Below are 111,407 nucleotides of genomic sequence, written 5' to 3' on the forward strand. Positions count from 1 at the left end.
CGGGAGCGCTGCCGAAAGGCGGCGCGCTCGGCATATCCAGGGAATATCATCATGGAATTTTTGTTCGCCGACTGGCTGGGGACCCCGGCCTGGTTCTGGCTGTCGTTCATCGCGCTCGTCGTCGCGCTCACCGCCTTCGACCTCGGCATCCTCAACAAAGAGAATAAGGAGATGGGGATCGGCGAGAGTTTGAAGCTCTCGGCGCTCTATATCGGCATCGCGATGGCGTTCGGCGCGTGGGTCTGGGCCGCGAAGGGCGGCGAGGCGGGGCTGCAATATTACACCGGCTTCTTTATCGAGAAGGCGCTGTCGATCGACAATATCTTCGTCATTTCGCTGATCTTCGCGACCTTCGCGATCCCGCCGCGCTACCAGTATCGCGCGCTTTTGTGGGGTATCGTCGCGGTGATCATACTGCGCGGGATTATGATCGCGGGCGGTGCGGCGCTGGTCACCGAATATGGCTGGCTGCTCTATGTGTTTGCGGCCTTCCTCGTCTTCACCGGCGTCAAGATGCTGTTCGCGGGCGAAAAGCCGATGGATGTCGCGGGCAATCCGGTCGTCAGATGGCTGTCGCGGCACATCCCGATCACCAACGAGCTGCACGGCGAAAAATTCTTCGTGCGCGTGCCCGATACGAAGACGGGCAGGGCCGTGCTCGCGGCGACGCCTTTGTTCCTCGCGCTCGTCGTGATCAACCTCGCCGATCTGGTGTTCGCGGTCGACAGCGTGCCGGCGATCTTCGCGATCACCACCGACACCTTCATCGTCTATACCTCGAACATCATGGCGATCCTCGGCCTGCGCGCGCTCTATTTCGCGCTGTCGGCGATGCTGCACCGTTTCCATTACCTCAAATATGCGTTGGCGCTGGTGCTGGTGTTCATCGGGTCGAAAATCTTCGTCGCCGACTTCATCCTCGGCGGCGACAAATTCCCGCCGCTGGTCAGCCTGGGCGTGACCGTGGCGCTGATCGCGGGCGGGGTGATCTGGTCGCTGGTCAAGACGCGCGACGAAGAAGCGGCGCTCCCGCAATAAAAATGTCCGCCGGAAGCGCAAGGCTTCCGACGGACAGGCTTTCCTCCCCAGGAAAGCTCGGTAGGCGCGGGACGTTTGTGCACGGCGTTCCGCGCCGAGAGGGTTGGCGCGAGGGGTTGCAACGGGGCCCCTCGCGCCGAACTCGGATCAGGCGGCGAACTGGTTCATCGTGTTGTCCTTGCCCGCCGCTTTGAGGGCGGCTTCGCCGGCGAAATATTCCTTATGGTCGTCGCCGATGTCGCTACCCGACATATTCTGATGCTTCACGCAGGCGATGCCCTGGCGGATCTCGGCGCGCTGGACGCCCTTGACGTAGCCGAGCATCGCTTCGTCGCCGAAATATTCCTTGGCGAGATTGTCGGTGCTGAGCGCCGCGGTGTGATAGGTCGGCAGGGTGATGAGGTGGTGGAAGATGCCCGCCCGCTTCGCCGCGTCGCGCTGGAAAGTGCGGATGCGGTTGTCGGCTTCTTCGCCGAGCGGGGTCGCGTCGTAATCGGCGCTCATCAGCTTGGCGCGGTCATAGGCGCTGACGTCCTTGCCCTCGGCCTGCCAGCTGTCGAACACCTGCTGGCGGAAGTTGAGCGTCCAGTTGAAGCTCGGCGAATTATTATAGGCGAGCTTCGCATTGGGGACGACTTCGCGGATACGGTCGACCATGGAGGCGATCTGTTCGATGTGCGGCTTTTCGGTTTCGATCCAGAGCAGGTCGGCGCCGTTCTGCAGGCTCGCGATGCAGTCCATTACGCAGCGATCCTCGCCGGTTCCGGGGCGGAACTGATAGAGGTTCGAGGGCAGGCGCTTCGGGCGCATCAGCTTGCCGTCGCGGTTGATCAGGACGTCGCCGGGGTTGCCCGCGCCGTCGACCTCTTCGCAGTCGAGGAAGCTGTTATAGCGGTCGCCGAGGTCGCCGGGCTCCTTCGAGAAGGCGATCTGCTTGGTGAGGCCCGCGCCGAGGCTGTCGGTGCGCGTCACGATGATGCCGTCCTCGACGCCGAGTTCCATGAAGGCGTAGCGACAGGCGCGGATCTTGGCGATGAAGTCCTCGTGCGGCACGGTGACCTTGCCATCCTGGTGACCGCACTGCTTTTCGTCCGAGACCTGATTTTCGATCTGCAGCGCGCAGGCGCCGGCCTCGATCATCTTCTTGGCGAGCAGATAGGTCGCCTCGGCATTGCCGAAGCCCGCGTCGATGTCGGCGATGATCGGCACGACGTGCGTTTCGTGATTGTCGATCGCGGCCTGAACCTGCTTCGCCTTGAGCTCGTCGCCCTCGGCGCGCGCGGCGTCGAGATCGCGGAACAGCATGCCGAGTTCGCGGGCGTCGGCTTGGCGGAGGAAGGTGTAGATTTCCTCGATCAGCGCCGGAACGCTGGTTTTTTCGTGCATCGACTGGTCGGGCAGCGGACCGAATTCGCTGCGCAGCGCGGCGATCATCCAGCCCGAGAGATAGATGTAGCGGCCCTTGACGGTGCCGAAATGCTTCTTGATCGAGATTATCTTCTGCTGCGCGATGAAGCCGTGCCAGCAGCCGAGCGACTGGGTGTAGTTCGCGGGATCGGCGTCATAGGCGGCCATGTCGGCGCGCATGATGCGCGCGGTGTAGCGGGCGACGTCGAGGCCGGTGCGGAACTTGTTCTGGGCGCGCATGCGGGCGATGCTTTCGCCGCTGATGCCGTCCCACGTGCCGTCGTAATCGCGGATGAGGCGGCCGGCCTGTGCCATGTCTTCTTGGTAGCCCATCGTCTTGTCCTTCGCTCTGCCCCGTCGGGGGCGTGAAGAGGTGATGGGGTCAAACTGGCGTCTGAGGCGCCGAAAGTGAAAAGCTTTGTCAATAATATTTGTGAAATATAGCGTTTCGGTGTAAAAATGCGTGTAAATTAGTAAAGAAAGTTACAAAGCTATGGCGGAGCGGCGGGTGTTTGCGGGGCCGGCGGTGCGCAAGGCGCGGCGCGAGGCGGGGATGACCCAAGCCGCCATGGCCGAGGCGCTCGACATTTCGCCGAGCTATCTCAACCTGATCGAGCATGGGCAGCGGCCGCTCAGCGCGACGGTGATCGTGCGGCTGGCCGAGCGGTTCGGGTTCGATGCGGCAAAGTTGGGGGCGGAAGAACTGCCGGGCGGGCTCGCGGGGCTGCGGCGGCGGCTTGCCGATCCGCGCTTTGCCGATCTCGGCATCGGGGCGCACGAGGTCGAGGAATGGTTGCAGACCGCGCCGGCGACCGCGGCCGCGTTCGCGCGATTGTTCGATGCGGCGCCCGAGGGGCGCTCGGAAGGCGAAGGCGACGCGCCCGAAGTCGCCGCGGTGCGCCGCGCGATCGAGAAATGGCGCAACCATTTCCCCGACCTCGACGCGCGCGCCGAGGAGCTGGCCGACGAGCTGCGGCTCGCGGGCGGCGATCTTTACGGCACGATTTCGGAGCGGTTGCGCACGCGCCACCAACTCGGCATCCGCATCCTGCCGTCGGACGTGATGCCCGACCGGCTGCGCTGGCTCGACTGGCACGCGCGGCAGCTGATGCTCAACGAACTGCTCCGCCCCGCGTCGCGCACCTTTCAGGCGGCGGCGACGCTCGCGCAGATCGAGGCGAAGGGCGAGATCGATGCGCTCGTCGCGGGCGCCGAATTCGCCGAGACCGCGGCGGCGCGGCTGTTCGAGCGGCATTTGATCCAATATTTCGCCGCGGCGCTGATGATGCCCTATGGTCGCTTCCTGCGCGCGTGCGATGCGACGGGATATGATCTGCTGCTGCTCCAGCGGCGCTTCGGCGCGGGATATGAACAGGTCGCGCACCGGCTGACGACCTTGCAGCGCGTCGGCGCGCGCGGGCTGCCCTTCTTCATGCTGCGCATCGACCGCGCGGGGCAGGGGAGCAAACGCTATGCCGGGGCGAGCCAGTCGCCGCTCGTCGATGGCGACGCGCGCTGCCCGCTGTGGGGGGTGCATGAGGCGTTCGCGCGGCCGGGCGAGGTGGTCGCCGACCTCGTCGAGCTGGAGGACGGGTCGCGCTGGTTCACCCAGTCGCGCTCGGTCGCCGCGCCGGGCGCCACCGGGAGCGGGACGCCCGCGCGGTTCGCCGTGAGCATCGGCGTCGACGCCAAGGTCGCCGCGCCGCTCATCGCCGCGCGCGGGATCGACCTGATGCGCACGCCCGCGACACCGATCGGGCTCGGGTGCCGGCGCTGCACGCGCACCGGCTGCGTCCAGCGGTCGATGCCCCCCTTGGGACGTCCGCTGCGGTTCAGGGAGGGCGAGCGCGGGGTGAGCGCGTTCGATTTCGCGGGGGACTAGGGCCCAGACCCAAGGTTAACCGCTCGTTACGGGCGCGCTTAAAGTGCCCCATTGACTGCCGTATTGGGAAAGGTGCGTGTCTGTCAGGCGGCCGCAACGGGACCCGAAATGCTTGTAAGAATTCAGCCACAGGATGTCGAAATCGGAATGTTCGTCCGCGCCTTTGAAGGGTCGTGGTTCGATCACCCCTTCTGGCGGAGCAATTTCCGGATCGAAACCGCCGAGCAGCTGGAGCGCATTCGCAATTCGGGTATCGAGGCGCTGATGATCGATGCCGAGCGCGGGGCCGTTCCGCCGCCCGAGCGCCACGCGGGCGAGCGCGTCGAGATGCCGCGCCGAACCTCTTTGCGATCGCGGGCGAGGCCGCTGGCCACTGTTTTGAAATCCCGGTCCAGAACGACTTTCGCGGCGTCCGATTCGGGGGATCGCGCCGCCCCGCGGCCCCGCCGCGGCTATGCCGGCGAATGCCGCCGCGCGGCGCAGGTGATCGACCGGACGCGCGGGGCCGTCACCAACATGTTCGAGGCCGCGCGCCTCGGCCGGGCGGTCGAGGTCAAGAAGATGGTGCGCCTCGCAAGCGCGATCGGCGCGTCGATCGAGCGCGACGCCAAGGCGCTGATCAACCTCGTCCGCCTCAAGGAAAAGGACGAATATACCTATCTTCATTCGGTCGCGGTCTGCGCGCTGATGATCAATTTCGCCCGCCACCTCGAGCTCGATGCGCAGCAGGTCGAGGATTTGGGGGTCGCTGGACTGCTCCACGACGTCGGCAAGGTTGCGGTCTCGGATGAGATACTGAACAAGCCCGGCGGGCTTTCGAAAGGCGAAATGCGGTCGGTCCGGGGACATCCGGCGGCGGGGCATCGGCTGCTCGAAAGCTCGCCCGGGACGCCGACGCTGGCGCTCGAACTCTGTCTGCGGCACCATGAGAAGATCGACGGCAGCGGCTATCCCGGCGGGTTGAAAGGCGAAGAGCTGTCGCTCGCCGCGCGCATGGGTGCGATCTGCGACGTGTATGACGCGGTGACGTCGAACCGCCCGTACAAGCGGGCGTGGACGCCGTGCGAAGCACTGACCGAGATGCGGAAATGGGAGGGGCATTTCGATCCCGTTCTGCTCGACCGTTTCGCCGACAGCTTGGGAATCTATGCCAGCGGAACGCTGGTGCGGCTGTCGACCGGCGAGTTGGCGATTGTCGTCGGCAGCGCCGGTGCGGCGGGCGAGGATATCGTCGTGCGCGCCTTTTTCGACTGCGGCGCGCTCGCCGAAATCGAGCCCGTCGACCGCGCGATCGCGCCGTCGGCCGAACATCCCCGGATCATCGGCCGCGACAGCCCGACCTTCTGGCGCTTCGCCGACTGGGACGTTTTGCGCCACCGGATACTCGCGGCAAACGTCGCGCCGGCGCTCTAGGATCGCCGGGCACTCGGCGGTCCGCCGCCCCCGCATCCTTTCACGCGCCGGATCGTTGATCCTTCTCGAACCCGGGAGGACAATTTTTGAAACGCCTATCCATTCTGCCGTGCCTGCTGTTGATCGCCGGCTGCAATTCCGCCCCCCAAGATACGGATTCCAAACAGAAAACGGCGGTCGCGCCCGACGCCGACAGTTTGCGCTTCGAGGATGCGAAGACCGAGGCGGCGCCCTTCGCCGCGCCGCCGACGTTCCGCGCGCAGGTCCTGCTCGACCATCTCGGCTTCTCGCCCGGCGTGATCGACGGGAAGGAAGGGCAGTCCTATGTCGCCGCGCTGCGCGGTTTCCAGAAAGCGCGCGGGCTCGACGAAAGCGGCAAGCTCGACGCGGCGACCGAACAGGCCTTGCTGCAAGGGCGCGATATTCCCGCGACCCGGATGGTCATCATCCCCGCGGGCTTTGCGAAGGGGCCGTTCGTCCCGGCCTTTCCGAAAGACGCCGCCGATCAGGCCAAATTGCCCGCGCTCGGCTATCGCAATCTCACCGAAGCGCTTGCCGAGCGTTTCCACACGACCCCCGAAACGCTGGTCGCGCTCAACAGCCCGTCGACGCTGGTCGGCGCGGGGCGCCCTTTTCGCGTTCCCAACATCCCCGACGTCGATGTCCCGAAAACGGGCGATGATCCGCGCGGCTGGAACGGCACGCTCGAACGGCTGGGCGTCGCGCCGGAGCAGCTTGCCGCCGCGAAGATCGTCGTCGACAAATCGGAGGGCGTGCTGAAAGTCTATGACGACGCCGACCGGCTCGTCGGGCAATTCCCCGCGACGATGGGCAGCCGCCACGACCCGCTGCCGATCGGAAAATGGGAGATAAAGGGCGTCAGCCGCAACCCCGACTTTCACTATAATCCCAAGCTGTTCTGGGACGTGAGCGACAATAAGGAGGCGAAGTTGCTGCAGCCCGGGCCGAACAGCCCGGTGGGCGTCGTGTGGATCGATCTCAGCAAGCCGCATTACGGCATTCACGGAACGAGCGAACCGCACACGATCGGGCGTGCGGAGAGCCATGGCTGCGTCCGGCTGACCAATTGGGACGCCGCGCGCGTCGCACAGATGGTCAAACCCGGCACGCCGGCGATCTTCCAGAATTAGAGCGAGCGCGATCGGCGGCGGGAAGCCCTTCGCCTGTTCGAGCAGGCGAAGGGCTCAGGATCAGGCCTTTTGCGCGGCGGTCCAGCGGGTGATCACCGATTCGAGCACCTCGATCGGCATCGCGCCCGCCGCGAGCGCGGTGTCGTGGAAACCGCGCAGGTCGAACTTGTCGCCGAGGACGGCCTTCGCCTGTTCGCGGATGCGGACCCAGCTCGTTTGGCCGACCATGTAGCTCGTCGCCTGGCCGGGCCACACGCAATAACGCTCGATCTCGGTAATGTTCGACGGTTCGGGGGTGCCGAGCGTCTCGTTATAATATTGGATCGCCTTCTCGCGCGTCCATTTATAGTGGTGGAGGCCGGTGTCGGCGACGAGACGGGCGGCGCGGAACATATAGGATTGCAGATAGCCGAGGCGGCCCCACGGGTCATTTTCATAGACCCCCATCTCGTCGGCGAGCTGTTCGGCGTAGAGGCCCCAGCCTTCGGTATAGACCGAATAAGCGGGAAGGCGGCGGAGACGCGGGATGCCCTCGGCCTCCTGCGCGAGCGCGATCTGGTGGTGATGGCCGGGCGAGGCTTCGTGATAGGTGAGCGTCGGCAGCGTCCAGCTCGGATTTTCGGCGGTATCGCGCAGGTTGATATAATAGGCGCCGGGGCGCGAGCCGTCGAGCGCGGGGATCTGGTAATAGCCCCCGGTCGCGCCATCCTCGATATCGGCGGGGACGCGGCGGATCTCGACCTTCGCCTTCGGCAGGCGGCCGAACGCTTCGGGGAGGCGCGCCTGAATCGCCTGCATCTGGGCATTGAGTTCGGCGATCAGCTTCGCCTTGCCCTCGTCGGTGTTGGGGTAGAGGAAGCGCGGGTCCTTGCCGAGTGCGCGCATCCGTTCGGCGACCGTGCCCTTGGTCATGCCCTGCGCCTTGAAGATCGCGTCGGCGCGCGCGCTCAAATCAGCGACGCGGTCGAGCCCGAGCTTGTGCACCTCCTCGGCCGACATGCCCGTCGTCGTCGCATAGCGCAGCGCATAGGCATAATATTCGTCGCCCTTCGGCAGGCGCCACACGCCCGCGTCGTGGGTCGCGCGCGGGCGGGCGGCGCGGAGTTCGTCGGCCTGGCGGCGCATCGCGGGATAGATTTTGCCTTCGACGATCGCGGCGCAGCGTTTCGTCCAGTCGCCGGGGATGTCCTTCGTCTTCGCAGCGAGATTCTTCGTCAGCCCGTTGGCGTCGGCGGCGGGCGCCCAGATGCGGTCGAACTGGCCGAGTGTGCGGTCGATGACGAAGTCGGGAGGGATGATGCCGCCCGCATGATCGGCCTTGATGCGCCCCGTCTCGTTATCGAGCTGGACCGCGAAATCGGCGCAGCGCGCGAGATACGCCTCGGCATCGGCGGCGTTCGCGATGCTGTGCTGGTTGATCAGGAAGTCGGGGATCGAGCGGTACGTGCCGCTCAATTGGGTCACCGGATGCGGTTCGGGCCAGCTGTGGAGGCCGTAATCGAACGTGTCATACGCCTTGACGAAATGCTCCCACGGCCCGCGGAAGGTGTCGTAGTTGACGAGGTCCATGCCCGAAAGCTTTGACGTATCAATCTTTTTGAGTTCGGCGAGGCCGTCACGATAAAGCTGGTGGCTTTGCTTGATGCCCGCGGGCGAGCGGTCGTCGAGTTTCGCCTTGAGCGGCAGGCGGGCGTCCTTGTCTAGCCCGAGCGCGGTCGCGAATTCGGGGCTTTCATCGACCATCCTGTCGTAGAAGCGATCGTAGATGGCGGTGAGCTTCGCGCCTTCGCCGCTCGCCGCCTGGCCGGTATGCGCGGCGGCGGGGGTGCGGATGCCCGCGAGCGCGGAGGTCGCGGCGAGGGTGGCGATGAGAGTGCGGCGGTCGAGCATGGTCGTCTCCAATGAGGTGTGTTGCCCGGTTGCTACACGTAGAGTTCAGCCTTGTCTTGTATCGATTTGACGTCGGGCACCATGCGGCGCCACGCGCCCGGCGTCGCGCCGCTGAGCCGCGCGACGGCGTGCGTCATATGCGCCTGGTCGGTGAAATGGAGTCGGTGCGCGATGTCGGAGAGCGGCTCGGCGCCCGCGCGGATCGCCGCCAGCGCGGCGCGGACGCGGGCGTCGGCGCGATAGGCCTTGGGGGTGCAGCCATAGGCCAGGCGAAAGCCGCGGCTCAATGTTTCGGCGCGCACGCCGGTGCGCTCGGCCCATTCGCCGAGCCGGACGGGCATGCCGCCGCGCAGGTCGCGCGCGAGGAGATCGGGCCAGTCGAGCGCGGCGTCGGGCGCCGGGACGAACTGTTCGGCGAAGGCGGCCGCGGCGGCGCGCGGGTCGCGCGCGGCGAGGCGGACGAGCGCGTCGGGATCGCCGACGCGGCCGCGGACATGCGCGCTCGCCGCGAGTTCGGCGGGCAGGCCGAGCACGAGGACGCGCGCGCCCTTTGCCTCGACGCGGTCGAGATGCGATTCGAACGGATGGTGGATCAGCGCGTCGCCGGGTCTGACATCGAAACGCCCTTCGTCGCCCGCTTCCTGATAGCCCCCTTCGAGCACCACGGCGACGAAGGCATCGTCGTGGCAGTGGCGCGCGCGCAGCTCGTTCGGATGATGGTCGAGCAGCCCGAGCGGAGCGTCAGCGAAATGGGGCGACCCCATCGATCTATTCGCGCGCCTTGGCGGCGGCGCGGACTTCCTGCGAGCGTTCGAGCGGGATGACCAATATGTCGTCGCCGTCGACGATTACGGCAATATTGTCCATGCCGAGGATCGACACGCGCTTGTCGCCGGCGCGGATAAGATTGCCGCGGCTGTCGTGCAGAAAGGTGTCGCCGGTCACCGCATTGTCGGCCGCGTCCTTTTCGGCGAGGGCGTGGATCGTGTGCCAGCAGCCGAGGTCGGACCAGCCCATCGCGACGGGGACGACCGCGACGCGATCATCCTTTTCCATCACGGCATAATCGATCGAGTCCGACGGCGCCCTGGCGAACTCGATGGCGTCGGCATAGAGCGCGTCGCCGTCGCGCATTCCGGCGGCAACGGCCTTGTCGGCCGCCTCGAAGATCGCGCGGCAATGGGTGAGCATCGCATCGCGCATCCGCGCGGCGCGGAACAGGAAGATGCCGGCATTCCAGCTGTAGCCGCCCGCCGCCAACATCGCCTCGGCATCGGCGAGCGGGGGCTTTTCGACGAAGCGGTCGACCGCGAAGCCCCAATTTTCGTCGGCGCCGCCGAGCGCCTCGCCGGCGGCAATATAGCCGAAGCCGGTTTCGGGGCTGTCGGGGGTGATGCCGAAGGTGACGATCCAGTCCTGCTGCGCGAGGCGCACCCCCTTGGCGATCGCGGTATGGAAGGCGGGGACGTCGGCGATGACATGGTCGCTCGGCATCACGAGCAATAGCGTGTCGGCGTCGGCCTGCGCGACCGCGAGGGCGATCGCGGCGGCGGTGTTGCGCGGCATCGGCTCGACGAGCAGCATTTCCTCGCGGTCGTTCATCTGTTCGCGCACCATCGCGACATGGCCGTCGCCGCACAGCACGACAGGCGGCAGGAAAGCGGGGCCCGCCGGGGTGCGCTCGACGGTCTGGCGGAACAGGCTGCGCTGCCCGTGGAGCAGCAGGAACTGCTTGGCGCGGGTGCCGCGCGATTCGGGCCACAGGCGCGTGCCCGCGCCGCCGCACAATATGACAGGCTGGATCATGGTGGTCATGCGATCAGCCTATCGCACGATATGAAGGAAAAGACACAAGATGATGCAATGGGTGAGTGTAAAATTAACCGACAGTTGACGCCTCGGATGTAGTATTGCGCCGGCGAAAGGTTTGCGATTTTTCCATGTTCCGGCTGTTCAAACATTATGTTCCGCACGCCGTCGTCTGGCTGGCGCTGATCGAATTTTTCGCGCTGCTCGGTTCGGCCGAGGGGGCGTGGCACCTTTACGCGCATCAGGCGGGGTTCGATGCCGGGCCGCTGGCGAGCCGCTGGCTGCCGCTCCTGACCTTCGGCGTGTCCAATTCGCTCGCGATGATGGCGACCGGAATGTACGGGAACGAGGGGCTGCGCTCGATGCGCTTTGCGACCGCGCGCCTGCTCGCGGCGATTTCGCTCGGGGTGATCTTTTTGTCGGTGCTGGGGTTCCTGTTGCCGACGGCGACGCTGTGGCGCGCGAACAGCCTCTATGCGATGGTCTTCGCCATCGGCGCGCTGTTCGTGATCCGGCTCGCGCTGACGCAGTCGGCGGGAACCGAAGCCTTTCGTCGGCGAATTTTGGTGCTGGGCGCGGGACCGCGTGCGGCGCGGCTCGCGGCGCTCGCCGACGCGCCGGGGAGCGGGCTCGAGATGGTCGGTTTCGTCGCGATGAGCGCCAATGAAAAGGCGGTAGCCGGCGCGATCCCTCGCGAGGCGATCGCCAATCTGTCGGAGCATGTCGTGATGCTGCGCGCCGGCGAAGTCGTGCTCGCGCTCGAGGAACGGCGCAACGCGCTGCCGCTTAACGACCTGCTCCGCGTCAAGACGACGGGGGTGCATGTCAACGACATCGCGAGCTTCATCGAACGTGAGACGGGACGCGTCGACCTGGCAACGACGAACCCGAGCGGCCTCATCTTTTCGGACGGCTTTTCGGCGGGGCAGCGGATTTCGAAGGTGGGCAAACGCCTGTTCGACATCCTTGCCAGCCTGATCGTGCTCATCGTCGGGCTACCGCTGATCATCGTCGCGGGAATCGCGGTGGTTCTCGATAGCCGCGGGCCGGTTTTCTATCGTCAGCCGCGCGTCGGACTGTTCGGCGAGACTTATGACATCTTCAAGATCCGTTCGATGCGTATCGATGCCGAAGCGTCGGGCAAGGCGGTGTGGGCAAGCGAAAACGACCCGCGCGTTACCCGCGTCGGCCGGATCATCCGCAAGCTGCGCATCGACGAGCTACCGCAGACCTGGTGCGTGCTGAAGGGCGACATGAGCTTTGTCGGGCCGCGCCCCGAACGGCCGAGCTTCGTCGGAGAGCTCGAGAAAAAGCTGCCCTATTATGCCGAGCGCCACATGGTGAAGCCCGGCCTGACCGGCTGGGCCCAGATCAACTATCCCTATGGTGCGTCGGTCGAAGATTCGCGCGTGAAGCTGGAATATGACCTCTATTACGCCAAAAATTATTCGCCTTTCCTCGACCTGTTGATCCTGCTCCAGACGGTGCGCGTCGTGCTGTGGCCGGAGGGCGCAAGGTAGCCGTGAACGCGCTCGCGACCCTGTCGCCTATCCTGTCGGTCGTCGCGCTGGCGGGCTTTGCCGGCGTCACGCTGTGGCTGCTGATGCGGCCGCGCGCGCGCATGGCGGCGCTGATGCCCGCGCCGCGCTGGCAGGTAGCGGCGGCGGCGGCGACCACGCTGTGGTGCGCGGCGCTGACGATCTTTTCTCCCGGAACGTCGGAGGCGCTGGTCGTGCAGATGATCCGCGACGGCGCGATGCTCGGCTGGCTGGGCGCGACCTTCTGGTCGCCGCGCGCGCCGATGCCGCGGCCGCTGCGCCTGATCCTGCGGATGCTCGCGACGATCTGCCTGCTCGCCTTCCTGCTCGGCGCGGCCGCGCATTTGCGCGCCGGGGCGGGGGCCGCGCCGTGGATGAAGCCGACGCTGACCTTTACCGCGATGATCGTCGCGATCGGCGGGCTGTTGATCATCGACGGCGCCGTCCGCCGCGCGAGCGGCGGGCTGCGGATGCCGGTGCTGGCGGTCGCGGGCGGTTTCGCCATGCTGTGGGCCTATGAACTCAACGTTCAACTGATCGGCGCGCTGACCGGAGCGAAGGCGTCGACGCTGATCGCGCTGTTGCCCGCGGTCGCGCTGCTCACCGCGCCGACCCATGTCGTCGCGGCGATGGACATCGGCCGCGAACGGATGCGGCTGTCGCGCACGGCCGCGACGCGGTCGCTGATCCTGCTCGGCGCCGCCGCCTATCTGATCCTGATCGCGCTGACCGGCGCGGTCGCGCGCGCGGTCGGGAGCGATTATGCCGAGCTGGCGCAGGCGATCTCGCTGGCGGTCGCGCTGGGCGCAGGGGGGCTGATGCTGGCCTCTGCGCGGTCGCGCGCGTGGGCGGCCGTGATGATCTCCAAGCATTTCTTCGAGCATCGTTACGACTATCGCGCCGAATGGATGCGCTTCACCGCGACGCTGGCGCAGGGAGACGGCGACGACGACCGCAACCTGTACCGGCGCGTCGCCAAGGCGCTCGCCCAATTGACCGGCAGCCCGGGCGCCTTGCTGATGCTGCCCGGCGCGTCGGGCGGCTTTCGCGTCGCCGAGCAGTGGCATTGGCCGGGCGGGTTGGGTGAGGAGACCGGCCTGTCGCTGCGTTCGGCCTTCATGCTGCAGGAAACGCGGCATATCGTCGACCTCGACGCCGAGCGCCGCGGCGCGTCCGGCGAAAATCGGGTGGGCGAGGATCTGGCGATCCCCGAGTGGCTGATCGCCGACACGCGCGCGTGGGTGGTCGTGCCGGTCCTGCATTTCCAGCGGATGATCGCGATCGTCGTGCTGCACCGCCCGGCGGTGTCGCGCGCGCTCGACTGGGAAGATCTCGACGTGCTGCGCATCGCGGGGCAGCAGGCGGCGAGCTATCTCGCCGAATCGCAGAGCCAGCAGGCGCTGTCCGAGGCGCGGCGCTTCGACGAGTTCAATCGCCGCTTCGCCTTCATCATGCATGATATCAAGAATCTGGCGAGCCAATTGTCGCTGCTCGCGCGCAATGCCGAGCGCCATGCCGACAAGCCCGAGTTTCGCGCCGACATGACGCAGACGCTGAAGATTTCGGCGGGGCGGCTGAGCGACCTGCTCGTCCGCCTGTCGCCGCGCGAGCGCGGGCGCGCGGCGGAGCCCGGCCGCACGCTGGTCGAACCGGTGCTGAACGAGGTCGCGGCGGAAATGCGGCCGCGCCGCGCGCTGTTCGTCGGATGTCAGGCCGGCCTGTCGGCGTGGGCCGAGGCGGGCGCGGTCCGCCAGATCGTCCAGCATCTGGTGGCCAACGCGATCGACGCGTCGGCGCCCGACACGCCGGTGCAGGTCGTCGCGGTCGCCGAGCAGGGGCGCGTGCGCATCGATGTGATCGACCAAGGCTGCGGTATGACGCGCGCGTTCATCCGCGACGAACTGTTCAAACCCTTCGTGTCGACGAAGGAATCGGGGTTCGGGCTCGGCGCGTTCGAGGCGCTGCAAATCGCGCAGGCGATGGGCGGCGCGATCGAGGTGGCGAGCGAGCCGGGCAAGGGCAGCAATTTCACGCTGTGGCTGCCGCTCGCCGATGCGCGCGGCGCGGCGGCAAGCGATGCGCGGGTGACGAAAGCGGGAATGACATGAGCGAGGGTGGGACCGGTTTGCGCACATTGCTGGTGGTCGAGGACGACGCCGGGCTGCAGGCGCAGCTCAAATGGGCCTATGAGGATTATCGCGTGCTCGTCGCGGGCGACCATGATGCCGCGATCGAGCTGCTGCGTGCCGAGGAACCCGAAGTGGTGACGCTCGATCTCGGCCTGCCGCCCGATCCCGACGGGACGCGCGAGGGGTTCCGCACGCTGAGGGCGATCCTCGAGGCCAAGCCCGACACCAAGGTCATCGTCGTGTCGGGGCACGGCGAGCGGGCGAGCGCGCTGACCGCGATCGCGAGCGGGGCGTGGGATTTTTATCAGAAGCCGATCGACATCGACGAACTGGGGCTGATCGTCGCCCGCGCCTTTCACGTCCGCGAACTCGAAGTCGAAAATGCGCGGCTGGCGAGCCAGGGCGCGGGCGAAAATCGCGTACTCGGCGGGATGATCACCGGGGCTCCCGAGATGCTGAAAGTCGCGCGCACGATCGAGCGTGTCGCGAACCTCGACGTGTCGGTCATGCTGCTCGGCGCGAGCGGGACGGGCAAGGAATTGCTCGCGCGCGGGCTGCACGAGGCGAGCGGACGGCGCGACGGCGCGTTCGTCGCGATCAACTGCGCCGCGATCCCCGAAAATCTGCTCGAAAGCGAATTGTTCGGGCACGAGAAGGGCGCGTTCACCGGCGCGGTGAAGATGACCGAAGGCAAGATCGAGCTGGCGCACGGCGGCACGCTGTTTCTCGACGAGGTCGGCGACATTCCGCTGCCGCTTCAGGTCAAGCTGCTGCGTTTTTTGCAGGAACGCACGATCGAGCGGATTGGCGGGCGCAAGGCGATTGCGGTCGACACAAGGATCGTTTGCGCAACGCACCGCGACCTCGACGCGATGATCGCCGAGCAGAGCTTTCGCGACGATCTTTATTACCGGCTCGCCGAGATGGTGGTGAAGATCCCGCCGCTCGCCGAGCGGCCGGGCGATGCGGTGCTGCTCGCGCGGCATTTCCTCCACCAATATGCGCCCGAGATGAACCCGGGGGTGCGCGGCTTTGCGCCCGACGCTTTGCAGGCGATCGACGAGGCGCGCTGGCCGGGCAATGTCCGCGAGCTTGAAAACCGCATCAAGCGCGCCGTTATCATGGCCGACGGCAAGCTGGTGATGCGCGAGGACCTCGATATGGCGGGCGGCGGCGAAGAGGGCGAAGAGGCGTGGCTCAACCTGCGCAGCGCGCGCGAAGCGGCCGACCGCGTCGCGATCCGCCGCGCGATGACGCAGAGCGAGGGCAATATCTCGCTGGCGGCGAAATTGCTCGGGATCAGCCGGCCGACGCTCTACGACCTGCTCAAACAATATCGGATGCAAGGCTGAATGACCTTGCGCCGCGTCTGGACGGCCGCGCCGCTGGTGGCGGCGCTGCTGCTCGCGGCGTGCGGCGGAGGCGGACCGGAGGCGCCGCGCGAGGCCGATGAGCAGCGCCGTGCGGCACTGCAGGCGGCGATCGCCGACAATCCGGGCGACATCGCACGGCGCGTCGCGCTGGCGCGCGTCGCGATCCGGCTCGGCGACGGGGTCGGGGCCGAGGCGGCGGTCAAGGGCGCGCTCGGTGCTGGCGCCAACGACGCGGCGCTGCGACCGTTGCTCGCGCGCGCCTATGCGATGCAGGGCGAGGGCGCGCGCGCTCTCGAGACGCTGGAAGGCGGGCCGGTCATCCCCGAAATGATGGGCGAGGCGGCGTGGGTCGCGGGAGACGTCCATCTGGCGAACGGCGATCTGGCCGCGGCGCGCGAAGCCTATGACCGGGCGGTGCACGAACTGCCGCGCAGGTCGGCCCTATGGGTCGATGTCGCCCGCTTTCGCGAGGCCAATGCCGACACGCTCGGTGCGCGCGACGCGGTCGATTATGCGATCGAACTCGACGCCGCGAACAGCGCGGCGCTGGCATTCAAGGCCAATCTTGTCCGCACCGAAGCGGGGCTGAACGCGTCGCTAGGCTGGTATGCGAAGGCGCTTGCCGCCGACCCCGACAATGCGGAGGCGCTGATCGAGCAGGCGGCGACGCTCGGCGACCTCGGGCGATACCGCGACATGCTGGCGGCGCTGCGCCATGCGGCGACGATCGTGCCGCGCGATCCGCGTCTCTTTTATCTGCAGGCGGTGGTCGCGGCGCGCGCGGGCAACTTCAGCCTCGCGCGCAGCCTGCTCCAGCGCACACGCGGCGAGCTCGATGCGCAGCCGTCCTTCATGCTGTTGAGCGCGGTCGTCGAGCTCGAACTCGGGGGCGAGGCGGTCGCGGCGACGTGGGCGGACCGATTGCTCGCCGAACAACCGCATAATTTCACCGCGCGGCGCGTCCTGGCCGCAGCCGAATGGGCCGATGGCGACCCCGGCGCCGCGCGCGAGGCGTTGCTGCCGCTCGTCCGCCGCCCCGACGCCGACAGCTGGTCGCTGATCCTCGCGGCGCGCGCGGCGGCCGCGCTGGGGCGCGACATGGAATCGGCGGATTATTTCGGCCGCGCGGCGGCGCTGAGCCCCGGCGAAGCCGTACCCTTCGCGGTCGAAGACGATTACGGGCTGGTGGCGATGGCGGCCGATGCCGCGCCGCTCGATCCCGCAACGGTCATTCCGGCGATCGCCGCCGACCTTGCGAGTGGCAACAGCGCGCGCGCGATCGAGCGCGCGGCGTGGCTGCGCGACGCAAACCGCGGCGTCGCCGATGCGCATATCCTGCTCGGTGACGCGGCGCTGGCGGGCGGGCGGTTCGGCCTCGCGGTCGAGGCCTATCGCGCCGCGCGCGCGATCGACGCGGGCGAGCGCACGACGCTGCGCCTCGCCAACGCGCTCTACCGCGCGGGTGATGCCGCCGGATCGGGCGCGGCGATCCTCGCCCTGCGCGACGGACAGCCGTCGAGCGTCGCCGCCGACCGGCTCGCCGGGCACCTCGCGATGGACCTTGAGCATTGGGACCAGGCGATCGGGTATTTCGAACGCGTACGCCGGCGGATCGGCGACCGCGACGTCGTGATTCTGCGCGAACTGGCGCGGGCGTGGGCGGCGAAAGGCGACGATGCGCGCGCGCTGGTGCTGATCGACCGCGCCTATCGGCTGCAGCCGCTCAACGCGGGAATCATGGAATTTTACGCCGGGTTGCTGGAAAAACGCGGGAAAGCGCAGGCCGCAGCGGATCTGCGCGACAAGGCGGCGCAGATCGGGCGGTAGCTGTCAGGCCTCGGTCAAATCGAGCAGGGTCCGCGCGTCGAGGCCGATGCGGCGCATCTGCTGCGCGACCGGGGGCCAGACGTTCGCCAAGAAATCCGCGCGCATCAGGTCGCGCAGCCGCTCGGTCGCGCCTTGGGCGACGAACATGCCGACCCCGCGTTTGACCGTGACCAGTCCTTCGTCCTGGAAGGTCTGATACGCCTTGGCGACCGTCAGCGGATTCGCGCCTTCCTCCGCGGCGAGCGAACGCACCGAGGGAAGCATATCGCCGTCGCGATAGCTGCCGTCGAGAATGGCGTTGGCGATGACGTCGCGCAGACGCTGGTACACGGGTTTGGACTGATCGAGCATGCCGCCTTAATGCCATAAGACAGCAGCACAGTCAAATTCGGCTAATTACAGTTTCAGTCCAGCATTTGAAATTAAATTTCCCAAGCGCGAACGACCTCGTCATATTCGGGGCGCGGGCGCTCGTCGAGTTCGCGCGAGGGCGTGCCGAAGAAGAAATAGCCGACAATCTTGTCGCTTTCGCCGGCACCGAACGCCGCTGCGACCTCTGCGCTATACGCCGCCCAGCCGGTGAGCCAGCTGCCGACGAAGCCGTGCGCATGCGCGGCATGAAGCAGGTTCATGCCGACCGCGCCGGCCGACATCTGTTGCTCCCACAGCGGGATCTTGGCGCCGGGCACCGGGGCCGAGATGAGCACGAGCGCGGTCGGCGCTTGATGCGCGAACTGATCGAGCGCCGAGAGATCCATGCCCGCTGCGCCGGGGTTTTCGGCCACCCACGCCTGTTTGAGCAGCGCCGCGAAGGCGCCGCGCTGATCGTCCGCGATCGTGACGATGCGCCAGGGCGCGAGCTTGCCATGGTCGGGGGTGCGCAGCGCGAGCGCGACGATATCACGCAAGGCCGCGGCATCGGGGCCCGGCGCGACCATGTCGCGCGCCTTGCCCGAGCGACGGGTGGCGAGGTGGGCGAGGAGCGAGGAGGTGTCGTTGAACATGGGGCGCCATGTGGGCTTTTCCGCGCCCCGGTGCAAGTGTTGCGAGCGATTCGCAACAGATTTTGGCCCGGCCGAACCGGTTTCAGGCGCAATTAGATTCTTCCCATACGCAATTTTCGCGCTAGGTTGCCCCATTCGCGCGGCGGGAGGCCGCGCCCACGATAATGGGTAAAAGGGACGCTTTGATGAAAGATATAGGCCTTTGGGACGAAGGCGACTGGATCGCGGTTATCGCGCTGGTCATTCTGGGGGTATTTCTGACCGTCGGCGGATTGATCGCCGGGAGCAAGAAGCCCGAATTCGCCGGCCACCCCAAGGGCCTCTATATGCTCTTCTTCGCCGAGATGTGGGAGCGTTTCTCCTATTACGGCATGCGCGCGCTGCTGATCTTCTACCTGACGCAGCACTGGCTGTTTTCGGACGGCAAATCGAACCTGATCTACGGCGCCTACACCAGCCTCGTCTATATCACCCCGGTACTCGGCGGCTATCTGGCCGACCGCTATCTGGGGCAGCGCAAGGCGGTGCTGTTCGGCGGCGTGCTGCTCGCGCTCGGCCATCTGTTCATGGCGTTCGAGGGCGTCGGCGGGCAGGAAGACCCGACGATCAACGTTTTCTGGCTCGCGCTCGCGCTGATCATCGTCGGCTCGGGTTTCCTCAAAGCCAATATCTCGGTGATGGTCGGCCAGCTTTACCGCCTGACCGACATGCGCCGCGACGCCGCCTATACCATCTTCTATATGGGGATTAACGTCGGTGCCGCGCTCGGCACGATCCTCGTCGGCTATCTGGGGCAGAAGATCGGCTGGGCCTATGGCTTCGGCCTTGCGGGCATCGGCATGGTCGCCGGCCTGATCGTCTTCGTTCTCGGCAAGAATGTGCTGCTCGGCGCGGGCGAAGCGCCGGCGCCGCTCGCGCGCAACAAGGAAATGACGATCTATGCGGTCGGCGTTGGCGCCGTCGCGGTGATGTGGGCGCTGGTCCAGTATCAGGACATCATTCAGAACCTGCTGATCGTCTCGGGCCTCGCGCTGCTCGGCTATGTGCTTTACGAAAGCTTCAAGCTCGACAAGGAGCCGCGCGAGCGCATGTTCGCGATCCTGTTCCTGATCGCATTGAATCCGCTGTTCTGGGGCCTGTTCGAACAGGCTGGCGGCAGCTTCAACCTCTACACCGACCGCTACGTCGACAAGGGCGGGGTGCCCGCGTCGGTGTTCCAGTCGATCAACCCCATCTATATCATCCTGTTCGCGCCGGTCTTCGCCGCGCTGTGGCAATGGCTGGGCAAAAAGGGTCTCGAGCCGTCGGCGCCCGCGAAATTCGCGCTGGCGCTGGCGCAGGTCGGGCTCGGCTTCCTCGTCTTCGTGTGGGGCGCGAGCAGCGTCGGGCCCGAAGTGGCGACGCCGGTCCTCTTCGTCTTCCTGCTCTATCTCCTCCACACGACCGGCGAACTTTGCCTGTCGCCGGTGGGGCTGAGCGCGATGAACCGCCTTGCGCCGAGCTTCCTCGCCTCGCTCATCATGGGCGCCTGGTTCTACATGACCGCGGTCGGAAATTTCGTTGCCGGCAAGATCGGCGAGGCGACCGGCGGGCATGACGGCGCGATGACCAAGGAGGCCACGCTCGGCATCTATTGGGAAATCGGCCTGATCACCATCGGGGTCAGCATCGTCGTGCTGGCGCTGTCGCCGATCGTGCGGAAGTGGATGCACCTCGACACGCTCGCCGACCGCGAACCCGCCATTCCGGGCAGCGGCGAACTGGGCGAGCCGCAGGCCGCCGGTACCCATCCCAAAGGGGCGTAATCGATGATCAAGGGTGTGAAGGGCAGCCTGCTGGCTGCGGTGTCGCTGGCGCTCGTCGGTTGCGCGGCAAGCGGTGGGGGCGAAACGGCTTCGGCGAGCGACAAGCCCGCCGAAAAGCCGGCGAAGTTCAACAAGGATCCTTATCCGTCGACCTATAAGGCCTATCCGGGGCAGGTCACCGCGGTGCGCAATGTCACGATCTTTGACGGCGAGGGCGGGCGGATCGAAAATGGCACCGTGCTGCTGGCGGAGGGCAAGGTCGAGGCGATCGGCGGCCCCGAAACGCCGATCCCCGCGGACATCGCGGTCTATGACGGCACCGGCAAGTTCCTCACCCCCGGCGTTATCGACATCCACAGCCACCTTGGGGACTATCCCTCGCCGTCGGTCGACGCGCATTCGGACGGCAACGAGATGACGTCGCCGACGACGCCCGAGGTATGGTCCGAACATAGCGTGTGGCCGCAGGACCCCGGGTTCAGCCGCGCGCTGGCGAACGGCGGCGTCACCAGCCTGCAGATCCTGCCGGGCAGCGCGAACCTGATGGGCGGGCGCTCGATCACGCTCAAGAATGTCCCGTCGCGCACGGTGCAGGGAATGAAATTCCCCGGCGCGCCCTATGGCCTGAAAATGGCGTGCGGCGAAAATCCGAAGCGCGTTTACGGCGGCAAGGGGCGCGCTCCCTCGACCCGCATGGGCAATTTCGCGGTGAACCGCGCGACCTGGGCGAAGGCGGCGGCGTACAAGAAGAAGATGGACGACGGCAAGGCGGTCGACCGCGACCTTGCGATGGAAACGCTCGCGGGCGTGCTGGCGGGCGAGATCCTCGTCCACAATCATTGCTACCGCGCCGACGAAATGGCGCTCGTCATCGATATGTCCAAGGAATTCGGTTACAAGGTTTCGACCTTTCACCATGCGGTCGAGGCGTACAAGATCGCCGACATCCTTGCGAAGGAAGGCATCTGTTCGGCGATGTGGGCCGACTGGTGGGGCTTCAAGATGGAAGCCTATGACTCGGTCAACGAGAATATTCCGCTCGTCTACAAGGCCGGCGCGTGCACGATCGTCCATTCGGATGACGCGAATCAGATCCAGCGGTTGAATCAGGAAGCGGCGAAGGCGCGCGCCGCGGGGCGCCGCATCGGCATCGACGTCAGCGACGAGGTGGCGTGGACCTGGCTGTCGTATAATCCGGCGAAGGCGCTGGGGATCGCCGACCGGACCGGCAGCCTGAAGCCCGGCAAGATGGCCGACGTCGTGCTGTGGAACGGCAATCCGTTCAGCGCCTATACCCGCCCCGAAAAAGTGTGGATCGACGGCGCGCTGATGTTCGACGCGACGAACCCCGAGCGGCGGCCGGTGAGCGATTTCGAACTCGGCCAGCCGGGCGAAGGAGATGTGAAATGATGCGCGCGCTCCTTCTTTCCGCCGCCGCGCTGATCGCGGTTCCGGCCGCGGCGCAGGACGTCGCGATCGTCAATGCGAAGCTCGTTATCGGCGACGGCAGCGCGCCGATCGAGGGCGGCACCGTCGTCGTGCGCGGCGGCAAGGTCGTCGCGGCGGGCGCGGGCGTTGCGGTGCCCGCGGGGATCGAGCGCGTCGATGCGCAGGGCAAATATGTGACCCCGGGGATCGTCGCGGCGTTCAGCCGCGTCGGGCTGACCGAGGTCGATGCCGTCAGCGGCACCAACGACCGCTCGGCGCCGCGCACGCGCTTTTCGGCGGGGCTCGACATCGCGCCGGCGCTCAATCCGATGGGCTCGCCGGTCGCGGTCAACCGCGCGTCGGGCGTGACGCGCGCGATCGTCGCACCGAGCGGCAGCAGCAATTTGTTCGCGGGGCAGGGCGCGGTGGTCGACCTGGCCGACGACATGGACATGGTCACCAAGCCGCGCGCGCTGCAGTTTGTGGCGTTCGGCGAGGATGGCGCGTCGAAGGCGGGGGGCAGCCGCGCGGCGACCTTCCTCCTCTTCCGCGAGCAATTGCTCGCGGCGCGCAGCTATGCCCGCAATCCGGCGGTGCTCGCCGAATGGGGCAATGACGCGATGATCCAGCGCGCCGACGCCGACGCGCTCGTCCGCGTGATCGACGGCACGACGCCGCTGTTCGTGCGCGTCGACCGCGCGGTCGATATCGTCAATGTGCTGAAGCTGAAGGGCGAGTTCCCCGCGATGAAGCTCGTGCTCGTCGGCGCCACCGAAGGCTGGATCGTCGCGCGCGAGATCGCCGCGGCGAAGGTGCCGGTGCTCGTTTCGCCGCTCACCGACCTGCCGTCGAGCTTCGAACAATTGGGCGCGACGCAGTCGAACGCCGGACGGCTCAAGGCCGCGGGCGTCGACGTGTCGGTCGGCGTGTTCGACGACGATGACGCGCACAAGATGGGCTATGCGACGCAATATGCCGGCAACCTCGTCGGGCTGACGCGGGTGCCCGGCGCGAGCGGGCTGAGCTGGGATCAGGCTTTCGCCGCGATCAGCAGCGTGCCCGCGCGCGCGGTCGGCATGGAGGGCAGCATCGGATCGCTGCGCCCGGGCCGCGCCGGCGACGTCGTGATCTGGGACAATGATCCGCTCGAACTGGGCAGCCGGCCCACCGCCGTGTGGATCGACGGCAAGGCGCAGTCGCTGACGACGCGGCAGGACCGTCTGCGCGAACGTTACGAAACCCCGCAGGAAGGGGCGCTGCCCAAGGCTTACGACTGGTAAGGCGCGGCGCGGAGGTCTGTCCTTCGCGTCGCCCCGCATCGTCCATGTTGACACTGTTAGCTTTGTCGCGGATGGTGGCGGCGACGCCGTTGCGAGTCGCCCGCTGACGGGAGCTCGGTGCGGCAACCTTGCTCGATGAGGGATTGGCCATGCAGCCCATGTCGCTTCTGATCGTCACCTGCATTTTGTTCGTCGGATCGCATCTTGTCCTGTCGCACCCGCTGCGGGACGGGCTCGCGGGGCGGCTCGGCGAGCGGGGGTTCCAGATCGTCTATTCGATCGTCGCGATCGCGACGCTGATCATGGTGGTGCAGGCCTGGCGCGGTATGCCGCCCGAGCCGCCGCTGTGGGCGGTGGGCGATACGCTGTGGATGCTCGCCTCGCTGATCGTGCTGTTCGCGAGCATCTTGTTCATGGGATCGCTGATCGGCAATCCGGCGCTGCCCGCGCCGCACGCCGCGCGGGATGCGGCCGCGGCCGCGCGTGGGGTGTTCGCGATCACGCGGCATCCGATGATGTGGGGTTTCGCGCTATGGGCGATCGCGCATATCATGGTGATGCCGACGCCGGGCCAGATCATCCTGTCGGTAACGATCGTCGTCCTCGCGCTCGTCGGTTCGGCGGGGCAGGATGCGAAGAAGGCGCGGCTGATGGGCGAGGCGTGGCGCGGGTGGGCGGCGCGGACGAGCTTTATCCCCTATGCGCGGCAGGTCGCGGGCCAAGCGCCATGGATCGATACGATCCCGCGCGGGCATGCGCTGTTCGGCGGGATTGTCTTGTGGATCGTTGCGACCTGGGCGCATGGCGCGCTCGGGTATATGGTGGCGGGCATCTGGCGCTGGGTTGGATAGGAGTGAGATGAACGCCGACACGCACCTCAACGACCTGTCGCTGCGGCTGCTCGGGCGCGCCTTCGACGAACTTGACCCCGAGGAAAGCCGCGTGGTGCAGGCCGTCGCGCGGCGTGCGCCGAGCAGCCGCGATGCCGCCGACCTTGGCGATGCGCAGGCGAGCACGGGCGACAGGCTCGCCGACCGCGTCGCGGCGGTGGGCGGCTCATGGGCCTTCATCATCGCCTTCACGCTGATCCTGCTCGGCTGGATGCTGCTCAATTCGGAGGTGCTTCAGCATTTCGGGCTGGCGTTCGACCCCTATCCCTTCATCTTCCTGAATCTGATGCTCTCGACGCTCGCCGCGGTGCAGGCGCCGATCATCATGATGAGCCAGAACCGGCAGGCGGCGAAGGACCGGCTGACCGCGAGCGTCGATTACGAGATTAACCTGCGCGCCGAATTGGAGATCATGCGGCTGCACGAAAAGCTCGACCAGCTGCGGATCGCCGAGCTGGCGGCGAAGGTCGATGCGCTATGCGCGCGGCTGGATGGGGAGAGCGGGTAGGGGCGTTTGCCAAAAAAAGGGACCGCGGCGCGGTCCCTTTTTTGTTTGGCGTTCAAGTTGGTCGGCTTAGCGCTTGTCGACGGGCACGAACGGGCGATGCGTCGGACCGGTGTAGAGCTGGCGCGGGCGGCCGATCTTCTGCGCGGGGTCCGAGATCATCTCGTTCCACTGCGCGACCCAGCCGACGGTGCGCGCGAGCGCGAAGAGCGCGGTGAACATCGTCGTCGGGAAACCGATCGCCGAGAGGATCACGCCCGAATAGAAGTCGACGTTCGGGAACAGCTTCTTTTCGATGAAATAGGGATCGTTGAGCGCCATTTCCTCGAGCTGCAGCGCGACCTCGAACACCGGGTCGTTGACCTTGAGTGCGTCGAACACCTCGCGCACCGTCTTCTGCATCACGGTCGCGCGCGGGTCGTAATTCTTGTAGACGCGGTGGCCGAAGCCCATCAGGCGGAACGGATCGTCCTTGTCCTTGGCACGCGCGATATATTCGGGGATGCGCTCGGGGCGGCCGATTTCGCGCAGCATGTTGAGCGCGGCCTCGTTCGCGCCGCCATGCGCGGGCCCCCAGAGGCAGGCGATGCCCGCCGCGATGCACGCGAAAGGATTGGCACCCGACGAACCCGCGAGGCGGACGGTCGAGGTCGACGCGTTCTGTTCGTGGTCGGCGTGGAGGATGAAGATGCGGTCGAGCGCGCGCTCGACGGCGGGAACGACTTCATATTCCTCGGCGGGAACGCCGAAGGTCATGCGCAGGAAATTGCCGGTGTAGCTCAGCTTGTTGTCGGGATAGACGAAGGGCTGGCCGACCGAATATTTATACGCCATCGCGGCGATCGTCGGCATTTTTGCGATCAGCCGATGGCTGGCGATCATGCGCTGGTGCGGATCGTGGATCTCGGTCGAGTCGTGATAGAAGGCGCTGAGCGCGCCGACGACGCCGCACATCACCGCCATCGGGTGCGCATCGCGGCGGAAGCCGCGGTAGAAGGTCGCGAGCTGCTCGTGCAGCATCGTGTGGCGGGTGATCGTGTTGTCGAATTTTTCGAGTTCGCCGGCATTCGGCAGCTCGCCGTTGAGGAGGAGGTAGCAGACCTCCATGAAGCTCGAGTTTTCGGCGAGGTCGCCGATCGCATAACCGCGGTGGAGGAGGACGCCTTCGTCGCCGTCGATATAGGTGATCTGCGATTCGCAGCTCGCGGTCGAGGTGAAGCCGGGGTCGTAGGTGAAGGCGCCGGTCTGGGCGTAGAATTTGCGGATATCGACGACGTCGGGGCCGACGGTGCCCGACAGGACAGGGCTGTCGACGGTCTTGTCGCCCAGCGTGATTTTCGCGGTGTCGGTCATATTTTTTTCCCTGTTCTGACGGCGGGGAGAGAGAGTCGCTACGCCCCTGCCGGATAATGTTGCGCTGCGTCAAGTCGGGCGAGACTGACATCGCGTCCGAGCAAGAGCAGCACGTCGAAAATTCCCGGGGAAACGGTTCGGCCGGTTAATGCGGCGCGTAGGGGTTGCGCGAGTTTTCCGAGCCCCAGTTCGGCGGCTTCGGCTTCGGCGCGCACGGCCGCGTCCAGCTCTTCTGTCGTCCAGTCGTTCAGCCCGCGCAGCCGTTCGGTCACGGCAGTCAGCAGGCCTTCGGGCGCGGCCTTTAGCACCTCGACCGCCTTTTCGTCCACCGGCAACGGGTCCGGTTGGAAGAGGAAGGTCGCGCCGTCGGCGATTTCGTCGAGCGTCTTCGCACGCGGTTTGAGTGCATCCATCGCGCGCGTCAGCAGATCGCGATCGAGACCGTCGAGCGCGCGGCCGACGAGCTTTTCGACGCGTGGGGCGACGAGGTCCGCAAGGCGCGCGTCGTCGGCTTCGCGGAGATAATGGCCGTTGAGATTTTCGAGCTTTTTGAAGTCGAAGCGCGACGGCGAGCGGCCGACATGGTCGAGATCGAACCACTCGGTCGCCTGCGCGCGGCTGATGATCTCGTCGTCGCCGTGTCCCCAGCCGAGGCGGAGGAGATAATTGTTCACCGCTTCGGGCAGGTAGCCCATCTCGTCGCGATAGGCATCGACGCCGAGCGCGCCGTGGCGTTTCGACAGCTTGGCGCCGTCGGCGCCGTGGATCAGCGGAACATGCGCGTAAACGGGCTCGTGCCAGTTCATCGCGCGCAGCAGCGCCAGCTGGCGGAAGGCGTTGTTGAGATGGTCGTCGCCGCGGATCACGTGCGTCACGCCCATATCGTTATCGTCGACGACGACGCTGAGCATATAGGTCGGCGTGCCGTCGCTCCTGAGCAGGATGAAATCGTCGAGCTCGGCGTTCTGCACCGTGACGTCGCCCTGCACCTTGTCGGCGATCGTCACCGCGCCCTCCTGCGGCGCGCGCAGGCGAAGGACGTGCGGCGCCGCGGGATCGCCGTCGTCGCGATCGCGCCACGGGCTGCGCACGCGGAAGGGCTGGCGCTTTTCCTGCGCTTCGGCGCGCATCGCGGCGAGCTCGTCCTGCGTCAGATAGCAGCGATAGGCCTCGCCCTTCGCGAGCAGTTCGTGCGCGACCTCGGCGTGGCGCGGCGCGCGCGCGAACTGGAACACCGTCTCGCCGTCCCAATCGAGGTCGAGCCACTGCATCCCGTCGAGAATCGCGTCGATCGCCGCGTCGGTCGAGCGCGCGCGGTCGGTGTCTTCGATCCGCAGCAGGAATTTACCGCCATGGTGGCGTGCGAACAGCCAGTTGAACAGCGCGGTGCGCGCGCCGCCGATATGCAGATAGCCGGTCGGCGAGGGGGCGAAGCGGGTCACGACGTCGGCGCCGGTCGCCTCGGGGGTCACTCCGGCCGTTCTGGTTTGGTTTTCGGTTGCCACTACGGCCTCTTTCACTCACTTTGCCGCCCTGTTGGACGGGGATCGGGGGTGCCCCTAGCATGGCGACAAGTCCGCTTCAAACGCCCATTTCGACGCGTCGGGCGGCTGTCTTGCAACGGACGGGCGAAGCGCTCGAAGCGCGGCTCGAAGCCGAGCGCGAGCGGATCGGGCTTTGGCTCCCCGTCGCATTGGGCGCGGGGATCGCCGCCTGGTTCGCCTTGCCCGCGCATGCGCATTGGATCGGGCTGCTGCTAGCGCTGGCGGCGGGCCTGTTGTTCGGGTTGCTGATCGGCTGGCACAGCCGGTTCGGCCGCGCACTTGTCGTCGGGAGCGGGGCCGCGGCGGCTGGAATCCTGCTGATCTGGGCCCGCGCGCTGTGGGTCGCGGCGCCCGTGCTCGCGGCGCCGGTAACGACGAGCTTTTCCGCCATAGTCGAGCGCGTCGAGCCGCTTCCGGCAAAGGGGCAGATCCGCATCCTCGCGCTGCCGCAGCGGCGGAGCGACCTGCCGCCACGTGTGCGCCTGACGCTGCGCACCGAACAGGCGGTGGGGCTTGCCGACGGCGAAACGATCGGCGTCCGCGCGCGGTTGATGCCGCCGCCGACCGCGAGCCTGCCGGGCGGCTATGATTTTGCCCAGCGCGCCTGGTTCGACGGAATCGGTGCGGTCGGGACGATATTGGGCGAGGTGTCCGGCGTGCCGGGGAAGGAAGCCGCCGCGCCGCGGCTGCGCGCTCGGCTGAGCGCGCATATCCAGGGCGAGGTCGAAGGTTCGGCGGGCGGCATCGCGGCGGCGCTGGTGACCGGCGACCGCGGCGCGATTTCCGAGGCCGACGAGGAGGCGATGCGCCGCAGCGGCCTCGCGCATCTGCTATCGATCAGCGGGCTGCATGTGACCGCGGTGGTCGGTTTTGCCATGCTGCTGGCGATGCGCCTGCTGGCGCTAAACCGGCGGCTGGCGCTCGCGGGCCTCGTCCTGCCGCTCGCAGCAGCGGCGGGGGCGCTCGCGGGCGGAGGCTATACGCTGCTCGCCGGCGCCGAGGTGCCGACGCTGCGGTCGTTCATCGCGGCGCTGCTCGTGCTCGTCGCCTTTCTGATAGGGCGCGAGGCGCTGACACTGCGGCTTGTTGCCGCGGGCGCGCTGATCGTGTTGATCTGGCGGCCCGAAGCGCTTGCGGGGCCAAGCTTTCAGCTGAGTTTTGCCGCGGTCACGGCGATCATCGCGCTGCACGAAAGCCGGGCGATGCAAGCGTTCATGGCCCGCCGCGACGAGCCGTGGCTATTCCGGCTGGGGCGCGGAATTGCCGGATTGTTGATCACCGGCTTGGTCGTCGAAGTCGCATTGGCGCCGATCGCGCTGTTCCATTTCCACAAGGCGGGCCTTTACGGCGCGCTCGCCAATGTCGTCGCGATCCCGCTGACGACCTTTGTCATCATGCCGGCGGAGGCGCTCGCGCTGTTGTTCGACAGCGTCGGCTTGGGCGCGCCCTTCTGGTGGGTGGCCGAACAGGCGCTGCTGGCGCTGATCGCGCTGGCGCACGGCGTCGCCGATGCGCCGGGGGCGGTCGCGACGATGCCGAGCTTTCCGCCTTGGGGTTTCGCTCTCGCGGTCTTCGGCGGACTGTGGCTGCTGCTGTGGCAGACGCGCTGGCGCCGCGCCGGGGCGGTGCCGCTGATCATCGGAATGGCGGCGCTGCTCGCCGCGCCGCGCCCCGACCTGCTCGTTACGAGCGACGGGCGGCATATCGCCGCCGCGCTGCCCGGCGGCGGCTATGCGCTGCTGCGCGACCGGGCGGGCGACTATGTGCGCGATACCGTAGCCGAAGCCGCCGGCGTCGACGCGCCGCTTTTGGCATTGGCCGAGCTGGGCCATGTCGAATGCAATCGCGATTTCTGCCGCTGGGCGCAGGGTGAGGGGCGGGCGCGGCGCATCATCCTGGCGTCGCACGGCCGCGACCGGATCGAGGGTGCCGACATGGCGGCTGCCTGCGCCGCCGCCGACGTCGTGATCAGCGACCGCTGGCTACCGCGCGAATGTACGGCACGCTGGATGACGATCGATCGCGACAGCCTCGCCGAATCCGGCGGGCTGGCGCTCTATCTGGGCGATGCGCCAAGCGCCGTCGCCGCGCTTCGCGCGGGCGACGCGCATCCGTGGCGCCGTCCGCAGCAGCTTAGTGGTAACGACGAAGCAGTCCCGACAAACGCCCTTGCACGATGACGCGCTCGGCGGGGTAGCGTTGCGGCTCATAGGCGCTGTTCGCCGGGTCGAGCCGGATCATCTGCCCTTCGCGGCGGAAATATTTGAGCGTCGCGTCCTGTCCGTCGACGAGCGCGACGACGATGTCGCCCTCGCGCGCGGTGCTCGCCTTCTGGATCAGCGCATAGTCGCCGTCGAAGATTCCCGCCTCGACCATCGAGTCGCCCGATACTTCGAGCGCATAATGTTCGCCCGACCCGAGCAGCGCGGCGGGAACCGCGAGATTGTTGTGATCCTCGAACGCCTCGATCGGTACGCCCGCGGCGATCTTGCCGTGCAGCGGCACCTCGACGATGTCGTTCGCCGCGATCGGCCGCATCGCGGCCGGGCTCTTGCGCAGCGGCACGACATTTTCGCGCGCCGGTTCGCGTGCCACCGACGCCGATTTCGCCGCTTCGGGCACCTTGAGCACTTCGAGCGCGCGCGCGCGGTTGGGAAGGCGGCGGAGGAAACCCCTTTCTTCCAAGGCGCTTATCAGTCGGTGTATGCCCGATTTCGACTTGAGGCCGAGCGCCTCCTTCATCTCCTCGAACGACGGCGAAATGCCGCTCGTGTCGAGGCGTTCCTGGATGAAGTGGAGCAGTTCATGCTGCTTCGCGGTCAACATCGGTCGTTCTCCATGATGACCCGTTGCTGCCGGGCCGGACATAGCGAGAACGATAGTGGAACAAATCGGAACTTGTCAAGCGATGACGATATAGTCCGCCATGTCGCCGGCATCGCGCGGCGGCGCGCCGATGTCGCGGATCAGCAGCGCATTGGCCGAAGCGAGCGGAAGGGTGCGGCCGCTTTCCTGTCCGATCATCGGCGTCAGGCGGCCGTTTTCGAGTCGCGCGCGGAGGTAATCGCGGCGTGTTCCGCCTTCGCCGAGCGGCGCGGCGAGCGGTGCGCGATGCACGGGCGGCAAGGGGGTGCCCGCCCCGGCCAGGTGGCGGACGAGCGGCAGCAGGAACAAGGTCGCGGTGACGAAGGCCGACGAGGGATTGCCGGGAAGGCCGAGGAGGATCGCGTCGCCGAGCGTTCCCGCGATCAGCGGCTTGCCGGGCTTCATCGCGATCTTCCAGAAATCGAGCCGCCCGCCGGCATCCTCGAGCGCGCCGCGGACATGGTCGTGATCGCCGACCGACGCGCCGCCGACGGTGACGATGACGTCGTGACGTCGCGCCAACTCCTTGAGCGCGCTCGCGATTTTGGCGCGGTCGTCGGGAATATGGTGCGGCAGCGTGGGTGCGGCGATCTCTCCGGCGAGCATCGCGGCGAGCATGACGCCGTTGCTTTCGGGGATCTGGCCGGGCGCGAGCGCGCGCCCGGGCTGGACAAGTTCGTCGCCGGTCGTGACGATCGCGACGCGCGGGCGGCGGCCGACGGCAAGCTGCCCCGCGCCGCTCATCGCCGCCGCGGCGATTGCGCCCGGGGTCAGGCGGGTGCCCGCGGCAAGCAAGCGATCGCCGGCGGCGAAATCGGCGGCGCGCGTGCGGACATGGCGTCCGCGCGCGCCGGGGCCGTCGCGCGTCAGCGCCAGCTCATCGCCCTTGCGCGCGACATCCTCCTGGACGATCACGGTGTCGGCGCCGGGGGGGAGGAGGGCGCCGGTGAAGATGCGCATCGCCTCGCCGGGACCGACGCTCCGGTCGGGCGCCGCACCCGCGGCGCTTTCGCCGATGACGGTCCACGGGCCGGGCAGGTCGTCGTAGCGGATCGCATAGCCGTCCATGGCGGAGAGGGGCGCCGCGGGCTGGTCGCGCCGTGCGATGACATCGTCCGCAAGATGGCGGCCAAGCGATTCGGAAAAGGCGATATTTTCGCTACCGAGCGGGCCGCGCAGCGCGAGGAGCCCCGCCTGCGCTTCCTCGACGGCGAGCAGGCCGCTCATTCGGCGCGCCAGTCGCCCGAGCGGCCGCCGCTCTTTTCGAGGAGGCGGATGTCGCCGAGGACCATCGCGCGGTCGAGCGCCTTCGCCATGTCGTAGAGGGTGAGGAGCGCGACCGAAGCGGCGGTGAGCGCCTCCATCTCGACCCCCGTCTGACCGGTCGTCTGCGCGGTGGCTGTGACAGCGATGCCAACCTCTTCCCACGTAAAATCGACACCGACCTTGGTCAGCGCGAGCGGGTGGCAAAGCGGGATGAGGTCGGCGGTGCGCTTCGCGGCCATGATGCCGGCGATGCGTGCGGTCGAGAGGACGTCGCCCTTGGGCGCGTTGCCGCTGCGGATCGCTTCGAGGGCCTCGGCGGACATGGTGATCCGCCCGCCAGCGACCGCGCGGCGTTGCGTCGCGGGCTTGGCGCCGACATCGACCATCGACGCTGCCCCGCTTTCGTCGAGGTGCGTCGGCCGCGTCATGCTGCGGCGCCCTCGAGCAGCGCCCTCGTTGCCACCGTGACGTCATCCTGGCGCATCAGGCTTTCGCCGACGAGGAAGGCTTTGACGCCGCTTTGCGCCAGCCTTGCGCAGTCGGCGTGGCTCGCGATGCCGCTTTCGCCGACGAGCAGCGTGCCCGGCGGGACGCGCTTCGCGAGGCGTTCGGTGACCGCGAGGTCGGTTTCGAAGGTGCGCAGGTCGCGGTTGTTGACCCCAATCAGGCGCGACTTGAGCTGCGCGAGCGCGCGGTCGAGTTCGGCCTCGTCGTGCACCTCGACGAGTATGTCCATGCCGCGTTCAAGTGCGGCGGCCTCGATCTCCTGCATCACGCCATCGTCGAGCGCGGCGACGATGATCAGGATCGCGTCGGCGCCGATCGCGCGCGCTTCGGCGACCTGCCACGGATCGACCATGAAATCCTTGCGCAACGCGGGAAGCGCGCAGGCGGCGCGCGCGGTGACGAGATAATCTTCATGCCCCTGAAAATAGGGCGCATCGGTGAGGACCGACAGGCAGGCGGCGCCGCCCGCGGCATAGGCGCGGGCGTGATCCGCCGGGTTGAAATCCTGCCTTATCAGGCCTTTGGATGGCGATGCTTTCTTGATTTCGGCGATCAGGGCAAAGCCGCCGGCATCGATTTTGGCCTGCAGCGCTTTGGCGAAGCCGCGCACCGGGCCGGCGTCGATGGCGTCAAGATCCGAAAAGGAACGCGCCGCGCGGCGCTCGGCGACTTCTTCGGCTTTGGTCGCAAGTATCTGGGTTAGCTTGTTCATTTATAGGCGATCCAGCAATTAAGCAGCGCGTTAGCAAGGCCCTTGTCGATCGCCTCGGCGGCTTCCTCGACGCCTTCGAGCAAGGTCGCGGCGGCGCCGGCGACGACGAGCGCCTCGGCAGCGTTGTAGAGCACCGCGTCGCGATAGGCGCCGGGCTCGCCCTGCAGCAGCCCGCGAAGCGCCTTCGCATTATATTCGGCGTCGCCGCCGCGAATTTCGGCGAGCGAGCGCGTCGGGAGTCCGGCATCGGCGGCGACGCTGCGCTGCATCCGCACGCCTTCGGGCGTCACCACCGCGACCTCATTGCCGCCCGCGAGCGACAGTTCGTCGAGCCCCTCGTCGCCCGAGATCACGCGCGAATGCTCGGTGCCGAGCCGGTGCAGCGCCTCGGCATAGACGGGGACATAGGCGGGGCGCGCGATGCCGACGAGCTGGCGTGTGACGCGCGCGGGGTTGGCGAGCGGCCCCATCAGATTGAAGATCGTGCGGCGCCCGATCGCCCGTCGGATCGGCATGATGCGCTTCATCGCCGGGTGGCGCGTTCCGGCGAAGAGGAAACAGATGCCGAGGTCGGCGAGCTGTTCCTGCGCCTGCCGGTCGGCGCGCTCCATGTCGAGGCCGAGCGCTTCCAACGTGTCGGCGGCACCCGATTTCGAAGAAGCCGCGCGATTTCCGTGTTTTGCGACCGGAACCTCGCACGCCGCGACGACGATCGACACCGCGGTCGAGACGTTGAGCGTATGATGGCCGTCGCCGCCGGTGCCGCAGACGTCGATCGCGCCGGCGGGGGCGTCGATCGGGATCAGCCGCTCGCGCATCGCTTCGGCCGCGGCGGCGATTTCGACCATCGTTTCGCCGCGGTCGGACAGCGCGATCAGGAATTGGGTGACCTGCTCATCGGTCGCGCCGCCGTCGAGCATCGTCGCGAAGGCGTCCGCCGCCTCGTCGTGATCGAGCAGCGCCGAGGGGTCGGGGAACGGGCCGAAGCGGCTCATGCCGCCTTCCGCTCGCCGACCGGCAATAATCCCGCGATCTTCAGGAAATTGGCGAGCATCGCATGGCCATGCTCGGTCGCGATGCTTTCGGGGTGGAACTGGACGCCGTGGATCGGCAGCTCGGCGTGCCGGAACCCCATCACCGCGCCGTCGTCGCTGGTCGCGTTGATGACGAGACCCGCGGGAATGTCGACGACCTCGAGGCTGTGATAGCGCGTCGCCTGAAAGGGCGAGGGCAGGCCCGCGTAGAGCCCGCTGCCGTCGTGGCAGACCGGCGAGGTCTTGCCGTGCATCAAATGGCCGCGCTGCACCGTGCCGCCGAAATGCTGGCCGATCGCCTGATGGCCGAGGCACACGCCGAGCAGCGGGCGCCGCGCGTCGGCGCAGGCGGCGACGAGGTCGAGGCTGATGCCGGCTTCGTTCGGGGTGCAGGGGCCGGGCGAGATCAGGATCGCATCGGCGCCGGTCGCCAGTGCCTCTGCCGCGGTCAGCGCGTCGTTGCGCTCGACGCGCACGTCGACCCCCAACTCGATCAGATAGTGAACGAGGTTGAAGGTGAAGCTGTCATAATTGTCGATGACGAGGATCATGGGCGCGCACTAACGGTTTTGCGGGACTTGGGGAAGGGATAGAAGCTTGGGACGCCGCAAACCCAACTTCGTCATCGCGGCGAAGGCGCGGCGGACCTATTCCGCCATCAGCTTCGCGAGATCATCCTTCCAGAATTTCGCCCATGTGTGGGTGCCGTGGCCCTTGGTCTCGGCGCTCGCGGGGATGAGGATGAACCTAGCCTTCTTCATGCGCGGGGTCGCTTTTTCGGTGATGCCATAGGCGGGCGGGTTGATGAAATCGTCGGCCGAGTTGATCCACAGGACGGGCACCTCGATCTTTTCGAGGTCCGGCCAGGGATTATAGGTTCGCGAGCTGTCGAGCTGGTAGATCGCGTCATTGGCGTCATTGCGGCCATAGGCGCGCGCGAAGGCCTGATCCTTATATTGTTCGGCGGCTTCGCGCGTCGGATATTGCGCCTGCAGCGCATAGGGGTTGGCGCCCGCGATCAGGACGAGCGAAGCGGCGGTGCGCAGGCCTGCGGCGGGCGGCTCTTTGTAATCGCCGCCGTTCCACAGCGGGTCGGCCTTGATCGCGTCGATCGACAGCGTCCGCCACATGCGGTTCTGCCCCGCGATCTCGACCGGCAGGCAGGCGAAGGGCGCGAGCTTTTCGGCGAAGCCGGGGCGCTTCGTCCCCCACATGAAGGCGTGCATGCAGCCCATTGAGGTACCGAGGATCAGCTTCAATTTCTTCACGCCGAGCTTTTCGGTGAGCATCCGGTGCTGCGCGGCGACCATGTCGGCGTAATCATAGCGCGGGAATTTCATGCGCAGCCCGTCGCTCGGCTTCGACGAGCCGCCATGGCCGATATTGTCGGGCAGGATGATGTAATATTTGCTCGCGTCGAGCGGCTGCCCGGGGCCGAACAGCTCGCCCGCGAACTGCGGCTGGAAGAATTGCTTTCCGGTCCCGCCGGTGCCGTGGAGGATCATCACCGCGTTGGTGACATCGCCCTTGGCATCGCGCTGCGGGGTGCCGAGCGTGGTGTAATGGATCTTGAGCTCGGGCAGTTTTTCGCCGGTCGCGAAAGTGAAATCCTGAAGGATAGCATCGCCCTCGACCGCGCTGTCGATCGTCTGCGCCTGCGCGGCGGGGCTGATCAGGATAAGGGCGAGTGTGGCGAGAATCTGGCGCATGGGAGCGAGGCTAGCGGGTTTGTCTTGCGGGGGTAAGCCTTGTCGGTGGAGGGGAGGGGGCGTCTGTTTTGGGGGGAGAGCTGTCGTTTAGAGAATGCGTCGCCCCCGCGAAGGCGGGGGCCGTTAGCGGCCTTATTCTGCGGCGTCGCGTAAACCGACAGCGGCCCCCGCATTCGCGGGGGCGACGGCTAGTTTCGGTCGCTCGCAGCCGCACGACCCGCTACAAGATCACAGCCGCACCATCCGCATTCCCTGTTCGCCATAGCGCGGGCCGCTGGTGCCGCCCTTGGGCGCGGCGGCGTCGATCGCGGCGAGGTCTTCGGCGGTCAGCGTCACGTCAGCGGCGGCGACGCTGTCCTCCATCGTCGCGCGGCGCTTGGTGCCCGGGATCGGCACGATGTCCTCCCCTTGCGCGAGCAGCCAGGCGAGCGCGACCTGCGCCTTCGACGCGCCATGTTTGTCCGCCACCGCGCCGATCGCATCGACGATCGCGAGGTTGGCGGGGAGATTCTCGTCCGAATAGCGCGGGTCGTTGCGCCGCCAGTCGCCCTCGGGAAGCTCGTCGCGGCTGCGCACCGCGCCCGCGAGGAAGCCGCGGCCGAGCGGCGAATAGGGGACGAAGCCGATGCCATGTTCGCGGCAGACGGGAAGGATTTCGTCCTCGATATCGCGTTCCCAGATCGAATATTCGCTCTGCAGCGCGGTGATCGGCGCGGCCTTCGCGGCGCGGCGGAGCGTTTCGGGGCCGGCTTCGGAGAGCGCGATGTGGCGGACCTTGCCCTCCTTCACCAGCTCCATCATCCCGCCGACGACCTCCTCGATCGGCACATTGGGATCGACGCGGTGCTGGTAGAAAAGGTCGATCGTGTCGATGCCGAGCCGCTGGAGCGAGCCTTCGCATGCGGCGCGGGCGTTCGCGGGCGAGCCGTCGACGCCGGTGATCTGCTTGCCTTCGAAGCGGAAGCCGAATTTGGTCGCGATGACGAGGCCGTCGCGCTTGCCCTTGATCGCCTCGCCCAGCAATTCCTCGTTGCTGAACGGGCCATAGATTTGCGCGGTGTCGAAGAAGGTGACGCCAAGGTCGATCGCGCGGTGGATCGTGCGCGTCGATTCACCCAAGTCGGCGGCCTCGCCATAAAGGATGTTGCCGCCCCGGATCATCGGCATGCAGCCGATGCCGATCGCCGAAACTTCGAGGCCGTGGCCGAGCTTGCGATATTTCATGGGACTTCTCCTGCAGGTTCATTTTCGACGCCGTCGGCGGCATATTTGGTCGCGGCGACGTCGCCGATAACATTGCCGATGGTCCGGAAGATGTCGGGAAAGGTCTCGACCGCGACGAGCAGCCCCAATGGCGCGACGGGAACCCCCATCGACACCGCGATCGGCGCGATCGAGGTCACGAAGCTGATCGAGCCGGGCAGGCTGACCGAGGAGAGCGCGGCGGCGATCGCGACGGCGAGGCCGATCGCCATCTCCCACGGCGTCAGTTCGACCCCGAACAGCCAGGCGACGTAGACGACCACGGCGAGGTTCATCGCGGGGCTGGTGAAGCGGAACAAGGCGACCGCGAGGGGCAGCACGACATCGGCTTTCTTGGGATCGACGCCGAGCTCCTCCGACGATTTCAACATCGCGGGCAGGCTGGCAAGCGAGCTTTGCGTGCTGATCGCGACCGCGAGCGTCGGCACCATCGCGCGCAGGAAACGCGGCGGCGCGATGCCGACGACGAACCAGGCGAGCAAAAGTCCGAGGATGATGCAGCTGACGCCTATCCCTGAGAGAATCAGCACATAATGGATGAGGCCGCCGAACGCCGCGAACCCGGCCTTGACCGCGAGCGCATAGCCCAATGCGAAGACGCCGATCGGCGCGAGCGCGAGCACCCAGCCGATGACGATCAGCATCGCGTCGCCAAGCGCCTTGAACAATCCGGATAGCGTCGCGCGCTGCGCTGGTTCGAGGCGGGTGATCGCGAAGGCGAAGATGGTGGTGAAGACGATCAGCGGCAGGATCGCCGTTTCAGCCGCTGCGGCGATCGGATTGGTCGGGACGAGCGACAGCAGGAAATCGCCGAAACTGGGCGACGGCCCCGCCTCCGCCGTGCCGCCGAGCCCGTGGCGCAAGGCTTCGGCGGCGCCGGGCGAAAGCGGAAAGAGCCGCAGCAGCAGCGGCGTCATCAACAGCGACATGAGGCCGGAGAGGAAGATCGCGCCTAGGAAGGTCATCACCGCGCGGAAAGCGAGCGTGCCCGCGCGCGCGGCATCGGCGGTGGCGGTGATGCCGGTGATCAGCAGCGCGACGATCAGCGGGACGATCGTCATCTTGAGCGCGTTAAGCCAGAGCAGCCCGATCGGTTCGATCCACGGCAGCGACGCGGTTCCGGCGGCGGGCGAGACCAGCTCGACGCCAATACCGAGAAGCATGCCGGCGATCAGCGCCGAGAGGATGAGCCAAGCGGATTTCAAGACGGATTCTCCCGGCGATTTTTCTGGCCAGCTTGCCAAGCAAAAGAGGGTGACTTAGAGCACCTCCCGAAAGAAACGGGAACCGGTTTTTGGGCCGGGAAATGCTCCGCGGGGGCCATCCCGCGGGAAGCCGGGGCAGGCATTTGCCGGCCATGGTTAGTGTAGCAGAGGGACGATGCGCAAATTTTTCGGAACCGACGGGATTCGCGGCCTGACCAATCAGGTCCCGATGACGGCGGAGGTCGCGATGCGCGTCGGCATGGCGGCGGGCGCGCATTTCCTGCGCGGAACGCACAAGCATCGCGTCGTGATCGGCAAGGACACGCGACTGTCGGGCTATATGCTCGAAAACGCGCTCGTCGCGGGCTTCACCAGCGTCGGCATGGACGTCGTGCAGGTGGGGCCGATGCCGACCCCGGCGATCGCGATGCTGACGCGCTCGATGCGCGCCGATCTCGGCGTGATGATCTCGGCGAGCCACAACCCGTTTCGCGACAACGGGATCAAGCTGTTCGGCCCCGACGGCTATAAATTGTCCGACGAGGACGAGGCGCAGATCGAACATCTGCTCACCGTCGAGCCGAAGCTCGCCGATGCGGGGCATATCGGGCGCGCGAAACGCATCGACGACGCGCGCGGCCGCTATATCCATGCGGTGAAGCAGAGCCTGCCCGAATCGGTCCGCCTCGACGGGCTGCGCATCGTGCTCGATTGCGCCAATGGCGCGGCGTATAACAGCGCGCCGACGGTGTTCTGGGAACTGGGCGCCGACGTGGTCGCGATCGGCGTCGAGCCCAATGGTACCAATATCAACGACAAATGCGGATCGACCGCACCCGCGATGCTGCAGGAAACGGTGGTCGCAAGCGGCGCCGACATCGGGATCGCGCTCGATGGCGACGCCGACCGGCTGATCGTCGTCGACGAAAAAGGGACGATCATCGACGGCGACCAGATCATGGGGCTGATCGGCGCGAGCTGGGCGCGGCAGGGGCGGCTGAAAGGCGGCGGCGTCGTCGCGACGGTGATGTCGAACCTCGGCCTCGAACGCTTTCTGGAGGGCGAGGGGCTGCGGCTGGAGCGCACCAAGGTCGGCGACCGCTATGTGCTCGAACGAATGAAGGAGGGCGGCTTCAACGTCGGCGGCGAACAGTCGGGGCATATGATCCTGTCGGACCATGCGACGACCGGCGACGGCACGCTCGCGGCATTGCAGCTGCTCGCCGAGCTGGTTGCGGCGGCGAAGCCCGCGAGCGAGTTGCTCCACCAGTTCGACCCGGTGCCGCAGCTTTTGAAGAATGTCCGTTTCGCGGGCGGCAAGCCGCTCGACGACAAGCATGTCATCGCCGCGATCGCCGAGGGCGAGGCGGCGCTCAACGGGCGCGGCCGCCTCGTCATCCGTCCGTCGGGCACCGAGCCCTTGATCCGCGTGATGGCCGAAGGCGACGACGCCGGGCAGGTCGAACAGGTCGTCGACATGATCTGCGACGCGGTGCGCGCGGCGGCGGCCTGACCATTTGTTTTGAAAACTGAAAGAGATTTACCATGCTTGAAATGCGACCCGATTGCGAAAAATGCGGACGCGATTTGCCGGCGAACCTTCACGGCGCCTTCATCTGCTCGTTCGAGTGCACCTTCTGCGCGAACTGCGCCGACAAGCTCGACGAGCGTTGCCCCAATTGCGGCGGCGACCTGCTCGACCGGCCGCTGCGCGAAGGCGCGGCGCTGGCGAAATTCCCGGCTTCGACGGAGCGAAAGCATAAGGCGTGACCGCACGCGTCCTGATAATCGCCGGATCGGATAGCGGCGGCGGCGCGGGAATCCAGGCCGATATCAAGGCGGTGACGATGCTCGGCGGCCATGCGATGACCGCGATCACCGCGATCACCGCGCAGAATACGCTCGGCGTGCAGGGCGTGCATCCGGTTCCGACCGACATGGTGCTCGCGCAGATCGACAGCGTCGCGTCCGACATAGGCGTCGATGCGGTCAAGATCGGCATGATCGGCAGCGCCGAAACCGCCGCGGCGGTGGCCGAACGATTGTCGCGGCCCGACCTCGCGCAAGCTGCGCTGGTTTTCGATCCGGTGATGATCGCGTCGAGCGGGTCGGTGCTCGCCGACGCGGCAACGATCGCGGCGTTCAAGGCCCTGCTCGATCGCGCGATGGTCGCGACCCCGAACCTGCCCGAGCTCGAAGCCCTGGGCGGCGAGGAGGCGGTGCTCGCGCACGGCTGTTCGCTGCTCGTCAAGGGCGGCCATGCCGAGGGCGAGACGGTGATCGATCGCCTGCTCGAAACGGGCGAGGGCGAGGTCGCGCGCTGGGAAGCGCCGCGCATCGACACACCGCACAGCCACGGCACCGGCTGCACGCTGGCGAGCGCGATCGCGACCGGGCTTGCACAGGGCATGCCGCTCGAACCCGCGATCGCGCGCGCGCGCGATTTCGTGCGGCTGTCGCTGCATGGCGCGCCGGGGCTGGGCGCAGGCCATGGCCCGATGGGGCAGCAATATGTGCGCAGCGACGGGTTGTTCACGGGACCGGCGCTCAATCAAATCACCTTGCCGGCGAACGATTATGCGGTGTCGGTGGCTTTCTACAAGCAACTCGGGCTGCTCCAGATCGTCGACAGCCCCGACAATGGCTATGCGCGGTTCGAAGCCGCCAACGGCGTCACCTTGTCGATCCATGCCGGCGACGGCGCGGCGGGCGGAGCGACGACCTATCTGGAGAGCGGCGCGCTCGATGCCTGGGTCGCCTATCTCGCGCGGCGCGGGGTGCGTTTCGACCAGATGCCGAAAGACGAGGATTGGGGATGGCGCGAGGCGTGGCTGACCGATCCCGCGGGCAACCGGCTCTGCCTGTATCAGGCGGCCGAATATCGGAGATATCCGCCGTGGCGGATTTCATGATCGTCGGGGTCGACGAGGCCGGACGCGGGCCGCTGGCGGGGCCGGTGGTCGCGGCGGCGGTGCTGCTGTGCGAGGGCGGGATCGCCGGGCTCGACGACAGCAAGAAACTGACCGCCCGGCGCCGCGGCGAACTTGAGATCGAGATCAAGGCGCGCTGCCGCTGGGGCGTCGGCGAGGCGAGCGTCGCCGAGATCGACCGGATCAACATATTGCAGGCGACCTTCCTCGCGATGACGCGCGCGGTCGAGGCGCTGGGGTTCGAGCCCGGCGAGGTGCTCGTCGACGGCAACCGCCTTCCCAAATGGCGCTACAGCGCGCGCGCGATCATCGGCGGCGACGCGCTGCATCCGTGCATTTCGGCCGCGAGCATCCTCGCGAAGGAGCATCGCGACCGCTTCATGGCCGGGGTCGCGCGCGACTATCCCGGTTTTGGCTGGGAGACCAATATGGGCTATGGCACGCCCGAGCATCTCGCGGCGCTGCGCCGGCACGGCCCGACGCCGCATCACCGCGCCAGTTTCGCGCCGGTCGCGCAGCTGACGCTGATCTAGCCCGGTTCGGGACCGAGGGGGGACGCAATGAGCAGGGGATTTTCCGCCGACGATGTCTCCGCCCAGACCGGCCGCACCTTCCTCGTCACGGGCGCCAATGCCGGCATCGGGTTCGAGACCGCCAAAGTCCTCGCGGCGCGCGGCGCGCATGTGATCCTCGCCTGCCGCGACACCGACCGGGCCGAGGTCGCGATGAACCGCATCCAGGCCGACGTGCCGAACGCCGAGCTGTCGCTCCTGCCGCTCGATCTCGCCGACCTCGACCAGCTTCGCGATGCGGCGAAGGCGGTGCTCGCGGGGCCGCGGATCGACGTGCTCGTCAACAATGCCGGGGTGATGATCCCGCCCCGGACGCTGACGAAGCAGGGTTATGAGTTGCAATTCGGGGTGAATCACCTCGGCACCTTCGCCTTCACCGGGCTGGTCCACGGCCATGTCGACGACCGCATCGTCATCACCGGCAGCATCGCGCACCGCAACGGGACGATGGATTACAGCGACCTGTCGGCGGCGCGCAGCTATCACAACTGGCCGCGCTACCAGATGAGCAAGCTCGCGAACCTGCTTTTCATGTTCGAGCTCGACCGCCGGTTGGGCGCCGCGGAGCGAGCGACGCAGGCGATCGGTTGCCACCCCGGTGTCGCGCTCACCGAATTGCAGCGCCACCTGCCGCTGCCGCTGCGCGCGATGACCCCGCTCGCGTCGCCTTTCTTCAACAGCGCCGCGCAAGGGGCGTGGCCGACGTTGCAGGCGGCGACGGGCGCGCATGTGCAGGGCGGCGACTATCTGGGACCGCAGGGGCTGGGCGAAGTGTCGGGACGCTCGGGCCCGGCGCGCGCGACGCGCACCGCGCGCGATCCGAAACTCGCGCGCGAACTGTGGATGCGCTCGATCGAGCTGACCGGGGTCGATCCGGGAATTTGACGAAATTTTTTCGGGGGGTGAGTCCTCATCGCCACACCACTAGTGGTTGAGTCCGCGATTCGCGGCAGACTCCATATCGTGTGCCAGACTCGTTTCGTTCTCATCGCGTTAACGATTGTGATACCCGGAATCCCTAGAGTCCTGCGCTTGACGGCGGACTCCGCCTGACTCATCAGGGCCTTCTTTCAGTCGAAGACAGGGGCGAAACATGGGTGTGATGGAACGGGTCAAGGCGCCGGCGACGAAGCAACGGACGCCCAAGGTCGACCCCGCGGACCTGCCGCTCGACAGTATTTTGCAGGGCGATTGCGTCGAGATGATGCGCAGCCTGCCCGCGGCGTCGGTCGACATGATCTTCGCCGACCCGCCGTACAATCTCCAGCTCGGCGGCGACCTGCTGCGCCCCGACGGCAGCCAGGTCGACGCGGTCGACGACGACTGGGACAAATTCGACAGCCTCGCGACCTATGATCGCTTCACCCATGCCTGGCTCAAGGAAGCGAAGCGCATCCTGAAGCCGAACGGCAGCATCTGGGTGATCGGCAGCTATCACAATATCTTCCGCGTCGGCACCGCGCTCCAGGACAATGGATACTGGATCCTCAACGATATCGTGTGGCGCAAGGCGAACCCGATGCCCAATTTCAAGGGCACGCGCTTCACCAACGCGCACGAAACTTTGATCTGGGCGTCGATGGGCGAGAAATCGCGCTATACCTTCAACTATCGCGCGATGAAGACGCTGAACGACGAACTTCAGATGCGCAGCGACTGGCTGATCCCGATCTGCGGCGGTCAGGAGCGGCTCAAAAAGGGCGGCACCAAGGTGCATCCGACGCAGAAGCCCGAAGCGCTGCTTTATCGCATCCTGCTCGCCTGCTCGAACCCCGGCGACGTGATCCTCGATCCCTTTTTCGGCACCGGCACGACGGGCGCCGTCGCGAAGCGCCTCGGCCGCCACTTCATCGGCATCGAGCGCGAGGATGATTATATCGCCGCGGCGAACGAGCGCATCGAGCTGGCGCTGCCGCTCGACGAGAGCGCGGTGAAGACGATGATGGCTTCTAAAGCTGCGACGCGCGTCGCGTTCGGCACGCTCGTCGAATGCGGGATGATCGCGCCGGGAACGCTGCTGACCGACACCAAGCGCCGCTGGAAGGCGAAAGTGCGCGTCGACGGCAGCCTCGATTGCGAAGGTCAGGCGCCGGGATCGATCCACAAGGTCGGCGCGGGCGTGCAGGGCGCGCCGAGCTGCAACGGCTGGACTTTCTGGCATGTCGATACGGGCAAGGAATTGCGCGTGATCGACGCGGTGCGGCAGGACTGGCTGCTGGCGAACGAGGCGTAGGCGATTACTGAAATCCGTTTGCCCTGAGTTTGTCGAAGGGCAGTCCTTTTCTTCGGCACTGCAAAGGAAGAACGGTGCTTCGACAAGCTCAGCACGAACGGTTAGGGGGAAGCCGATGTTCGCACCGCTGACCAAGCCCGACCTCGGCAAGACGTGGGAGGACGCGCGCGTCTACCTCCGTCCGACCTGCTTCGTCGACCGGCCGCACGAGCTGGACGAGGATTGCTTGCGGATTGCCGACACGATGGTCTGGTTCGCGGCTTGGCATATCAGCCTGCGCGACGATGATGCAGTCAAATCGGCAGTGGTGCCGGTGGCCGAACTCGACGGATGGATCGCGGCGATGCCCGACCGGCTCGCCGAGGCGGCGACGGTGCAGCGCGCCGGTGTGGCGCGCCCGCGCGGCAACCTTCAACTCGGCGAACGGACGATCCGGCTGGGCGAACCGCAGCTGATGGGGATTTTGAACGTCACGCCCGACAGCTTCTCCGACGGCGGCAAGCATGTCGATACTGCGGCCGCGGCGGACGCAGGCTTTGCGATGGGCGCCGCGGGCGCGGCGATCATCGACGTCGGCGGCGAATCGACGCGGCCGGGCGCGCCGCTGATCTGGGAAGGCGACGAGATCAAGCGCATCGAGGGCGTCGTGTCGGCGCTCGCCAAGGGCGGCGTCGCGGTGTCGGTCGACACGCGCAAGGCCGCGGTGATGGAAGCGGCGCTCGCGGCGGGCGCGCACATCGTCAACGATATTTCGGCGCTGCGCTACGACGACCGTGCGATGGAGGTGGTGGTCAGGGCCGGCTGTCCCGTCGTGCTGATGCACGCGCCGTCGGCGAAGAGCGACCCGCACGAGGGCGGGACTTATGCGAATGTCCTGTTCGACGTCTACGACATGCTCGCCGAGCGGGTCGCGGCGTGCGTCGCCGCGGGGATCGACCGGGCAAAGATCATCGTCGATCCGGGGCTCGGCTTCGGCAAGGGGGTCGGCGACAATCTCGCGCTGGTGAACGGCCTTGCGCTGTTCCACACGCTCGGCTGCCCGATCCTGTTCGGTGCGAGCCGCAAGCGGATGATTGGTGCGCTCGACAATGAGGCGCCCGCCGACCAGCGGCTCGGCGGCACCGTCGCGTTGCACTATCAGGCGGCGACGCAGGGCGCGCAGCTGCTCCGCGTCCATGACATCGCCGAGAACCGGCAGGCGCTCCGCGTGTGGCGCGGACTGCGCGACGCGGCGCTGAGCGGTTAGAGCGAATAGCCGCCGTCGGCGGTCAGCACCGCGCCGGTGATATTCGCCGCGTCATCGGACAGCAGGAAAGCGATCTGGCGCGCGACCTCGTCGGCGCTGGCCCAGCGGCGGAGCGGCGTCGCCGCCTTTGCCATCGCATCGATCGCGGCTTCGCGGCTGCCCTGTTCGGCGACCATCGCGGGGAAGAAGTCGAGCTGGTCCCAGATCGGCGTGTCGACCCCGCCCGGCGCGATCGCGTTGACGCGGATGCCGTGCGGCGCGCCCTCTTTCGCCGCGACGCGCGCGAGCTGGATCACGCCGGCCTTCGACGCGCCATAGGCGCCGACGCCGGGCTCGGCCTTGATGCCCGAGATCGATGCGGTGACGACGATCGCGCCGCCGCGCCCATGCGCGATCATCGCGCGCATCGCCGCCCGCAGCGTCAACATCGCGCCGTCGAGATTGACCGCCAGGGTGCGGCGCCAGGTCGCGAAATCCATGTCGGCGATCGCGCCGGCGCTCGAAATGCCGGCGTTGACCACGGCAAGGTCGAGATCGGCGAGCTCGCCGGCGAGCGCATCCCACATGGCGGGGCTGGTGACATCCTGCCCCCGCGACACATCGACGCCGACGACGCGCGCGCCGCTTTCGGCGAGCAGCGCGGCGGTCGCGGCGCCGATGCCCGAGGCATGGCCCGTGACGAGCGCCGAACATCCGGTGAAAGAGCGGGTCATCGTATCAGCCTAATCGTCCGCGCATCGCAAGTCGACCGGCTAGCCTTGGCCGTCCTCCTCCCGCCGCGCCTTCTTTCCGCGCGCGACCTCGGTCGCGAGCGCCTCGAAGCGCGGTTCCCAGGTGCGGCGAAAGCGCCCGACCCACGCGTCGATCTCGTCGAAGCGATCGGGCGCGACGGCATAGAGCCGTCGCCGCCCGTCGGCCCGCGATGTCGCGAAGCCGCTGTCGCGCAGGATGCGCAAATGCTGCGACACGGCTGGCTGCGAGATGGCGAATTCGGCGGCGATGACCTCGACGATCTCGCCCGACGCGCGCTGCCCGTCGGCGAGCAGCTCCAATATACGGCGGCGGACCGGATCGCCGAGGATGTCTAAGGCGTGGCTCATTCGGGCGCAGCGGCGCCGGTGTAGAAGGCGGTCGTGCTCGCGCCCGCGCTGGTCGCTGCATCCTCAGCGGTTCCATAGGCGATCGATGCGGCGGTCCAAGCCTCGCTGCTCCAGGTCGCGAACGCCTTGCCTTCGTCGCTGAGCGCCCACGTTTCCTCGGCGAAACGTTCGTTGCTCTCACCGGTTTCGATGTGCCAGCCGAGGCCCATCAGCGACAGGTCCCAGCCGACGCCGACCGCGCCGGGGCCGAATTTGTCCCAGAATTCCTCCGACTTGTCGTCGAGCGGAGCGATATGCTTGAGCGTGAGGCGCGTGCTGTCGTCGCCGGCTTCGGCCAGCTCGACCTCGACCCAACTGACCCCGCCGCCGAATTCCCAGGTGAGGGCGAAGCTCTTCGGCGGCTCGCACGCGGTAACGGTGCCGCCGGCATTGCCCTTGATCTGATATTTTCCGCCGAGGGTGAGGTCGCCTTCGACCGGCGCGAACCAGCGCGGGATGCGCGCCTTGTCGGTGATCGCGTTCCAGAGATCGTCGATATGGGTCGGATAGTCGCGCGAAGCGACCACGGCGCGCGCCGGCGCGCCATCGTGTGTGACATCCTCGACCTTGCGGATGACCATGGCGGCCTGGGCGATGGTATCGAACGGCATGATGATTCTCCCGATTACTGTCGGGACAAACATATAAGCTTAAACTTATATATCAAGCGCGATCGGTCGAGCCGCGCGAGAGCGGGGTCAGGCGGCGGTGTCGATCCCGAGATCGCTCAATTTGCGATAGAGGGTCGAGCGGCCGATGCCGAGGCGGCGGGCGACTTCGCTCATCCGGCCGCGGTAATGGCCGATCGCGAGGCGGATGACGTCGGCCTCGATCTCTTCGAGCGGGCGGAGGTTGCCGTCGGGCAGGTAGAGCGTGACGCCGATCGCCTCGCCGTTGATCGCGACGTCGCCGTCGCCGCTCACGCCGCCGCCGAGCGTCGCCTCGATCGCGCGGAAATCGGCGCTGGTCAGCACGTCGGTCTTGCTCTCGACCGCGGCGCGGAACAGCACGTCCTGCAATTGGCGGACATTGCCCGGCCAGGCATAGGCCGCGAGCAAGCGCAACGCGTCGTCGGTGATGCCGATCGGACCCATGCCCGGAAGCCCGCCGATGCGCGCGAGCAGGTGGCGTGCGAGCGGGCCGACGTCGCCGCGGCGTTCGGAGAGCGAGGGCAGGGTGAGCTGCGCGCTCGACAGCGCGTAGAACAGATCCTCGCGGAAATGGCCCGCCTCGATCAGCTTGTCGAGCGGGCTCGCGCTCGTCGCGATGATGCGGACATCGACGCTCTGGCGGATCGAGCCGCCGATCATCTGCACTTCGCCCGAATTCAGAAATTCGACGAGCTTCGCCTGCGTTTCGAGCGGGATGCATTCGACATGGTCGATGATGATGCTGCCTCCGTCGGCCTGCACGAGCCGGCCGACCTGGCGGTCGAAGGCGCCCGGAAAGGCGCCGCGCTCGTGGCCGAACAGGCCCGATCCGATCAGTCCCGGCGAGACCGCCGAGCAATCGACCATGACAAGCTGGCCGCGCGCGCGCGGGCTCGCGCTGTGGATCGCGCGGGCGAAGACTTCCTTACCGGTGCCGGGCTTGCCGTTGATCATCACCGGCACGCGCGCGCGCGCCGCCTTGGCGGCGATCGCGAGCGCGCTGCGGAAATTGGGGCTCGACCCGATGATTTCCTCGAAAGCGAGCGGAGCGCGCAGTTTTTCGGTGAGCGGGCGCAACTCGCCCTGCGGGCCGCTGGTCGACACGACGCGGTCGAGCGCCTCGAGCAGCCGGTCGGGCGCGATCGGTTTCTGGACGAAGTCGCTCGCCCCGGCGCGCATCGCGCCGACCGCGACCTCGACCCCGTTGCGCATCGTGATGACGACAAGCGGCAGCGCGGGACGCCAGCGGCGCAGTTCGGCGACGAATTCGGCGATGTCCATGCCCGGCGCGCCCTGATCGACGAGCACCGCGTCGAGCGCCATGCCTTCCTGCGTGCCGAGCCTGGCGAGTGCGGTGTCGGTGTCGGGCGCGACGACGCTGCGCCAGCCGCCACGCGACGCCAGCGCCGACAGGAAACGCTGCTGGGCAGGCTCGCTGTCGACGATCATCACCATTCGCGTGTCGCGCGTGTTCGTCATCGTTTCGAATCTGCCCCCTGAACCGACATTGCTACGGGTATGTTCTGCTGTGGGACGCATATCTATCCGATAGGGGTAAAAGGGCGATTAAGGCCAATGCTCTTTTGCCACACGCTTATAATGGTGCCAAACCCGCACTTGAGCATCGCGGAGCGCGTGGCTAAGACCGGCGCGATAACCGATTCTGGGCGCTGCGCTGTGCGTTCGCGCACAGCAAACAGGCGTAATAGGGGAAAAGCGATGGCACAGCAGGAAATGAAGGCAGCGAACGAAACCTATTCGGGTTTCCTCAGCCTGCTGAAAGTCGGGTCGATCATCACGGCGGTGGCCGTGCTCGTCGTCGTCCTCCTCATCGCTTCCTGACCCGGCTTCGCGCATGCGCATCGCTGTCTTGAAGGAACTCGCCGCCGGCGAGACCCGCGTCGCCGCGACCCCCGAAACCGTGAAGAAATTCATTGGTCTGGGCGCCGAGCTTGCCATCGAGTCGGGGGCAGGCGAGCAGGCCTCGATCGCCGATGCCGATTATAGCGCCGCGGGCGCGAGCGTCGGCAGCCGCGCCGATGTGCTGAAGGGCGCGAACATCATCCTCGGCGTGCAGGGCCCCGATCCTGCAAGCCTGTCGGGCTTTGCCGATGGCGCGTGGCTCGCTGCGGGGCTCAACCCGTTCGGCGCCGGAGAGAATGGGCGCGAGCGCGTCGATGGCTATGCCAAGCTCGGCATCGAGGCGCTGGCGATGGAATTCATGCCGCGCATCACGCGCGCGCAGTCGATGGACATATTGTCGAGCCAGGCGAACCTCGCGGGTTACAAGGCGGTGCTGATGGCGGCGAACGCCTATGGCCGTGCCTTTCCGATGATGATGACCGCGGCGGGCACCGTCAGCGCCGCCAAGGCGTTCGTGATGGGCGTCGGCGTCGCGGGGCTTCAGGCGATCGCGACCGCGCGCCGCCTCGGTGCACAGGTCAGCGCGACCGACGTGCGCGCGGCGACCAAGGAACAGATTCTCAGCCTCGGCGCCAAGCCGATCTTCGTCGAGAGCGTCGCGGGGATCGAGGGCGAGGGCGCGGGCGGCTATGCCACCGAAATGTCCGACGAATATAAGGCGGCGCAGGCCGAACTGGTGTCGTCGCACATCGCAAAGCAGGATATCGTGATCACCACCGCACTGATTCCGGGGCGCCCTGCGCCGCGGCTCATCAGCGACGCGCAGCTTGCAACAATGCGCAGCGGCAGCGTGATCGTCGACATGGCGGCCGAAAGCGGCGGCAATGTCGAAGGATCGGTCTCGGGCGAGGCGAGGCGTATCCACGGTGTCACCGTGATCGGCGCGAAGAATATCGCGGCGCTGATGCCCGCCGACACCAGCGCGCTGTTCAGCCGCAACCTGTTCAACTTTCTCTCGGCCTTCTGGGACAAGGAAGCCGGAAAGCCCGTGCTCGACGAGGAAATCGGCAATGCCGTGCGCCTGACGCAGGGCGGGAAGGTCGTCAACGAGCGGCTGCTGGGGTAAGCGAAATATGGGCCTGTTCAGCGCCGGGGATATCGACGTCGCCGGGGCGCAGGCCGAGTTTCAGGCTTGGCTGATCGACGGCGAGCGCGTGCTCGCCGCCTTCCGCACGGTTCGCGACACCGCGCTGCTCACGAACCTGCGCTTCATCTTCGTCGACGTGCAGGGGCTGACGGGGTCGAAGAAGGAATTTCTAAGCATTCCGTGGCGTTCGGTTACGCGCTTTTCGTTCGAGACCGCGGGAACCTTCGATCTCGACGCCGATATGAAGATGTGGGTTTCGGGCGCCGCGACGCCGCTCGAGGTAAAGATTTCGCGCAAGAGCGACCCGCAGCATATCCACCGGCTGATGGCGCAGTTGATCGTCGGCCGCTGAGCGGAGCGAATCGCGATCGCGGTGATGGGGGAGTTTGGTTCGGGCGCGCAGACGGGACCCTATGGCCGCCGTTGTCGGCCCATTTGGCACAGCTCCGAGGTCGAGTTCGCCGCGCCGGGCGGTGGTCACGGCCAAGCGCGGATCGACCGGTCGCGCAACGGAGGCGCGACGCGGCCGGCTTCGATCAGGGGGCGGGTAGCTTGACCTCGGGCAGGCCGGCGAGATCGGCCTTGGTCATTGTGGTCTGCAAATCGGTGTCGTCGCCGCGCACGATCGTTTTCAACCCGGTGATCGGAACATGGACATAACGGTCGGGGTTGCTGTCCTCGATCTCGACCAGCAGCCGGTCGACCTTGTTGTCCGCATCGCGCAGGACCTGCGCGACATCGCCAAGCTCCTGACCATCGGCGCCGACGATTTCGGCGTCGAGAAGCTGCGCCTCGCTCAGCCCGAGCGCCGCCGGGACGGGCCCCGCCACCGTGGCGCTCGTTTCGGCCGCGCGCTCGAGCTTTTCTTCGGCGGCCTCATTTTTATCGGAACAGGCCGCTAGGAGCAGGGTCGCACCGGCGAGAATGAGGGGCATGCGCATATCGGTTCCTTTCTGTTGCTGCGCTTTGAACGCGCCTCTCGCGGCCATGGTTGCGCCTTTGGTTGGGCTGTCGGCACCCCGCGATCACGCGGTGCGGTAATATTCCTGTCATCAACGCCGTGTTGATGCCGACGCGCGACCGATTCGGCCGCGACGGTTTGCGAGGATGGACGATGAAGAGCGGTTTTCTGATGGTTTCGGTTACGGCCGCGATGCTGCTCGCGGGATGCGGCAAGTCCGACCCGCCGGCATCGGACACCGGAGCCGCCTCGGTCGCCGACGCGATCTCGTCGGAAAGTGCGATGAACGCCGGGACGACGATCGCCGCGAACGTCGCCGCGTCGCCGCTGCACAGGACGCTCGCCGGCGCGCTTCAGACGGCGGGCCTCGCCACGACGCTGTCGGGCGCGGGCCCGTTCACGCTCTTTGCGCCGACCGATGCCGGATTTACGCAGGTGCCGCCGGTGACGCGCGACGGCTGGATGCGCCCGGCGCAGAAGGCGGTGCTCGCGGGCGTGCTCAACTATCATATCGTCCCGGGCAAGCTGACCGCCGCCGATCTGGCCGCGAAGATCGCCGAGGGCGGCGGCAAGGCGGTGCTCACCACCGCTGGCGGGCAGGAATTGACCGCGACGAAAAGCGGCAACGCGATCTTGCTGACGAGCAGCAGCGGCAACAAGGCGGCGGTGACCAGCGCCGATCTCGCGCAGTCGAACGGCGTCGTCCATATCGTCGATGCGGTGTTGGTGCCGGCGATGTAAAGGGCTCGCTGGCGCTGCGGCGTAGACCGGCGGATTAGGTGCGTTTCGGCCGAACCTGGCCGTCGCCCCCGCGAAGGCGGGGGCCGCTAGCGGGCTTGCTCAGCGGTGTAGCGTAAACCGACAGCGGCCCCCGCCTTCTCGGGGGCGACGGTTATAGGGGACGCCTGCTCCCCACCCCGACCCGGACGTTCGATTGCCCTAGTCCGGAACGTCGACCACGATATTTTATGTCGAAAGGCGCCCGCATTTCCTGCCTTGGGAAAAGCGGGTGCTTCTTTTTCCCCGCTTTGGAGTCGACAGGCTGCACGGCGCGCGGCAAGAGGTGCGCGAAACGGAATCAGCAGGGGAGCGAGCCCGTGGATTTTATCGCGATTTTTTCGATTTTCGTACTGGCGTGCTTTGTCGGCTATTTCGTCGTCTGGTCGGTAACCCCGGCGCTGCACACGCCGTTGATGAGCGTCACCAACGCCATTTCGTCGGTCATCATCGTCGGCGCGCTGATCGCCAGCGCCGCTGCGGGATCAGCTTCGTCGAAATGGCTCGGCCTCGCCGCGGTCGTGATGGCGAGCATCAACATTTTCGGGGGTTTCGCGGTTACCGCGCGCATGCTGGCGATGTACAAGAAGAAGGAGCGCTGAGATGGAATTTCAGTCGATCCTTTCCGCCGCAGCCGGCGGGCATGGCGCGGTAAATCCCTGGGCGGCGGTTGCCTATCTCGTTTCGGGCGTCTTCTTCATCCTGGCACTGCGCGGTCTGTCGAGCCCGGCCTCGTCACAGCGCGGCAACCGTTTCGGCATGATCGGGATGACCATCGCGGTCGTTACGACCCTGCTCACTCATGTGCCGCGCCTCGACGGCGGGATGCTCGACAGCATTGCTCTGGTCGAAATCCTCGCCGCCATCGGCATCGGCGCCGTCATCGGCATCGTGATGGCACGGCGGATCGCGATGACCGCGATGCCGCAGCTCGTCGCGGCGTTCCACAGCCTTGTCGGCCTGGCCGCCGTGGCGGTCGCGGCGGCCGCCTATCTCAACCCGCTCGCGTTCGGCATCGCCGATGCGGCGGGGCAGATCCACACCGTCAGCCGCATCGAAATGGGCCTCGGCATCGCGATCGGCGCGATCACCTTTTCGGGATCGGTCATCGCCTTCCTGAAGCTCAACGGAAACATGTCGGGCGCGCCGATCATGCTGCCGGGGCGGCACATCATCAATCTCGGCACGCTCGCCGCGATCATCGGGCTGGTCGCCTATTTCACCTTCGACCAGTCGCCGTGGGTCTTTTGGACCGTCACCGGCCTCAGCTTCCTGATCGGCTTCCTGCTGATCATCCCGATCGGCGGCGCCGACATGCCGGTCGTCGTCTCGATGCTCAACAGCTATTCGGGCTGGGCCGCGGCGGCGATGGGCTTCACGCTCGGCAACACCGCGATGATCATCACCGGCGCGCTCGTCGGCTCGTCGGGTGCGATCCTGTCCTACATCATGTGCCGCGCGATGAATCGCAGCTTCATCAGCGTGATCGCGGGCGGCTTCGGTGGCGACGATGCGGCGGCGGGCTCGGGCGGTTCGAAGGAACAGCGTCCGTGGAAGCCCGGCAGCGCCGAGGATGCCGCCTTCCTGATGAGCCAGGCAGAAAATGTCATCATCGTCCCCGGTTACGGCATGGCGGTCGCGCAGGCGCAGCATGCGCTGCGCGAAATGGCCGACCAGCTCAAGAAGGAAGGCGTCAACGTCAAATATGCGATCCATCCGGTCGCGGGGCGTATGCCCGGCCATATGAACGTGCTGCTCGCCGAGGCGAATGTCCCCTATGACGAGGTGTTCGAGCTCGAGGACATCAACGGCGAATTCGCGCAGTGCGACGTCGCCTTTGTCATCGGCGCGAACGACGTGACCAACCCGGCGGCGAAGACCGACAAGAGTTCGCCGATTTACGGCATGCCCGTGCTCGACGTCGAAAAGGCGAAGACCGTGCTGTTCGTGAAGCGTTCGATGGGCGGGGTGGGCTATGCCGGCGTCGACAACGACGTCTTCTACATGGACCAGACGATGATGCTGCTCGGCGATGCGAAGAAGATGGCCGACGACATCGTCAAGGCGCTGAGCGGCAGCGGGCACTAGACAAGAATCGTCGCCCCTGCGAAGGCAGGGGCCGCTGGCAGCCTCGCGCTACCTCGACAGCGGCCCCCGCCTTCGCGGGGGCGACGTGTTTTTGAGACAGGGAACCTTATGCGCAAAATCGGCCTGATCGGGGGGATGAGCTGGGCGTCGACCGAGCTATATTACCGCCATCTCAACAAGGGTGTGCAAAAGCGCCTCGGCACCGCCTGTTCGGCGCCGATCCTGTTGGAGAGCCTGAACTATTGCGAGCTGTCGCGGATCACGACGGCCGAGCAATGGGCGCATGCGAAGGAGGTGTTGATCGCCTCGGCGAAGCGGCTCGAGGCGGCGGGCGCGACCGCGCTGATGATCGCGGCCAATTCGATGCACAAGGTCGCCGAGGATGTCGCGGCGGCGATTTCGATTCCCTTGCTCCACATCGTGGACGAGACGGGCGAGAAGATGAAGGCCGACGGCGTCAAGGCGGCCGCGGTGATCGGCACGCGCAATGTGATGACCGAGCCCTGGTTCCGCCAGCGGCTCGTCCGTCACGGGCTGACGCTCGCGCCCTATGACGCGAGCCGCGCCGACGAGATCGACCGGATCATTTACGAAGAGCTGATGCTCGGCAAGGCGAACGAAAGCTCGCGGCGGACGATGAAGACCTTCCTCACCGACATCGCGAAGCAGGATATCCAGGCGGTGGTGCTCGCGTGCACCGAACTGGTGATGCTCGTCGACACCGACGCTAACGTCCTGCCGATCTACGACACGACGCGCATCCATGTCGCGGCGGGCGTCGACTGGATTTTGGGCGAGGGGTGAGCAAGGGCTGCCCTCCCGCTTGCGGGAGGGGGACTCTTACCCCACCCGCGTCCACGTCACCGTGCGGCAGAACACCGACACGCATCCCTTCATCGTCAGCTTGTTGCCCTTCACGCGCAGGTGGGCGTTGTAATAACGGCCGTCCTCGGGGCTATAACCTTCGCCCTTCCAGCCGTCGCCGTGCGGGACGAGGTCCCAATAGATTTGCAGACCCTCGACCATGCGGCCGCGCTTCGCCTTGTCGGGGTTGCGCTCGTCGCGCTGGCCGCCGGCGGGTTCCTTGATCAGAAGCTCGGCGATGCGGCCGCACATTTTGGCGCCGCACTTCGTCATCGCGACGATGCCCTTGCCGTCGTCGGTTTTCCAGCGCCCCGCCAGCGATGCGGGCGCCGCCGCGATCGACGGCGCGGCAATCAAGGCGACAAGCGCCAGTCCAATTCTGTGAATCAAGCGACCTCTCCCCGGTTAGCTACACATATGTCAGCAACACGCTTGGCATCCGTCAAGTCTTGCAGCATGCTCCTGTGAAAATCAGGGGAGAGACATATGCGATTCCATGGCCTCAGCCACCACGCGGCGACGCTTTGCATCGTGGCGGCGCTTGCCGCCCAGCCGGCGGCGGCGAAAGTCATCAGCGTCAGTGCGACAACGCCCGACGCGAACGAAAAGCTGCAAGAAGCGCTGATCCTCGCGCAGCCCGGCGACACTGTGCAATTGGGCGCCGGCACCTGGACGCTGACCGACGGGCTCTCGCTCGACGTCGCGAACGTCACGCTACGCGGCGCCGGGGCGGGCGAGGGCGGATCGATTCTCGACTTTGCGGGGCAGCAGGGTGCGGGCGAGGGGCTGCTCGTCACTTCCGACGACGTGCTGCTCACCGAATTCGCGGTGCTCAACACGAAGGGCGACGGCATCAAGTCGAAGGGCGCCGACCGCATCGTCTATCACAAGCTGCGTGTCGAATGGACCGCGGGGCCGAAGGCGACCAATGGCGCCTATGGCATCTATCCCGTCGAAAGCACCGACGTGCTGATCGACAGCGTCTATGTGCGCGGCGCGTCCGACGCGGGCATCTATGTCGGCCAGTCGAAGAATATCGTCGTCCGCGATTCGGTCGCGACCGAAAATGTCGCTGGGATCGAGATCGAGAATAGCTATGACGCCGACGTCCACGACAATGTCGCGACGAAGAACACCGGCGGCATCCTGGTGTTCGACCTGCCGAGCCTGCCGATGCAGGGCGGGCACAATGTCCGCGTGTTCGAGAATGTCGTGAACGACAACAGCACGCCCAATTTCGCGCCAAAGGGCAATATCGTCGCGAGCGTGCCGACGGGCACCGGGGTGCTCGTGATGGCGAACCGCAATGTCGAGATTTTCGACAATGTCTTCGACAACAACGGCACCGCCAATGTGATGATCGTCGGCTATCGCTACGAGCATAAGGATCCGAAATATCAGCCGCTGCCCCGCGCGATCGTCGTGCGCGGCAACCAGCATGGCAAGGCGGGCTATGCGCCAAAATTCCCCGGTGGCGACCAGATCGCGGCGGCGATGGGCGGCAGCATTCCGCCGATATTGTGGGACGGCGCGGGCGATGCGATCGTGCTCGACAAGGTCGGGGTGCTGTCGCTGAACCTGCCCGACGTGAAAACGCCGCAGGGCGAAGCGAAGCCCGCGCCAGCCGACCTGTCGAAGGGCACGCCGCCCGCCGCCTTGCCGGCGATCAAGCTGCCCGAAAGCATGGAGGCGAAGGTCAAGTGAAACGCGTTTTCGCCGCGCTGGCCGCGGCGCTGTTATGTGCGAGCGGGGGAGCGGCGGGTTCACTGCCCGGCGTCGATCAGGCGCTCGTCGAGAGCGACGCGATGCCGCCGAAGCTGTCGGCGTTCGGGCTGTTTCGCGGCAACGACCCGAAGGTGCCCGCAGCGGGCATCGGCTATACGCTGCGCGCGCCGCTGTTCAGCGATTATACCGACAAGCATCGCTTCGTCTCGATTCCGGTGGGGAAGAAGGCGAAGGTCGCCGCCGACGGCACGATCGAATTTCCGATGGGCACGGTGCTCGTCAAAAGCTTCGGCTGGCCGGACGTCAACGAAGGGCGGCCGGTCGAAACGAGGCTGCTGATCCACCGCGCGTCGGGGTGGGTGGCGCTGCCCTATATCTGGGACGCCGACGGCAAAGATGCGACGCTCGCGCTCGGCGGGCGCCGCGTGCCGGTGACGTTCCAGAGCCCCGATGGTGCGACGCACAGCATCCGCTATGCGGTGCCGAACAAGAACCAGTGCAAGGAATGCCACAGCCTGAACGGACAAATCGTGCCGATCGGGCCGAAGGCGCGGAATTTCATTCTCGATCTCGCGGCTTCGGACAAGCTGCGCGCGCTCTATTTTGCGAATCCGGAAGCACTGAAGCCGGTCATGCCGCAATGGGACGATCCCAAGGCGGGGAGCGTCGAAACCCGCGCCCGCGCCTATCTCGACGTCAATTGCGCGCATTGCCACAACCCGGCGGGCAGCGCGTCGAACAGCGGCCTGTTCCTGCGCTGGACCGACGATCCGGCGGGCGTCAACTATGGCATCGGCAAGCGCCCGACCGCGGCGGGGCGCGGCAGCGGCGGCATGGAGTTCGCGATCGCGCCCGGCGATCCGGCGCACAGCTTCCTGATCTATCGCCTCGAAAGCACCGAGCCCGGCATCGCGATGCCCGAGGTCGGGCGCTCGACGGTACACAAGGAAGGTGCGGCGCTGCTCCGGCAATGGATTGCGGAGATGCCGAAAGCGTCGCATTAGGCTGTGCATGACCCAGCTCGTCCTCCACGATTATTTCCGCTCCTCGGCCAGCTTTCGCGTCCGCATCGCGCTGAACCTGAAAGGGCTCGACTATAGCCGTGTCGAGGTCAGCCTGATCGCGGGCGAGCAGCGCAGCGACGCCTTTCTCGAACAGAATGCGCAGGGCTTCGTGCCGATGCTCGTCGTCGATGGCGAGCCGATCATCCAGAGCATGGCGATCATCGACTGGCTCGACCGCGCCCATCCCGAACCGCGGCTGATCCCCGAGGACGCGATGCCGCGCGCGGTCGCGCTCGCGCGCGCGCAGGTGATCGCGAGCGACATCCACCCGCTCAACAATCTCCGAGTGCTCAAATATCTGAAGCGCGACCTCGGGCTCAACGAGCAGACCAAGGACCGCTGGTATCGCCACTGGATCACCCAAGGCTTCGACGCGCTCGAAGCGATGGCGGGCGAGGGGCGCTTCCTTGGCGGCGACACGCCGGGAATCGCCGACTGCTGCCTCGTCCCGCAGATGTATAATGCGCGGCGGTTCGAGACCCCGCTCGACGATTATCCGCGGCTGGTGGCGATCGACGCGGCCTGCATGGAATTGGAGGCGTTCAAGAAGGCGCATCCCGACGCGGTCAAGCCCGCGTGATCCGCTTTCTTACGGGAACCCTTGCGCTGGCGCTGCCGGCGGCGGCAATGGCGCAGAACGAGGAAAGCCTTGACGATTTTGTTCATGTCGGCCGCCCGCTTCAGGAAATTATCGTAGAAGGGGCGGGATCGCTCACGCCTCTCGCGGGCGATAGGGCGCAGGCGAGCACGCTCCTTTACGATCTCGACCGCGGCTTTGGCGCCCGCATCGAGAACCGCCTTCGCGACGAGGCGGGCATCGTCCAGTTCCGCCGCTCGGACGGCCGCAGCGCGCATCCGACGAGCCAGGGCGTCACGCTGCGCGGGCTCGGCGGCAATGCGTCGAGCCGCGCGCTCGTGACATTGGACGGCGTGCCGCAGGCCGACCCGTTCGGCGGCTGGGTCGCGTGGAGCGCCTATGACGCGGTGGGTCTCGGCGGCATCGTCGTGACGCGCGGCGGGGGCAGCGGCGCCGACGGGCCGGGCGCGCTGGCGGGGACGATCAGCCTCCATTCGACGATGACCGCCGGCGCCGAAGCGAGCCTGGCTTATGGCAGCCGCGACAGCTGGGATGCGTCCGCGTCGGTTGGGGGTCAGGTCGGCGGCGGTCAGGTCGCGATCGATGGGCGTTACAGCCGCGGCGACGGATTCATCCCCGTCGCCAAGGGACAGCGCGGCGCTGCCGACCGCGCGGCGCCCTATGAACAGGGCGGGCTTGGTTTGCGACTGCGTTTCGATGCTGGCGACAGCGGCCGGATCGAAGCGAGCGTCCGCGGCTTCTCCGACGAGCGCGACCGCGGCGTTGATTTCACGACGAGCAAGACCGACGGCGTCGATGCCAGCTTGCGCTTTATCCATGACCCTGCCGGCGCGACCCAGTGGCTCGCGCTCGGCTATATCCAGCTCCGCGATTTCGAGAGCGGCTTCGCGAGCGTCGCGGCGGGGCGCGACAGCGCGAACCCCGCCTTGTTCCAGCGCATCCCCGCCACCGGCCTCGGCGGCCGTTTCGAACTGCGTCCCGCGATCGGCGATGCGAATCCGCTCCGCATCGGCGCCGACTGGCGGCGCACGGTCGGCCGGACCGAGGAGGATTTCTTCTTTACGGGCGGGATTCCCGGCCGCCACCGCATGGCGGGGGGGAGCAGCGACACCGTCGGGGCATTCGCGGAATGGACCTCGGGCGATGTGCGCGATGGATTTCTCTGGACGCTGAGCGGGCGCGTCGATCGCTGGTGGCTCGGCACCGGCTATCGGGTCGAGCGCAATCGCGGCGGCGGGCCCGTCATCACCGACCTGCGCTTCGCAGCGCGGCAGGGGTGGGAAGGCAGCGGGCGCGCGGGCGTGCGCTGGACGTCGGATTCGGTTTCGCTGCGCGCCGCCGCCTATCGCGGCTGGCGCCTGCCGACGCTCAACGAGCTTTACCGCCCGTTCCGCGTCGGCGCCGAGACGACGATGGCGAACGAGATGCTGGAGCCCGAACGGCTGTGGGGCGGCGAGATCGGCGCCGACTGGGAAAGCGGCGGCACGAAATTGTCGGCGACGCTGTTCGCCAACCGCCTGACGAACGCGATCGCCAATGTGACGCTCGCGCCGAACCTCAACCAGCGGCAAAATCTCGACGCGATCGACAGCAAGGGCGTCGAGGTGGCGGCCGAACAGCGGATCGGACCCGCGACATTGCGTGCCACTTACGTCTTCACCGATGCGGAAGTGGATGCCTCGGGCGGCGCGTCGCCGCTCGACGGCCGCCGCCCGGCGCAGATCGCGAAGCATGGCGGCAGCGTCTCGCTGCGCAGCCACGCGCCGGGTCCATTGGGCGGCTTCGCGACGCTGCGCTATATCGGCGAGCAGAATGAGGACGACCTTGGCCTGCTCGCGCTGGACGACGCTCTGACACTCGATGCGGGGCTGTCGTGGCGGTTCAGCGACGCGGTCAGCATCGAGGCGCGCGGCGAGAATCTGTTCGACGAGCTCGTGCCGGCGGCGATTTCCTCGTCGGGTATCGTCGAGCGCGCGACGCCGCGGACCTTGTGGATCGGCGCGCGCCTGTCTTTCTGATTTTCGGGACATTCCGGCCTTCACAGGTCCGAAACAGGCGATAGGATGGGCCTGCCGGGGATGGCAAAATTGTGGGGATGATAAGGAATGGCCGCGAAGACGCTGAATCTGGACAATTTCCTGCCCTATCGTCTGTCCATCGCATCGAACGCCCTGTCGAGCCGGATCGCCGCCGAATATGAGAATCGCTTCGGGCTCAAGATTCCCGAATGGCGGCTGATGGCGGTACTCGGCGAAGGCCAGCCCAAGACGCAGCGCGAGCTGGTCGCCGCGACGCGCATGGACAAGGTCACTGTCAATCGCGCCGCGAAGGCTCTCGCGGATCGTCAGCTGATCGCGCGCCAGGCGCACGAGGCCGACGGGCGCTCGCACCATCTCGAGCTTACCGAAACCGGGCGCTCGCTCTATGACGCGATCGTCCCCGCGGCGCTCGCGAGCGAGGCGCAGCTCGAATCGAACATCAGCGCGGGCGAACGCGCGAAGCTGATGGCTATCCTTGCCAAACTGACCGCCGCCGCCGAAGATTATGGCTGATCGCGCCTATCGCGCCGCACCGGCCGATACGCTGCGGATCGAGCCGCTGGGCGAGCTGACCGCGATTTTCGATCGGCGTTCGATGCAGACGCACCTCGTCGTCTCGCCGTTGCCCGAGATATTGGACGCGATGGGTGCCGATGCCTGCACCCCCGCGCATATTGCCGAGCGGCTTGCGGCGACATTCGACCTCGGCAGCGCCGAGGATGCGCGGCCGGTCCTCGCCGAGCGACTCTGCGAACTCGCGGCGATGGGGCTGGTGGAGCGCGCGTGAGGCACTGCGTGCGCATTGCGGTCGGCCCGGTGCAATTTCGCATCGGCAGCGATTGGGCCGGACCCGTCGCGGCGCTCGAACATCTCTATGCGGCCTATCCGCGCGATGATGCGCGCCCGGCCGACGCGACGGTGCGGCTGTTCGCGGCGCGGCCGTGGCGGCGCTGGCTGCGCCCCTCGGTGCATATCGGCGGCGATTTCGTCGTTCCCGGCGCGCTGCCGCTGCCGCTGTCGATGGGGCTGCTCGCCGCCGAGATGGCGATGAATTTGCAGGTCGCACTCGGATGGCGGCGGCACCTGCTGCTCCACGCGAGCGCGGTCGCAAGGGACGGCCGCGCGCTGATCATGTCGGGCGAATCGGGATCGGGCAAATCGACCCTCGCCGCGCTGCTCGGCGAGGGCGACTGGCGGCTGATGGGCGACGAGTTCACGCTGGTCGACCCGGCGGGCGGCGACGCTTTCGCGTTTCCGCGCGCGGTGAGCCTCAAGAATGAAGCGATCGCCGAGGTCGCGGCGCGCGTCGATCCGGCGCGGCTCGGCCCTCTGCTCGCCGGCACGCCCAAGGGCGATATCCGCCACCTGATCCCGCGCGCCGACGCGGTGGTCGCGATGCACGCGCCCGCGCGCCCCGCGCTGCTGCTCTTTCCGCGTTTCGGCGGCGCGGCGGGCATCGAGCCGATGGGCGAGGGCGAGGCGTTCGTCCGGCTGACCGAGGCGTCGACCAACTATGTCGCGCTCGGCGAGGCGGGTTTTGCGGCGCTGACACGGCTGGTGCGCGAAACCCCGGCGTTCGGCATCACCTATCCCGACAGCGCGGCGGGGATCGCGCTGGTCGAAGCATTATGGGCGGAGGCGGCACGGTGAGCGCCATCGCCACCTTCATCGACCTGCTCGCCGGGCGGGGCGATCCGGCGACGCTCGCGCCGCGTGACTGGGACGGCGTGATCGGCGTCGCGCGCAGCGAAGCGATGCTCGCGACGCTCGCGCACCGGCTCAAAGGCGCCGCCCTCCCGCCCGCCGTCGCCACGTTGTTCGCCGACCAGCGCGCGGCGGCGGAGGTTGCACAGGCGCAGGCTCTTTGGGAGGCAGAGATGGCGCGCCGCGCGCTCGCGCCGGTGGGGATCGAATTCGTGCTCCTGAAGGGCGCCGCCTATGCCGCCGCGGGCATGAGCTGTGCCGCGGGACGTCAGATCGGCGACCTCGACATCCTGGTGCTCGCGACCGACATCCGCCGCGCCGAAAATGCGTTGCTCAAGGCGGGCTGGGAATGGGTCAAGTCGGACCCCTATGACGATCATTATTACCGCGCACACATGCATGAGCTGCCGCCGATGATCCACTCGGGCCGCGACCGCATGATCGACGTCCATCACACGATCCTGCCAAAGACGCACCGGATCACGCCCGATGCGCTCGCGCTGGTCAGCGACGCGGTGACGAGCGGCGGCGGCTTTGCGGTGCTGCAATCGGCCGACATGGCGGTGCATTGCGCGGCGCACATGCTCGCCGACGGCGATTTGCAAGGGGGCTTGCGCAACCTGTGGGATTTTCACCTGATGACGCGCGATTTCGCGGCGGCCGACGCGGGGTTTTGGGGGCAGCTCGACGGGCGCGCGGATATGCACGGGCTGCAAGGTGCGGTGCATCGCGCCGCGCGGCTGTCGCGCGACCTTTATGGCGCGGCGCTGCCGGGCGGATGGGACCGGCAGGAGCCCGCCGACGCATGGTTCCGCCGCCGCCTGCTCGCGCGCGACGATTGGGGGCGGGTGAAGCAGCCGTTGCTCGAACAGGCCTTCTACATCCGCTCGCACTGGCTGCGCATGCCGCCCGCGATGCTCGCGAAGCACCTCTGGACGAAGTGGCGCAAACGCTAGAGCCGCGCGAGCAGTGGCACCAGTTCGTCATAATGATCGATGACATGATCGGCCCCCAGCTCGCCTGCGGGCCGGTCGAGGAAGCCGAAACTGACCGCGACGTTCGGCACGCCCGCATGTTTCGCCGCCGTGACGTCATAGATGCTGTCGCCGACAAAGGCCGCGCGCCCGCCGCCGCACCGCTCGATCATCGCGCGGATCGGCTCGGGCGAGGGTTTGCGCGCTCCCACCGTGTCGCCGCCGATGATCGTCACCATGCGATCGGCGAGACCCAGTTCGCCGAGCAGTTGCCGCGCGAGCCCCTCGAGCTTGTTGGTCACGACCGCGGTGCGCACGCCGAGCGCGTCGAGCCGGTCGAGCGCGGCGACGACGCCCGGAAAGGGGCGGCTGTGGACCGCGATATGCGCTTCGTAAAAGCGCAGCAGTTCGGGATAGAGCCGCTCGATCGCGCCATCTGGGACGCCGCCCGAAGCGCGCAGCCCCTCCTCGAGCATATGCTTCGCGCCGCGCCCGATCATCGGCCGCACCGCGGCTTCGGTCAGCGGCGCGCGGTCCATTTGCGCGAGCGTGTGATTGACCGCCGCGGCAAGGTCGCCGAGCGTATCGAGGAGGGTGCCGTCGAGATCGAAGCCGACGATCGCAAAAGGAAATCCGTTCATCCGCCGCGCATGGCGCGATGCTCTGGAAACCGCAATGATTTGCTGGCATGGCAGCGGCCATGAGCAATCCCATCGCCGCCATCATCCTTGCCGCGGGCAAGGGCACCCGCATGAAATCCGACCTGCACAAGGTGCTGCACCCGATCGCGGGGCGGCCGATGCTGCTGCACCTGATGGCGAGTTTTTCCGCGCTGCCGCCCGCGAAGACGGTCGTGGTCGTGGGCGACAAGCGCGACCAGGTCGAGGCCGCCGTCGCCGGGACGGGCGCGCTGGTCGCTGTGCAGGACCCGCAACTGGGAACGGCCCATGCCGCGCTTCAGGCGAAGGACGCGCTCGCGGGGTTCGACGGCGTCGTGCTCGTCTGTTTCGGCGATTGCCCGATGCTCACTGCCGAGACGATCCGCCGCCTCTGCGCTCCCTTGGAAACGGGCGCGCTGGTCGCGGTGCTGGGTTTTCGCCCGCGCGATACCGCCGCTTATGGGCGGATCATCGCCGATGCCGATGGAAATGTGTCGAAGATGGTCGAGCACAAGGACGCGAGCCCCGAAGAACGCGCGGTCGATCTGTGCAACTCGGGCGTTATCGTTGCCGCCGCCCACGACATGTGGCGGCTGCTCGAAGCGGTCGGCAACGACAATGCCGCGGGTGAATATTATCTGCCCGATGTCGCGACCGGCGCGATCGCCGAGGGGCAGCGGGTGGCCGTCGTCGAAACCGACGCCGCCGAGGTCGCCGGCATCAACAGCCGCGCCGAACTCGCGGCGGCCGAGGCTCAGTGGCAGGCGTTCAAGCGCGAGGAGGCGATGGCGGGCGGCGTATCGTTGCGCGCGCCCGAGACCGTCTGGTTCTCATGGGATACCGAGCTCGGCCGCGACGTGACGATCGAGCCCAATGTCTTTTTCGGTCCCGGCGTGACGGTCGCCGACAATGTGACGATCCGTGCCAACAGCCATATCGAGGGCGCGTCGATCGGCGCCGGCTGCGAAGTTGGCCCCTTCGCACGGCTGCGTCCCGGCACGGTGCTCGGCGAGAAAGCGAAGATCGGCAATTTCGTCGAGACCAAGAAAGCCGTGCTCGGTGAGGGCGCGAAAGCGAACCACCTCACTTATCTGGGCGACGTCACCGTCGGCGCGGCCGCCAACATCGGCGCGGGCACGATCACCTGCAATTATGACGGCTATTTCAAATATAGGACCGAGATCGGCGAGCGCGCTTTCATCGGATCGAACAGCGCGCTCGTCGCACCGGTCCGGATCGGCGCCGACGCCATCGTCGCGGCGGGCAGCGCGGTGACGCGCGACGTCGCCGACGGCGAACTGCGCCTCGTCCGCGGCGAACAACTGGTCAAGCCTGGCTGGGCCGACCGTTTTCACGATGCGATGCGCAAGAAGAAAGCGGCGGAGAAGAAATAGCCGTGACGCTCGCGCCGACGCTGACGACCGCGCGTCTCGTATTGCGCCAGTTGCGAGCTGACGAGGCCGAAGCCGAAGCGCTGTTCGCGGTGCTGTCCGATCCGGAGGTGATGATCTGGTGGTCGAGCGGCCCGCACCAGTCGCTTGCGGAAACGAAGGAATATGTGGCGCGCAACTCGGCCGAAGAGCAGGATTGGCTTTGCTGGGCAATCACCGCGGGCGACGATGTCGCGCTTGGCTGGGTAATCCTGATGGACGGCAAGCCCGGGGTTGGCGAGATCGGCTATATCTTGCGCCGGGATCAATGGGGCAGCGGTATTGCGCGCGAGGCGGTCGGCCGGGTGATCGATCATGGCTTCCAAGATCTGAAACTGCGCCGCATCTTCGCCGACACCGATCCCGAGAATCGCGGTTCGGTGGCGCTGCTCGAACGCCTCGGTTTCCAATATGAAGGGCGGCTGCGCGGCGAATGGGAAACGCATATCGGCATACGCGATTCGTTGATCTACGGCGTGCTTCGCGACGAATGGACCATGGAGACGACAAGGTGAGTGACCGTTATACTGACAAGCCCTTCCTGCGCTTTGTCGATGCTTATGTGCTCAAGGCCATCGGCCATCTCGACGCCGCGACCGAGACATATTGCCAGGCCATGGTGCCGCAACTCGAGCAGAGCTTCGGCGCGAAGGGAAGCTGGGATCAGATCGTCGCGCAGCAGATGAAGTTCGGTCCCGAACTGCCCGCGCAGATCCGGAAAATCTGGTCCGACGGCCAGGCTCGCTTTGCGAAGGGGAATGGCGAGGCAGCCGATCCGGTTCAGTTCGCGATGATCTTCGTCGACCGCAATTTCGGAAGAAGTTGATTTGATATCATGATATGATATCAATGCCCAATGCGCTTCCTTGCCGACATCCCCGACGACGATATCCAGTGGCTCGACGCGCTCGCGGCCGAGCAGGGCGTTTCGCGCGCCGAGCTGGTGCGCCGCGCCGTCACCGCCTATCGCGCCGATGTGTCGGGTGACGCCATCGACAACGCGTTCGGCATCTGGCGCGGCCGCGACGATATCGGCGATGGGCTGAAATATCAGCGCCGCCTCAGGGGCAAGCGCGAATGATCGACGCGCAGTTCGACAGCGACATATTGATCGACGCGCTGAACGGCGTCGAGGCGGCGCGCAGCGAAATTCGCCGCGCCGGCCGAAAAAGCATCAGCCGCGTCAGTTGGACCGAGGTGATGTCCGCCGCCGATCCCGCATCGGTGAAGGCGGTCGAGGCGTTCCTCGGCTGCTTTCAGATCGAGGAGATCGGCGACGCGGTCGCGCGCCGGGCCGCGGCGCTGCGCGCCGAGCGCAAGGGCTTGACCTTGGCCGACGCTTTCGTACTGGCGACCGCGCAGATAGGCGGACGCATCCTCGTCACACGCAATATCAAGATATTTCCGGCATCGATGCCGGGTATTCGCGTCCCCTACACGCTATAGAGAAAGCCAGAATCCATGTGCGGAATTATCGGAATCATCGGCACGGCCCAAGTCGCGGACCGTCTCGTCGACGGCCTCAAGCGCATGGAATATCGCGGCTATGATTCGGCGGGCGTGTGCACGGTCGAGGGCGGTCAGCTGATCCGGCGCCGCGCTGAGGGCAAGCTCGGCAATCTCGTCAAGGAGCTGGCGGGCAATCCCGCGCCGGGCACCGTGGGTATCGCGCACACGCGCTGGGCGACGCACGGCGCGCCGACGACGAGCAATGCGCACCCGCATGCGACGGGCGAAGTCGCGCTCGTCCACAACGGGATCATCGAGAATTTCAAGCCGCTGCGCGAGGCGCTGACCGCGCGCGGCCGCACCTTCGAAAGCGAGACCGATACCGAGGTCGTCGCCCACCTCGTTTCGGAGCAGGTCGAGGCCGGCCTGTCGCCGCAGGACGCGGTGAAGGCGGTGCTGCCGCAGCTGCGCGGCGCCTTCGCGCTCGCGATCGCCTTTCGCCAGCATCCCGACCTGCTCATCGGCGCGCGTCTCGGCTCGCCGCTCGTCGTCGGCTATGGCGAGGGTGAAACCTATCTCGGCTCGGATGCGCTCGCGCTTGCGCCGCTGACGCAGAAGATCGCCTATCTCGACGAAGGCGACTGGGTTGTCATCGCGCGCGAAGGCGCGCAGATTTTCGACGCCGACAACAACCCCGTGACGCGCGAGATCACCACCTCGGGCGTTACCGCCGCGGCGGTCGAGAAGGGCAATTATCGCCACTTCATGCAGAAGGAGATTTTCGAGCAGCCGACCGTGGTCGCGCAGACGCTCTCCTCCTACATCCGCCCGCTCGAACAGACGGTCGCGCTGCCGCAGATGGATTTCGACCTGAGCAAGGTCGAGCGCATCACGATCGTCGCGTGCGGCACCAGTTTCTACGCCGGAATGGTCGCCAAATATTGGTTCGAGACCTTTGCGCGCGTTCCGGTCGACATCGATGTCGCATCGGAGTTCCGCTACCGCGATCCGGTGCTGGCACCCGGCGGGCTCGCGCTCTTCATCTCGCAGTCGGGCGAGACCGCCGACACGCTCGCGGCGCTCCGCCATTGCAAGGCGCATGGCCAGACGATCGCGGTCGTCGTCAACGTCCCGACCAGCAGCATGGCACGCGAGGCCGACCTGCTGCTCCCGACCCACGCGGGGCCCGAGATCGGTGTCGCCTCGACCAAGGCTTTCACCTGCCAGCTCGCGGTGCTCGCGGCGCTTTCGGCGCACCTTGCGCTCAAGAAGGGCAAGCTTTCGGCCGCCGACGAGCATGAGATCGTCAAGCATCTGATCGAGGCGCCCGCCGCGCTCAACGCCGCGCTCGCGCACGACGAGGATATCGCCGCGATGGCGCACCTCGTCGCGCCCGCGCGCGACGTGCTCTACCTCGGCCGCGGCCCCGACTATCCGCTCGCGCTCGAAGGCGCGCTCAAGCTCAAGGAAATCTCCTACATCCACGCCGAAGGTTACGCCTCGGGCGAGATGAAGCACGGCCCGATCGCGCTGATCGACGAGGCGGTCCCGGTGATCGTCCTCGCGCCGTCAGGGCCGCTGTTCGAAAAGACGGTGAGCAACATGCAGGAAGTCATGGCGCGTGGCGGCAAGGTCGTGCTGATCAGCGACGCCGAGGGCCTCGCCGAAGCGGGCGAGGGCTGCATGGCGACGATCGAAATGCCCAAGGTCCACCCGCTGATCGCCCCGCTCGTCTATGCGGTGCCGGTGCAGCTGCTCGCCTATCATGTAGCGGTGGCCAAGGGGACCGACGTCGACCAGCCGCGCAATCTGGCGAAATCGGTGACGGTCGAATGAGCTGGGAGACGAGTTGTCACTGCGGCGCCGTTTCGGTGCGCCTCGCCAAGGCGCCCGAGGAGCTTGCCGAGTGCAATTGCTCGCTCTGCTTTTCGCACGGCATCCTCTGGGCCTATTGTTCGCCGAAGGATGTCGCGATCGAGGGCGAAACGCGGACCTATAATCGCGCCGACCGCGAAAACCCCAATTCGGACCTGCATTTCTGTGCCACTTGCGGCTGCTCGACGCACTGGTCGGCCACCGAAGGGCTGATCGAGCGGATGGGCGGCGAAGTCGACCTGATGGGCGTCAACATGCGGTTGTTTGCACCCGAACAACTCAGCGGATTGAAGCTCGCATTCCCCGACGGGCGCGGCTGGTCGGGCGAGGGGCCGTGGGGCTATGTCCGCGATCATGAGGTCATGCGCTGAACCCCATGTCTTACGCAGCGGTGATCTTCGATTTCGACGGCGTCGTCGCCGACAGCGAGGTGCGCGCCAACCTGTCGCTCGCCGAGAGCCTGACCGCCGCGGGCATGCCCGCGACCTATGACGAATGCCTGCGCGACTATTACGGGCATAATTGGCAGGAGACGCAGCGGCGGATCGAGGCGCGTTACGGGCGGCCGCTGCCCGCCGATTTCCGCGAGACCCACCGCGAGCGGGCGCGGGCGCGTTATATGGAAGGGTTCGATGCCGTCGCGGGCGTCGCGGATTTCCTGGGGACGCTCGGCGCCACGCCGCGCGCGATCGCCTCGTCGAGCCGCGCCGAATATATCGGCTGGGCGCTCGGGCTGTTCGGCCTCGCGCATCATTTCGGCGAGCACATATACAGCGCCGACGGCTGGGATCGCGGCAAGCCGTTTCCCGACATCTATCTCGCCGCCGCCAAAGGGCTGGGCGTCGACCCGGCGGATTGCCTCGCGATCGAGGATTCGCCGACCGGCGCGCGGGCCGCGATCGCGGCGGGGATGACGGTGGTCGGCTTCTGCGGCGCCGGGCATATCGTCGACCGCGCGGCTCATGGTGCGATGCTGCGCGAGGTCGGGGTGCATCATGTGGCGATGGCGTTCGACGAGATAAGTTTCCTCCCTGTCGCGTAGCGATGGGAAGGGGACCGCCGAAGGCGGTGGAGGGGCGCGACCCCGCTCTAAAGCCCCTCCGTCAGCGCTGCGCCAAAGGCGCAGTTTATCCTGAGCGCCTGCAAGGCAGTCGAAGGGCGCTGCCACCTCCCCATGGCTTGGCCACAGGGAGGAGCGAAGCGGCCAAAAACCGCTGTCCTATAAAGCCGGGCTGGATTAGCTTCGCCCTCTGATCGATCCCGATGACGGGACGAAGCATGCAATTGCGAGTGAAGTTGCGCAGTTTTCCGCGCCTTTTCCTAAAAAGCCCCAAGGAGAGAGCCCCATGTGTACCGAAAAGATGGAAGCCGATCGCGACCGCGCCGGGATGCCCGTCGCGCGCCGCAGCTTCACCGCGCTCGCGGGCGCGGGCGCATTGGTTGCGGCGCTGCCGGCGCGGGCGATGGCGGCGGGGCCGGTGAAGGGCCGCGACGTCACCATCACCACCGCCGACGGCACCTGCGACGCCTATTTCGTCGCCCCCGCCGAGGGCAAGCACTCCGGCGTGCTGGTGTGGCCCGACATTCGCGGGCTGCGCCCCGCCTTTCGCCAGATGGCCGACCGGCTCGCGGGCGAGGGCTATGCGGTGCTGACGGTGAATCCCTTTTACCGCTGGCAGAAGTCGCCCGTGGTCGATGCCGCGAACGACTGGGGCAATCCGGAAGTGCGCGAGAAACTGTTCGGCTACCTCAAACAACTCACCAAGCCGATCGTCGAGACCGACGCCAAGGCGCATCTCGCCTTTCTCGGCGCGCAGGCGGAGGTCGATACGAAGCGCAAGATCGGCACCACCGGCTATTGCATGGGCGGGCCGATGGTCATCTATACCGCGGCGCTGAAGCCCGACCGCGTCGGCGCGGCGGCGAGCTTTCATGGCGGCGGGGTGGGCACCGACAAGCCCGACAGCCCGCACCTGCTGATCCCCGCGACCAACGCCGGCTATCTTTTCGCGATCGCCGAGGATGACGACAAGGAAACGCCGAACGAGAAAGTGCTGCTGAAATCGGTGCTCGAACCGCGCAAGCAGTGGCACGAGGTCGAGGTCTATCCGGCCCAGCACGGCTGGTGCCCGCCCGACGGCCGCGTCTATAACGAAGCGGCGGCGGAGAAGGCGTGGGGGCGGATGCTGGAGTTGTTCAAGGCCGAGCTGGCCTGAGCGCCGCTTGACGCTCAGTGCGCGTGCGCGCCGCCGCTCGCGGCGTAGCTCGCATAGACGCGCTGGCCCCCGGGGCCGAAGGTCATGACCTTATAGGCTTCGCGATGGTCGCCATGCTCCATGCCCGGCGATCCGACCGGCATGCCCGCGACGGCGAGGCCTTTCACGCCCTTCGGCTTTTCGCGGAGCAGGCGGGAGATCTCCTTCGCGGGCACATGCCCCTCGATCACATAGCCGCCGACGAGCACGGTGTGACAGCTGCGCAGCGCCTGCGGCACGCCCTGCTTGTCCTTGACCGCCGCCATATCGGGCGAATTGACGACCACCGCTTTCGACCCGAACGACGCCTTGACCTGCTCGAGCCATTTGAGGCAGCAGCCGCAACCCGCGTCGCGGAACATCGTCGGGTTCGCAGCATGCGCGGTGCCGATGATGGCAGAAAAAGCGGCGAGGGCGAAAAACGTGCGGCGGACAGGAGTCATCGCAAAATCCTTTGGCAGACAATGCGCCGAACCTATAGGCGGAGCCCATGAAAGTCCATTTCATCCGCTCGGGCGAGCGCCGCTACGGCATGCGGATCGAGCGCGAGGATGCGCCGGTGCTGGTGATGGATCCGGCACCGGGCTTCGATCCCGACCTGCCGCATGACATGGTGCATTTCGTCGTCGAGGCGGCGCTGGGACTCAAGACCGGCGTGTTCGGCCAGATCGCGGCGGGGGGCGATGCGGGATCGTTCCACGTCGAAGCGGGCGGCGCCTTGCCGGCGAAGGAACGCCAGCGCGCGGCGCGCAAGCAGGTTGCCAAGGGCGCCAAGCTGATCAAGGCGCAAGGCCGCGAGGGCGAACTCTCCGAACTCGCCGCCTTCCTGTTCGATGTCGGCTGGCGGAGCGGCCAGCGCCCCGACAGCGCAGCGCAGCGCGTGGCGCTCGGCGAGGCCGAACGGACGCGGGCCGGCCTCAGTCCCGACGAGCGCGCGCGGATCGATGCCGCGCGGCCACGCGTGTTAGCCGATTTCGAACGGCTATCGCAGGCGTGGCGCGGGCTGCGGGTCGGCGATACGCTGACGCTCGAATGGCCATCAGGGCGCATCATCTGAATCGTCACCCTCGGACGAGGCAAGTGACTCGCACGACTTGATCCGGGGTCCATTCGTGCGGCATTTGGAAGAGTGGATCCCGGATCAAGTCCGGGAGGACGAAAGGAGGGAATGAGCCGATCCTGCTCATCCCATCGGGTAGAGGATCTCCTTGCTGACCTTGTGCAGCGCCTTCATCACATCGTCGGACAGCACCAGTTCCATCGCATCAAGGATCGGCTCGACCTGATCATAGGCGCTGACCCCGACGATCGTCGACGCGACGAAATCATGCTGTTTCGACCACGCTGTCGCCATCGTCACCGGATGCAGGCCCGCTTCCTCGGCGATCTTGAGATAGCGTTCGGTCGCCGCGAGGCTCTTGTCGTTGACGAAACGGCGGCCCATCGCCGCCTGCCGGCCCTCCATCTGCAGGTAGCGCGAAAAGCGCGCGCCCTCGGGGGTCGCGCCGCCCTGATATTTGCCCGACAGCACCCCGCCGGCGAGCGGCGAATAGGGGATCAGGCTGACGCCTTCCTGCCGGCACACCTGCGCCAATTCGTCCTCGAAGCGGCGGTTGTTGAGGCTGAAATTATTCTGGATCGTGTGATAGCGCGCGCCGCCCATCCGCTCCGACGCCGCGAGCGATTTCATCAGCCCCCAACTCGTCTCGTTCGAGCATCCGAGGATGCGCACCTTGCCCATGCGGACGAGCTCGTCGAGCGCATCCATCATCTCGTCATAGGGCGCGTCATGATCGGGCCAGTGCGTCTGATAGAGGTCGACATAGTCTGTCTGGAGCCGCGTCAGGCTGTCGTCGATGGCCTGGAAGATATTCTTGCGGTCGAGCGCGGTCATGCCGCGCCGGCATGGCGATTTGAACCAGACGTGGCTCGGACCCGAGACTTTCGTCGCGAGGATGATCGCGTCGCGCGGTTTGGTCTTCATCCAGCGCCCGACGATTTCCTCGGTGCGTCCGACCCATTTGACGTCGGGCGGCACCGGATAGCCCTCTGCGGTGTCGAAGAAATTGATCCCGGCGTCGAAGCAGCGGTCAAGCACGCGGAACGCCATTGCTTCGTCGGCCTGGCTGCCGAAGGTCATCGTCCCCATGCAGATGTCGGAGACGTGGATGGCGCTTTGTCCGAGGCGGCGGCTCTGCATGGCTTTGTTCTCCGGTCACAAGAGGGGAGCGCCGTGCATAGGTTGCGCGTTGAAACCTTGCAATCAGATGAGGAGCGCGAGTGACCCCACGAGCAGCGCCGCCATCGTCCAGTTGAACGCCTTGAGCCGCGCCGGGCTCGACAGCCAGCCGCGCAGCGACACGCCCATCACCGCCCACAGGCTGGTCGAGGGCAGGTTGATGATCCCGAAGATCACGGCGACGAGCAGCACCGCGGCGAAATTGCGGTCGGGCGCGTAGAGCGCGATCGCGGTCAGCGCCATCGACCACGCCTTGGGGTTCACCCATTGGAACAGCACCGCCTGGAAAAAGCTCATCGGCTTGCCGCGTGCGCTGCCCGCCGTATCGGGCGCGGCGGCGTTCGCGATCTTCCACGCGAGCCAGAGCAGATAGGCGACGCTTACGACCTTGAGCACGATGTTCAGCACCGGGAACAGGTCAAACAGCCCCATCAGCCCGACCCCGACGAGGACGATCATCAGCGTGAAGCCGATGCCCACACCCAAGGCATGCGGCACGGTGCGGCGCAGGCCGAAATTGGCGCCTGACGCCATCAGCATCATATTGTTCGGCCCCGGCGTGATCGAAGAGACGAGCGCGAAGGCGGAGAGCGCGGCGAGGGTGGTCTGTTCCATCCGCGCAACATAATGCGTTTCGATGTCCGATGGATTGCAAAGATGGGCCGCGTTCGGCTAGATTATGCAATCCATGATCAAGATCGATGCCATCGGCCGCAAGATATTGCACGAATTGTCGCGCGACGGGCGAATCTCGAACCTCGAACTCGCCGATCGTGTCGGGCTGTCGCCCTCGGCCTGCCTGCGCCGCGTGCAGGAGCTCGAGCGCAGCGGCGTAATCAAGGGCTATCGCGCGGTGATCGACCCCGCGAAACTCGGGCTCACCTTCCTTGCCTATGTGACCGTCGGGCTGTCGTCGCACACCAAGAAATCGCAGGCCGGCTTCGAGGCGGCGATGGCCGAGGCACCCGAGGTGCGCGAATGCCACAATATCACCGGCACGATCGAGTATCTGCTGCGCGTCGAGACCGAAGATCTCGCTTCCTACAAGCATTTCCACACCGAGGTGCTCGGCGTGCTGCCGCAGGTGCATTCGATCACCACCTATGTGCTGATGGATTCGCCGAAGGACGAGCGGGCGTAGTTTTTCTTCGCGCCGCCCGCGAAGCGGTGCGCTTGAACCTGCGCGGCGTCCACCGCATATCCGTTTCATGACGAAACTCTCTTTTCTCGACCTCGTGCCCGTCACCGACACCGGCACGATCGCGCAATCGCTCGCCAACGCCGCCGATCTCGCCCGCCATGCCGAGGCGCTCGGTTTCGAACGTTGCTGGGTCGCCGAGCATCACGGCATGGCGGGGATCGCGAGCGCGGCGACCTCGGTCGTGCTCGCGCATATTGGGCAGGCGACCAAGAGCATTCGGATCGGATCGGCCGGTATCATGCTGCCGAACCATGCGCCGATGGTGATCGCCGAGCAGTTCGGGACGCTTGAGGCGCTGTTCCCCGGCCGCATCGATCTCGGCCTGGGTCGCGCGCCGGGGTCGGATCAGCGCGTCGCGCGCGCCTTGCGCCGCACGCTCGCCAGCGACGAGCGCCAGTTTCCGCAGGATGTGCTGGAATTGCAGGCCTTTCTGGCCGGCGACGACCAACTCGGCATCACCGCCGTGCCGGGCGCGGGCACGCATATCCCGCTGTGGATATTGGGATCGAGCCTGTTCGGCGCGCAGCTCGCGGCGATGCTCGGGCTGCCTTACGCCTTCGCCAGCCACTTCGCGCCCGACGCGCTCGACGAGGCGCTCGACATCTATCGCCGCCAGTTCAAACCCTCGGCTCAGCTTGCCGAGCCCTATGCCGCGGCGGCGTTCAACGCCTTCGCCGCCGGTACGCGCGAGGAAGCCGAACTGCTCGCCTCGTCGCAGCAGCAGGCGTTTGTTGCGCTGCGCACCGGCAATCCCGGCAAGATGAAGCCGCCGCTCGAAGGCTATAAGGACAGCCTGCCGCCCAATTCGCGCGCCATCCTCGACCATGTGCTGCAATGCTCGGCGGTCGGCACCGCCGACGACATCGCGGCGGGGCTCAAGGCGTTTCAGGCGCGCACGGGCGTCGACGAGGTGATCATCGCGTCGTCGATGTACGACCATGATGCACGCAAACGCTCGCTCGCGTTGACGATGGAGGCGGCGCGCTCGCTTTGACAATGTGACGGTCGCGTCACCAAAGCATATCCATATTGTCATTGTTGCGTCGCCGAATCGACGCGGCAGACCCCTAGGCGCAGCGCGTCTTTCCAAAAGGGGTCGCTTCCATGTCCGTCAAATTCTCCCTCGCCGGGGCGAGCGTAATCGCGCTGCTCGCTTCTTCTCCCGCTGTCGCGCAGGATGCGCCGACCGACGAGGGCGAGGCGATCGTCGTCACCGGCCAGCGCGCGCAGCAGGAACGCGCGATCGAGATCAAGCGCGATGCCGTCGGCATCATGGACGTCGCCGCGGCGGACGAGATCGGCCAGCTTCCCGACCGCAACGTCGCCGAGGTGATCGAGCGGCTGCCCGGCGTCGGCGTGCAATATGACCAGGGCGAGGGGCGCTATGTCGCGATCCGCGGTATTCCGTCGGATCTCAACAATTATACCGTCAACGGCTTCGAGCTCGGCAACCCCGACGGCAATACGCGCCGCCTGCCGCTCGACATCGTCTCGGGCCAGCTGCTCAACCGCGTCGAAGTGACCAAGGCGAAGACCGCCGATCTCGATGCGCAGGGCATCGGCGGCACGATCAACCTCGTCACCCAGACCGCCTTCGACTTCGCCGAACCCTTTGTCCTTTCGGCGAATGTTCAGGCGGGTTACCAGACACTCAACGAGAAGGTGCCGATCCGCGGCGATGCGAGCATCGGCGGCCGCTTCGGCAGCGACGAGCAGTTCGGCATCCTGATCGGCGCAAGTTATTCGAAGCGCGATTTCCAGAGCTTCGGCATTTTTCCCGACGATTGGACGCCGTTTCCCGGCGCGGCGCGGGGCGGGATGCCGACCAACATCAAATATACCGATTATCAACTCGAGCGCGAACGCATCGGCGGTATCGCCTCGCTCGACTGGCGGCCGAGCGACACGACCCACCTGTGGGCGCGCGGCCTCTACAGCAAGTTCACCGAGAATGAATATCGTCAGCGCTTCCGCCTCGATTTCGCTACGCAGGACCAGCGCGACGAGGGAACGGTGACGCTGAACCCCGACGGGCTGACCGGCGTCGCGAGCGAGAGCGAGCAGCGGTCGGACTTGCGCCTCGAATATAAGGAAAAGTCGGTGCTGGTCGGCATGGTCGGGGGAACGACCGAGACGGACGACTGGACCTTCGACTATGGTCTCGCGCGCTCGCACAACGAAGTGATCGAGCCGAACCAGCTCTGGCAATTCCGCGGCAATCCGGGCGTCGTCGATTTCGACTTCACCGACAAATTGTTCAGCGCCGTCCCGCGCACCCCGCTGACCGCCGACGGCCTCGGCTTCCGTCAATATACGGCGCAGGACGAAAGCGGCGACGAATATATCTGGACCGGCCGGCTCGACGTCACGCGAAAGCTCGGCTTCGGCGACGACAGCTGGCTGAAGCTCGGCGGCAAATATCGCGCGACCGACAAGGATTTCGATGCGAACAACAGCATCTTTTCGCGTGGGTCCGATGCCGCCACGCGCTTCACGCTCGGCCAGTTCGGGCTGCAGGGCGCCGACGTGATTTCGCATGTCGGCGGCGGCCACGACTATCTGATCACCCCGGTGATCGACGGCGATCTGATCGACGCCTTCACCGCCGACCCGGCGAACGCCGCCTATTTCGTGCTCGACGAGACCTCGACCCTCGCCAATGCGACGCTGAGCGACCTCGACCTCGGCGAGGATATCGCCGCGGGCTATGCGATGGCGAACCTCGATTTCGGGTCGATCACGGTCACGCCGGGCATCCGCGTCGAACGCACCGACCTGACGATCCGCGGCTTCCAGCTCGAGAACGAGACCGACGTCGTTCCGGTGAATGCGAAGCGCAGCTATACCAATTGGCTGCCGAGCCTGATCGTGCGGATCGAGCCCAATGACGAAGTGATCGTCCGCCTCGCCTATACGCGCAGCGTCGGGCGCCCCAATTATTCGGACCTGACCCCGGGCGGCGAGATCGCCTATGAAGCGAACGACGACGGGACGTTCGACGGGTCGGTGTCGCTGGGCAACCCGAACCTCGAGCCCTATGTGGCCGACGCGCTCGACGCTTCGGCCGAATGGTATTTCGCGAAGGGCGGGCTGTTTTCGGTCGGCGTGTTCGCCAAATTCATCCAGAACCCCGTCTATACGCAAAGCTATACGCTGCTCGACACCAGCTATGGCGGGCGCGACTACGCCGTGCTCGGTTTCTCGCAAAAGGCGAACGGAACGAGCGCCGACATTATCGGGCTCGAACTCGCCTATCGCCAGCAGTTCGACTTCCTGCCCGGCTTCCTCTCGGGCTTCGGGGTCGAGGCGAACATGACCCTGATCGATTCGAAGCTGAAGGTTCCCGGCCGTGCCGACCCGGCGGCGTTCCCCGAGCAGTCGAACCTGCTCTATGGCGCGCAGCTCTTCTATCAAAAGGGGCCGATCGAGGCGTCGATCGCCTATCACAACACCGGCCGCGCGCTGATCTCGCTCGGCTCGGCGATGCTCGGCGATCAATATAATGACGATCTGCGCCGCCTCGACGCCAAGGCGTCGATCGCGCTCACCGGCAATGTCAGCCTGTTCGTCGAGGGGCAGAATCTGACCGACGAGCCGACACGCCAATATCAGGGCGAGCGCCGCGACTGGATCATCCAGAACGAGCGTTATGGCCGGACCTTCTACGCCGGCGCGTCGGTGCGCTTCTGATGCTCGCCGCCGCGCTCCTGACGCTCGCGACGATCGCCGCGCCCGAGGCCGGCCAGGGCGTCGCGGCGGACCGGAACCATGTCTATGCCATCGATAATTATGTCATCGGCAAATATGACAAGACGAGCGGCAAGCGGGTCGCCGCGTGGGAGGGCGACCCGAAGCTGTTCCCGCATCTCAACAGCTGCGCGGTGGTAAAGGCCGAGCTCGTCTGCGCGGCGTCCAACTATCCCAAAGTGCCGATGGCGAGCAGCGTCGAGATTTTCGATGCGAAGACGCTCCGCCATGTCCGCACGGTCAGCCTCGGCCGCTTATATGGTTCGCTCACCGCGATGGACTGGCACGGCGGCAGCTGGTGGGCGGTGTTCGCCAATTATGACGAGCGCGGCGGCGAGCCGGGGCGCGATCACCGTTTCACGACGCTGGTTCGCATGGACGCCAGCTTCCGCCCGCTCGAATCCTGGCTCTTTCCCGACGCCGTACTCGCGCGCTTCGCGCCGAAAAGCTGCTCGGGTTTCGCGTGGGGCGCCGACGGGCTGATGTATGCGAGCGGGCACGATCGCCCCGAAATCTATGCGCTGCGACTGCCGAAGGCAGGTGCGACGCTCGACCTGGTGGCGACGCTGCCGGTGCCGACCGCGGGGCAGGCGATCGACTGGGATCCGGCCAAGCCGCGCCTGCTGTGGTCGATCGATCGCGCGAAGAAGGAAATCCGGGCGACGCCGATCCCGGCACCCTGATCGTCTTTTCCGTCATCCCGGCGCGAGACCCGGCGTGTTGACGCGCCTCTAGCCGCGGCAGTATAGGAGCCGCCCGATCAAGGGCGGCCCGAACGGGGTCGCCTTTTTACTTTTGACTGAAAGGTGCTTGCCATGTCGATCACGCCGCTGATGCCCGTATACCCCCGGTGTGCCGTGCGTCCGGTGCGCGGCGAGGGCGCGTATCTGATCGGCGAGCGAGGCGAGCGTTATCTGGACTTCGCGAGCGGCATCGCGGTCAACCTGCTCGGCCATGGCCACCCGCACCTGACCAAGGCGATTCAGGAACAGGCCGCGACGCTGATGCACGTGTCGAACCTTTATGGCAGCCCGCAGGGTGAGGCCTATGCCGCGCGGCTGGTCGACAACACCTTCGCCGACACCGTCTTCCTGACCAACTCGGGCGCCGAGGCGGTCGAGTGCGCGATCAAGACCGCGCGCGCCTATCATTCGAGCGCGGGCAATCCCGAAAAGCACACGCTCATCACCTTCAACAACGCCTTCCACGGCCGCACGCTCGGCACGATCTCGGCGACCAATCAGGAAAAGCTGCGCAAGGGTTTCGACCCGCTGCTGCCGGGCTTCGCCTATGCGCCGTTCGACGACATCAATGCCGCGCTCGATCTGGTCGACGACAACACCGCGGGCTTCCTTGTCGAGCCGATCCAGGGCGAGGGCGGCATCCGCCCCGCCTCGCAGCCTTTCCTGCAGGCGCTGCGCGACATCTGCGACAAGCGCGACCTGATGCTGATCTTCGACGAGGTCCAGTGCGGCGTTGCGCGCACCGGCCATCTCTATGCCTATGAACATTATGGTGTCACCCCCGACATCATGGCGAGCGCCAAGGGCATCGGCGGCGGCTTCCCGATGGGGGCGTGCCTCGCGACCGAAAAGGCCGCGCGCGGCATGGTCATCGGCACGCACGGGTCGACCTATGGCGGCAACCCGCTCGCTTGCGCGGCGGGGCAGGCGGTGCTCGACGTCGTTCTGGAGGAAGGCTTCCTCGATCAGGTGAAGGCGACCGGCGAGCGGCTGCGCGGCGCGCTCGAACAGCTCATCCCCAACCACGACCATCTGTTCGACAGCGTGCGCGGCATTGGCCTGATGCTCGGGCTCAAGCTCAATTCGGACAGCCGCGCCTTCGTCGCGCATCTACGCGACAATCACGGGCTGCTGACCGTCGCGGCGGGCGAGAATGTCGTCCGCGTGCTGCCGCCGCTCAACATCGACGATAACCACATCGCCGAATTCATCGAGAAACTGTCGGCAGGCGCGGCGAGCTATACGCCGCCCGAATCCTGATGCGGCGTTTCCTCAACCTGTCCGATGCGGGCGGCGATGCCGTCGCCGCGATGCTGTCGGACGCGATCGACCGCAAGGCCGCGCGTGCGGGCTGGCCGAAGGCGAAGCCCGATGCCGACGCGCCACTCGCCGGCCATGTGCTCGCGATGGTGTTCGAGAAGAATTCGACGCGTACGCGCGCTTCGTTCGACATCGCGATCCGCCAGCTCGGCGGGGTGCCGATGATCATGGACGCGGGCGTGACGCAGCTCGGGCGCGGCGAGACGATCGCCGACACCGCGCGCGTGCTGTCGCGCTACGCCGACGCGATCATGATCCGCACCGACGATCATGCGAAGGTAGAGGAACTCGCCGAATATGCGAGCGTCCCCGTGATCAACGGTCTGACCGACCTGTCGCACCCGTGCCAGATCGTCGCCGACCTTTTGACGGTGGTCGAAAGCGGCAAGGCGCTGCCGGGGCTCGAACTCGCGTGGCTCGGCGACGGCAACAATGTTCTTGCGTCGCTGATCGAGGCGGCGGGGCTGTTCGGCTTCCACGTCCGTGCGGGCGTGCCGCAGGGCTATGAGCCCGACGCGCGCTTCGTCGAGGCGGCGCGGGCGAAGGGTTCGCGCATCGAGGTCGTGCGCGATGCGCGCGAAGCGGTGGCGGGCGCCGATCTGGTCGTCACCGACACCTGGGTGTCGATGGGGCAGGATCACGCGCATAACAAGATCGCGGCGATGGCGCCTTACCAGGTCGATGAACAGCTGATGGCGGGCGCCAAGGGCGATGCCATCTTCCTTCATTGCCTGCCCGCGCATCGCGGCGACGAGGTCGTCGACGCGGTGATCGACGGCGCGCAGTCGCGCGTCTGGGACGAGGCGGAAAACCGCGTCCATGCGCAGAAATCGATCCTGCTCTGGGCGCTCGGGAAATTGTGAGCTTAAGGACGTGAGCGAGACCATCGAAACCTGGTTCGACCAGCCGTTGCTGTTCACCATTGCCGAACGCCATGTGCGCGGGCGGCTGGTGCGGCTCGGGCCCACGTTGCGGACGATCATCGGCGCGCATAATTATCCGCCGGTCGCCGAAAAGCTCCTCGCCGAGGCGCTGGTGCTCACCGTGCTGCTCGGCTCGACGCTGAAGGACGAGAATGGCCAGCTGACGCTGCAGGCGCAGACCGGCGGCGGGCCGGTCGAGCTGCTCGTCTGCGATTATCGCGGCGGCGAGCTGCGCGGCTATCTCAAATTCGATGCCGAGCGGTTGGCCGAGGCCGGGTCCGATCCGACGCTGTTCGCGCTGTTCGGCGAAGGCTTCCTCGCCATCACTTTCGATCAGGCGACGACCGGCGAACGCTATCAGGGCATCGTCCCGCTCGAAGGCGCCTCGATCGGCGAGGCCGCCGAGCATTATTTCGAGCAGTCGGAGCAGATTTCGAGCCTGATCAAGCTCGCCGCGCGCCACGATCCCGAAGCGGGCTGCCTCGCCGGTGGATTGCTGCTTCAGCATCTTCCCGAGGGCGAGGTCGGCCGCGACCGGTTGCACGTTCGCCACGACAATCCCGAATGGGAGCATGCCAAGACGATCGCGGCGACGCTCAAGGACGAGGAGCTCACCGATCCCGCGACCTCGCTGGAGACGCTGGCGTGGCGGCTGTTCCACGAGGATGAAGTGCGCATCGAGCCGGGCGTCATCGTGTCGCGCGGATGCCGGTGCAGCACCGGCTATTTTGCCGGCGTTCTCGCGCAATTTCCCGAGGCCGAGCGCGCCGAAATGGCCGACGACGACGGTCGTATCGTCGTCGACTGCGCCTTTTGCTCGCGCTTCTTCCCGATCCCGCTCGACGAGATCGCGACCCATGATCGCGCCGAATAGCCCGGCATGCTTCCGCCGAATCCGGCGATGAAACGAGCAAATTCAGCGCCAAGCGGTTGAAAAGCCTCGGGCGCGTTGTTACCTACGGATAACGGGGTCGCATCCAGCCCGCGCGGGCGGCCAAGTGGACAGGTGTAAATGGCGATCTTCTCTCCCTTCGCACGATATGGTTTGATGGCGCTCGGCCTCGCTGGCGCGGCAACCGCGGTGCCGGCGCAGGCGCCGTCGCTGGCGATGCTCGACCGGCTCGAAAAGGGCAGCTGGCAGCTGCGCGAACGCGGCAAGGACTCGGTCGTCCGCACGGTCTGCGTCGGCGACGCGCGGCGGATGATCCAGGTCTATCACCCGGGCGCGACCTGTTCGCGCTATGTCATCGAGGATGCGCCGAATTCGGTGACCGTCCACTACACCTGCCCGGGCGCGGGCCACGGCCGCACGACGATCCGCAGCGAGACGAACCGGCTGGTCCAGATCGACACGCAGGGCATTGCCGAGGGCAGGCCCTTTTCGCAGGCGATCGAGGCGCGGCGCACAGGCGGCTGCTGATCTTTGCGCGCCGCGCTAAGGCAATGTTAACCATCCAGAATTAAACGGAAAGAAGACATGCTTCTTCGTATGTCTTCTCCCTAACGGCTATCATGCCGAACTGGGCCGTGCGGCAACCGCCTCGCGGCCCGTTTCTTTGATGCGGCGGGCCCTTGCACCCCCGGCGGCACGAGCCTATCTGGCGCCGATGCAGCAAGTTTCCGGAAAAAGCGTGATCGTCCTTCTGTCGGGCGGGCTCGACTCGATGGTCTGCGCGGGCCTCGCGCGCGAAGCGGGCGCGCGCATCGTCGCGCTGACGATCGACTACAACCAGCGCCACCGCGTCGAACTCGAATCCGCCGCGCGCATCGCCGAATATGTCGGCGCGGCCGAACATATCGTCCTGCCGCTCGACCTCCGCCGTTTCGGCGGCTCGGCGCTGACTGCCGACATCGACGTGCCCAAGGACGGCGTGCCCAAGTTGGAGGGGGGCGACGATGTGCCGATCACCTATGTCCCCGCGCGCAACCTCATTTTCCTGTCGCTGACGCTCGGGCTTGCCGAGGCGCGGGAGGCGCAGGACATCGTCATCGGCGTCAATGCGCTCGACTATTCGGGCTATCCCGACTGCCGCCCCGAATTCATCCAGGGCTTCGAAAAGCTCGCGGCGCTGGCGACGCGCGACGGCGACAAGGGCATCGAATTCCGCATCCACGCGCCGCTTCAGCATATGACCAAGGCCGATATCGCCGCCGAAGCGGCGCGGCTCGGCATGGACGCGGGGATGAGCTGGTCGTGCTACGATCCAACGCCCGAAGGGCTGCATTGCGGATCGTGCGACAGCTGCCGCCTCCGGTCGAAGGGCTTCGCCGACGCCGGGCTCGCTGACCCGACGCGTTACGCCTGAGGCCATGACCTACGCCGTCAAAGAAATTTTCCTCACCCTGCAGGGCGAGGGCGCGCAGGCGGGCCGCCGCGCGGTGTTCTGCCGCTTTGCCGGGTGTAATTTGTGGACGGGCCGCGAACAGGACCGCGCCAAGGCGGTCTGCCAATTCTGCGACACCGATTTCGTCGGCACCGACGGGACCCTGGGCGGCAAATATAAGACCGCCGCCGCGCTCGCCGATGTCATCGCCGAAAGCTGGGGCGAGGGCAGCGAAGACCGCTATGTCGTGCTGACCGGCGGCGAGCCGATGCTGCAGGTCGACGACGCGTTTATCGACGCGCTGCACGACCGCGGCTTCACCATCGCGATCGAAAGCAACGGCACGCTGCCGATCCCGCGCAGCATCGACTGGATTTGCGTCAGCCCGAAAGCGGGGAGCGAACTGGTTCAGACGAGCGGCGACGAACTCAAGCTGGTTTGGCCGCAGCCGGGCAGCGATGTCGTGCGGCTCGCGGCGCTCGACTTCAAACATCTGCTCGTCCAGCCGCTCGACGATCCGAACGCGAGCGCCAATGTGCAGGCGTGCATCGATCTGGTGATGGACGACCCGCGCTGGCGCCTGTCGCTCCAGACGCACAAGCATCTGGGGTTGCGTTAGACCCTATTCGCCCTTCTTGGCGGCGCTATCGTCGGTGATCGCCTTTTTCGCGACCGGCATGTCGACCGCTTCGGGGTCGTCGCCGGCATCGCTTTCGGCGGCGGCTTCGTCGCCCTCGCTGGCCTCTTCGGCCTTGGGCGCGTCCTTCTTCGTTCCGTCGTCGGGAATGCTGTTGTCGACCGCGGTGCCGTCGCCCGCCACATTATCGAGGATGATCATCGAATCGCTCACCGATCCGGGCTGAACCTCGACCGCGTCGAGCGTGGTCGTCGATTTGCCCTTGCTGTCGCCGCCGCCGCAGGCGGCGAGGGCGAGCAGGGGGAGCGAGGCGAGAATGATGCGGGTCATGGCAGGGTTCCTAGTCTGTCGGCCCGAGCTTGTCGAGAAAGGCGGGCAGCGTCCGGGCCAGCGCCGCATCGACGTCGGCGAAGGTCGCGGCCTTGCCGAGCGCGGCCAGGCTCGTCACCGGGAATTCGGCGATGCCGCAGGGGACGATCCCGCCGAAATGCGAAAGGTCGGGCGCAACGTTGAGCGAAAAGCCGTGCATCGTCACCCAGCGTTTGACGCGCACCCCGATCGCGCCGATCTTCGCCTCGCGCCCGTCGGCATCGTCGGTCCAGATGCCGATCCGTCCCTCCGCCCGCCGCGCCGCGACGCCGAGCAGCGCGAGCGCGTCGATCACCCAGCCTTCGAGCGCCGCGACGTAGGCGCGCACGTCGCGCCCGCGGCGCGTCAGGTCGAGCTGGATATAGCCGACGCGTTGGCCGGGCCCGTGATAGGTGTAACGCCCGCCGCGCCCGGCATCGTAAACCGGGAATTGCGGGTTGAGCAGCTCGGCGGGATCGGCGCTCGTCCCGGCGGTATAGAGCGGCGGATGCTCGATCAGCCAGATGCGTTCGCCCGCGTTCCCGCCGTGGATCGCCGCGGCGCGCGCCTCCATGTCGGCGAGCGCCGCGTCATAGTCGGTGAGGCCGGGGCTTATCGTCCATTCGGGCGGGGGAAGGGCGGTCATGACGCGGGCTATCTGGCCCGCCGCGCCGTTCGGCGCAAGACCCCGCGGCGCGCAGGGCCGACAGGGCTGGACAGACGCGCCGAAGATCGTCACGTTCGCCGCAACGGGGAACCAGAAAATGACGGGGTATCAATGGTAAAATTCGACATGGGCGCGGCGTGGGACGACACGTTGCAGCTTTTGAAATCGCATACGGCGCTCGTCGGGACGATCGCCGGCGTATTTCTCTTCCTCCCCGCGCTCGCTTTCGCCTGGTTCGGGCCGGTGCCGATCGAGCCGCCGGCGGGCGCCGATTTCGATCAGGTGATGGCGACGTTCCGCGAAAGTTTTCGTCAGATGGTCCCGGGTCAGCTCGTCGTCGCTCTCGCGACGATGATCGGTTCGGTTGCGATCCTGCGCCTGTGGCTTTCGCGGACCGGCGTCAGCGTCGGCGAGGCGCTGACCTTTGGCCTGATGCTCTTTCCCACGATGCTTGTGGCCCAGATTCTCTCGGGCATCGGTATCGGCATCGGTTTCATCCTGCTGATCATTCCCGGCCTCTATCTGATCGGGCGGCTTGCGCTCGTCGCGCCGGCGATCGCCGACCGCGCGATCTATAATCCGATCGAGGCGATCCGCACGAGCTGGGACCTCACCCGGAACAACGGCTGGGCGGTCTTCTTCTTCCTGTTCCTCGTCAACCTCGTGATCGTGATCGCGGCGCTGATCATCGGCGGCATCGTCGCGGTGATCTTCGGCAGCGAGCCGGGCATCGGCCGCATGCTGGGAGGCTTCGTCGAGGCCGCGTTCGGCGCGATCGGCAGCTTGGTGTCGGTTGCGATATCGGCGGCCGCCTATCGCCAGCTCGCGGTTGGCGGCGATGGCGACGTGTTTCGGTGACGGGCATGCCCGCAATAATAATATATGTGTCGCAATCCGGGCGAAGCCGATCGGCCTTCGCCCAAGCTTGAATGGAGTGAAGAACGGGCTTTGATAAGCAGGGGAAAGTGACATGACGAAAATGAGTATCGGAGCGGCCTTTTCCGAAACCTTCGCGTTTCTGAAAGCCAATTGGATGCAGATGCTGATGTGGGTGGGCGGGGCGCTCGTCGTCGTCGGGCTGCTCGGTTATTTGTTCCTCGGATCGACCTTTTCGGCGATGGCGATGGCGCCCAACGACCCGTCGCTCATCATGGGGGCTTTCGGCAAGATCGGGCTGTTCGCGCTGATCGCCGCGGTCATTTTCTATGGCGTGTCGATGCTGATCTGGCGTGGCGGCATGCACCCCGGCGAAGCGCCCAATTTCGCCTGGGCGTTCCAGGCCGGACCGGCGCTCGCCTTTGGCATGGTGGTGATCATGATCGCCGCCTATATCGTCATCTTCATCGTCATGTTCATCATGACGCTGATTTTCGGCGCGGCACTCGGCGGCATGGGGGGATTGTCCCCTGCGGCGCTCGAATCGGGCGGTGCCGGCGCGATCGGCGGCGGGGCGATCCTTTTGATGGTCATCCTCTATGTCGCGATGGTCGTCTTTCTGTTGTGGGTGCAGGGGCGGTTCATGGTTGCCGGGCCGGTGATGGCCGAGCGGCTGACGCGCAATCCGGTTACCGGGCTCGGCGAATCGTGGCGGCTGACCGGTCCGTCGCAATGGGTAATCGTGGGTTTTTACCTGCTCTTCACGATCGGAATGCTCGTCTATATCTTTATCGCAAGCATGATCTTCGGAGGCGTGCTTGGGGCGATCGTTGGCGGATCGGTCGTCGGCGCGATGCTGACGATGATCGTGATGGCGGCGCTGGTTTACCTGCCGATCATCATGGTTTCCTTCTCGATGCCGGTCGGCATCTATCGCGCCATTGCACCGCGCGCGTCGGGCGACGTCTTCGCCTGACCTGCCGTCAAGGGAAGCGAAAGGGCGCTCCGGAAACGGGGCGCCCTTTTCGCGTCAGGCCCATTTGGCGAGCGGCGGCAGGCTCATCAGGATCGCGTCGATATTGCCGCCGGTCTTGAGCCCGAACAAAGTGCCGCGATCATAGACAAGGTTGAATTCGGCGTAGCGGCCGCGCCAGATTAGCTGCGCGTCGCGCTGGGCCTCGGTAAAGGGCAGGCCCATGCGGCGGCGCACGATCTGCGGAAAGATGTCGAGGAAGGCCTCGCCGACGGCCTGCGTCAGCTGGAAATTGCGGTCATATTCGGCATCGTCGCCGCATTCGAGATGGTCGTAGAAGATACCGCCGACGCCGCGGTGGACGCCGCGATGCGGGATATAGAAATAATCCTCGGCCCATTTGGCATAGCGTTCATAGACGTCGGGTCCGAAAGGGGCGCACGCGGCGCGGAGCCGCGCATGAAAGGCGTCGGTGTCCTCCTGATAGGGAATCGGCGGGTTGAGGTCGGCGCCGCCGCCGAACCAACGCTTGGTTGTCGCGAGGAAGCGCGTGTTCATATGCACCGCGGGGACGTGGGGGTTCGCCATATGCGCGACGAGGCTGATTCCGGTGGCGAAGAAGCTCGGGTCTTCGGACGCGCCGTGGATCGACGCGGCGAAATCGGGCGCGAACTGGCCGCCGACGGTCGAGACATTGACCCCGACCTTTTCGAAGACCTGGCCCGTCATCACGCCGCGCACGCCGCCGCCGCCCTCGCCGGGCGCCAACCCCTCGGCCTCGCGGTCCCACGGCGTATAGGCAAAGCGCGCGTCGCTGCCCGCCTCGGCTTCGATCGCTTCGAACTCGGCGCAGATACGGTCGTGAAGCGATTCGAACCAGCTGCGCGCACTCTGTTGCTGCGGGTCGAGCGTGATCATGCGGGAAAGCCTTTCGTTTGCCGGAGCGCCTCGGCGAGCGCGATGCCAGCCGCGACCGCGACATTCAAGGATCGAAAGCCGGGCTGCATCGGAATCGCGACCCGCGCGGCGACGGCGTCGTGGACATGATGCGGAACGCCGGCGCTTTCGGATCCGAACAGCAGGACGTCGCCCGCCTCGAATTCGAAATCGGGAAGCGGTGTCGCACCCGCGGTCGTCAGCAGCACGACGCGTTGCCCGCCGATTTGCGCCCATTGGCGAAAGGCGTCCCACTCGGGGTGCCGCCGGACGTTGGCGCGCACGGCATAATCCATGCCCGCGCGCTTGAGCGCGGCGTCGCCGAACGGAAAACCGCAGGGTTCGATGATATGCGTCGGCGCGCCGAAACAGGCGGCGGTGCGCAGGATCGTGCCGACATTGCCGGCGATGTCGGGTTGAAACAGGGCGATTTCCATCGCGCCGTCATAAAGCCGAAGGCGCCGCGAATCGAGGGGCTTGGCCGCATCGGGGCCGCCGGGTGACGCAAGCGGAAATTGCCTGTTGGCAAGCCCGGACTGTGCGGCTATCAGGCCCGCAATTCCCGGAGGGGCCGCCGGGTTGTGCGCTTTCGTGCGCGTGCAACAGGGCTGGTCATACCTTCGAGAACTATTGTGGTTCACCCATACAAGGGCAATCGAATGGCCAGTGAAACTGAACTCAACGCCGGTATCGAAGATGGCGTACGCCGCCGGGATTTCATCAATATTGCGGCAGTGAGTTTCGCTGGTGTCGGTTCGGTCGCCGTGGTGCTGCCGCTGCTCAACCAGATGAACCCGTCGGCCGACGTGCTCGCGCTGTCGTCGACCGAGATCGACATTTCGGCGATCCAGCCGGGGCAGGCGATCAAGACCAGCTGGCGCAAGCAGCCGGTGTTCGTGCGCAATCTCGTCCCCGCGGAAATCGCCGAGGCGAAGAAGGTGCCGCTCGGCGACCTGCGCGATCCCGAAACGATCGACCAGCGCACCAAGCCCGGCAAGGAAAACTGGCTGATCACGCTCGGCGTCTGCACCCATCTGGGCTGCGTGCCGCTCGGCGCCGCCGAGGGCGAGAATCGCGGCGACTTCGGCGGCTATTTCTGCCCGTGCCACGGTTCGCACTACGACACCGCGGCGCGCATCCGTAAGGGGCCGGCGCCCAAGAATCTGGTCGTGCCGCCCTATGAATTCACCAGCGACACCGTCGTGACGATCGGCTGAGGAGCGAGATAAGATGAGCTTTCCCTGGGCCAAGAACTATGAGCCTCAGCAGCCGCTGATGAAGTGGCTGGACGAGAAGCTGCCGCTGCCGCGCCTCGTCTATAACGCGATCGGCGCGGGCTATCCGGTGCCGCGCAACCTCAACTATTTCTGGAACTTCGGCGTTCTCGCCGGCGCCGCGCTGATGATCCAGATCATCAGCGGCATCGTGCTCGCCATGCACTATTCGGCGAATGTCGGCGTCGCGTTCAATTCGGTCGAGCATATCATGCGCGACGTGAACGCCGGCTGGTTCATCCGCTACGCGCACATGAACGGCGCGAGCATGTTCTTCATCGTCGTCTATCTCCATATCTTCCGCGGCCTTTATTACGGTTCGTACAAGGCGCCGCGCGAAATGGTGTGGCTGCTCGGCGTCGTGATCTTCCTCCTCATGATGGCGACCGCCTTCATGGGTTACGTCCTTCCCTGGGGCCAGATGAGCTTCTGGGGCGCGCAGGTGATCACGGGCTTCTTCTCGGCGATCCCGCTCGTCGGCGAGCCGGTGCGCGAATGGCTGCTCGGCGGCTTCGTTCCCGACAACGCCACGCTCAACCGCTTCTTCTCGCTGCACTATCTGCTGCCGTTCGTGATCCTGGGTGTCATCATCCTGCACATCTGGGCGCTGCACATCCCGGGTTCGTCGAACCCCACCGGCATCGAGGTGAAGGGCGAACAGGACACCGTCCCGTTCCACCCCTATTACACCGCGAAGGACGGCGTCGGCGTCGGCGTTTTCCTGCTGCTCTTCGTCGCGCTGACCTTCTTCAGCCCGAACACGCTGGGTCACGCCGACAATTATATCCCGGCGAACTCGCTTTCGACCCCGGCGCATATCGTTCCCGAATGGTATTTCCTGCCCTTCTACGCGATCTTGAAGGCCTTCACCTTCAACTTCCTGTGGATCGACGCGAAGCTGTGGGGCGTCATTGCGATGTTCGCATCGATCGCACTGCTGTTCTTCCTGCCCTGGCTCGACAGCTCGCCGGTCAAATCGTCGAACTATCGTCCGCTGTACCGCATCTTCTTCTGGATCCTCGTCGCCGACGTGTTCCTGCTCGGCTGGTGCGGCATGCAGCCCGCGGAACAGCCGTGGGTGATCCTCAGCCAGCTGGGTGCGATCTATTATTTCGCCCACTTCCTGGTGATCCTGCCGATCGTGTCGCGGATCGAACGCCCGCTGCCGATGCCGAATTCGATCACCGAAGCGGTCCTTGCCAAACACGCCACCGACACGACGTCGGCTTCGGCAACGGCCTGAGCGCCGGACTTTAATAGGAGCTGATACAGCCATGGTTCGTCCGCTCGGTTTTCTCGTCGGTCTCGGTTTCATTACCGCGCTGGTGCTCGCGATCCTCACGACGCCGCTCAGCAATGAAGCCAATGTCGCGCACGAGTTTCACAAGCATCCCAAGCATCTGAAGCTGGCCAGCGATGGCATAGTGCTGCCGCACTGGGACCAGGCGCAGCTGCAGCGCGGGATGCAGGTGTACAGGGAAGTCTGCTCGGCCTGTCACAGTCTGAACCTCGTCGCGTTCCGCGACATCAAGGACCTCGGCTACACCGAAGGCCAGGTGAAGACCTTCGCCAAGGGTTTCCAGGTTCCGTCGATCAACCCCGACACGGGTGAGCCGGCGACGCGCGACGGTCTGCCGTCGGATTATTTCCCGTCGCCCTATGCGAACGAGGTCGCTGCGCGCGCCGCGAACAACAACGCGCTGCCGCCCGACCTGTCGCTGATCACCAAGGCGCGCGAAGGCGGCAAGGACTATGTCTATTCGCTGCTGACCGGCTATCAGAACCCGCCGGCGAACCTGCCTGCCGAACTGAAGCCGGGCACGGGGCTGCACTACAATCCCTATTTCGCGAACCTCAACCTCGCGATGGTGCCGCCGCTGACCAAGGGGCAGGTGACCTATGCCGACGGCACCGAGGCGTCGGTCGATCAAATGGCGAAGGACGTCACCGCCTTCCTCGTCTGGACCGCCGAGCCGAAGCTGATCAAGCGTATCCAGGTCGGCTATGCCGTCTTCTTCTTCCTGCTCATCTTCACGGTGCTGACCTATTTCTCGTACCGGAACATCTGGGCCGACAAGAAGCATTGAGGGAAAAGGGAAGGGCGATTGTGACGACATGATCGCCCTGCCACCCCAGCCGGACCTCGACCTCGCGTCGCTGGTCCGCACCATCCCCGACTTTCCAAAGCCGGGCATCCAGTTTCGCGACATCACGACGCTGATCGGCGACGCCGCCGGTTTCAGCGAGAGCGTGCGCCGGCTGAGCGCACGCGCGGCGGCCTATCGCCCCGACTTCATCGTGGCGGTCGAAGCGCGCGGTTTCCTGTTCGGGGCCGCGATGGCGACCGCGATGGGCCTCGGCGTCGTCCCCGTGCGCAAGGCAGGCAAGCTGCCCGGTGTGACGATCGGCGTCGATTACGAACTCGAATATGGCGTCGACCGCCTCGAACTGCACGAAGGCGCGGTGCTGCCGGGACACCGTGTCGTCCTTGTCGACGACCTGCTCGCCACCGGCGGCACGATCCTCGCGACGGCGGCGCTGATGCGGAGCGTCGGTGCCGAAGTCGCGGCGGCGCTGTTTGTCATCGACCTGCCCGACCTCGGCGGATCGCAGCGGCTCGCGGCGGCAGACCTCGCGTGCGAAACGCTGATCGCCTTCGACGGCGACTGACCGCGGCGAAGGGCGCGACGCGCCGCCTTTCGGACGATTATGCGAACGGGAGGAGTCAGGCCGCTATGTCGGCCATCGCGGCGTCGGCTTCGATACAGAAGAGCGCGCGCGCCTTACCGTCCGTTTTTGCGCGATAGAGCGCTGCATCGGCACACGCCAAAAGGCGTTCCAGCTCGACTCCCAGCTTGGGCGCGGTGGCGATGCCGACGCTGACCGACACCGACATCGATATGTCGTCGACGATATAGGGTTTGCTGATCTCGCGGATGATCCGGCGCGCGAGCAGTTCGGCTTCGGAGTCATCGCGCAGGCCAATCTGAAGCACGACGAATTCGTCTCCGCCCAGCCGCGATACGACATCGTCGGCGCGAACCATCCCTTCAAGGCGCCGCGCGACCTGTTCGAGCAATATGTCGCCCGCCGGATGGCCGTAGCGATCGTTGATCGCCTTGAAGCCGTCGAGGTCGAGAAAATGCAGCGCGACCATGTTTTTGGCGCGGATCGCCGTCTCGGTGTGAAGCTGGAACAGTTCGCGGAGCAACAGACGATTCGAGAGTCCGGTCAAGGCGTCGGTCCTTGCGAGCTTCGCCATGTCGTGCCGGGCCGTATGGTGCTCCACCGCGGATCGGTAGAGGTGGGCGACGGTCTGGAGGCTGAGCGCCGTGATCATCGCGACGATCAGCGCCTCGACCAGAAACAGTTCGGCGTGCAGCGGCATGGCATGGCGCTCGAGTGCATGGAGCGCCAGCGCGGCGACGGTCGGCAGCGTCGCGAGCAGCAGGCTGGTCACGCACACGTTCGGACGGATCGAAGTGCGGGAGACGATGCCCGCACCAAAGCTGAAAACCAGGCTCACCGTGATGAGATGGAGCAGCGGATAATGAGCGGCGATCGCAACGACGTTTAGCAGCGCCAATAGGATCGCGAAAACATAGTTTCCGATCGCGTAACGCCGTTCCCAGCGTCTGAGGTCGTCGAAACTGCCGATCGGGCCCGCGCGAGAATAGGCCCGAATGGTTGCGAGGCGCAGAAAGGTGGTGAGAGCGCCCATTGCGGCCAGAAAGAGCAGGAAGGGGCTTTCGAGTTCGCGGCCGACGAGCACGCATATCCCGACAAAAACGATACCCATCCCGAATATGGGAAGCCACATGCTGTAAAGCATCGCCACGAAATCGCGATACACCGGTAACGGCAGGACCGCCGGGCTGGGAAAAATCCGAAAGCGAAAGCGGCGCGGCTCGATCGGTGTGGAAGAATCCGACCGTCTCATGCCGCCCAATGTGCGCCGATCATATTAACGTCCGGTAACGATAGCCGATGCCGCGCCGGGCCGATCCGCCGCGCAAAGAAAAAGCCCGCGCCGAAGCGCGGGCTATCGCCCCCGTGGCAAACGGGTTGTTATCAGAATGGCAGCCAATTCTGTTTCTTGCGGAATTTCATATAGCCGACATTCGCGCCGAGCCGCGCGCCGACGCCGACACGGATCGGGATGAGCACGACGTCGTCGCGGCGCAGATAGCTCGCGTTGAAGCCGCCGACCAGATAGGCGGCGCCTTCGCCCGCCGGATACCGCCGGTACAGATCCTCGCTGTCGAAGAGGTTATAGACGAGGATGAAGGTATTGCCCGCATTGGCGCCCGCGTCGAAACCGATCGACGGGCCCGTCCAGTAGGCGGGAAGCTCGCCCTCGACCTTGTGGTGGAGCGTCCCCGATCCATAGCGCAGCCCGACCACCAGCGCGCCGCCGGCTTCGCGCCCTACGATATAGGCGTTGGGCTCGCCCTGTTCCTTGAGGACGTCCTCGATCAATCCCGCAAGCCCCTGCGCGCCCTTGCCGAAGATGCCTTCGGCGGCGCCGATCAGATCGTCCTTCTTGTAGGTCGAGCTGGCGTCGGCGGAAACGTCGGTGGCCGTCATGTCGGCGGGAGCGGCGCCGGTTGTCGTGCTGCCGTCGACGGGCACTTCGCTCGTCTGCTGGTCGCCGGTCGCGAGGTCGCCGTCGTAAGCGGGGTCGGTCGTCGTCGTGCTCGTCACCGGCGGCGGCGCCGGGTTGTCGAGATCGGAATCGATCTGCGTGTTGCTGGGGTCGATCTCGCGCATCTGCGCCGCCGCGGGCAGCGGCGTCAGCGCGAGGCCGAGCGATGCCATGGCCGCAAAGGCAAGGCTGGTGAACGTCTTCCGCATACTGAACCCCCAAAAATCGAACCGCGCCGCTGCGGCGAAACCTGCGTTAATCATGACTCGCTTTGGCGCCCGGGCAATGAACGGGCGATGACCCGAGTCGAATTTACGCCGGATCGAATCATTCGCGCGACGAAATGGCTGCGGCGACGTGAAAAAAGCACAATCTTTGGCGTTGCGGGGCGCGAGGCGCATGGCTATAGCGACCCGCCTAGGCCAACTGCCGTTAGCGCGGCAGACCATGCGGAGACGTGGGTGAGTGGCTGAAACCAACGGTTTGCTAAACCGTCGTACTGGTAAATCCGGTACCGAGGGTTCGAATCCCTCCGTCTCCGCCACCACATTCCCCGATCGAAACGAGCTAGAGCAAATCCGCCTAGCGCCGCCGCTCAAGCCACCATGTCTGCCGCCAGCCATAGGGGCTCGCGACCGGCTCTCCGGCGGCATTGGTCGCGGGCTTGAACCGGAACCGCTCCTCGATCAGCTCGCACGTCGTTTCGTCGAGCGATGCGTCGCCGCTCGACCGCGTGACCCGGCACCCGCTGACCCGGCCGCTCGCCTCGATGGTGAAGCGCACCTCGACCTCGCCGCCGGCTTTCGCCCGGCTCGCTTCGCGCGGATAATCGCGGTCGCGGATCGTTCCGCTCCGCCACGCGGCTTTGGTGCCGCCGCCGGTGCCGCTCCCCGCGCCGCCGGCACCCGTTCCGTCGCCGTGCCCGCCCGCGCCCGACCCGGGGCCGGGATCGGGCGTGGCGCCTGCGGAGGGGGCGTTTCCGGCGCCCGGGCGCGGCGCTGTGGCTACCGGCGTCGCGATGGGGGGAAGCTTGGGTGAGGGCGCCGCGATCGCGGCGGCCTTGGCCTGTTTGTTGGCCGCCGAGGCCTTGCCGCTCGCTTTCTCGCTCGCGACCTTTGTCGGCACGGCCTGTTCGCGCGGCGGGGGAGCGGGAATCGCGATCGCCGTGATGGCTTCGCTGGCCCGGCGAACGACCGCGAGGTCGAGGCCGCTGGCAAGGCCGAGGCCGACCGCGGCGACGGCAACCAGCGCGCCGCCGCCCGACAAGGCCTTCTGCCGTCCCGAAATCTGCCCCGTATAGGCCATTGCGCGGTCTCTCATCGCGCGCCGGAGCGCACAACCGGCGTTCGGCTTAGAGGAATTCGTCTAGCGTGGACATGAACCGATCGAACTGGTCGTGGTGCAGCCAGTGGCCGGCATTTTCGAACTCGATCACCTTTGCGGTGTTGAAATGTTGGAGTCGCCCGTCCTTCTCGGGATTCGAGGCCCAACTGTTCGCGCCATAGAGGAGCAGGGTGGGGCAGGCGATCGCGCCCCATAGCGACACGATATCCTCCTGCGGCATGTCGAAGGCGGGCCAGACGTTCAGATAATTATCGAACTTCCAGCTCCACGTTCCGTCCTCGTTGCGGCTGATACCGTGGATCGTCAGGTGGCGCGCCTGCGCTTCGGTCAGATAGGCGTTCTCGCCCATCATGCGCGCGAGCGCGTCTTCGAGCGTGGCATAGCGGCGCGGCGTGCGCCCCGCCGCCTGGCGCTTGTCGTCGATCCATTTGCGGAAGCGTTCGGCGTAACCGGTCTGCGCGCGCTCGGCGATGACCTTGGGCGAGGGGCCGAGCCCCTCGATCGCGACGAGCTTACGGACATTTTCGGGATAGAGCCCCGTATAGCGCAGCGCGATATTGCCGCCCATCGAATGCGCGACGATCGACAGCGGGCCGAGGTCGAGTTGATGGATCAACTGCGCCAGGTCATAGACAAAAGTGTCCATGGCGTAATTGCCGTCGGGCGCCCATGCGCTGTCGCCATGACCGCGCAGATCGGGAGCGATGATATGATAGCGATCGCGCAGCTTTTCGGCGACCCAGTCCCAGTTGCGGCAATGGTCGCGGCCGCCGTGGACGAGGAGGAGCGGCGGTGCGCCGCGATTGCCCCAGTCGACATAATGAAGCTTCAGCCGCTGCGAGATGAAGCTGTTCGAAGTGGGGCCGGCACTTGCCATCGGGTCATCCTTGCTGTCTGTTCCAGTTTCAAAAGGCGACTGGTTTCGATCCGTCAACCCCGCATCGTCCGGGTCGTCGCCAACCGTGGAGAAGAGGATGAGTGCGATGTCGACATTTCGGGATAATCTGCTGGCGGGAAAGACCGCCTTTGTCGCAGGCGGCACAAGCGGCATCAACCTCGGCATCGCGAAACGCTTTGCCGAACTCGGCGCGAAGGTCGCCGTCGCCGGTCGCGATCCCGATAAGGCGGCACGCGCCGCAGCGGATATCGGCAAGGGCGCGCTCGGCCTGTCGGGCGACGTGCGCGATTTTTCCGCGATCCGCGGCGTGATGGAACAGGTCGCGGGCGAACTGGGGCCGATGGATATCGTCATTTCGGGTGCGGCGGGCAATTTCCTCGCGCCCGTGCTCGGCATGTCGGCCAACGCCTTTCGCACCGTCGTCGATATCGACCTCAACGGCACCTTCAACGTGTTTCGCGGCTGCCACGACCTGCTCAATCGCCCGGGCGCGTCGCTGATCGCGATCACGGCGGGGCAGGCGGTCAATGCTTCGGCGTTGCAGGCGCACGCCTGCGCGGCGAAGGCGGGAATCAACCAGCTGATTCGCGTCCTCGCGCTCGAATGGGGTCCCGAGGTGCGCGTGAACGGCATCTCGCCGGGACCGATCGCCGATACCGAGGGGATGAAGCGCCTCGCGCCCGATGCCGAAGCGCGGCAGGCGCATTATGACCGGATCGCAATGAAGCGTTGGGGCAGGATCGAGGAGGTCGCCGAATCGGCGGTGTTCCTCTGCTCGCCGGCCGCGGGTTATATCACCGGCACGATTCTCGACTGCGACGGCGGCAGCCAGATCGGCGACGCGTCGCGCGGCGACCTTGCGAAGGGGATGGCGTGAGCCGGGGCAGATAGCAAAAACGCCACCAACCCGATGGGGCGGCGGCGTTTTTAATGGTGGGCGTGGCAAGGATTGAACTTGCGACCCCTGCGATGTCAACACAGTGCTCTACCACTGAGCTACACGCCCATCCCTTGGGGTGACGCGGCCCCTAAAGGCCTCTGCGCGGCTTGGCAAGCCCTTCGCGTGCAGTCGCGTCTTTATTGTTGGTTCGACCGGTCCGCGCGGCCGAACAGATTGTCGACCTCGCGCACCAGATCCTTGAGGTGGAAGGGTTTCGATAGCAGCTTGGCCTGCGGCACATTTTCCTCGGCGCGCAGCGACACCGCGGCGAATCCGGTGATGAACATCACCTGCGTCTGCGGCGCCGCCTTCGCGGTGTGCTGCGCAAGTTCGATCCCGTCCATTTCCGGCATGACGATATCGGAGAGGAGCAGGTCGAAGGTACCCGAATCGATATAGGGCACGGCGGCGGTGCCGCGGTCGACCGCGGTGACGTGATAGCCGGCGGTCGTCAGCGCTCGCGCTAGATACTCGCGCATCACATCATCATCTTCGGCGAGCAAAATGCGAATCATGCTGAAATCTGTTCCCTGGTCTTTCGGCGCCGCCCATTCGGTCGGAATGCGCCTTCAAAATCCCGTCCGGCATAGCGCCAGAGATTTAACAAATTGACGCGGACACTGGATTTATCCGGCTTTTTTTGCCACCCATCGTTTATGCCGCTTCGCACCATTCCGCCCACCGCCATCGCTGTCAACCGGCCTGAGGTGAGCAGCCCGGTCGTGGTGTCGGTGCCGCACGCCGGGCGCATCTATCCGCCCGATATCCTCGCCGCCGCCCGCGTTGGCCGGCCCGAGCTCGAACGGCTCGAGGATAGCTGGTGCGACCTGATCGCCGCGGGCGCCGCCGATGCGGGCGCCACCGTGGTGCAGGCTTTGTGGGCACGCGCGGTCGCGGACCTCAATCGCGGCGAAGGGCAGATGGCGCCGGGCGAGGTCGCGATGCCGCTTCGGATGCAATTTTCGGCGCCGGGACGAAAGGAACGCGCGGGGCTCGGCGTGATTCCGACGCGGCTCGCCGACTGCGGGCCGCTGTGGAGGCAGCCGATCGATCATGCGGCGCTGCACTGGCGGCTCGAATCGTTCCACAGGCCCTACCATGTCGCGCTGGCCGGCGCGCTGGAGGAGGCGCGGCGCCGGTTCGGACATGCGATCCTGATCGACCTGCATTCGATGCCCCCGATTCCCGCCGGCCAGATGGGGCATGGCGCGCGAATCGTCGTCGGCGACCATTTCGGGGCGACGGCGGGCGCATGGCTGGTCGATCGGGTCATGACATCGGCGGAGCGTCTGGGCGCGCCGCTGTCGCGGAACCAGCCCTATGCGGGGGGGCATATCGTTCGCACACATGGGAAGCCCGGGCATGCGATCCATGCCGTGCAGATCGAGATCGACCGCAGCCTGTATCTTGGCCCCGGCCGCACGCCGGATTCAGGCCGGGTTGCGCGTCTTGCGAACTGGTTTTCGGACCTTGTTGCCGAGATCGGTCAAGCCACCCCCGACTCGGAAATTTATCCCGAGGCAGCCGAATAAAAAACCACCTCGTACCGAAGTACGAGGTGGCCAGGGTCCAGGGAGGACGCGTCCGCGCCAAAGCTGACGGGACACTGGCCGCGATGGAAAGGGGGAAAACCATGGCGGCGTAGTTTGAATTTAGGGATTTGTTCGCCGACTTACAAGAAGAGACGGTGCAGAATCTGCAATATGCAGGAAATTGGTCGGGGAGAGAGGATTCGAACCTCCGGCCCCTGCCTCCCGAAGACAGTGCTCTACCAGGCTGAGCTACTCCCCGACCGATCTGCGCGACGACCGGGGTCGCCGCGAAGGCAGGGCGGTCCTCTAGACGCGCAATCTGCGAACTTCAAGCGCCAATCGGCACATTCAATGCAATTGCTGTAGCTACAGCATTTCGGCAGTTCGAAAGCTGAAATGACCGCCCGCAACGAAAATCAGATGATCGGCCAGATCGATGTCCATGGTCCGCAGGAAAAGCGCGGCAGCGTGCGTCGCGCGGATGTCGGCGTCGCTCGGCCAGGGCGTGTCGGAGGGGTGGTTGTGCGCCATGACGACCGTCGCGATGCCGCCGTCGACGAGCGTGCGCCACGCGCTCGGCGGGATAACGCAGCGGCCCGATCTATCGCCATCGACGCGTTCGAGCCGCACGAGGCGTTCGAAGGCGTCGAATGCGGCGAGGAACAGGGTTTCGCGCTCGTCGTTGAACATCGGGCGCAGCAAAAGGCGCGCGAAATCATCCTCAAGCTGGCACGGCACGAAGCCGGCCAGCGCCGACGGATCCGGCGCTTTGCCGAGGGGTTCGAACAGGGTCATCGCTGTCCCCATGCGCTCACGCAGCGCGATTCCCAACGCCCGACTGCCCCGCATCGGAGGCTTTGTGACGCAAGCCATGTTGCTTCCCATGTTGTTCCCTTGTCCCCTCGCGGCGCGAAGCCTAGCACCAAGGGACAAAGCCGGGAGCCGAGTCTTGCCTGATTCCATCCATTATGAATTGCAATATCTGGACCTGATGCGGCGCATCTGGGTCGAAGGCGACGAGCGGGTCGACCGCACCGGCGTGGGGACGCGCTCGCTGTTCGGCGAGACGATGCGATTCTCGCTGAAAGACGACGCAATCCCTTTGCTCACGACCAAGCGCGTCTATTGGAAGACCGGCCTGCGCGAACTGCTGTGGTTCCTGACCGGCGACACCAATATCCGGTCGCTCGTTTCGCAGGGCGTGAAGATCTGGACCGACTGGCCGCTCGACAAATATCGCCGCGAAACGCGCGAAACGATCAGCGCCGAGGATTTCGAGGCGCGGATCATCGCCGACGCGGATTTCGCCGCCGCTTGGGGCGATCTCGGGCCGGTTTACGGGCATCAATGGGTCAACTGGCCCCGCTATGAGCCGGCGGGCGAGGGGCTTTTTCGCCGCGCGAGTCAAGGGCACAACCAGATCGCGGCGCTGATTGACTCGCTGAAGAATAACCCCGGGTCGCGGCGGCACATCTTTACCGGCTGGAACGTCGCCGACCTCGATCGCATGGCGCTGCCGCCATGTCATATGACCTATCAGTTTCACGTCCGCAGCGATGGCGGCCTGTCGTGCCTGCTCTTTCAGCGCTCGTGCGACCTCGGGCTGGGTTTTGCCTTCAATGTCTTCGAGGCGGCGCTGCTGACGCGGATGGTTGCCGAACAGGCGGGGCTGCATGCCCATGAACTCGTCTGGACCGGCGGCGACGTGCATCTCTATCTCAATCACGCCGATCTGGTCGAACAGCAATTGTCGCGTGTTCCCGCGGGCGCGCCCAAGCTGCGCATCGTTCGCCGGCCTTCGAGCATTTTTGATTATCGTTTCGAGGATTTCGCGGTCGAGGATTATGCACCGCAAGCGCATATTTCCGCGCCCGTGGCGGTCTGATGGCCGGCGTTGCATTCCTATGGCGTCCGTAATAATCTGTCGCCAGATTGAAATATAACTAGGCGCGCGATTCGCGCCCGAAGGGAAGAAGATATGCCTGAGACGCCTCAGCGTCCGGCGAGCAATTTGCCGCCGCTGTCGCTTCATATCCCGGAACCGCGCTATCGTCCCGGCGACACGCCGGACTTCGGCGATATCGAGGTTCCCGCGGTCGAAGCGACCCCGCGCCCCGGCGAAGCGACCAAGCCCGATGCGATGCGCGAGCTTTGCTACGGCCTCGTGCGCGTACTCGATTTCGACGGGCAGGCGAAGGGGCAGTGGGATCCCAGGCTGTCGCCCGAGCGGCTCCGTTCGATGCTGCGAAACATGATGCTGACGCGGGCGTTCGACGATCGGATGTTCCGCGCCCAGCGGCAGGGCAAGACCAGCTTCTATATGAAGTGCACCGGCGAGGAAGCGACCTCGGTCGCGTCGACGATGGCGATCGACCGGACCGACATGGTATTCCCGAGCTATCGCCAGCAGGGCATCCTGATCACGCGCGACTATCCGCTGATCCAGATGATGAACCAGATCTATTCGAACCGCGGCGATCATCTGCTCGGCCGCCAGCTCCCGATCATGTATTCGGCGCCCGAGCATGGCTTCTTCAGCGTCTCGGGCAACCTTGCGACGCAATATCCGCAGGCGGTGGGCTGGGCGATGGCATCGGCATCGAAGGGCGACAGCCGTATCGCGACCGTATGGTGCGGCGAGGGCTCGTCGGCCGAAGGCGACTTCCACTCGGCGCTGACCTTCGCGACCGTCTACAACGCGCCAGTTATTTTCAACGTCGTGAACAACCAATGGGCGATTTCGAGCTTTTCGGGCTTTGCCGGCGGCGAGCGCACGACCTTTGCGGCGCGTGCGGTCGGATATGGCATCGCCGGGCTTCGCGTCGACGGCAACGATCCGCTCGCGGTTTACGCCGCGACGCAGTGGGCGGCGGACCGGGCGCGGACGAATAACGGCCCGACACTAATCGAGCATTTCACCTATCGCAGCGAAGGCCACAGCACCTCGGACGACCCCAGCGCCTATCGCGCCGCTGACGAAGCCACCGCCTGGCCGCTCGGCGACCCGATCGCGCGGCTGCGCCAGCATCTCGAGGTGATCGGCGAATGGGACGCCGAACGCCACGAGGCGCAGGCAAAGGAGCTCGACGAGCTGGTCAAGACGACCCAGAAGCAGTCGGAAAAGCTCGGCATTTTGGGCCACGGCATGCACCAGCCCTTCGAAACGATGTTCGAGGACGTGTTCGAAGAGATGCCCTGGCACCTCAAGGAACAATGCGCGCAGATGCTCGCCGAGCAAGAGGCCAAGTTCGGCCCCAATTGGAAGCCCGAATGATGGCCGATACCAAGACCATGAACATGATCGAGGCGATCAACAGCGCCATGGACGTCATGCTCGAACGCGACCCGAACACCGTGGTGATGGGCGAGGACGTCGGCTTTTTCGGCGGCGTGTTCCGCGCCACCGCGGGCCTCCAGAAAAAGCATGGCAAGACCCGCGTGTTCGACACGCCGATCAACGAATGCGGGATCATCGGCGTCGCGGTCGGCATGGGCGCCTATGGCCTGCGCCCGGTTCCCGAAATCCAGTTTGCCGACTATATCTATCCGGGGCTCGACCAGCTCGTCAGCGAGGCAGCGCGGCTGCGCTATCGTTCGGCGAACGATTATATCTGTCCGATGACGGTGCGCACCCCGTTCGGCGGCGGCATTTTCGGCGGGCAGACGCACAGCCAGTCGCCCGAAAGCATCATGACGCATATCTGCGGCGTGAAGACGGTGATCCCCTCGAACCCTTACGACGCCAAGGGTCTGTTGATCGCGGCGATCGAGGATAACGACCCGGTCGTCTTCCTCGAACCCAAACGTATCTATAACGGCCCGTTCAGCGGCTATTACGACCGCCCGGTCGAACCCTGGTCGAAGCATGAAGCGAGCGCGGTGCCCGGGGGTTATTACCGCATCGACCTCGGCAAGGCGGTGACGGTGCGCGAAGGCGAGGCGCTGACCATCCTCGCTTATGGCACGATGGTCCATGTGACCAAGACGATCGTCGAGGAAATGGGCATCGACGCCGAGATCATCGATCTGCGCACGCTGTTGCCGCTCGATATCGACGCGATCGAGGCCTCGGTCAAAAAGACCGGCCGCTGCCTGATCATCCACGAAGCGACGCGCACCTCGGGCTTCGGCGCCGAACTCGCCGCGCTGGTGCAGGAGCGCTGCTTCTATCATCTCGAAGCACCGGTCGAACGCGTCACCGGCTTCGATACGCCTTATCCGCATAGCCTCGAATGGGCCTATTTCCCCGGCCCGGTGCGCATCGCGACTGCGCTCACGAAAATCCTGAAGGACTGACGCCATGGCCCGCTATTCATTCCGTCTGCCCGACATCGGCGAAGGCATCGCCGAAGCCGAGATCGTCGCCTGGCACGTCAAGGTCGGCGAGCGCGTCGAGGAAGACGCGCAGCTTGCCGACATGATGACCGACAAGGCGACCGTCGAAATGGAATCGCCCGTGTCGGGCGTCGTCGTCGAACTGGCGGGCGAGGTCGGCGACCTGATCCCGATCGGCTCGACCCTCGCGGTGATCGAGACCGACGGAGATGGCGAGGGGGAGGTTGAAGCGCCGCCGGTCGAACAGGAAATCGTGGCAGAAACGCCGGGTGCCGAGGAAGTCTCGGTCGTCGAAGTGGCGGCAACCCCCGAACCCGTTCGCGCTGAGCCCGTCGAAGCGCCGCCCCTGCCTTCGGAAGAAAAGAGCGGTCCTTCGACAAGCTCAGGACGAGCGGAATCTGGTAAGTCCGTTCTGGCGTCGCCCGCCGTCCGCGCCCGCGCGAAGGACCTCGGCGTCGACCTCGGCCAGGTGCAGGCCGAAGGCGATCGCATCCGCCATGCCGATCTGGATGCCTTCCTTCGCTACAGCGGCGGGCAGGGCTATCATGCGCCGGGCGCGTCGCGCGCCCGCGCCGACGAGCCGATCAAGGTGATCGGCATGCGCCGCAAGATCGCCGAGAATATGGCGGCCTCGAAGCGCGCGATCCCCCACTTCACCTATGTCGAGGAAATGGACGTCACCGCGCTCGAGGAGATGCGCGCCGATTTGAACGCCAATCGCGGCGGTCGTCCGAAGCTGACGATGCTGCCCTTCCTGATCGTCGCGATCTGCCGCACGATCCCCGAGTTTCCGATGATCAATGCGCGCTACGACGACGAAGGCGGCGTGGTGACGCGCCACGGCGCGGTGCATCTGGGCATGGCGACGCAGACCGACGCGGGCCTGATGGTCCCGGTGATCCGCGACGCGCAGGACAAGAATGTGTGGCAGCTCGCGAGCGAGATCAGCCGCCTGGCCGAAGCCGCGCGCACCGGCAAGGCGAAGGTCGAGGAGCTCACCGGCGGCACGCTGACCGTCACGTCGCTCGGCCCGCTCGGCGGCATCGCGACGACGCCGGTGATCAACCGCCCGGAGGTCGCGATCATCGGTCCGAACAAGATCGTCGAGCGCCCGGTCTTCGATGGCGACGAGATTCGCCGCGCGAAGCTGATGAATCTGTCGATCAGCTGCGACCATCGCGTGGTCGATGGCTGGGATGCGGCGAGCTATGTGCAGGCGCTCAAGAAGCTGGTCGAAACGCCGGTGCTGTTGTTCGCGGACTAAACGTTTCTCTTTTTCGTCATGCCGGACTTGATCCGGCATCCCGCTTTGCAAGGCTGATAAGCCCCGGGTCAAGTCCGGGGTGACGAGCTTGGGTGATTGCGCCAGTTTAAAGGCCCAACCCCGCAAAGCTCGTCTGGTCGAACTTCAGCTTGAAGGTCACATAGGCGCCCGAGCGCGAGAAGCGTGCGTCTTCGAAATCGCGGTCATGGAAGCCCGCGAAATTATAGCCGAAGGTAATGTTGGCGTTCTTCATCGGCGCGAGCGTCAGCGTCGGGCCGCCGGCCCAAGCGACGGTATCGCCACCCGTGCCGATCCGTGCGGTGCCCGACGCGCCAACATCGACATGTTCGCCAAGGTTGAAACGGACGTCGGCGCCGATCAGGTTCGACCAGCCTCTGACATCGTCCTCGCCAAAGCGGTCGAAATTGTAACGCGTGCCCCAGAAGAAGCCGATTTCGGCGCGTTCGTACCACATACCATCCTCGCCGCGCTCGCCAAGCGGGACCCAGTTCACCGACAGGCTGTTGAGCAGGCGGCGGCTCGTCGCATCGCCGTCGATCGTCAGCGCGCCGCCGATCGGGCCGGGCTCGCCCGCGACGGCGTCGCGTACCTTGTCCGAGCGGAATTCGCTCTTGTTGAGCCATGAAACCCGCGAATCGGCCGGACGGTGCGCCCAGCTCATCTCGAAGTTGATGACCTCGGTCGTCGGCGTGGTGCCGCTGCCGCTCGCCTTGGCGTAGGTGAAGAGCGCGCCGAGCGCGCGGCCTTCGCCGAGCTGGCGCAGGCCGCCGAGGGTGAGCCCGTAGCGGTTGGCGATCTCGCCATCGCGATATTCGGCACGGCCGGTCAGCGTCCAGCGGTCGGCGCGATATGTCGCGCCGGTACTGATCGCGACAAAATCCTCGGTCAGCGTGCCGTTACCGCCGAGGAAGCCGCCCGACGCGACCGGGTGCTCGACGTTGAGAACGTCCTTCGCGCGGACGCCCCCAATAGTGCGATTGCCGTCGACCGACACATCGACCGACCAGCGTTCGCCGAGCTTCAGCGACTGCGACAGGCCATAAGCAGCGAAGCTGCGCGGACCATATTCGCCGACCTCCTGTTGGTTCGCGGTCGCGAGCAGGCGCGCGCCCGACCAGGGCGTCAGGTCGAAGCCGAGCCGCGCGGTGCGTGCCTTGATCGTATCGCCGTCGGCGATCTCATAGCTACCGACGAGATTGACGTCGCGGGTCACCGCAAAACGCGCGCCGAGGCGATGGCGGGTCGGGAAGTCCACGCTCGCATCTTTGCCGCCGAGCGCGAACTCGGTCTGCGCGTCGAGTTCGAGCCGTTTGGCGAAGAGCCGCTGCCTCGCTCCGAGCTGGACGATGTTCGACCGGTTACGCGCGCCATCGGTCAAGCGGTCGTCGGCGTGGGTCAGCCCGGCACGCATGACGCTGTTGCCATTGTCATATTCGGCGAGCGCGCGCGCCGCGCGGCGTCGCGCGCTGGTTTCGAGATAATCTTCCTGCCACGCGCTGCCGGTCACCGACAGGTTGCGGCTGGCTTTCACGCGCGCGTCGAAACCGAATTTGCGCGTGCCATTCTCCCCGCTGTTGAGCTGGCCGGTGCCGAAACCAGGCTCGCGCTCGCGGACATAGGCGAGAAAGTCGGCGTTGCTGCTATGATGCTCGGCTTCGATCAGCCACGCCTTCGCGGTGCCGGCGGCGGCCGTGCCGCCGTTGACCGCCTTGGCGTCGCTGACCGCGAGTTCGGCACGCACCTCGGTCTCGATTGTCGGGCGATAGCGTGCGTCGATGCCGCCGAGGTTGGTCCTGGCATTGCCATCCTCATCGTGGATGAAAGTCGCGCCGACGCGCAGCTTCTCGTCGCTCGACTGATAGCTCACCCGCCCACCGGCGTTGAGCACGCGCTGGCCGACACCGTCTACTTCATATTCGGCGACGATGAATTGCGGATCGAGGGCGGAAGAGCGGCTGAGCACGGGTTCGCGGAAACGGATTGTGCCCGACAGATAGTCGATATCGTAATCGACGTGGCGCGACAGGCTGATGCTGTCGACGATGCGTTCGCTGTGCAGCCGGTCGCGCGTTTCGATGACGATCCGCTCGCTGTTCGGCAATATGTCCTTCGCACCGAGCTGATACGGGCCCGTCAGGCCGTTGCCCTGAATCTCGTCACGGCGGAAGCGATAGGGGGTGTCGGCGACGAAGGCGGTCGCGGCGAGGTTGCGCCCGCGATACTCGGTCTTACCGCCATTGAGTGCGCGCTGGTAGCGGGCGAGTTCGGGTTCCGATATGCCGGTTTCTATGTCGCCGAACATCGCATAAAATTGCGGGCGCTCAAGGCGCAGGTAGAGCTTGCGCACCGAAGCGGCGTCGTAGCGCGTCTCGTTCCGGTCGGCGTAGATGGTGTAATAGGCGCGCGGGTCGATCACGCCGCCGAAGCGTGCGTCATCCTTGTCCTTATCGCTGTCATAGGCGAGCGTCATCAGCCATTTTCCGCGCACGCGGCCCTTGGCATAGAGCGCAAGACGCGCGTCGGCATTGAGATCGCCCGTCGTCTCCGCCACCGGCTCCATCCGGTCGTCGAGCGTGTTGTAGCCCAGCGTGCCCGCGGCGAAGCCGACGACGGTCCAGGGGCGGTCGCCCGGATCGAGCCAGGTTTCGATCGTTTGCTTGCGCACCAGCTTGTCGTCGCGAAAGATGAAATCGATCGCGAGCGTGCCCGAGGCGGTGGTCGGTTCGAGTTCGATCATGGCGACGCCGTCATCACCATCGATTTTCCACAGCGGCTGCGCGCGTTCGAGGCCAGAAAGCTGGCGTGCCTGCTGCGCGTCGGCCTCGACCGCCGGGTAATAGGGCGCGGGGACGGCGAAATCGCCGGTTAGCCCGGCCCGGATCGGCTTGCCGTCGCGATCGGTCAGGCGCACGGCGATCACCGGGCGCGTGACGCCGTCGGCGACGAGCATCGACCTTTCGCGGATCAGCGTCGCGCGCATCGGGGTGATCGAATAATGGACGCTGCGTTCGAGTGTTTCGATCGGGACGCCGTTTGCATCCTTCACATTGGCGACGAGGCGGTTTTCGCCTTCGCGGATCTCGAGCCCGCGCCACAGGCTGACCGCGACGCTGCCGTCGGCCGATTTGCCGACGCCCTCGAAAGTCAGCGGATCGGCGGGCTTGCCGTTGACGCGCAGCGACACCGTCTGGCCGGGCGCATGCTTGATCGCGGCGCGGATCGCCTTGGCGCGCGGATTATGGTCGCTTTCGGGAAAGAGCCAGCCGATGCCCGGCGTCTGGCCCGCCAGCCAGTCGCGGCCCGCGCCGGCTGCTTCGGGATCGCTCAGGGCCTTGGGCGTCTCGACCGCCACCGTTTTCGGCGCCGCGCGCGGCGTGCTCCGGGCGGCGCGGAAGTCGGCGCGTTTCAGCGCGCCGCCACGGCCCTCGACGAAACGCGAGATTGCGTTGCCGGCGTTTTGCGTCGAACGCGCGCAGTCGATGGCTTCGCGGTCGAGCGGAAGGGTCGACGGGTCGATCTGTACGACGTGCAGGCCGGGACGCACGCCCTCGAAATGATAGCGGCCATCCTCGTCGGTGACGGTGTAGCTGCCGTCCTGCAGCATCACGCGGATGCCGCCGATGCCGTCGGCCTTGCCCGGATCGACGCTGCAGCCGCCGTCGGTGATGCGGCCGATGATCGTCATACGGTCGCCGAGCCGGTCGCGTTTGATCGCGATCGTCGCTTCGGCGATATTGCTCTGCGTCCCACGATTGTCGGTCGCGCTCGCGCGGTTGAGCGCATTGCCGGGCTGCGCCGACACGATGACCTCGGCGAGATAGGTGAGGAGCAGCGATCGCGAGGCGGCGATACCGGGCAGGGTGACCGCGAACGCGCGGCCATTCGCTTGGACCAGAGCGTCGGTGCGGACGCCGTCGATGCGCACCGTATCGGCGCGGAGGCGCATGCCGGTGGGCAGCAGATCTTGCACCGTGACGGTGCCGGTGCTGCGGCGGGCATCGCGGTTCGCAACCTCGATGCGATACTGGATCACGTCGCCGGGTACCGCCACCTGCGTCGATGTCGTCTTGCGCAGGACCAGCGGTACCCCCGGCTGGTCGACGGGAATATCGACGCGCACGGGGGTGGGGCTGCTCAGCGTGAATATATTACCGTAGCTCGCGCGCGTGATCTCGAACGGCTGGCCGTCGTCGGGGCGTCGCAAGCTCGCCAGATCGGCGGCGCCCGACTTCGAAGGCGCGGTGAAGGGCGCTGGCGGTTCGACGATGAGGCGGTAGCTGCCGGGCGCGACAAAAGGAAAGCGATAGTCGCCCAGCGGAAAGTCGTAGACGGTGCCGCCTGCGTCGGTGACGCTCTGGCCCGTGACGACGCTGGATGGATAGGCCGAGACGCCATCGTCGCCAAACACCGGTGCGGGCTGGCCGGTCGCGGCGTCGACGATCGTCACGCGGCTCCCCGCAACGGGCGCGCCGTCGCCGCTGTCGAAGACGATGCCGAACGGGTCGACGAGGAAATTGATCGTCGCGAGCGCAACGAGGCTGGCATTCGTCTGATCTGTAACGCGCAGCGCCAACGGTGCGCCGGGACTGACCGAAAGTCGGCAATCGCCCTGCACGACGGCGGGCGGGACACCGATCGTGTTGATGAAGCCGACGAATTCGCCGCTGTCGATGGCGGTCTCGGTCAAGCCGATTTGCTCGCGGTCGCCGTTTTCGAGTTCGAGAGTGACGGAGAGAATGTCGCGGGCCTGCGGATCGCTGTTTGCCGATGCGAGCGTGATTCCCACCACCAGCACTTCGCCGGCACGGAAATTGTCGGTGCTTTGCAGCGACGCCGGGGCGGTCGAAATGCCCGCATAGGCGCCGCCGAGGCCAATCGTGCTCGTCGCGCTGCGCGCGTCGGCGCGGCTGCATTGCGTCGGCGCGATCGGTACCGATTTGGTGCCGCCGCCGTTCGTCAGGCGATAGGTGGTAATCGTCGGGCGCTCGGGCGGTCGCGGGCTGACAGTCACATCGACGCGGTTCGACAGCGCTTGACCGGGGTGCCCGTCATGCGTCCACTGCGCCGAGGCGGTGTTGGTGATCACCTGCGCATGGGCCGTGGTTGCGGGCAGCAGCGCTGCCGCGACCAGGGCGGTCACGAGGCCGGAAAAGGTCGTGCGGAGTGCCATGCAAGCCCCGAAGGAGGCTGCGGACGCCGGCTTTGCCGGATCGCCCGCAGCCCCGTTCGTCACCCGATCAGTTGACGGTCGCGCGGAAGACGAGTGTGCTGGCGGTGCCCGCGGCGATCGAGGCGATCGTGCCCGACACGTTCGGCGCCGCATAACTGCCGCCGGTCGCGCCGTTGAAATCGCATGTCCCGCTGGTGACCGTGCCGCCGAGCAGGATCGACCCCGCATTGAACGTCAGCTGGCCCGGAACCGGGTCGGTGATCACCACCGACGTCGCCGCGGCACTGCCGGTGTTGGCGACCGCGATGCAATATTCGATGACCGCGCCCGGGATCAGCTTCGGATTCGTCGTCGCGTTGACGGGGTCCGAGATGATGCGACTGGTCTTGGTGACGGCAAGCGTCGCCGTCTGCACCGTATAATCGTCATTGTCGCTGTGCGACCCGTCGCGCGCCGCATCGCCCGCGGCGCCGGCCGTGATGTCGGCGAAGACCGTGTCCTTGCCGGCGGTGTTCGCGCCGGTGGTTTCGGTGATCGCCGCCCCCTGGGTGCCGATGCCTCCGCCTTCGCGCGCGGTGGCGCGAAGCGTGACGCCCGCCACCGCATTGTTCGCGAGGCCCGCCGGTATGTCGGCGACGACGAACAGGCGGATTGCGGTATCGACGACGAGTTCGTCGACATAGCCGGTGATCAGCGTGTCGCCCGCGTCCCAGCTGCCGATCGCTCCCGACGAGATATTGTCGCGATAGATGCGAATATTGTTGACGTTGAAGCTGTCGGTGCCGCCGTGCGAAGCGGTGCCGCCGACGATCTGCGTCGCCGTGAGCGCGAAATCGAGCGTCTCGTTCGACATGTTGGTCAGCTGGAAAGTCGTGACAGCATTGGCTTGCCCGGGCACGACGGTCGTCGTGAGATCCATGACTTCCTCGACAAGCACATTGATCTTGCGGTCGACGGTGAAATTGTTCGAGGCCGACTGCTGGCCCTGCGCGACGCCACCGACCTGATAGTCGACGGTGGCGGTATTGGTGATCGTGGTGCCCGCGGTCGTGCCGGCGGCAAAGGCCGGCGCGGCGGCGACGCTCGAAAGCGCCGTCAGACCGATGGCACCCATATAAGTCAGCTTGCTGGTCATAGCTGAGCTCCTGGGCTTTATGTGGTCGCCGTTTCCCCACCGCTGGCGACCGTTAAGCGGTTATTTCACTTCGCTATTTGACAACTCCCCGAAACATGAGCTTGCCTGTGCCGCCGACCGGGATCGGGGTCTGGAAAGCCCAGCGAATATGCGTCACGTCGGCCGGTTGCGCGGCGCGGCGCTCGCCGCCCTCCATCGGTACGCTCAGGTCGGAAAGCAGTCCCCACTGCTTGCCGCCATCGACCGAGACGAAGGGGCGCGTGTCGCCGGCGTCCGCGAAGCGAACCGCCGCGGGCATCGGGTTGGTGACGACGAACTTGTCGGCCGGCTGCGCGCCGGCGTTGCGATAGTTGAGCACGAAGACGAGCCGGTCGCCTGGAACGACCACCTTGGGTTCTTCGAGCAATATGCGTTGCTTGCCCTCGGCGTCGGTCGAAACGCGCTCGACGAACACATGATTGTCGAGCGCGACCTGGTTCGCGGCTAGCGCCGGGCCGGGCATCAGCGCGGCGAGCAAAAGGAAAAGGCCGGTGCGCATGGGCATCTCCATCAATCGATCGTGGTGCGGAAGGTGACGGTGCGGGTCTGGCCGCCGGCAACGGTGCCGAGCGCGACGTTGATCCGCGTGCCGTTATAATTGCCGGCGTCGGCATCGGCCGCGTCGGAGAGTGCGCTGCCGCCGAGCGTGATCGAACCGGGGACGTAACTGGTGTCCGCCGGAATATCGTCGGTGATCGCGAGGCCGTTCACCGAGCCGCTGCCCGCGACGGTGGCGACGATCGTGTAGGTGATCGTCGCACCCGGGATCGGGTCGGCGGTGTTCAGCGAATTGGTCACGACCGCCGATTTGACGAGCGTGACGGTCGCGGCCGAAACGAGGAATGTACCCGCGTCCTGCCCGTCGGCGCCGGTCGAGCCGACGACCGCGTCGCCGCCGCCTTCGCCTTGTCCGGCGAAGCTGTCGCCGGGATCGCCCGTGCCCGTCTTTGCGGCGGCGACGAGGCTGACGATGCCGCGATTGCCGTCGGCGGCCGCACCCGGCGTCGTCGCGAGGACGAAGACGGTGACGCTTTGGTCGGGATTGAGCGACGGATCGTTCGCGCCTGGCGTATAGAGCGTGTCGGTGCCCGCGTCGAAGAGGCCGTCGCCATTGTCGAGGTAGATCTGAGTGACGACGGGGTCGTAATCGTCACCCCCGGCGTCGGCGATCGTCGTCAGGCCAAAGGCCTCGACGCCGTTGCCGTTGTTCGTGACCGAGAAGGTGAGCATTTGCCCCGTCGCGCCGGGCGTCGTCGGGACGTCGCCCGGGTTGCTCGAATCGACCGTGACGTCGAGCAGTTCGTCGACGAGCAGGTCGACGCGGTTCGAATCGATCGTCGTCGTACCGCCGCCGGCATCGAAGCTCGCGGTGGCGGTGTTGCTGATGGTGGAGCCGGCGCGTGTGCCGGCGGCGTTGGCCTGCATCGGCAGCGCGAGCGCTACGAGCAGGGCCAGGGTCGAACAAGAGGGAAGAAGCTGATGCTTCGCGCCCCCCACAGGCGCTATCATCATCATATTGACTCCGAAACAGGTTGGTCCTTGGAGCCGTCAGTCGCTGATAAAGGGTAATTTCTGGTTAAAATGCAGGTAGAAGAGCGCGTCTTGCTCCAAAAAGGGACAAGCCCAGCCTTCGCTCCGCGCGAAACGGGGCGGCTGGCGCGGCAAGTAAAGCGCGCGTAAGGTGAGGCGGTTAACAAGGAGAAGCGGGGTGGCGGAGGACCGGGGCAGCAAGGATGTGCGTCCGCCGCGCGTCAATCCGCTGCACCAGATCGAGATCGACGATTTTCGCCGCGACCGGCTGCTTGCC

Annotated in this window: 110 protein-coding genes and 3 tRNA genes (1 of these 113 cut by a window edge); 70 read left to right on the forward strand and 43 right to left on the reverse strand. The window is 66.3% G+C overall.

The features are described 5' to 3' along the window. Positions 1-51: 51 nt before the first annotated feature. On the forward strand, positions 52-1,038 hold the full coding sequence (locus VFG17_RS14780; RefSeq protein ID WP_325030138.1) for a TerC family protein: 987 nt from the start codon (positions 52-54) through the stop codon (positions 1,036-1,038). Positions 1,039-1,185: 147 nt separating this feature from the next. Here the strand turns inward: VFG17_RS14780 and VFG17_RS14785 are convergent, their stop codons facing one another. After that, the gene (locus VFG17_RS14785; RefSeq protein WP_325030139.1) at positions 1,186-2,778 is read right to left on the reverse strand and encodes an isocitrate lyase; all 1,593 of its coding nucleotides are present in this window, start codon (positions 2,776-2,778) and stop codon (positions 1,186-1,188) included. A 160-nt stretch (positions 2,779-2,938) separates the two neighbouring features. Between VFG17_RS14785 and VFG17_RS14790 the strand changes: the two genes are divergently transcribed. The 3 genes from VFG17_RS14790 (at position 2,939) to VFG17_RS14800 (ending at position 6,891) form a co-directional block, all read left to right on the forward strand. Further along, a complete protein-coding gene (locus tag VFG17_RS14790; RefSeq protein WP_325030140.1) occupies positions 2,939-4,327 on the forward strand; it encodes a helix-turn-helix domain-containing protein in 1,389 nt (462 codons plus the stop codon). 108 nt (positions 4,328-4,435) lie between these two features. Next, positions 4,436-5,740, forward strand: coding sequence for an HD-GYP domain-containing protein (locus tag VFG17_RS14795; RefSeq protein ID WP_325030141.1), 1,305 nt, complete (start codon positions 4,436-4,438; stop codon positions 5,738-5,740). A gap of 86 nt (positions 5,741-5,826) precedes the next feature. Continuing rightward, on the forward strand, positions 5,827-6,891 hold the full coding sequence (locus tag VFG17_RS14800) for a L,D-transpeptidase family protein (protein WP_325030142.1): 1,065 nt from the start codon (positions 5,827-5,829) through the stop codon (positions 6,889-6,891). A gap of 60 nt (positions 6,892-6,951) precedes the next feature. Here VFG17_RS14800 and VFG17_RS14805 read toward each other — a convergent pair whose 3' ends face one another. The 3 genes from VFG17_RS14805 to VFG17_RS14815 are packed head-to-tail and all read right to left on the reverse strand — an operon-like array spanning position 6,952 to position 10,596. Then, positions 6,952-8,781 carry a DUF885 domain-containing protein gene (locus VFG17_RS14805; protein WP_325030143.1) on the reverse strand — a complete coding sequence of 610 codons (1,830 nt, stop codon included), beginning with the start codon at positions 8,779-8,781 and terminating at the stop codon, positions 6,952-6,954. Positions 8,782-8,813: 32 nt separating this feature from the next. Next, the gene (locus tag VFG17_RS14810) at positions 8,814-9,545 is read right to left on the reverse strand and encodes an AraC family transcriptional regulator (RefSeq protein WP_325030144.1); all 732 of its coding nucleotides are present in this window, start codon (positions 9,543-9,545) and stop codon (positions 8,814-8,816) included. A gap of 4 nt (positions 9,546-9,549) precedes the next feature. Then, positions 9,550-10,596, reverse strand: coding sequence for a mannose-1-phosphate guanylyltransferase (locus tag VFG17_RS14815; RefSeq protein ID WP_325030145.1), 1,047 nt, complete (start codon positions 10,594-10,596; stop codon positions 9,550-9,552). Between the two features lie 125 nt (positions 10,597-10,721). On the opposite strand from VFG17_RS14815, the gene VFG17_RS14820 reads away from it, so the two are divergent. Genes VFG17_RS14820 through VFG17_RS14835 form a run of 4 tightly spaced genes read left to right on the forward strand, consistent with a single transcriptional unit; the run spans position 10,722 to position 17,457 of the window. Beyond that, on the forward strand, positions 10,722-12,110 hold the full coding sequence (locus VFG17_RS14820; RefSeq protein WP_325030146.1) for a TIGR03013 family XrtA/PEP-CTERM system glycosyltransferase: 1,389 nt from the start codon (positions 10,722-10,724) through the stop codon (positions 12,108-12,110). Positions 12,111-12,112: 2 nt separating this feature from the next. Next, complete coding sequence (gene prsK / locus VFG17_RS14825) at positions 12,113-14,236, forward strand: XrtA/PEP-CTERM system histidine kinase PrsK (RefSeq protein WP_325030147.1); 2,124 nt, start codon at positions 12,113-12,115, stop codon at positions 14,234-14,236. Continuing rightward, positions 14,233-15,609 carry a PEP-CTERM-box response regulator transcription factor gene (gene prsR, locus VFG17_RS14830; protein ID WP_325030148.1) on the forward strand — a complete coding sequence of 459 codons (1,377 nt, stop codon included), beginning with the start codon at positions 14,233-14,235 and terminating at the stop codon, positions 15,607-15,609. The genes prsK and prsR overlap by 4 nt, the downstream gene beginning before the upstream one ends. Next, a complete protein-coding gene (locus tag VFG17_RS14835) occupies positions 15,610-17,457 on the forward strand; it encodes a tetratricopeptide repeat protein (protein WP_325030149.1) in 1,848 nt (615 codons plus the stop codon). A gap of 3 nt (positions 17,458-17,460) precedes the next feature. On the opposite strand, the gene VFG17_RS14840 is transcribed toward VFG17_RS14835, so the two are convergent. Together VFG17_RS14840 and VFG17_RS14845 are read right to left on the reverse strand one after the other, a co-directional pair. After that, positions 17,461-17,808 (reverse strand): GntR family transcriptional regulator, encoded by a 348-nt coding sequence (locus VFG17_RS14840; protein WP_325030150.1) that lies wholly within the window; start codon positions 17,806-17,808, stop codon positions 17,461-17,463. 71 nt (positions 17,809-17,879) lie between these two features. Beyond that, positions 17,880-18,461 (reverse strand): nitroreductase, encoded by a 582-nt coding sequence (locus VFG17_RS14845; RefSeq protein ID WP_325030151.1) that lies wholly within the window; start codon positions 18,459-18,461, stop codon positions 17,880-17,882. Between the two features lie 185 nt (positions 18,462-18,646). Between VFG17_RS14845 and VFG17_RS14850 the strand changes: the two genes are divergently transcribed. The 5 genes from VFG17_RS14850 (at position 18,647) to VFG17_RS14870 (ending at position 24,372) form a co-directional block, all read left to right on the forward strand. Beyond that, entirely contained in the window at positions 18,647-20,266 is a 1,620-nt protein-coding gene (locus tag VFG17_RS14850) for an oligopeptide:H+ symporter (RefSeq protein ID WP_325030152.1), read from the forward strand. A 3-nt stretch (positions 20,267-20,269) separates the two neighbouring features. Next, entirely contained in the window at positions 20,270-21,676 is a 1,407-nt protein-coding gene (locus VFG17_RS14855) for an amidohydrolase (protein ID WP_325030153.1), read from the forward strand. Continuing rightward, on the forward strand, positions 21,673-22,974 hold the full coding sequence (locus tag VFG17_RS14860; RefSeq protein ID WP_325030154.1) for an amidohydrolase family protein: 1,302 nt from the start codon (positions 21,673-21,675) through the stop codon (positions 22,972-22,974). Before VFG17_RS14855 ends, VFG17_RS14860 begins: the two co-directional genes overlap by 4 nt. A gap of 149 nt (positions 22,975-23,123) precedes the next feature. Further along, complete coding sequence (locus VFG17_RS14865; RefSeq protein ID WP_325030155.1) at positions 23,124-23,825, forward strand: NnrU family protein; 702 nt, start codon at positions 23,124-23,126, stop codon at positions 23,823-23,825. Between the two features lie 7 nt (positions 23,826-23,832). Continuing rightward, positions 23,833-24,372 carry a DUF1003 domain-containing protein gene (locus VFG17_RS14870; RefSeq protein WP_325030156.1) on the forward strand — a complete coding sequence of 180 codons (540 nt, stop codon included), beginning with the start codon at positions 23,833-23,835 and terminating at the stop codon, positions 24,370-24,372. 66 nt (positions 24,373-24,438) lie between these two features. Here VFG17_RS14870 and VFG17_RS14875 read toward each other — a convergent pair whose 3' ends face one another. Further along, the gene (locus VFG17_RS14875) at positions 24,439-25,722 is read right to left on the reverse strand and encodes a citrate synthase (RefSeq protein WP_325030157.1); all 1,284 of its coding nucleotides are present in this window, start codon (positions 25,720-25,722) and stop codon (positions 24,439-24,441) included. Positions 25,723-25,760: 38 nt separating this feature from the next. Beyond that, entirely contained in the window at positions 25,761-27,227 is a 1,467-nt protein-coding gene (gltX, locus tag VFG17_RS14880; protein ID WP_325030158.1) for a glutamate--tRNA ligase, read from the reverse strand. Between the two features lie 110 nt (positions 27,228-27,337). Between gltX and VFG17_RS14885 the strand changes: the two genes are divergently transcribed. After that, positions 27,338-29,446, forward strand: coding sequence for a ComEC/Rec2 family competence protein (locus VFG17_RS14885; protein ID WP_325030159.1), 2,109 nt, complete (start codon positions 27,338-27,340; stop codon positions 29,444-29,446). Here the strand turns inward: VFG17_RS14885 and lexA are convergent. The 9 genes from lexA to VFG17_RS14930 form a co-directional block, all read right to left on the reverse strand. Further along, entirely contained in the window at positions 29,400-30,092 is a 693-nt protein-coding gene (gene lexA / locus VFG17_RS14890) for a transcriptional repressor LexA (RefSeq protein ID WP_325030160.1), read from the reverse strand. The two genes, VFG17_RS14885 and lexA, sit on opposite strands and share 47 nt — an antisense overlap. Positions 30,093-30,167: 75 nt before the next feature. After that, positions 30,168-31,358: a gephyrin-like molybdotransferase Glp gene (glp, locus tag VFG17_RS14895; protein WP_325030161.1), complete on the reverse strand. Its 1,191-nt coding sequence runs from the start codon at positions 31,356-31,358 to the stop codon at positions 30,168-30,170. After that, positions 31,355-31,825: a cyclic pyranopterin monophosphate synthase MoaC gene (moaC, locus tag VFG17_RS14900; RefSeq protein WP_325030162.1), complete on the reverse strand. Its 471-nt coding sequence runs from the start codon at positions 31,823-31,825 to the stop codon at positions 31,355-31,357. The genes glp and moaC overlap by 4 nt, the downstream gene beginning before the upstream one ends. Continuing rightward, positions 31,822-32,616, reverse strand: coding sequence for an indole-3-glycerol phosphate synthase TrpC (trpC, locus tag VFG17_RS14905; protein WP_325030163.1), 795 nt, complete (start codon positions 32,614-32,616; stop codon positions 31,822-31,824). The genes moaC and trpC overlap by 4 nt, the downstream gene beginning before the upstream one ends. Beyond that, positions 32,613-33,611 (reverse strand): anthranilate phosphoribosyltransferase, encoded by a 999-nt coding sequence (gene trpD / locus VFG17_RS14910; RefSeq protein WP_325030164.1) that lies wholly within the window; start codon positions 33,609-33,611, stop codon positions 32,613-32,615. Before trpD ends, trpC begins: the two co-directional genes overlap by 4 nt. Then, positions 33,608-34,201, reverse strand: a complete 594-nt coding sequence (locus VFG17_RS14915; protein ID WP_325030165.1) for an aminodeoxychorismate/anthranilate synthase component II — start codon at positions 34,199-34,201, stop codon at positions 33,608-33,610. Before VFG17_RS14915 ends, trpD begins: the two co-directional genes overlap by 4 nt. A 96-nt stretch (positions 34,202-34,297) precedes the next feature. Beyond that, positions 34,298-35,359, reverse strand: coding sequence for an alpha/beta fold hydrolase (locus tag VFG17_RS14920; protein WP_325030166.1), 1,062 nt, complete (start codon positions 35,357-35,359; stop codon positions 34,298-34,300). Positions 35,360-35,587: 228 nt separating this feature from the next. Next, the gene (locus tag VFG17_RS14925) at positions 35,588-36,583 is read right to left on the reverse strand and encodes an aldo/keto reductase (RefSeq protein WP_325030167.1); all 996 of its coding nucleotides are present in this window, start codon (positions 36,581-36,583) and stop codon (positions 35,588-35,590) included. Next, positions 36,580-37,827 carry a dicarboxylate/amino acid:cation symporter gene (locus tag VFG17_RS14930; RefSeq protein ID WP_325030168.1) on the reverse strand — a complete coding sequence of 416 codons (1,248 nt, stop codon included), beginning with the start codon at positions 37,825-37,827 and terminating at the stop codon, positions 36,580-36,582. The genes VFG17_RS14925 and VFG17_RS14930 overlap by 4 nt, the downstream gene beginning before the upstream one ends. A gap of 175 nt (positions 37,828-38,002) precedes the next feature. On the opposite strand from VFG17_RS14930, the gene glmM reads away from it, so the two are divergent. The 7 genes from glmM to folP all read left to right on the forward strand — a co-directional run bounded on the left by glmM (position 38,003) and on the right by folP (position 44,808). After that, positions 38,003-39,340, forward strand: a complete 1,338-nt coding sequence (glmM, locus tag VFG17_RS14935; protein WP_325030169.1) for a phosphoglucosamine mutase — start codon at positions 38,003-38,005, stop codon at positions 39,338-39,340. Between the two features lie 32 nt (positions 39,341-39,372). Next, complete coding sequence (locus VFG17_RS14940; RefSeq protein ID WP_325030170.1) at positions 39,373-39,597, forward strand: DUF1272 domain-containing protein; 225 nt, start codon at positions 39,373-39,375, stop codon at positions 39,595-39,597. Beyond that, positions 39,594-40,739 carry a bifunctional hydroxymethylpyrimidine kinase/phosphomethylpyrimidine kinase gene (gene thiD / locus VFG17_RS14945; protein ID WP_325030171.1) on the forward strand — a complete coding sequence of 382 codons (1,146 nt, stop codon included), beginning with the start codon at positions 39,594-39,596 and terminating at the stop codon, positions 40,737-40,739. The genes VFG17_RS14940 and thiD overlap by 4 nt, the downstream gene beginning before the upstream one ends. Then, the gene (locus VFG17_RS14950) at positions 40,736-41,290 is read left to right on the forward strand and encodes a ribonuclease HII (RefSeq protein ID WP_325030733.1); all 555 of its coding nucleotides are present in this window, start codon (positions 40,736-40,738) and stop codon (positions 41,288-41,290) included. The genes thiD and VFG17_RS14950 overlap by 4 nt, the downstream gene beginning before the upstream one ends. Positions 41,291-41,317: 27 nt before the next feature. After that, positions 41,318-42,214, forward strand: a complete 897-nt coding sequence (locus VFG17_RS14955) for an oxidoreductase (RefSeq protein WP_325030172.1) — start codon at positions 41,318-41,320, stop codon at positions 42,212-42,214. A 208-nt stretch (positions 42,215-42,422) separates the two neighbouring features. Beyond that, entirely contained in the window at positions 42,423-43,562 is a 1,140-nt protein-coding gene (locus tag VFG17_RS14960; RefSeq protein WP_325030173.1) for a site-specific DNA-methyltransferase, read from the forward strand. A gap of 115 nt (positions 43,563-43,677) precedes the next feature. Then, positions 43,678-44,808, forward strand: a complete 1,131-nt coding sequence (folP, locus tag VFG17_RS14965) for a dihydropteroate synthase (protein ID WP_325030174.1) — start codon at positions 43,678-43,680, stop codon at positions 44,806-44,808. Here the strand turns inward: folP and VFG17_RS14970 are convergent. The 4 genes from VFG17_RS14970 to VFG17_RS14985 all read right to left on the reverse strand — a co-directional run bounded on the left by VFG17_RS14970 (position 44,805) and on the right by VFG17_RS14985 (position 48,076). Then, the gene (locus tag VFG17_RS14970) at positions 44,805-45,521 is read right to left on the reverse strand and encodes an SDR family NAD(P)-dependent oxidoreductase (protein ID WP_325030175.1); all 717 of its coding nucleotides are present in this window, start codon (positions 45,519-45,521) and stop codon (positions 44,805-44,807) included. The genes folP and VFG17_RS14970 overlap by 4 nt on opposite strands. A gap of 39 nt (positions 45,522-45,560) precedes the next feature. Beyond that, positions 45,561-45,908, reverse strand: coding sequence for a metalloregulator ArsR/SmtB family transcription factor (locus VFG17_RS14975; protein WP_325030176.1), 348 nt, complete (start codon positions 45,906-45,908; stop codon positions 45,561-45,563). Continuing rightward, positions 45,905-46,558 (reverse strand): SRPBCC family protein, encoded by a 654-nt coding sequence (locus tag VFG17_RS14980; RefSeq protein ID WP_325030177.1) that lies wholly within the window; start codon positions 46,556-46,558, stop codon positions 45,905-45,907. Before VFG17_RS14980 ends, VFG17_RS14975 begins: the two co-directional genes overlap by 4 nt. A gap of 87 nt (positions 46,559-46,645) precedes the next feature. After that, on the reverse strand, positions 46,646-48,076 hold the full coding sequence (locus tag VFG17_RS14985) for a sigma-54 dependent transcriptional regulator (protein WP_325030178.1): 1,431 nt from the start codon (positions 48,074-48,076) through the stop codon (positions 46,646-46,648). A gap of 240 nt (positions 48,077-48,316) precedes the next feature. Between VFG17_RS14985 and VFG17_RS14990 the strand changes: the two genes are divergently transcribed. The 3 genes from VFG17_RS14990 to VFG17_RS15000 are packed head-to-tail and all read left to right on the forward strand — an operon-like array spanning position 48,317 to position 49,959. After that, positions 48,317-48,439, forward strand: a complete 123-nt coding sequence (locus VFG17_RS14990) for an aa3-type cytochrome c oxidase subunit IV (protein WP_295318997.1) — start codon at positions 48,317-48,319, stop codon at positions 48,437-48,439. A 13-nt stretch (positions 48,440-48,452) separates the two neighbouring features. Next, positions 48,453-49,586 carry an NAD(P) transhydrogenase subunit alpha gene (locus VFG17_RS14995; protein WP_325030179.1) on the forward strand — a complete coding sequence of 378 codons (1,134 nt, stop codon included), beginning with the start codon at positions 48,453-48,455 and terminating at the stop codon, positions 49,584-49,586. Between the two features lie 7 nt (positions 49,587-49,593). Next, a complete protein-coding gene (locus tag VFG17_RS15000; protein ID WP_325030180.1) occupies positions 49,594-49,959 on the forward strand; it encodes a PH domain-containing protein in 366 nt (121 codons plus the stop codon). Positions 49,960-50,143: 184 nt separating this feature from the next. Here VFG17_RS15000 and VFG17_RS15005 read toward each other — a convergent pair whose 3' ends face one another. Further along, positions 50,144-50,548: a PRC-barrel domain containing protein gene (locus VFG17_RS15005; protein WP_325030181.1), complete on the reverse strand. Its 405-nt coding sequence runs from the start codon at positions 50,546-50,548 to the stop codon at positions 50,144-50,146. A gap of 173 nt (positions 50,549-50,721) precedes the next feature. Between VFG17_RS15005 and VFG17_RS15010 the strand changes: the two genes are divergently transcribed. The 4 genes from VFG17_RS15010 (at position 50,722) to VFG17_RS15025 (ending at position 54,237) form a co-directional block, all read left to right on the forward strand. Further along, positions 50,722-51,309 carry a fasciclin domain-containing protein gene (locus VFG17_RS15010; protein WP_325030182.1) on the forward strand — a complete coding sequence of 196 codons (588 nt, stop codon included), beginning with the start codon at positions 50,722-50,724 and terminating at the stop codon, positions 51,307-51,309. A gap of 356 nt (positions 51,310-51,665) precedes the next feature. Next, a complete protein-coding gene (locus tag VFG17_RS15015) occupies positions 51,666-51,947 on the forward strand; it encodes a proton-translocating transhydrogenase family protein (protein WP_039573456.1) in 282 nt (93 codons plus the stop codon). 1 nt (position 51,948) lies between these two features. Further along, positions 51,949-53,433, forward strand: coding sequence for an NAD(P)(+) transhydrogenase (Re/Si-specific) subunit beta (locus VFG17_RS15020; RefSeq protein WP_325030183.1), 1,485 nt, complete (start codon positions 51,949-51,951; stop codon positions 53,431-53,433). A 108-nt stretch (positions 53,434-53,541) separates the two neighbouring features. Then, positions 53,542-54,237, forward strand: coding sequence for an aspartate/glutamate racemase family protein (locus tag VFG17_RS15025; protein ID WP_325030184.1), 696 nt, complete (start codon positions 53,542-53,544; stop codon positions 54,235-54,237). 36 nt (positions 54,238-54,273) lie between these two features. On the opposite strand, the gene VFG17_RS15030 is transcribed toward VFG17_RS15025, so the two are convergent. Continuing rightward, positions 54,274-54,687, reverse strand: a complete 414-nt coding sequence (locus VFG17_RS15030; RefSeq protein ID WP_325030185.1) for a DUF2147 domain-containing protein — start codon at positions 54,685-54,687, stop codon at positions 54,274-54,276. A 96-nt stretch (positions 54,688-54,783) separates the two neighbouring features. On the opposite strand from VFG17_RS15030, the gene VFG17_RS15035 reads away from it, so the two are divergent. The 8 genes from VFG17_RS15035 to VFG17_RS15070 all read left to right on the forward strand — a co-directional run bounded on the left by VFG17_RS15035 (position 54,784) and on the right by VFG17_RS15070 (position 62,383). After that, entirely contained in the window at positions 54,784-56,001 is a 1,218-nt protein-coding gene (locus VFG17_RS15035; protein WP_325030186.1) for a parallel beta-helix domain-containing protein, read from the forward strand. After that, the gene (locus tag VFG17_RS15040) at positions 55,998-57,026 is read left to right on the forward strand and encodes an SO2930 family diheme c-type cytochrome (protein WP_325030187.1); all 1,029 of its coding nucleotides are present in this window, start codon (positions 55,998-56,000) and stop codon (positions 57,024-57,026) included. The genes VFG17_RS15035 and VFG17_RS15040 overlap by 4 nt, the downstream gene beginning before the upstream one ends. A 7-nt stretch (positions 57,027-57,033) precedes the next feature. Next, entirely contained in the window at positions 57,034-57,666 is a 633-nt protein-coding gene (gene maiA / locus VFG17_RS15045; RefSeq protein ID WP_325030188.1) for a maleylacetoacetate isomerase, read from the forward strand. Further along, positions 57,663-59,702, forward strand: a complete 2,040-nt coding sequence (locus VFG17_RS15050; RefSeq protein ID WP_325030189.1) for a TonB-dependent receptor — start codon at positions 57,663-57,665, stop codon at positions 59,700-59,702. Before maiA ends, VFG17_RS15050 begins: the two co-directional genes overlap by 4 nt. 87 nt (positions 59,703-59,789) lie before the next feature. Next, positions 59,790-60,236 carry a MarR family winged helix-turn-helix transcriptional regulator gene (locus VFG17_RS15055; protein ID WP_325030190.1) on the forward strand — a complete coding sequence of 149 codons (447 nt, stop codon included), beginning with the start codon at positions 59,790-59,792 and terminating at the stop codon, positions 60,234-60,236. Then, positions 60,229-60,510 (forward strand): HPr-rel-A system PqqD family peptide chaperone, encoded by a 282-nt coding sequence (locus VFG17_RS15060; protein ID WP_325030191.1) that lies wholly within the window; start codon positions 60,229-60,231, stop codon positions 60,508-60,510. Before VFG17_RS15055 ends, VFG17_RS15060 begins: the two co-directional genes overlap by 8 nt. Beyond that, positions 60,507-61,373, forward strand: coding sequence for an HprK-related kinase A (locus tag VFG17_RS15065; protein WP_325030192.1), 867 nt, complete (start codon positions 60,507-60,509; stop codon positions 61,371-61,373). Before VFG17_RS15060 ends, VFG17_RS15065 begins: the two co-directional genes overlap by 4 nt. Next, on the forward strand, positions 61,370-62,383 hold the full coding sequence (locus VFG17_RS15070) for a nucleotidyltransferase family protein (protein ID WP_325030193.1): 1,014 nt from the start codon (positions 61,370-61,372) through the stop codon (positions 62,381-62,383). The genes VFG17_RS15065 and VFG17_RS15070 overlap by 4 nt, the downstream gene beginning before the upstream one ends. On the opposite strand, the gene VFG17_RS15075 is transcribed toward VFG17_RS15070, so the two are convergent. Then, positions 62,380-63,042, reverse strand: coding sequence for an HAD-IA family hydrolase (locus tag VFG17_RS15075; protein ID WP_325030194.1), 663 nt, complete (start codon positions 63,040-63,042; stop codon positions 62,380-62,382). The two genes, VFG17_RS15070 and VFG17_RS15075, sit on opposite strands and share 4 nt — an antisense overlap. A 47-nt stretch (positions 63,043-63,089) precedes the next feature. Here VFG17_RS15075 and glmU point away from each other — a divergent pair, with 47 nt between their 5' ends. The 9 genes from glmU to VFG17_RS15120 all read left to right on the forward strand — a co-directional run bounded on the left by glmU (position 63,090) and on the right by VFG17_RS15120 (position 70,030). Next, entirely contained in the window at positions 63,090-64,454 is a 1,365-nt protein-coding gene (gene glmU, locus VFG17_RS15080) for a bifunctional UDP-N-acetylglucosamine diphosphorylase/glucosamine-1-phosphate N-acetyltransferase GlmU (RefSeq protein WP_325030195.1), read from the forward strand. Positions 64,455-64,456: 2 nt separating this feature from the next. After that, positions 64,457-65,005, forward strand: a complete 549-nt coding sequence (locus tag VFG17_RS15085) for a GNAT family N-acetyltransferase (RefSeq protein ID WP_325030196.1) — start codon at positions 64,457-64,459, stop codon at positions 65,003-65,005. After that, positions 65,002-65,316, forward strand: coding sequence for a hypothetical protein (locus VFG17_RS15090; RefSeq protein WP_325030197.1), 315 nt, complete (start codon positions 65,002-65,004; stop codon positions 65,314-65,316). Before VFG17_RS15085 ends, VFG17_RS15090 begins: the two co-directional genes overlap by 4 nt. Before the next feature lie 30 nt (positions 65,317-65,346). Further along, positions 65,347-65,571: a CopG family transcriptional regulator gene (locus VFG17_RS15095; RefSeq protein ID WP_325030198.1), complete on the forward strand. Its 225-nt coding sequence runs from the start codon at positions 65,347-65,349 to the stop codon at positions 65,569-65,571. Next, positions 65,568-65,936: a PIN domain-containing protein gene (locus VFG17_RS15100; RefSeq protein ID WP_325030199.1), complete on the forward strand. Its 369-nt coding sequence runs from the start codon at positions 65,568-65,570 to the stop codon at positions 65,934-65,936. Before VFG17_RS15095 ends, VFG17_RS15100 begins: the two co-directional genes overlap by 4 nt. A gap of 15 nt (positions 65,937-65,951) precedes the next feature. After that, positions 65,952-67,775, forward strand: coding sequence for a glutamine--fructose-6-phosphate transaminase (isomerizing) (glmS, locus tag VFG17_RS15105; protein WP_325030200.1), 1,824 nt, complete (start codon positions 65,952-65,954; stop codon positions 67,773-67,775). Next, complete coding sequence (locus VFG17_RS15110) at positions 67,772-68,185, forward strand: aldehyde-activating protein (RefSeq protein WP_325030201.1); 414 nt, start codon at positions 67,772-67,774, stop codon at positions 68,183-68,185. The genes glmS and VFG17_RS15110 overlap by 4 nt, the downstream gene beginning before the upstream one ends. Positions 68,186-68,190: 5 nt before the next feature. Beyond that, positions 68,191-68,856: an HAD family phosphatase gene (locus tag VFG17_RS15115; RefSeq protein WP_325030202.1), complete on the forward strand. Its 666-nt coding sequence runs from the start codon at positions 68,191-68,193 to the stop codon at positions 68,854-68,856. 304 nt (positions 68,857-69,160) lie between these two features. Beyond that, positions 69,161-70,030: a dienelactone hydrolase family protein gene (locus tag VFG17_RS15120; protein WP_325030203.1), complete on the forward strand. Its 870-nt coding sequence runs from the start codon at positions 69,161-69,163 to the stop codon at positions 70,028-70,030. A 14-nt stretch (positions 70,031-70,044) separates the two neighbouring features. On the opposite strand, the gene VFG17_RS15125 is transcribed toward VFG17_RS15120, so the two are convergent. Then, positions 70,045-70,512, reverse strand: coding sequence for a DUF411 domain-containing protein (locus VFG17_RS15125; RefSeq protein ID WP_325030204.1), 468 nt, complete (start codon positions 70,510-70,512; stop codon positions 70,045-70,047). Between the two features lie 47 nt (positions 70,513-70,559). On the opposite strand from VFG17_RS15125, the gene VFG17_RS15130 reads away from it, so the two are divergent. Beyond that, positions 70,560-71,126: a hypothetical protein gene (locus VFG17_RS15130; protein ID WP_325030205.1), complete on the forward strand. Its 567-nt coding sequence runs from the start codon at positions 70,560-70,562 to the stop codon at positions 71,124-71,126. 126 nt (positions 71,127-71,252) lie between these two features. Here VFG17_RS15130 and VFG17_RS15135 read toward each other — a convergent pair whose 3' ends face one another. Further along, the gene (locus VFG17_RS15135; protein WP_325030206.1) at positions 71,253-72,269 is read right to left on the reverse strand and encodes an aldo/keto reductase; all 1,017 of its coding nucleotides are present in this window, start codon (positions 72,267-72,269) and stop codon (positions 71,253-71,255) included. A 63-nt stretch (positions 72,270-72,332) separates the two neighbouring features. After that, positions 72,333-72,923, reverse strand: a complete 591-nt coding sequence (locus VFG17_RS15140) for a LysE family translocator (RefSeq protein WP_325030207.1) — start codon at positions 72,921-72,923, stop codon at positions 72,333-72,335. Between the two features lie 73 nt (positions 72,924-72,996). On the opposite strand from VFG17_RS15140, the gene VFG17_RS15145 reads away from it, so the two are divergent. The 10 genes from VFG17_RS15145 (at position 72,997) to queE (ending at position 83,185) form a co-directional block, all read left to right on the forward strand. After that, the gene (locus tag VFG17_RS15145; RefSeq protein WP_037553927.1) at positions 72,997-73,449 is read left to right on the forward strand and encodes an Lrp/AsnC family transcriptional regulator; all 453 of its coding nucleotides are present in this window, start codon (positions 72,997-72,999) and stop codon (positions 73,447-73,449) included. Between the two features lie 67 nt (positions 73,450-73,516). Continuing rightward, positions 73,517-74,503, forward strand: a complete 987-nt coding sequence (locus tag VFG17_RS15150; protein WP_325030208.1) for an LLM class flavin-dependent oxidoreductase — start codon at positions 73,517-73,519, stop codon at positions 74,501-74,503. A gap of 110 nt (positions 74,504-74,613) precedes the next feature. Further along, positions 74,614-77,199: a TonB-dependent receptor gene (locus VFG17_RS15155; protein ID WP_325030209.1), complete on the forward strand. Its 2,586-nt coding sequence runs from the start codon at positions 74,614-74,616 to the stop codon at positions 77,197-77,199. Next, positions 77,199-77,939, forward strand: a complete 741-nt coding sequence (locus VFG17_RS15160; RefSeq protein ID WP_325030210.1) for a hypothetical protein — start codon at positions 77,199-77,201, stop codon at positions 77,937-77,939. Before VFG17_RS15155 ends, VFG17_RS15160 begins: the two co-directional genes overlap by 1 nt. 132 nt (positions 77,940-78,071) lie before the next feature. Beyond that, positions 78,072-79,259, forward strand: a complete 1,188-nt coding sequence (locus VFG17_RS15165) for an aspartate aminotransferase family protein (RefSeq protein ID WP_325030211.1) — start codon at positions 78,072-78,074, stop codon at positions 79,257-79,259. After that, positions 79,256-80,182 (forward strand): ornithine carbamoyltransferase, encoded by a 927-nt coding sequence (gene argF, locus VFG17_RS15170; RefSeq protein WP_325030734.1) that lies wholly within the window; start codon positions 79,256-79,258, stop codon positions 80,180-80,182. Before VFG17_RS15165 ends, argF begins: the two co-directional genes overlap by 4 nt. Before the next feature lie 10 nt (positions 80,183-80,192). Then, entirely contained in the window at positions 80,193-81,116 is a 924-nt protein-coding gene (locus VFG17_RS15175) for an Hsp33 family molecular chaperone HslO (protein WP_325030212.1), read from the forward strand. 138 nt (positions 81,117-81,254) lie between these two features. Then, complete coding sequence (locus VFG17_RS15180) at positions 81,255-81,662, forward strand: hypothetical protein (RefSeq protein ID WP_325030213.1); 408 nt, start codon at positions 81,255-81,257, stop codon at positions 81,660-81,662. Positions 81,663-81,849: 187 nt separating this feature from the next. Then, positions 81,850-82,548: a 7-cyano-7-deazaguanine synthase QueC gene (gene queC / locus VFG17_RS15185; RefSeq protein WP_325030214.1), complete on the forward strand. Its 699-nt coding sequence runs from the start codon at positions 81,850-81,852 to the stop codon at positions 82,546-82,548. 4 nt (positions 82,549-82,552) lie between these two features. Further along, on the forward strand, positions 82,553-83,185 hold the full coding sequence (gene queE / locus VFG17_RS15190; protein ID WP_325030215.1) for a 7-carboxy-7-deazaguanine synthase: 633 nt from the start codon (positions 82,553-82,555) through the stop codon (positions 83,183-83,185). A 3-nt stretch (positions 83,186-83,188) separates the two neighbouring features. On the opposite strand, the gene VFG17_RS15195 is transcribed toward queE, so the two are convergent. Both VFG17_RS15195 and lipB read right to left on the reverse strand, forming a co-directional pair. Next, entirely contained in the window at positions 83,189-83,533 is a 345-nt protein-coding gene (locus VFG17_RS15195) for a hypothetical protein (protein WP_325030216.1), read from the reverse strand. A gap of 10 nt (positions 83,534-83,543) precedes the next feature. After that, the gene (gene lipB, locus VFG17_RS15200; protein WP_325030217.1) at positions 83,544-84,197 is read right to left on the reverse strand and encodes a lipoyl(octanoyl) transferase LipB; all 654 of its coding nucleotides are present in this window, start codon (positions 84,195-84,197) and stop codon (positions 83,544-83,546) included. A 132-nt stretch (positions 84,198-84,329) separates the two neighbouring features. Here lipB and VFG17_RS15205 point away from each other — a divergent pair, with 132 nt between their 5' ends. Together VFG17_RS15205 and VFG17_RS15210 are read left to right on the forward strand one after the other, a co-directional pair. After that, positions 84,330-85,076, forward strand: coding sequence for a hypothetical protein (locus VFG17_RS15205; protein WP_325030218.1), 747 nt, complete (start codon positions 84,330-84,332; stop codon positions 85,074-85,076). Between the two features lie 112 nt (positions 85,077-85,188). Beyond that, entirely contained in the window at positions 85,189-86,070 is an 882-nt protein-coding gene (locus VFG17_RS15210; protein ID WP_325030219.1) for a hypothetical protein, read from the forward strand. 54 nt (positions 86,071-86,124) lie between these two features. Here VFG17_RS15210 and hemF read toward each other — a convergent pair whose 3' ends face one another. Both hemF and VFG17_RS15220 read right to left on the reverse strand, forming a co-directional pair. After that, positions 86,125-86,985, reverse strand: coding sequence for an oxygen-dependent coproporphyrinogen oxidase (gene hemF, locus VFG17_RS15215; RefSeq protein ID WP_325030220.1), 861 nt, complete (start codon positions 86,983-86,985; stop codon positions 86,125-86,127). Next, positions 86,982-87,440 carry a tRNA (cytidine(34)-2'-O)-methyltransferase gene (locus VFG17_RS15220; RefSeq protein WP_325030221.1) on the reverse strand — a complete coding sequence of 153 codons (459 nt, stop codon included), beginning with the start codon at positions 87,438-87,440 and terminating at the stop codon, positions 86,982-86,984. The genes hemF and VFG17_RS15220 overlap by 4 nt, the downstream gene beginning before the upstream one ends. Before the next feature lie 222 nt (positions 87,441-87,662). Between VFG17_RS15220 and petA the strand changes: the two genes are divergently transcribed. Genes petA through VFG17_RS15240 form a run of 4 tightly spaced genes read left to right on the forward strand, consistent with a single transcriptional unit; the run spans position 87,663 to position 90,947 of the window. Beyond that, complete coding sequence (gene petA, locus VFG17_RS15225) at positions 87,663-88,220, forward strand: ubiquinol-cytochrome c reductase iron-sulfur subunit (RefSeq protein WP_325030222.1); 558 nt, start codon at positions 87,663-87,665, stop codon at positions 88,218-88,220. Positions 88,221-88,233: 13 nt separating this feature from the next. Further along, the gene (locus tag VFG17_RS15230; protein ID WP_325030223.1) at positions 88,234-89,520 is read left to right on the forward strand and encodes a cytochrome b/b6; all 1,287 of its coding nucleotides are present in this window, start codon (positions 88,234-88,236) and stop codon (positions 89,518-89,520) included. 31 nt (positions 89,521-89,551) lie between these two features. Beyond that, entirely contained in the window at positions 89,552-90,364 is an 813-nt protein-coding gene (locus tag VFG17_RS15235) for a cytochrome c1 (RefSeq protein WP_325030224.1), read from the forward strand. 28 nt (positions 90,365-90,392) lie between these two features. Beyond that, positions 90,393-90,947 carry an adenine phosphoribosyltransferase gene (locus VFG17_RS15240; RefSeq protein WP_325030225.1) on the forward strand — a complete coding sequence of 185 codons (555 nt, stop codon included), beginning with the start codon at positions 90,393-90,395 and terminating at the stop codon, positions 90,945-90,947. Positions 90,948-91,002: 55 nt separating this feature from the next. Here the strand turns inward: VFG17_RS15240 and VFG17_RS15245 are convergent, their stop codons facing one another. Both VFG17_RS15245 and VFG17_RS15250 read right to left on the reverse strand, forming a co-directional pair. Continuing rightward, positions 91,003-92,109 carry a GGDEF domain-containing protein gene (locus VFG17_RS15245; RefSeq protein WP_325030735.1) on the reverse strand — a complete coding sequence of 369 codons (1,107 nt, stop codon included), beginning with the start codon at positions 92,107-92,109 and terminating at the stop codon, positions 91,003-91,005. 239 nt (positions 92,110-92,348) lie between these two features. Then, entirely contained in the window at positions 92,349-93,131 is a 783-nt protein-coding gene (locus VFG17_RS15250; protein WP_325030226.1) for a DUF1134 domain-containing protein, read from the reverse strand. 242 nt (positions 93,132-93,373) lie between these two features. Here VFG17_RS15250 and VFG17_RS15255 point away from each other — a divergent pair. Beyond that, positions 93,374-93,466: transfer RNA gene (locus VFG17_RS15255), tRNA-Ser, on the forward strand. A gap of 38 nt (positions 93,467-93,504) precedes the next feature. Here the strand turns inward: VFG17_RS15255 and VFG17_RS15260 are convergent. Both VFG17_RS15260 and VFG17_RS15265 read right to left on the reverse strand, forming a co-directional pair. After that, positions 93,505-94,227 carry a TonB family protein gene (locus tag VFG17_RS15260; RefSeq protein ID WP_325030227.1) on the reverse strand — a complete coding sequence of 241 codons (723 nt, stop codon included), beginning with the start codon at positions 94,225-94,227 and terminating at the stop codon, positions 93,505-93,507. A gap of 46 nt (positions 94,228-94,273) precedes the next feature. Further along, positions 94,274-95,143 (reverse strand): alpha/beta hydrolase, encoded by an 870-nt coding sequence (locus VFG17_RS15265; RefSeq protein WP_325030228.1) that lies wholly within the window; start codon positions 95,141-95,143, stop codon positions 94,274-94,276. Positions 95,144-95,249: 106 nt separating this feature from the next. Here VFG17_RS15265 and VFG17_RS15270 point away from each other — a divergent pair, with 106 nt between their 5' ends. Next, positions 95,250-96,041 carry an SDR family oxidoreductase gene (locus VFG17_RS15270; RefSeq protein ID WP_325030229.1) on the forward strand — a complete coding sequence of 264 codons (792 nt, stop codon included), beginning with the start codon at positions 95,250-95,252 and terminating at the stop codon, positions 96,039-96,041. A 54-nt stretch (positions 96,042-96,095) separates the two neighbouring features. On the opposite strand, the gene VFG17_RS15275 is transcribed toward VFG17_RS15270, so the two are convergent. Both VFG17_RS15275 and cpdR read right to left on the reverse strand, forming a co-directional pair. Further along, a tRNA-Val gene (locus VFG17_RS15275) sits at positions 96,096-96,170 on the reverse strand. A 71-nt stretch (positions 96,171-96,241) separates the two neighbouring features. Continuing rightward, positions 96,242-96,619 (reverse strand): cell cycle two-component system response regulator CpdR, encoded by a 378-nt coding sequence (gene cpdR, locus VFG17_RS15280; protein ID WP_136174742.1) that lies wholly within the window; start codon positions 96,617-96,619, stop codon positions 96,242-96,244. A gap of 192 nt (positions 96,620-96,811) precedes the next feature. Between cpdR and VFG17_RS15285 the strand changes: the two genes are divergently transcribed. Continuing rightward, a complete protein-coding gene (locus VFG17_RS15285; RefSeq protein ID WP_325030230.1) occupies positions 96,812-97,636 on the forward strand; it encodes an N-formylglutamate amidohydrolase in 825 nt (274 codons plus the stop codon). Positions 97,637-97,818: 182 nt separating this feature from the next. Here the strand turns inward: VFG17_RS15285 and VFG17_RS15290 are convergent. Both VFG17_RS15290 and VFG17_RS15295 read right to left on the reverse strand, forming a co-directional pair. Then, positions 97,819-97,895: transfer RNA gene (locus tag VFG17_RS15290), tRNA-Pro, on the reverse strand. A 107-nt stretch (positions 97,896-98,002) separates the two neighbouring features. Next, complete coding sequence (locus tag VFG17_RS15295) at positions 98,003-98,431, reverse strand: JAB domain-containing protein (RefSeq protein WP_325030231.1); 429 nt, start codon at positions 98,429-98,431, stop codon at positions 98,003-98,005. Between the two features lie 154 nt (positions 98,432-98,585). Here VFG17_RS15295 and thyA point away from each other — a divergent pair, with 154 nt between their 5' ends. The 4 genes from thyA to VFG17_RS15315 all read left to right on the forward strand — a co-directional run bounded on the left by thyA (position 98,586) and on the right by VFG17_RS15315 (position 103,235). Then, positions 98,586-99,521, forward strand: coding sequence for a thymidylate synthase (gene thyA / locus VFG17_RS15300; RefSeq protein WP_325030232.1), 936 nt, complete (start codon positions 98,586-98,588; stop codon positions 99,519-99,521). Positions 99,522-99,614: 93 nt separating this feature from the next. After that, entirely contained in the window at positions 99,615-100,910 is a 1,296-nt protein-coding gene (locus tag VFG17_RS15305; protein WP_325030233.1) for a 3-methyl-2-oxobutanoate dehydrogenase (2-methylpropanoyl-transferring) subunit alpha, read from the forward strand. Further along, complete coding sequence (locus VFG17_RS15310) at positions 100,907-101,932, forward strand: alpha-ketoacid dehydrogenase subunit beta (protein ID WP_325030234.1); 1,026 nt, start codon at positions 100,907-100,909, stop codon at positions 101,930-101,932. Before VFG17_RS15305 ends, VFG17_RS15310 begins: the two co-directional genes overlap by 4 nt. Positions 101,933-101,936: 4 nt before the next feature. Further along, a complete protein-coding gene (locus VFG17_RS15315) occupies positions 101,937-103,235 on the forward strand; it encodes a dihydrolipoamide acetyltransferase family protein (RefSeq protein WP_325030235.1) in 1,299 nt (432 codons plus the stop codon). A 106-nt stretch (positions 103,236-103,341) separates the two neighbouring features. Here the strand turns inward: VFG17_RS15315 and VFG17_RS15320 are convergent, their stop codons facing one another. The 4 genes from VFG17_RS15320 to VFG17_RS15335 all read right to left on the reverse strand — a co-directional run bounded on the left by VFG17_RS15320 (position 103,342) and on the right by VFG17_RS15335 (position 111,115). After that, entirely contained in the window at positions 103,342-108,426 is a 5,085-nt protein-coding gene (locus VFG17_RS15320; RefSeq protein ID WP_325030236.1) for a hypothetical protein, read from the reverse strand. Positions 108,427-108,493: 67 nt separating this feature from the next. Continuing rightward, a complete protein-coding gene (locus tag VFG17_RS15325; RefSeq protein WP_325030237.1) occupies positions 108,494-109,561 on the reverse strand; it encodes a hypothetical protein in 1,068 nt (355 codons plus the stop codon). Between the two features lie 73 nt (positions 109,562-109,634). After that, complete coding sequence (locus VFG17_RS15330) at positions 109,635-110,099, reverse strand: hypothetical protein (protein ID WP_325030238.1); 465 nt, start codon at positions 110,097-110,099, stop codon at positions 109,635-109,637. Between the two features lie 11 nt (positions 110,100-110,110). After that, positions 110,111-111,115, reverse strand: a complete 1,005-nt coding sequence (locus tag VFG17_RS15335) for a hypothetical protein (RefSeq protein WP_325030239.1) — start codon at positions 111,113-111,115, stop codon at positions 110,111-110,113. A 193-nt stretch (positions 111,116-111,308) separates the two neighbouring features. Here VFG17_RS15335 and VFG17_RS15340 point away from each other — a divergent pair, with 193 nt between their 5' ends. Then, positions 111,309-111,407, forward strand: the beginning of a protein-coding gene (locus VFG17_RS15340) for an AI-2E family transporter (protein ID WP_325030240.1). 1,101 nt of this gene lie beyond the right edge of the window; the window shows 99 of its 1,200 coding nt (coding positions 1-99); it begins with the start codon at positions 111,309-111,311; its stop codon lies off the right edge, out of view.

This window comes from Sphingopyxis sp. (assembly GCF_035686825.1).
Lineage (GTDB): Bacteria > Pseudomonadota > Alphaproteobacteria > Sphingomonadales > Sphingomonadaceae > Sphingopyxis.

What these genes read in the sequence shown, in the direction of transcription:
- VFG17_RS14780 (WP_325030138.1), top strand. Translation starts at nt 52, where the DNA reads ATGGAATTTTTGTTCGCCGACTGGCTGGGGACCCCGGCCTGGTTCTGG.
- VFG17_RS14785 (WP_325030139.1), bottom strand. Translation starts at nt 2,778, where the DNA reads ATGGGCTACCAAGAAGACATGGCACAGGCCGGCCGCCTCATCCGCGAT.
- VFG17_RS14790 (WP_325030140.1), top strand. Translation starts at nt 2,939, where the DNA reads ATGGCGGAGCGGCGGGTGTTTGCGGGGCCGGCGGTGCGCAAGGCGCGG.
- VFG17_RS14795 (WP_325030141.1), top strand. Translation starts at nt 4,436, where the DNA reads ATGCTTGTAAGAATTCAGCCACAGGATGTCGAAATCGGAATGTTCGTC.
- VFG17_RS14805 (WP_325030143.1), bottom strand. Translation starts at nt 8,781, where the DNA reads ATGCTCGACCGCCGCACTCTCATCGCCACCCTCGCCGCGACCTCCGCG.
- VFG17_RS14810 (WP_325030144.1), bottom strand. Translation starts at nt 9,545, where the DNA reads ATGGGGTCGCCCCATTTCGCTGACGCTCCGCTCGGGCTGCTCGACCAT.
- VFG17_RS14815 (WP_325030145.1), bottom strand. Translation starts at nt 10,596, where the DNA reads ATGACCACCATGATCCAGCCTGTCATATTGTGCGGCGGCGCGGGCACG.
- VFG17_RS14820 (WP_325030146.1), top strand. Translation starts at nt 10,722, where the DNA reads ATGTTCCGGCTGTTCAAACATTATGTTCCGCACGCCGTCGTCTGGCTG.
- prsR (WP_325030148.1), top strand. Translation starts at nt 14,233, where the DNA reads ATGAGCGAGGGTGGGACCGGTTTGCGCACATTGCTGGTGGTCGAGGAC.
- VFG17_RS14835 (WP_325030149.1), top strand. Translation starts at nt 15,610, where the DNA reads ATGACCTTGCGCCGCGTCTGGACGGCCGCGCCGCTGGTGGCGGCGCTG.
- VFG17_RS14840 (WP_325030150.1), bottom strand. Translation starts at nt 17,808, where the DNA reads ATGCTCGATCAGTCCAAACCCGTGTACCAGCGTCTGCGCGACGTCATC.
- VFG17_RS14845 (WP_325030151.1), bottom strand. Translation starts at nt 18,461, where the DNA reads ATGTTCAACGACACCTCCTCGCTCCTCGCCCACCTCGCCACCCGTCGC.
- VFG17_RS14850 (WP_325030152.1), top strand. Translation starts at nt 18,647, where the DNA reads ATGAAAGATATAGGCCTTTGGGACGAAGGCGACTGGATCGCGGTTATC.
- VFG17_RS14855 (WP_325030153.1), top strand. Translation starts at nt 20,270, where the DNA reads ATGATCAAGGGTGTGAAGGGCAGCCTGCTGGCTGCGGTGTCGCTGGCG.
- VFG17_RS14860 (WP_325030154.1), top strand. Translation starts at nt 21,673, where the DNA reads ATGATGCGCGCGCTCCTTCTTTCCGCCGCCGCGCTGATCGCGGTTCCG.
- VFG17_RS14865 (WP_325030155.1), top strand. Translation starts at nt 23,124, where the DNA reads ATGCAGCCCATGTCGCTTCTGATCGTCACCTGCATTTTGTTCGTCGGA.
- VFG17_RS14870 (WP_325030156.1), top strand. Translation starts at nt 23,833, where the DNA reads ATGAACGCCGACACGCACCTCAACGACCTGTCGCTGCGGCTGCTCGGG.
- VFG17_RS14875 (WP_325030157.1), bottom strand. Translation starts at nt 25,722, where the DNA reads ATGACCGACACCGCGAAAATCACGCTGGGCGACAAGACCGTCGACAGC.
- lexA (WP_325030160.1), bottom strand. Translation starts at nt 30,092, where the DNA reads ATGTTGACCGCGAAGCAGCATGAACTGCTCCACTTCATCCAGGAACGC.
- glp (WP_325030161.1), bottom strand. Translation starts at nt 31,358, where the DNA reads ATGAGCGGCCTGCTCGCCGTCGAGGAAGCGCAGGCGGGGCTCCTCGCG.
- moaC (WP_325030162.1), bottom strand. Translation starts at nt 31,825, where the DNA reads ATGACGCGGCCGACGCACCTCGACGAAAGCGGGGCAGCGTCGATGGTC.
- trpC (WP_325030163.1), bottom strand. Translation starts at nt 32,616, where the DNA reads ATGAACAAGCTAACCCAGATACTTGCGACCAAAGCCGAAGAAGTCGCC.
- trpD (WP_325030164.1), bottom strand. Translation starts at nt 33,611, where the DNA reads ATGAGCCGCTTCGGCCCGTTCCCCGACCCCTCGGCGCTGCTCGATCAC.
- VFG17_RS14915 (WP_325030165.1), bottom strand. Translation starts at nt 34,201, where the DNA reads ATGATCCTCGTCATCGACAATTATGACAGCTTCACCTTCAACCTCGTT.
- VFG17_RS14920 (WP_325030166.1), bottom strand. Translation starts at nt 35,359, where the DNA reads ATGCGCCAGATTCTCGCCACACTCGCCCTTATCCTGATCAGCCCCGCC.
- VFG17_RS14925 (WP_325030167.1), bottom strand. Translation starts at nt 36,583, where the DNA reads ATGAAATATCGCAAGCTCGGCCACGGCCTCGAAGTTTCGGCGATCGGC.
- glmM (WP_325030169.1), top strand. Translation starts at nt 38,003, where the DNA reads ATGCGCAAATTTTTCGGAACCGACGGGATTCGCGGCCTGACCAATCAG.
- VFG17_RS14940 (WP_325030170.1), top strand. Translation starts at nt 39,373, where the DNA reads ATGCTTGAAATGCGACCCGATTGCGAAAAATGCGGACGCGATTTGCCG.
- VFG17_RS14950 (WP_325030733.1), top strand. Translation starts at nt 40,736, where the DNA reads ATGATCGTCGGGGTCGACGAGGCCGGACGCGGGCCGCTGGCGGGGCCG.
- VFG17_RS14955 (WP_325030172.1), top strand. Translation starts at nt 41,318, where the DNA reads ATGAGCAGGGGATTTTCCGCCGACGATGTCTCCGCCCAGACCGGCCGC.
- VFG17_RS14960 (WP_325030173.1), top strand. Translation starts at nt 42,423, where the DNA reads ATGGGTGTGATGGAACGGGTCAAGGCGCCGGCGACGAAGCAACGGACG.
- folP (WP_325030174.1), top strand. Translation starts at nt 43,678, where the DNA reads ATGTTCGCACCGCTGACCAAGCCCGACCTCGGCAAGACGTGGGAGGAC.
- VFG17_RS14970 (WP_325030175.1), bottom strand. Translation starts at nt 45,521, where the DNA reads ATGACCCGCTCTTTCACCGGATGTTCGGCGCTCGTCACGGGCCATGCC.
- VFG17_RS14975 (WP_325030176.1), bottom strand. Translation starts at nt 45,908, where the DNA reads ATGAGCCACGCCTTAGACATCCTCGGCGATCCGGTCCGCCGCCGTATA.
- VFG17_RS14980 (WP_325030177.1), bottom strand. Translation starts at nt 46,558, where the DNA reads ATGCCGTTCGATACCATCGCCCAGGCCGCCATGGTCATCCGCAAGGTC.
- VFG17_RS14985 (WP_325030178.1), bottom strand. Translation starts at nt 48,076, where the DNA reads ATGACGAACACGCGCGACACGCGAATGGTGATGATCGTCGACAGCGAG.
- VFG17_RS14990 (WP_295318997.1), top strand. Translation starts at nt 48,317, where the DNA reads ATGGCACAGCAGGAAATGAAGGCAGCGAACGAAACCTATTCGGGTTTC.
- VFG17_RS14995 (WP_325030179.1), top strand. Translation starts at nt 48,453, where the DNA reads ATGCGCATCGCTGTCTTGAAGGAACTCGCCGCCGGCGAGACCCGCGTC.
- VFG17_RS15000 (WP_325030180.1), top strand. Translation starts at nt 49,594, where the DNA reads ATGGGCCTGTTCAGCGCCGGGGATATCGACGTCGCCGGGGCGCAGGCC.
- VFG17_RS15005 (WP_325030181.1), bottom strand. Translation starts at nt 50,548, where the DNA reads ATGCGCATGCCCCTCATTCTCGCCGGTGCGACCCTGCTCCTAGCGGCC.
- VFG17_RS15010 (WP_325030182.1), top strand. Translation starts at nt 50,722, where the DNA reads ATGAAGAGCGGTTTTCTGATGGTTTCGGTTACGGCCGCGATGCTGCTC.
- VFG17_RS15020 (WP_325030183.1), top strand. Translation starts at nt 51,949, where the DNA reads ATGGAATTTCAGTCGATCCTTTCCGCCGCAGCCGGCGGGCATGGCGCG.
- VFG17_RS15025 (WP_325030184.1), top strand. Translation starts at nt 53,542, where the DNA reads ATGCGCAAAATCGGCCTGATCGGGGGGATGAGCTGGGCGTCGACCGAG.
- VFG17_RS15035 (WP_325030186.1), top strand. Translation starts at nt 54,784, where the DNA reads ATGCGATTCCATGGCCTCAGCCACCACGCGGCGACGCTTTGCATCGTG.
- maiA (WP_325030188.1), top strand. Translation starts at nt 57,034, where the DNA reads ATGACCCAGCTCGTCCTCCACGATTATTTCCGCTCCTCGGCCAGCTTT.
- VFG17_RS15055 (WP_325030190.1), top strand. Translation starts at nt 59,790, where the DNA reads ATGGCCGCGAAGACGCTGAATCTGGACAATTTCCTGCCCTATCGTCTG.
- VFG17_RS15060 (WP_325030191.1), top strand. Translation starts at nt 60,229, where the DNA reads ATGGCTGATCGCGCCTATCGCGCCGCACCGGCCGATACGCTGCGGATC.
- VFG17_RS15075 (WP_325030194.1), bottom strand. Translation starts at nt 63,042, where the DNA reads ATGAACGGATTTCCTTTTGCGATCGTCGGCTTCGATCTCGACGGCACC.
- glmU (WP_325030195.1), top strand. Translation starts at nt 63,090, where the DNA reads ATGGCAGCGGCCATGAGCAATCCCATCGCCGCCATCATCCTTGCCGCG.
- VFG17_RS15095 (WP_325030198.1), top strand. Translation starts at nt 65,347, where the DNA reads ATGCGCTTCCTTGCCGACATCCCCGACGACGATATCCAGTGGCTCGAC.
- VFG17_RS15100 (WP_325030199.1), top strand. Translation starts at nt 65,568, where the DNA reads ATGATCGACGCGCAGTTCGACAGCGACATATTGATCGACGCGCTGAAC.
- glmS (WP_325030200.1), top strand. Translation starts at nt 65,952, where the DNA reads ATGTGCGGAATTATCGGAATCATCGGCACGGCCCAAGTCGCGGACCGT.
- VFG17_RS15110 (WP_325030201.1), top strand. Translation starts at nt 67,772, where the DNA reads ATGAGCTGGGAGACGAGTTGTCACTGCGGCGCCGTTTCGGTGCGCCTC.
- VFG17_RS15115 (WP_325030202.1), top strand. Translation starts at nt 68,191, where the DNA reads ATGTCTTACGCAGCGGTGATCTTCGATTTCGACGGCGTCGTCGCCGAC.
- VFG17_RS15120 (WP_325030203.1), top strand. Translation starts at nt 69,161, where the DNA reads ATGTGTACCGAAAAGATGGAAGCCGATCGCGACCGCGCCGGGATGCCC.
- VFG17_RS15125 (WP_325030204.1), bottom strand. Translation starts at nt 70,512, where the DNA reads ATGACTCCTGTCCGCCGCACGTTTTTCGCCCTCGCCGCTTTTTCTGCC.
- VFG17_RS15130 (WP_325030205.1), top strand. Translation starts at nt 70,560, where the DNA reads ATGAAAGTCCATTTCATCCGCTCGGGCGAGCGCCGCTACGGCATGCGG.
- VFG17_RS15135 (WP_325030206.1), bottom strand. Translation starts at nt 72,269, where the DNA reads ATGCAGAGCCGCCGCCTCGGACAAAGCGCCATCCACGTCTCCGACATC.
- VFG17_RS15140 (WP_325030207.1), bottom strand. Translation starts at nt 72,923, where the DNA reads ATGGAACAGACCACCCTCGCCGCGCTCTCCGCCTTCGCGCTCGTCTCT.
- VFG17_RS15145 (WP_037553927.1), top strand. Translation starts at nt 72,997, where the DNA reads ATGATCAAGATCGATGCCATCGGCCGCAAGATATTGCACGAATTGTCG.
- VFG17_RS15150 (WP_325030208.1), top strand. Translation starts at nt 73,517, where the DNA reads ATGACGAAACTCTCTTTTCTCGACCTCGTGCCCGTCACCGACACCGGC.
- VFG17_RS15155 (WP_325030209.1), top strand. Translation starts at nt 74,614, where the DNA reads ATGTCCGTCAAATTCTCCCTCGCCGGGGCGAGCGTAATCGCGCTGCTC.
- VFG17_RS15160 (WP_325030210.1), top strand. Translation starts at nt 77,199, where the DNA reads ATGCTCGCCGCCGCGCTCCTGACGCTCGCGACGATCGCCGCGCCCGAG.
- VFG17_RS15165 (WP_325030211.1), top strand. Translation starts at nt 78,072, where the DNA reads ATGTCGATCACGCCGCTGATGCCCGTATACCCCCGGTGTGCCGTGCGT.
- VFG17_RS15180 (WP_325030213.1), top strand. Translation starts at nt 81,255, where the DNA reads ATGGCGATCTTCTCTCCCTTCGCACGATATGGTTTGATGGCGCTCGGC.
- queC (WP_325030214.1), top strand. Translation starts at nt 81,850, where the DNA reads ATGCAGCAAGTTTCCGGAAAAAGCGTGATCGTCCTTCTGTCGGGCGGG.
- queE (WP_325030215.1), top strand. Translation starts at nt 82,553, where the DNA reads ATGACCTACGCCGTCAAAGAAATTTTCCTCACCCTGCAGGGCGAGGGC.
- VFG17_RS15195 (WP_325030216.1), bottom strand. Translation starts at nt 83,533, where the DNA reads ATGACCCGCATCATTCTCGCCTCGCTCCCCCTGCTCGCCCTCGCCGCC.
- lipB (WP_325030217.1), bottom strand. Translation starts at nt 84,197, where the DNA reads ATGACCGCCCTTCCCCCGCCCGAATGGACGATAAGCCCCGGCCTCACC.
- VFG17_RS15205 (WP_325030218.1), top strand. Translation starts at nt 84,330, where the DNA reads ATGGTAAAATTCGACATGGGCGCGGCGTGGGACGACACGTTGCAGCTT.
- VFG17_RS15210 (WP_325030219.1), top strand. Translation starts at nt 85,189, where the DNA reads ATGACGAAAATGAGTATCGGAGCGGCCTTTTCCGAAACCTTCGCGTTT.
- hemF (WP_325030220.1), bottom strand. Translation starts at nt 86,985, where the DNA reads ATGATCACGCTCGACCCGCAGCAACAGAGTGCGCGCAGCTGGTTCGAA.
- VFG17_RS15220 (WP_325030221.1), bottom strand. Translation starts at nt 87,440, where the DNA reads ATGGAAATCGCCCTGTTTCAACCCGACATCGCCGGCAATGTCGGCACG.
- petA (WP_325030222.1), top strand. Translation starts at nt 87,663, where the DNA reads ATGGCCAGTGAAACTGAACTCAACGCCGGTATCGAAGATGGCGTACGC.
- VFG17_RS15230 (WP_325030223.1), top strand. Translation starts at nt 88,234, where the DNA reads ATGAGCTTTCCCTGGGCCAAGAACTATGAGCCTCAGCAGCCGCTGATG.
- VFG17_RS15235 (WP_325030224.1), top strand. Translation starts at nt 89,552, where the DNA reads ATGGTTCGTCCGCTCGGTTTTCTCGTCGGTCTCGGTTTCATTACCGCG.
- VFG17_RS15240 (WP_325030225.1), top strand. Translation starts at nt 90,393, where the DNA reads ATGATCGCCCTGCCACCCCAGCCGGACCTCGACCTCGCGTCGCTGGTC.
- VFG17_RS15245 (WP_325030735.1), bottom strand. Translation starts at nt 92,109, where the DNA reads ATGCTTTACAGCATGTGGCTTCCCATATTCGGGATGGGTATCGTTTTT.
- VFG17_RS15250 (WP_325030226.1), bottom strand. Translation starts at nt 93,131, where the DNA reads ATGCGGAAGACGTTCACCAGCCTTGCCTTTGCGGCCATGGCATCGCTC.
- VFG17_RS15260 (WP_325030227.1), bottom strand. Translation starts at nt 94,227, where the DNA reads ATGGCCTATACGGGGCAGATTTCGGGACGGCAGAAGGCCTTGTCGGGC.
- VFG17_RS15265 (WP_325030228.1), bottom strand. Translation starts at nt 95,143, where the DNA reads ATGGCAAGTGCCGGCCCCACTTCGAACAGCTTCATCTCGCAGCGGCTG.
- VFG17_RS15270 (WP_325030229.1), top strand. Translation starts at nt 95,250, where the DNA reads ATGTCGACATTTCGGGATAATCTGCTGGCGGGAAAGACCGCCTTTGTC.
- cpdR (WP_136174742.1), bottom strand. Translation starts at nt 96,619, where the DNA reads ATGATTCGCATTTTGCTCGCCGAAGATGATGATGTGATGCGCGAGTAT.
- VFG17_RS15295 (WP_325030231.1), bottom strand. Translation starts at nt 98,431, where the DNA reads ATGACCCTGTTCGAACCCCTCGGCAAAGCGCCGGATCCGTCGGCGCTG.
- VFG17_RS15305 (WP_325030233.1), top strand. Translation starts at nt 99,615, where the DNA reads ATGCCTGAGACGCCTCAGCGTCCGGCGAGCAATTTGCCGCCGCTGTCG.
- VFG17_RS15310 (WP_325030234.1), top strand. Translation starts at nt 100,907, where the DNA reads ATGATGGCCGATACCAAGACCATGAACATGATCGAGGCGATCAACAGC.
- VFG17_RS15315 (WP_325030235.1), top strand. Translation starts at nt 101,937, where the DNA reads ATGGCCCGCTATTCATTCCGTCTGCCCGACATCGGCGAAGGCATCGCC.
- VFG17_RS15320 (WP_325030236.1), bottom strand. Translation starts at nt 108,426, where the DNA reads ATGGCACTCCGCACGACCTTTTCCGGCCTCGTGACCGCCCTGGTCGCG.
- VFG17_RS15325 (WP_325030237.1), bottom strand. Translation starts at nt 109,561, where the DNA reads ATGACCAGCAAGCTGACTTATATGGGTGCCATCGGTCTGACGGCGCTT.
- VFG17_RS15330 (WP_325030238.1), bottom strand. Translation starts at nt 110,099, where the DNA reads ATGCGCACCGGCCTTTTCCTTTTGCTCGCCGCGCTGATGCCCGGCCCG.
- VFG17_RS15335 (WP_325030239.1), bottom strand. Translation starts at nt 111,115, where the DNA reads ATGATGATGATAGCGCCTGTGGGGGGCGCGAAGCATCAGCTTCTTCCC.